The 111,119-nt window shown below is 65.6% G+C and carries 122 protein-coding genes, 9 tRNA genes and 3 pseudogenes (1 of these 134 only partly in view); 90 read left to right on the top strand and 44 right to left on the bottom strand.

Going from position 1 to position 111,119, the window contains the following annotated elements:
• The 19 genes from ABT115_RS08870 to ABT115_RS08780 all read left to right on the top strand — a co-directional run.
• Positions 1–239, top strand: the 3' portion of a protein-coding gene (locus ABT115_RS08870; protein WP_351785716.1) for a hypothetical protein. It extends 31 nt beyond the left edge of the window; the window shows 239 of its 270 coding nt (coding positions 32–270); the start codon falls outside the window, past its left edge; its stop codon occupies positions 237–239.
• Between the two features lie 8 nt (positions 240–247).
• A complete protein-coding gene (locus ABT115_RS08865; RefSeq protein ID WP_351785713.1) occupies positions 248–607 on the top strand; it encodes a hypothetical protein in 360 nt (119 codons plus the stop codon).
• Between the two features lie 175 nt (positions 608–782).
• Positions 783–992 (top strand): hypothetical protein, encoded by a 210-nt coding sequence (locus ABT115_RS08860; protein ID WP_351785711.1) that lies wholly within the window; start codon positions 783–785, stop codon positions 990–992.
• A 1-nt stretch (position 993) separates the two neighbouring features.
• Positions 994–1,404 carry a hypothetical protein gene (locus ABT115_RS08855; RefSeq protein ID WP_351785709.1) on the top strand — a complete coding sequence of 137 codons (411 nt, stop codon included), beginning with the start codon at positions 994–996 and terminating at the stop codon, positions 1,402–1,404.
• Between the two features lie 87 nt (positions 1,405–1,491).
• Positions 1,492–1,893, top strand: coding sequence for an Atg14 domain-containing protein (locus ABT115_RS08850; RefSeq protein ID WP_351785707.1), 402 nt, complete (start codon positions 1,492–1,494; stop codon positions 1,891–1,893).
• 71 nt (positions 1,894–1,964) lie between these two features.
• Positions 1,965–2,471 (top strand): hypothetical protein, encoded by a 507-nt coding sequence (locus tag ABT115_RS08845; RefSeq protein WP_351785705.1) that lies wholly within the window; start codon positions 1,965–1,967, stop codon positions 2,469–2,471.
• Positions 2,471–2,881: a hypothetical protein gene (locus ABT115_RS08840; RefSeq protein ID WP_351785703.1), complete on the top strand. Its 411-nt coding sequence runs from the start codon at positions 2,471–2,473 to the stop codon at positions 2,879–2,881. The genes ABT115_RS08845 and ABT115_RS08840 overlap by 1 nt, the downstream gene beginning before the upstream one ends.
• Positions 2,882–2,949: 68 nt before the next feature.
• Positions 2,950–3,198: a hypothetical protein gene (locus ABT115_RS08835; RefSeq protein WP_351785701.1), complete on the top strand. Its 249-nt coding sequence runs from the start codon at positions 2,950–2,952 to the stop codon at positions 3,196–3,198.
• A complete protein-coding gene (locus ABT115_RS08830) occupies positions 3,195–3,530 on the top strand; it encodes an Lsr2 family DNA-binding protein (protein WP_351785698.1) in 336 nt (111 codons plus the stop codon). The genes ABT115_RS08835 and ABT115_RS08830 overlap by 4 nt, the downstream gene beginning before the upstream one ends.
• Positions 3,527–3,868, top strand: a complete 342-nt coding sequence (locus tag ABT115_RS08825) for a hypothetical protein (protein ID WP_351785695.1) — start codon at positions 3,527–3,529, stop codon at positions 3,866–3,868. The genes ABT115_RS08830 and ABT115_RS08825 overlap by 4 nt, the downstream gene beginning before the upstream one ends.
• A 5-nt stretch (positions 3,869–3,873) precedes the next feature.
• Positions 3,874–4,113 carry a hypothetical protein gene (locus tag ABT115_RS08820; RefSeq protein WP_351785693.1) on the top strand — a complete coding sequence of 80 codons (240 nt, stop codon included), beginning with the start codon at positions 3,874–3,876 and terminating at the stop codon, positions 4,111–4,113.
• Between the two features lie 305 nt (positions 4,114–4,418).
• Entirely contained in the window at positions 4,419–4,700 is a 282-nt protein-coding gene (locus ABT115_RS08815; protein WP_351785690.1) for a hypothetical protein, read from the top strand.
• A gap of 123 nt (positions 4,701–4,823) precedes the next feature.
• Positions 4,824–5,012 (top strand): hypothetical protein, encoded by a 189-nt coding sequence (locus ABT115_RS08810; protein ID WP_351785688.1) that lies wholly within the window; start codon positions 4,824–4,826, stop codon positions 5,010–5,012.
• Between the two features lie 18 nt (positions 5,013–5,030).
• Positions 5,031–6,332 (top strand): DUF3987 domain-containing protein, encoded by a 1,302-nt coding sequence (locus ABT115_RS08805; protein ID WP_351785686.1) that lies wholly within the window; start codon positions 5,031–5,033, stop codon positions 6,330–6,332.
• Between the two features lie 59 nt (positions 6,333–6,391).
• Entirely contained in the window at positions 6,392–6,649 is a 258-nt protein-coding gene (locus ABT115_RS08800) for a hypothetical protein (RefSeq protein ID WP_351785683.1), read from the top strand.
• Positions 6,646–8,211, top strand: coding sequence for a DUF6884 domain-containing protein (locus ABT115_RS08795; protein ID WP_351785680.1), 1,566 nt, complete (start codon positions 6,646–6,648; stop codon positions 8,209–8,211). Before ABT115_RS08800 ends, ABT115_RS08795 begins: the two co-directional genes overlap by 4 nt.
• A gap of 134 nt (positions 8,212–8,345) precedes the next feature.
• On the top strand, positions 8,346–8,582 hold the full coding sequence (locus ABT115_RS08790) for a hypothetical protein (protein ID WP_351785677.1): 237 nt from the start codon (positions 8,346–8,348) through the stop codon (positions 8,580–8,582).
• A gap of 238 nt (positions 8,583–8,820) precedes the next feature.
• Positions 8,821–8,988, top strand: a complete 168-nt coding sequence (locus tag ABT115_RS08785) for a DUF8636 domain-containing protein (RefSeq protein ID WP_351785674.1) — start codon at positions 8,821–8,823, stop codon at positions 8,986–8,988.
• The gene (locus tag ABT115_RS08780) at positions 8,988–9,245 is read left to right on the top strand and encodes a hypothetical protein (RefSeq protein ID WP_351785671.1); all 258 of its coding nucleotides are present in this window, start codon (positions 8,988–8,990) and stop codon (positions 9,243–9,245) included. Before ABT115_RS08785 ends, ABT115_RS08780 begins: the two co-directional genes overlap by 1 nt.
• Positions 9,246–9,487: 242 nt before the next feature.
• On the opposite strand, the gene ABT115_RS08775 is transcribed toward ABT115_RS08780, so the two are convergent.
• The 23 genes from ABT115_RS08775 to ABT115_RS08665 form a co-directional block, all read right to left on the bottom strand.
• Positions 9,488–9,706, bottom strand: coding sequence for a hypothetical protein (locus ABT115_RS08775; protein WP_351785668.1), 219 nt, complete (start codon positions 9,704–9,706; stop codon positions 9,488–9,490).
• Between the two features lie 9 nt (positions 9,707–9,715).
• Complete coding sequence (locus ABT115_RS08770; RefSeq protein WP_351785666.1) at positions 9,716–10,582, bottom strand: peptidoglycan-binding protein; 867 nt, start codon at positions 10,580–10,582, stop codon at positions 9,716–9,718.
• Positions 10,583–10,584: 2 nt separating this feature from the next.
• A complete protein-coding gene (locus ABT115_RS08765; protein ID WP_351785664.1) occupies positions 10,585–10,869 on the bottom strand; it encodes a hypothetical protein in 285 nt (94 codons plus the stop codon).
• A gap of 71 nt (positions 10,870–10,940) precedes the next feature.
• Entirely contained in the window at positions 10,941–12,326 is a 1,386-nt protein-coding gene (locus ABT115_RS08760; RefSeq protein WP_351785661.1) for a hypothetical protein, read from the bottom strand.
• Between the two features lie 11 nt (positions 12,327–12,337).
• A complete protein-coding gene (locus ABT115_RS08755) occupies positions 12,338–13,420 on the bottom strand; it encodes a hypothetical protein (RefSeq protein ID WP_351785659.1) in 1,083 nt (360 codons plus the stop codon).
• Between the two features lie 3 nt (positions 13,421–13,423).
• The gene (locus ABT115_RS08750) at positions 13,424–14,656 is read right to left on the bottom strand and encodes a siphovirus ReqiPepy6 Gp37-like family protein (RefSeq protein WP_351785657.1); all 1,233 of its coding nucleotides are present in this window, start codon (positions 14,654–14,656) and stop codon (positions 13,424–13,426) included.
• A gap of 12 nt (positions 14,657–14,668) precedes the next feature.
• On the bottom strand, positions 14,669–15,652 hold the full coding sequence (locus ABT115_RS08745; RefSeq protein WP_351785654.1) for a phage tail family protein: 984 nt from the start codon (positions 15,650–15,652) through the stop codon (positions 14,669–14,671).
• A 30-nt stretch (positions 15,653–15,682) separates the two neighbouring features.
• Positions 15,683–21,394: a transglycosylase SLT domain-containing protein gene (locus tag ABT115_RS08740; RefSeq protein WP_351785651.1), complete on the bottom strand. Its 5,712-nt coding sequence runs from the start codon at positions 21,392–21,394 to the stop codon at positions 15,683–15,685.
• A gap of 9 nt (positions 21,395–21,403) precedes the next feature.
• Entirely contained in the window at positions 21,404–21,766 is a 363-nt protein-coding gene (locus ABT115_RS08735; RefSeq protein ID WP_351785648.1) for a hypothetical protein, read from the bottom strand.
• A 50-nt stretch (positions 21,767–21,816) separates the two neighbouring features.
• Positions 21,817–22,149, bottom strand: coding sequence for a hypothetical protein (locus ABT115_RS08730; protein ID WP_351785645.1), 333 nt, complete (start codon positions 22,147–22,149; stop codon positions 21,817–21,819).
• An 89-nt stretch (positions 22,150–22,238) separates the two neighbouring features.
• Entirely contained in the window at positions 22,239–22,829 is a 591-nt protein-coding gene (locus ABT115_RS08725; RefSeq protein ID WP_351785642.1) for a phage tail tube protein, read from the bottom strand.
• Between the two features lie 65 nt (positions 22,830–22,894).
• Positions 22,895–23,215: a hypothetical protein gene (locus tag ABT115_RS08720; protein WP_351785640.1), complete on the bottom strand. Its 321-nt coding sequence runs from the start codon at positions 23,213–23,215 to the stop codon at positions 22,895–22,897.
• 65 nt (positions 23,216–23,280) lie between these two features.
• Positions 23,281–23,688 carry a hypothetical protein gene (locus ABT115_RS08715; protein ID WP_351785638.1) on the bottom strand — a complete coding sequence of 136 codons (408 nt, stop codon included), beginning with the start codon at positions 23,686–23,688 and terminating at the stop codon, positions 23,281–23,283.
• Positions 23,689–24,018 carry a hypothetical protein gene (locus ABT115_RS08710; protein ID WP_351785636.1) on the bottom strand — a complete coding sequence of 110 codons (330 nt, stop codon included), beginning with the start codon at positions 24,016–24,018 and terminating at the stop codon, positions 23,689–23,691.
• Positions 24,005–24,388, bottom strand: coding sequence for a head-tail connector protein (locus ABT115_RS08705; RefSeq protein ID WP_351785633.1), 384 nt, complete (start codon positions 24,386–24,388; stop codon positions 24,005–24,007). Before ABT115_RS08705 ends, ABT115_RS08710 begins: the two co-directional genes overlap by 14 nt.
• Positions 24,389–24,415: 27 nt before the next feature.
• Positions 24,416–25,507, bottom strand: coding sequence for a phage major capsid protein (locus ABT115_RS08700; RefSeq protein WP_351785630.1), 1,092 nt, complete (start codon positions 25,505–25,507; stop codon positions 24,416–24,418).
• 66 nt (positions 25,508–25,573) lie between these two features.
• The gene (locus ABT115_RS08695; RefSeq protein WP_351785628.1) at positions 25,574–26,104 is read right to left on the bottom strand and encodes a hypothetical protein; all 531 of its coding nucleotides are present in this window, start codon (positions 26,102–26,104) and stop codon (positions 25,574–25,576) included.
• A 40-nt stretch (positions 26,105–26,144) separates the two neighbouring features.
• Positions 26,145–27,575 carry a phage portal protein gene (locus ABT115_RS08690; protein ID WP_351785626.1) on the bottom strand — a complete coding sequence of 477 codons (1,431 nt, stop codon included), beginning with the start codon at positions 27,573–27,575 and terminating at the stop codon, positions 26,145–26,147.
• Positions 27,576–27,589: 14 nt separating this feature from the next.
• Entirely contained in the window at positions 27,590–29,152 is a 1,563-nt protein-coding gene (locus tag ABT115_RS08685) for a terminase large subunit domain-containing protein (RefSeq protein ID WP_351785623.1), read from the bottom strand.
• A gap of 16 nt (positions 29,153–29,168) precedes the next feature.
• Positions 29,169–29,597 carry a phage terminase small subunit gene (locus ABT115_RS08680; protein WP_351785621.1) on the bottom strand — a complete coding sequence of 143 codons (429 nt, stop codon included), beginning with the start codon at positions 29,595–29,597 and terminating at the stop codon, positions 29,169–29,171.
• Between the two features lie 237 nt (positions 29,598–29,834).
• Positions 29,835–29,909 (bottom strand) — tRNA-OTHER (locus tag ABT115_RS08675).
• 55 nt (positions 29,910–29,964) lie between these two features.
• Positions 29,965–30,040, bottom strand: a tRNA-Asn gene (locus ABT115_RS08670).
• Positions 30,041–30,048: 8 nt separating this feature from the next.
• Complete coding sequence (locus ABT115_RS08665) at positions 30,049–30,369, bottom strand: HNH endonuclease (protein WP_351785618.1); 321 nt, start codon at positions 30,367–30,369, stop codon at positions 30,049–30,051.
• A gap of 1,560 nt (positions 30,370–31,929) precedes the next feature.
• On the opposite strand from ABT115_RS08665, the gene ABT115_RS08660 reads away from it, so the two are divergent.
• From ABT115_RS08660 to ABT115_RS08565, 20 genes are all read left to right on the top strand, one after another.
• Complete coding sequence (locus ABT115_RS08660; RefSeq protein WP_351785616.1) at positions 31,930–32,805, top strand: RecB family exonuclease; 876 nt, start codon at positions 31,930–31,932, stop codon at positions 32,803–32,805.
• Positions 32,793–33,215: a DUF6915 family protein gene (locus ABT115_RS08655; RefSeq protein ID WP_351785613.1), complete on the top strand. Its 423-nt coding sequence runs from the start codon at positions 32,793–32,795 to the stop codon at positions 33,213–33,215. Before ABT115_RS08660 ends, ABT115_RS08655 begins: the two co-directional genes overlap by 13 nt.
• On the top strand, positions 33,216–33,734 hold the full coding sequence (locus tag ABT115_RS08650; protein WP_351785610.1) for a hypothetical protein: 519 nt from the start codon (positions 33,216–33,218) through the stop codon (positions 33,732–33,734). It begins immediately after the preceding gene.
• A 35-nt stretch (positions 33,735–33,769) separates the two neighbouring features.
• Positions 33,770–34,561, top strand: a complete 792-nt coding sequence (locus ABT115_RS08645; RefSeq protein ID WP_351785607.1) for an AAA family ATPase — start codon at positions 33,770–33,772, stop codon at positions 34,559–34,561.
• A gap of 87 nt (positions 34,562–34,648) precedes the next feature.
• Positions 34,649–34,993: a hypothetical protein gene (locus tag ABT115_RS08640; protein WP_351785605.1), complete on the top strand. Its 345-nt coding sequence runs from the start codon at positions 34,649–34,651 to the stop codon at positions 34,991–34,993.
• Complete coding sequence (locus ABT115_RS08635) at positions 34,986–35,420, top strand: endonuclease VII domain-containing protein (RefSeq protein WP_351785602.1); 435 nt, start codon at positions 34,986–34,988, stop codon at positions 35,418–35,420. Before ABT115_RS08640 ends, ABT115_RS08635 begins: the two co-directional genes overlap by 8 nt.
• Entirely contained in the window at positions 35,413–35,550 is a 138-nt protein-coding gene (locus tag ABT115_RS08630; RefSeq protein ID WP_351785599.1) for a hypothetical protein, read from the top strand. The genes ABT115_RS08635 and ABT115_RS08630 overlap by 8 nt, the downstream gene beginning before the upstream one ends.
• Positions 35,522–35,923 (top strand): CHC2 zinc finger domain-containing protein, encoded by a 402-nt coding sequence (locus ABT115_RS08625; protein ID WP_351785597.1) that lies wholly within the window; start codon positions 35,522–35,524, stop codon positions 35,921–35,923. Before ABT115_RS08630 ends, ABT115_RS08625 begins: the two co-directional genes overlap by 29 nt.
• Positions 35,847–36,446 (top strand): toprim domain-containing protein, encoded by a 600-nt coding sequence (locus tag ABT115_RS08620; RefSeq protein WP_351785811.1) that lies wholly within the window; start codon positions 35,847–35,849, stop codon positions 36,444–36,446. The genes ABT115_RS08625 and ABT115_RS08620 overlap by 77 nt, the downstream gene beginning before the upstream one ends.
• On the top strand, positions 36,443–36,643 hold the full coding sequence (locus tag ABT115_RS08615) for a hypothetical protein (RefSeq protein ID WP_351785594.1): 201 nt from the start codon (positions 36,443–36,445) through the stop codon (positions 36,641–36,643). The genes ABT115_RS08620 and ABT115_RS08615 overlap by 4 nt, the downstream gene beginning before the upstream one ends.
• Positions 36,640–37,038 (top strand): DUF3310 domain-containing protein, encoded by a 399-nt coding sequence (locus ABT115_RS08610; RefSeq protein ID WP_351785591.1) that lies wholly within the window; start codon positions 36,640–36,642, stop codon positions 37,036–37,038. The genes ABT115_RS08615 and ABT115_RS08610 overlap by 4 nt, the downstream gene beginning before the upstream one ends.
• Entirely contained in the window at positions 37,035–37,796 is a 762-nt protein-coding gene (locus ABT115_RS08605) for a hypothetical protein (RefSeq protein WP_351785589.1), read from the top strand. Before ABT115_RS08610 ends, ABT115_RS08605 begins: the two co-directional genes overlap by 4 nt.
• Positions 37,793–38,344 (top strand): hypothetical protein, encoded by a 552-nt coding sequence (locus ABT115_RS08600; protein ID WP_351785586.1) that lies wholly within the window; start codon positions 37,793–37,795, stop codon positions 38,342–38,344. The genes ABT115_RS08605 and ABT115_RS08600 overlap by 4 nt, the downstream gene beginning before the upstream one ends.
• A 4-nt stretch (positions 38,345–38,348) precedes the next feature.
• On the top strand, positions 38,349–40,400 hold the full coding sequence (nrdJ, locus tag ABT115_RS08595; RefSeq protein ID WP_351785808.1) for a ribonucleoside-triphosphate reductase, adenosylcobalamin-dependent: 2,052 nt from the start codon (positions 38,349–38,351) through the stop codon (positions 40,398–40,400).
• Between the two features lie 169 nt (positions 40,401–40,569).
• Positions 40,570–41,010 (top strand): hypothetical protein, encoded by a 441-nt coding sequence (locus tag ABT115_RS08590; RefSeq protein ID WP_351785583.1) that lies wholly within the window; start codon positions 40,570–40,572, stop codon positions 41,008–41,010.
• Positions 41,011–41,089: 79 nt separating this feature from the next.
• Positions 41,090–41,776: an FAD-dependent thymidylate synthase gene (thyX, locus tag ABT115_RS08585; protein WP_351785580.1), complete on the top strand. Its 687-nt coding sequence runs from the start codon at positions 41,090–41,092 to the stop codon at positions 41,774–41,776.
• Positions 41,777–42,080: 304 nt separating this feature from the next.
• Complete coding sequence (locus tag ABT115_RS08580; RefSeq protein ID WP_351785577.1) at positions 42,081–42,275, top strand: hypothetical protein; 195 nt, start codon at positions 42,081–42,083, stop codon at positions 42,273–42,275.
• Positions 42,276–42,283: 8 nt separating this feature from the next.
• Positions 42,284–44,110, top strand: coding sequence for a DNA polymerase (locus ABT115_RS08575; RefSeq protein ID WP_351785574.1), 1,827 nt, complete (start codon positions 42,284–42,286; stop codon positions 44,108–44,110).
• Between the two features lie 538 nt (positions 44,111–44,648).
• Positions 44,649–44,903 (top strand): hypothetical protein, encoded by a 255-nt coding sequence (locus tag ABT115_RS08570; protein WP_351785572.1) that lies wholly within the window; start codon positions 44,649–44,651, stop codon positions 44,901–44,903.
• Entirely contained in the window at positions 44,900–45,346 is a 447-nt protein-coding gene (locus ABT115_RS08565; RefSeq protein WP_351785569.1) for a deoxycytidylate deaminase, read from the top strand. Before ABT115_RS08570 ends, ABT115_RS08565 begins: the two co-directional genes overlap by 4 nt.
• Before the next feature lie 104 nt (positions 45,347–45,450).
• Here ABT115_RS08565 and ABT115_RS08560 read toward each other — a convergent pair whose 3' ends face one another.
• Complete coding sequence (locus ABT115_RS08560) at positions 45,451–47,055, bottom strand: recombinase family protein (RefSeq protein ID WP_351785566.1); 1,605 nt, start codon at positions 47,053–47,055, stop codon at positions 45,451–45,453.
• Between the two features lie 30 nt (positions 47,056–47,085).
• Between ABT115_RS08560 and ABT115_RS08555 the strand changes: the two are divergent.
• Positions 47,086–47,409, top strand: a pseudogene (locus tag ABT115_RS08555) (hypothetical protein); the annotation flags it as partial.
• Between the two features lie 110 nt (positions 47,410–47,519).
• On the opposite strand, the gene ABT115_RS08550 reads toward ABT115_RS08555, so the two are convergent.
• Both ABT115_RS08550 and ABT115_RS08545 read right to left on the bottom strand, forming a co-directional pair.
• Positions 47,520–47,732, bottom strand: a complete 213-nt coding sequence (locus ABT115_RS08550) for a DUF1918 domain-containing protein (RefSeq protein ID WP_351785805.1) — start codon at positions 47,730–47,732, stop codon at positions 47,520–47,522.
• A gap of 130 nt (positions 47,733–47,862) precedes the next feature.
• Positions 47,863–48,606: a Clp protease N-terminal domain-containing protein gene (locus tag ABT115_RS08545; RefSeq protein ID WP_351785563.1), complete on the bottom strand. Its 744-nt coding sequence runs from the start codon at positions 48,604–48,606 to the stop codon at positions 47,863–47,865.
• 263 nt (positions 48,607–48,869) lie between these two features.
• Here ABT115_RS08545 and ABT115_RS08540 point away from each other — a divergent pair, with 263 nt between their 5' ends.
• The 9 genes from ABT115_RS08540 to ABT115_RS08500 all read left to right on the top strand — a co-directional run bounded on the left by ABT115_RS08540 (position 48,870) and on the right by ABT115_RS08500 (position 58,576).
• Positions 48,870–50,660: a glycoside hydrolase family 15 protein gene (locus tag ABT115_RS08540; protein WP_351785803.1), complete on the top strand. Its 1,791-nt coding sequence runs from the start codon at positions 48,870–48,872 to the stop codon at positions 50,658–50,660.
• A 159-nt stretch (positions 50,661–50,819) separates the two neighbouring features.
• On the top strand, positions 50,820–51,848 hold the full coding sequence (argC, locus tag ABT115_RS08535; protein WP_351785561.1) for an N-acetyl-gamma-glutamyl-phosphate reductase: 1,029 nt from the start codon (positions 50,820–50,822) through the stop codon (positions 51,846–51,848).
• A complete protein-coding gene (gene argJ, locus ABT115_RS08530; protein ID WP_351785558.1) occupies positions 51,845–52,999 on the top strand; it encodes a bifunctional glutamate N-acetyltransferase/amino-acid acetyltransferase ArgJ in 1,155 nt (384 codons plus the stop codon). Before argC ends, argJ begins: the two co-directional genes overlap by 4 nt.
• Positions 52,996–53,898 (top strand): acetylglutamate kinase, encoded by a 903-nt coding sequence (argB, locus tag ABT115_RS08525; protein ID WP_351785555.1) that lies wholly within the window; start codon positions 52,996–52,998, stop codon positions 53,896–53,898. The genes argJ and argB overlap by 4 nt, the downstream gene beginning before the upstream one ends.
• The gene (locus ABT115_RS08520) at positions 53,895–55,091 is read left to right on the top strand and encodes an acetylornithine transaminase (protein WP_351785552.1); all 1,197 of its coding nucleotides are present in this window, start codon (positions 53,895–53,897) and stop codon (positions 55,089–55,091) included. Before argB ends, ABT115_RS08520 begins: the two co-directional genes overlap by 4 nt.
• A gap of 10 nt (positions 55,092–55,101) precedes the next feature.
• Entirely contained in the window at positions 55,102–55,638 is a 537-nt protein-coding gene (locus tag ABT115_RS08515) for an arginine repressor (RefSeq protein ID WP_351785550.1), read from the top strand.
• 186 nt (positions 55,639–55,824) lie between these two features.
• Positions 55,825–55,962: a hypothetical protein gene (locus ABT115_RS08510; RefSeq protein WP_351785817.1), complete on the top strand. Its 138-nt coding sequence runs from the start codon at positions 55,825–55,827 to the stop codon at positions 55,960–55,962.
• Positions 55,963–56,039: 77 nt separating this feature from the next.
• On the top strand, positions 56,040–57,473 hold the full coding sequence (gene argH / locus ABT115_RS08505) for an argininosuccinate lyase (protein ID WP_351785547.1): 1,434 nt from the start codon (positions 56,040–56,042) through the stop codon (positions 57,471–57,473).
• A 131-nt stretch (positions 57,474–57,604) separates the two neighbouring features.
• Entirely contained in the window at positions 57,605–58,576 is a 972-nt protein-coding gene (locus ABT115_RS08500) for an aldo/keto reductase (protein WP_351785545.1), read from the top strand.
• A 42-nt stretch (positions 58,577–58,618) separates the two neighbouring features.
• Here the strand turns inward: ABT115_RS08500 and ABT115_RS08495 are convergent, their stop codons facing one another.
• Complete coding sequence (locus ABT115_RS08495; RefSeq protein ID WP_351785542.1) at positions 58,619–59,143, bottom strand: hypothetical protein; 525 nt, start codon at positions 59,141–59,143, stop codon at positions 58,619–58,621.
• 86 nt (positions 59,144–59,229) lie between these two features.
• On the opposite strand from ABT115_RS08495, the gene ABT115_RS08490 reads away from it, so the two are divergent.
• Entirely contained in the window at positions 59,230–59,781 is a 552-nt protein-coding gene (locus ABT115_RS08490; protein WP_351785539.1) for a TetR/AcrR family transcriptional regulator, read from the top strand.
• Positions 59,778–61,316, top strand: coding sequence for an MFS transporter (locus ABT115_RS08485; protein ID WP_351785537.1), 1,539 nt, complete (start codon positions 59,778–59,780; stop codon positions 61,314–61,316). Before ABT115_RS08490 ends, ABT115_RS08485 begins: the two co-directional genes overlap by 4 nt.
• 92 nt (positions 61,317–61,408) lie before the next feature.
• Here ABT115_RS08485 and ABT115_RS08480 read toward each other — a convergent pair whose 3' ends face one another.
• A complete protein-coding gene (locus tag ABT115_RS08480; protein ID WP_266363024.1) occupies positions 61,409–62,080 on the bottom strand; it encodes a lysophospholipid acyltransferase family protein in 672 nt (223 codons plus the stop codon).
• A gap of 234 nt (positions 62,081–62,314) precedes the next feature.
• Between ABT115_RS08480 and ABT115_RS08475 the strand changes: the two genes are divergently transcribed.
• The 3 genes from ABT115_RS08475 (at position 62,315) to ABT115_RS08465 (ending at position 64,693) form a co-directional block, all read left to right on the top strand.
• Positions 62,315–63,490, top strand: a complete 1,176-nt coding sequence (locus ABT115_RS08475) for a glycerophosphodiester phosphodiesterase (protein WP_351785534.1) — start codon at positions 62,315–62,317, stop codon at positions 63,488–63,490.
• Positions 63,491–63,584: 94 nt separating this feature from the next.
• Entirely contained in the window at positions 63,585–64,199 is a 615-nt protein-coding gene (locus tag ABT115_RS08470; protein WP_351785531.1) for an RNA polymerase sigma factor, read from the top strand.
• Positions 64,190–64,693 (top strand): GNAT family N-acetyltransferase, encoded by a 504-nt coding sequence (locus ABT115_RS08465; protein WP_351785529.1) that lies wholly within the window; start codon positions 64,190–64,192, stop codon positions 64,691–64,693. Before ABT115_RS08470 ends, ABT115_RS08465 begins: the two co-directional genes overlap by 10 nt.
• Before the next feature lie 23 nt (positions 64,694–64,716).
• On the opposite strand, the gene ABT115_RS08460 is transcribed toward ABT115_RS08465, so the two are convergent.
• Positions 64,717–65,154 (bottom strand): hypothetical protein, encoded by a 438-nt coding sequence (locus ABT115_RS08460; protein WP_351785527.1) that lies wholly within the window; start codon positions 65,152–65,154, stop codon positions 64,717–64,719.
• Between the two features lie 2 nt (positions 65,155–65,156).
• Positions 65,157–65,516, bottom strand: a complete 360-nt coding sequence (locus tag ABT115_RS08455) for a hypothetical protein (protein ID WP_351785524.1) — start codon at positions 65,514–65,516, stop codon at positions 65,157–65,159.
• Positions 65,517–65,608: 92 nt separating this feature from the next.
• On the opposite strand from ABT115_RS08455, the gene ABT115_RS08450 reads away from it, so the two are divergent.
• From ABT115_RS08450 to ABT115_RS08410, 9 genes are all read left to right on the top strand, one after another.
• Positions 65,609–66,256: an HAD family hydrolase gene (locus tag ABT115_RS08450; RefSeq protein WP_351785521.1), complete on the top strand. Its 648-nt coding sequence runs from the start codon at positions 65,609–65,611 to the stop codon at positions 66,254–66,256.
• A 390-nt stretch (positions 66,257–66,646) separates the two neighbouring features.
• Positions 66,647–67,708, top strand: a complete 1,062-nt coding sequence (locus ABT115_RS08445) for a methionine ABC transporter ATP-binding protein (RefSeq protein ID WP_351785519.1) — start codon at positions 66,647–66,649, stop codon at positions 67,706–67,708.
• Positions 67,705–68,376 carry a methionine ABC transporter permease gene (locus ABT115_RS08440; protein WP_351785516.1) on the top strand — a complete coding sequence of 224 codons (672 nt, stop codon included), beginning with the start codon at positions 67,705–67,707 and terminating at the stop codon, positions 68,374–68,376. Before ABT115_RS08445 ends, ABT115_RS08440 begins: the two co-directional genes overlap by 4 nt.
• Positions 68,377–68,449: 73 nt before the next feature.
• A complete protein-coding gene (locus tag ABT115_RS08435; protein ID WP_351785513.1) occupies positions 68,450–69,316 on the top strand; it encodes a MetQ/NlpA family ABC transporter substrate-binding protein in 867 nt (288 codons plus the stop codon).
• Positions 69,317–69,417: 101 nt separating this feature from the next.
• Positions 69,418–70,104 carry a GNAT family N-acetyltransferase gene (locus tag ABT115_RS08430; protein WP_351785511.1) on the top strand — a complete coding sequence of 229 codons (687 nt, stop codon included), beginning with the start codon at positions 69,418–69,420 and terminating at the stop codon, positions 70,102–70,104.
• Between the two features lie 109 nt (positions 70,105–70,213).
• Entirely contained in the window at positions 70,214–71,452 is a 1,239-nt protein-coding gene (cbiE, locus tag ABT115_RS08425) for a precorrin-6y C5,15-methyltransferase (decarboxylating) subunit CbiE (protein ID WP_351785509.1), read from the top strand.
• A 334-nt stretch (positions 71,453–71,786) separates the two neighbouring features.
• Positions 71,787–75,164, top strand: coding sequence for a nicotinate-nucleotide--dimethylbenzimidazole phosphoribosyltransferase (cobT, locus tag ABT115_RS08420; protein WP_351785507.1), 3,378 nt, complete (start codon positions 71,787–71,789; stop codon positions 75,162–75,164).
• 219 nt (positions 75,165–75,383) lie between these two features.
• Positions 75,384–76,682, top strand: coding sequence for a uroporphyrinogen-III C-methyltransferase (cobA, locus tag ABT115_RS08415; protein WP_351785505.1), 1,299 nt, complete (start codon positions 75,384–75,386; stop codon positions 76,680–76,682).
• A 55-nt stretch (positions 76,683–76,737) separates the two neighbouring features.
• Complete coding sequence (locus ABT115_RS08410; RefSeq protein WP_351785503.1) at positions 76,738–77,556, top strand: TrmH family RNA methyltransferase; 819 nt, start codon at positions 76,738–76,740, stop codon at positions 77,554–77,556.
• A 4-nt stretch (positions 77,557–77,560) separates the two neighbouring features.
• Here ABT115_RS08410 and ABT115_RS08405 read toward each other — a convergent pair whose 3' ends face one another.
• A complete protein-coding gene (locus tag ABT115_RS08405) occupies positions 77,561–78,883 on the bottom strand; it encodes a serine/threonine-protein kinase (protein WP_351785500.1) in 1,323 nt (440 codons plus the stop codon).
• A 596-nt stretch (positions 78,884–79,479) separates the two neighbouring features.
• Here ABT115_RS08405 and ABT115_RS08400 point away from each other — a divergent pair.
• The 3 genes from ABT115_RS08400 to ABT115_RS08390 all read left to right on the top strand — a co-directional run bounded on the left by ABT115_RS08400 (position 79,480) and on the right by ABT115_RS08390 (position 81,208).
• Positions 79,480–79,689: a hypothetical protein gene (locus ABT115_RS08400; RefSeq protein WP_351785497.1), complete on the top strand. Its 210-nt coding sequence runs from the start codon at positions 79,480–79,482 to the stop codon at positions 79,687–79,689.
• Between the two features lie 214 nt (positions 79,690–79,903).
• Positions 79,904–80,875: an aminoglycoside phosphotransferase family protein gene (locus ABT115_RS08395; RefSeq protein WP_351785494.1), complete on the top strand. Its 972-nt coding sequence runs from the start codon at positions 79,904–79,906 to the stop codon at positions 80,873–80,875.
• 69 nt (positions 80,876–80,944) lie between these two features.
• On the top strand, positions 80,945–81,208 hold the full coding sequence (locus tag ABT115_RS08390; RefSeq protein WP_351785492.1) for a TFIIB-type zinc ribbon-containing protein: 264 nt from the start codon (positions 80,945–80,947) through the stop codon (positions 81,206–81,208).
• A 154-nt stretch (positions 81,209–81,362) separates the two neighbouring features.
• Here the strand turns inward: ABT115_RS08390 and ABT115_RS08385 are convergent.
• From ABT115_RS08385 to ABT115_RS08365, 5 genes are all read right to left on the bottom strand, one after another.
• A tRNA-Val gene (locus ABT115_RS08385) sits at positions 81,363–81,437 on the bottom strand.
• A 22-nt stretch (positions 81,438–81,459) separates the two neighbouring features.
• Positions 81,460–81,531: transfer RNA gene (locus ABT115_RS08380), tRNA-Val, on the bottom strand.
• Positions 81,532–81,550: 19 nt separating this feature from the next.
• A tRNA-Val gene (locus ABT115_RS08375) sits at positions 81,551–81,622 on the bottom strand.
• 1 nt (position 81,623) lies between these two features.
• A tRNA-Cys gene (locus ABT115_RS08370) sits at positions 81,624–81,697 on the bottom strand.
• A 37-nt stretch (positions 81,698–81,734) separates the two neighbouring features.
• Positions 81,735–81,807: transfer RNA gene (locus ABT115_RS08365), tRNA-Gly, on the bottom strand.
• Positions 81,808–81,970: 163 nt separating this feature from the next.
• On the opposite strand from ABT115_RS08365, the gene ABT115_RS08360 reads away from it, so the two are divergent.
• From ABT115_RS08360 to ABT115_RS08350, 3 genes are all read left to right on the top strand, one after another.
• A complete protein-coding gene (locus tag ABT115_RS08360) occupies positions 81,971–83,005 on the top strand; it encodes a chorismate-binding protein (RefSeq protein WP_351785800.1) in 1,035 nt (344 codons plus the stop codon).
• A complete protein-coding gene (locus ABT115_RS08355; RefSeq protein ID WP_351785489.1) occupies positions 83,005–83,826 on the top strand; it encodes an aminotransferase class IV in 822 nt (273 codons plus the stop codon). Before ABT115_RS08360 ends, ABT115_RS08355 begins: the two co-directional genes overlap by 1 nt.
• Positions 83,827–83,890: 64 nt before the next feature.
• Positions 83,891–84,727, top strand: a complete 837-nt coding sequence (locus ABT115_RS08350) for a GNAT family N-acetyltransferase (RefSeq protein WP_351785486.1) — start codon at positions 83,891–83,893, stop codon at positions 84,725–84,727.
• Positions 84,728–84,795: 68 nt separating this feature from the next.
• Here the strand turns inward: ABT115_RS08350 and ABT115_RS08345 are convergent, their stop codons facing one another.
• Positions 84,796–85,311: a DsbA family protein gene (locus ABT115_RS08345; RefSeq protein ID WP_351785483.1), complete on the bottom strand. Its 516-nt coding sequence runs from the start codon at positions 85,309–85,311 to the stop codon at positions 84,796–84,798.
• A gap of 201 nt (positions 85,312–85,512) precedes the next feature.
• Here ABT115_RS08345 and ABT115_RS08340 point away from each other — a divergent pair, with 201 nt between their 5' ends.
• The 3 genes and pseudogenes from ABT115_RS08340 (at position 85,513) to ABT115_RS08330 (ending at position 86,719) form a co-directional block, all read left to right on the top strand.
• Entirely contained in the window at positions 85,513–85,974 is a 462-nt protein-coding gene (locus ABT115_RS08340) for a hypothetical protein (RefSeq protein ID WP_351785480.1), read from the top strand.
• A gap of 124 nt (positions 85,975–86,098) precedes the next feature.
• Positions 86,099–86,209: pseudogene (locus tag ABT115_RS08335) on the top strand (LacI family transcriptional regulator); the annotation flags it as partial.
• A 354-nt stretch (positions 86,210–86,563) separates the two neighbouring features.
• Positions 86,564–86,719 (top strand): hypothetical protein, encoded by a 156-nt coding sequence (locus ABT115_RS08330; RefSeq protein WP_177328061.1) that lies wholly within the window; start codon positions 86,564–86,566, stop codon positions 86,717–86,719.
• Positions 86,720–86,723: 4 nt separating this feature from the next.
• On the opposite strand, the gene ABT115_RS08325 is transcribed toward ABT115_RS08330, so the two are convergent.
• Together ABT115_RS08325 and ABT115_RS08320 are read right to left on the bottom strand one after the other, a co-directional pair.
• Entirely contained in the window at positions 86,724–87,311 is a 588-nt protein-coding gene (locus tag ABT115_RS08325) for a CGNR zinc finger domain-containing protein (protein ID WP_351785477.1), read from the bottom strand.
• Positions 87,312–87,661: 350 nt separating this feature from the next.
• The gene (locus ABT115_RS08320; protein ID WP_003959770.1) at positions 87,662–88,075 is read right to left on the bottom strand and encodes an SsgA family sporulation/cell division regulator; all 414 of its coding nucleotides are present in this window, start codon (positions 88,073–88,075) and stop codon (positions 87,662–87,664) included.
• 190 nt (positions 88,076–88,265) lie between these two features.
• On the opposite strand from ABT115_RS08320, the gene ABT115_RS08315 reads away from it, so the two are divergent.
• Complete coding sequence (locus tag ABT115_RS08315; protein WP_351785473.1) at positions 88,266–88,757, top strand: TIGR02611 family protein; 492 nt, start codon at positions 88,266–88,268, stop codon at positions 88,755–88,757.
• Positions 88,758–88,811: 54 nt separating this feature from the next.
• A tRNA-Val gene (locus tag ABT115_RS08310) sits at positions 88,812–88,883 on the top strand.
• Positions 88,884–89,309: 426 nt separating this feature from the next.
• On the opposite strand, the gene ABT115_RS08305 is transcribed toward ABT115_RS08310, so the two are convergent.
• Positions 89,310–91,820, bottom strand: coding sequence for an SCO7613 C-terminal domain-containing membrane protein (locus ABT115_RS08305; RefSeq protein WP_351785470.1), 2,511 nt, complete (start codon positions 91,818–91,820; stop codon positions 89,310–89,312).
• A gap of 83 nt (positions 91,821–91,903) precedes the next feature.
• Here ABT115_RS08305 and ABT115_RS08300 point away from each other — a divergent pair, with 83 nt between their 5' ends.
• Positions 91,904–92,350 (top strand): SRPBCC family protein, encoded by a 447-nt coding sequence (locus ABT115_RS08300; RefSeq protein WP_351785467.1) that lies wholly within the window; start codon positions 91,904–91,906, stop codon positions 92,348–92,350.
• Between the two features lie 39 nt (positions 92,351–92,389).
• Positions 92,390–92,461 (top strand) — tRNA-Val (locus ABT115_RS08295).
• Between the two features lie 79 nt (positions 92,462–92,540).
• Here ABT115_RS08295 and ABT115_RS08290 read toward each other — a convergent pair.
• Positions 92,541–93,266: a 3'-5' exonuclease gene (locus ABT115_RS08290; RefSeq protein ID WP_351785464.1), complete on the bottom strand. Its 726-nt coding sequence runs from the start codon at positions 93,264–93,266 to the stop codon at positions 92,541–92,543.
• Positions 93,267–93,386: 120 nt separating this feature from the next.
• Here ABT115_RS08290 and ABT115_RS08285 point away from each other — a divergent pair.
• Both ABT115_RS08285 and thrS read left to right on the top strand, forming a co-directional pair.
• Positions 93,387–94,093: pseudogene (locus ABT115_RS08285) on the top strand (hypothetical protein); the annotation flags it as partial.
• Between the two features lie 138 nt (positions 94,094–94,231).
• Positions 94,232–96,217: a threonine--tRNA ligase gene (gene thrS / locus ABT115_RS08280; protein ID WP_351785461.1), complete on the top strand. Its 1,986-nt coding sequence runs from the start codon at positions 94,232–94,234 to the stop codon at positions 96,215–96,217.
• A 48-nt stretch (positions 96,218–96,265) separates the two neighbouring features.
• On the opposite strand, the gene ABT115_RS08275 is transcribed toward thrS, so the two are convergent.
• Positions 96,266–96,943: a potassium channel family protein gene (locus ABT115_RS08275; protein WP_351785458.1), complete on the bottom strand. Its 678-nt coding sequence runs from the start codon at positions 96,941–96,943 to the stop codon at positions 96,266–96,268.
• Between the two features lie 66 nt (positions 96,944–97,009).
• Here ABT115_RS08275 and ABT115_RS08270 point away from each other — a divergent pair, with 66 nt between their 5' ends.
• Complete coding sequence (locus ABT115_RS08270; protein ID WP_351785455.1) at positions 97,010–97,570, top strand: HIT family protein; 561 nt, start codon at positions 97,010–97,012, stop codon at positions 97,568–97,570.
• A gap of 65 nt (positions 97,571–97,635) precedes the next feature.
• Here the strand turns inward: ABT115_RS08270 and ABT115_RS08265 are convergent, their stop codons facing one another.
• Both ABT115_RS08265 and ABT115_RS08260 read right to left on the bottom strand, forming a co-directional pair.
• Complete coding sequence (locus ABT115_RS08265; RefSeq protein ID WP_351785452.1) at positions 97,636–99,306, bottom strand: AbeC-like domain-containing protein; 1,671 nt, start codon at positions 99,304–99,306, stop codon at positions 97,636–97,638.
• A 146-nt stretch (positions 99,307–99,452) separates the two neighbouring features.
• Positions 99,453–101,678 (bottom strand): elongation factor G-like protein EF-G2, encoded by a 2,226-nt coding sequence (locus ABT115_RS08260; RefSeq protein WP_351785449.1) that lies wholly within the window; start codon positions 101,676–101,678, stop codon positions 99,453–99,455.
• 267 nt (positions 101,679–101,945) lie between these two features.
• Between ABT115_RS08260 and pgsA the strand changes: the two genes are divergently transcribed.
• From pgsA to yajC, 11 genes are all read left to right on the top strand, one after another.
• The gene (gene pgsA, locus ABT115_RS08255) at positions 101,946–102,605 is read left to right on the top strand and encodes a phosphatidylinositol phosphate synthase (RefSeq protein ID WP_351785446.1); all 660 of its coding nucleotides are present in this window, start codon (positions 101,946–101,948) and stop codon (positions 102,603–102,605) included.
• Complete coding sequence (locus ABT115_RS08250; protein ID WP_351785443.1) at positions 102,602–103,537, top strand: phosphatidylinositol mannoside acyltransferase; 936 nt, start codon at positions 102,602–102,604, stop codon at positions 103,535–103,537. Before pgsA ends, ABT115_RS08250 begins: the two co-directional genes overlap by 4 nt.
• Positions 103,534–104,739 carry a glycosyltransferase family 4 protein gene (locus ABT115_RS08245; protein ID WP_351785440.1) on the top strand — a complete coding sequence of 402 codons (1,206 nt, stop codon included), beginning with the start codon at positions 103,534–103,536 and terminating at the stop codon, positions 104,737–104,739. The genes ABT115_RS08250 and ABT115_RS08245 overlap by 4 nt, the downstream gene beginning before the upstream one ends.
• Positions 104,740–104,953: 214 nt before the next feature.
• On the top strand, positions 104,954–105,451 hold the full coding sequence (locus tag ABT115_RS08240; protein WP_176740353.1) for a hypothetical protein: 498 nt from the start codon (positions 104,954–104,956) through the stop codon (positions 105,449–105,451).
• Positions 105,452–105,622: 171 nt separating this feature from the next.
• Positions 105,623–106,543: a pyridoxal 5'-phosphate synthase lyase subunit PdxS gene (gene pdxS, locus ABT115_RS08235; RefSeq protein WP_351785437.1), complete on the top strand. Its 921-nt coding sequence runs from the start codon at positions 105,623–105,625 to the stop codon at positions 106,541–106,543.
• 6 nt (positions 106,544–106,549) lie between these two features.
• On the top strand, positions 106,550–107,143 hold the full coding sequence (pdxT, locus tag ABT115_RS08230) for a pyridoxal 5'-phosphate synthase glutaminase subunit PdxT (protein WP_351785434.1): 594 nt from the start codon (positions 106,550–106,552) through the stop codon (positions 107,141–107,143).
• A 61-nt stretch (positions 107,144–107,204) separates the two neighbouring features.
• Complete coding sequence (locus ABT115_RS08225; protein ID WP_351785431.1) at positions 107,205–107,957, top strand: YebC/PmpR family DNA-binding transcriptional regulator; 753 nt, start codon at positions 107,205–107,207, stop codon at positions 107,955–107,957.
• Positions 107,958–108,081: 124 nt separating this feature from the next.
• Positions 108,082–108,675, top strand: a complete 594-nt coding sequence (gene ruvC / locus ABT115_RS08220) for a crossover junction endodeoxyribonuclease RuvC (protein WP_351785429.1) — start codon at positions 108,082–108,084, stop codon at positions 108,673–108,675.
• Complete coding sequence (gene ruvA / locus ABT115_RS08215; RefSeq protein WP_351785426.1) at positions 108,672–109,301, top strand: Holliday junction branch migration protein RuvA; 630 nt, start codon at positions 108,672–108,674, stop codon at positions 109,299–109,301. Before ruvC ends, ruvA begins: the two co-directional genes overlap by 4 nt.
• An 85-nt stretch (positions 109,302–109,386) precedes the next feature.
• Positions 109,387–110,460, top strand: coding sequence for a Holliday junction branch migration DNA helicase RuvB (gene ruvB / locus ABT115_RS08210; protein ID WP_351785424.1), 1,074 nt, complete (start codon positions 109,387–109,389; stop codon positions 110,458–110,460).
• A gap of 164 nt (positions 110,461–110,624) precedes the next feature.
• On the top strand, positions 110,625–111,110 hold the full coding sequence (yajC, locus tag ABT115_RS08205) for a preprotein translocase subunit YajC (RefSeq protein ID WP_351785421.1): 486 nt from the start codon (positions 110,625–110,627) through the stop codon (positions 111,108–111,110).
• Positions 111,111–111,119: the final 9 nt, after the last annotated feature.

Here is a 111,119-nt window from a genome sequence, read left to right as displayed (position 1 = left end):
ATAGCTGCGCCTACCTGTCCGAGCCGATGGCCGCCCGTGACATCAAGGCAACGGATCTCGTGATCGGCGTCCCCAGCGATCCCCTGCCCTATCGGGAGCGGGACCGGCATCGGGCCGGCCGCGTACTCCTGCGGCAGACCCTCCCCAACGGAGCAGTCCAAATCACCATCCTGTTCCACACCGAAGACGTGGTTTGGGAGGGCGCCGCAAACGCCCACCTTGCCGTATACCGCCGATAGGAGAAACCATGTTCCGTCTTTACTCCGAACTCAACGCCCTTCCGCCTGAGGACTTCCTGAATCCCGAGAACTTCGTCACCGGGTACGACGAGCAGAACCCGGATTACGCGGAAAAGCAGTACCGCGAGGGCCTTCGGCTCTCGAACGAGTACGACCGGATCACGATCTGTGCCAATGGCACCTGGACGGCTGATATTGAGGGCCCGCACACATACCGGTGGCTCACGTCGACCGAGGGCATCGGCTACCACGCCCACACGGCATCGCTGCTGCGTGGATTCCTCGACGGCCCGGCACCGGTGGATGTGGCACGTCGGCAGTCTGACTACAGCGTGAAGACGACGCGCATCAAGGAGGCCAGCAAGTGAGCGTGGACTTCGATAACTGGCGGAGCCCTGCGGGGGATACGTGGCGAGAGTTCTGGCTGCGCGATTGGCGCTGCCGTATGCGCCTGGCTCGGAAGTACCGCAAGAGCGCGCATATCTGGAACTACAACATGAGCTGCGCTGCGACGGCACGCCGAATGATCACGGAGGCCAGCAAGTGAGCGACGTGAAGTCCTACGCGCTTACGCGGTGGGAACTCCTTACCGAGTGGGAGCGGGACCTCCTCGTAGCTACTCCGCTCGGCGTGTCCTGCTTCTACTGCAACACCCCGCTTCCCACTGAAGCGGATCACGCCAGGCACTTCCGCCTGGCCGACCCCGTATCTGTAGCCATGGGCTACTGCCCCAATGCTGGAAAGAGGTTCTGACATGCGATTCCAGACTGCATGGTGCGAGAGCACGCCGGGCGAGACCCACGTGACCTTCTCCGGTCACATGACTCCGTGTGACAGGTACGTGATCGAGGCCAAGCCCGTCTACGACTCGAAGCCCGAGGACGTGACGTGTCAGGAGTGCACCTCTCGCATCACGCCGGCCGAGGGCGAGTGGGAGCAGGAGGAAGACAACTTCTGGCGCATGAGTGACGCCAAGGGGGAGTCCATCGGCTACGTCAAGTCGGAATGGGATTCCGGCTGGGATGACGGGCAGTGGGTGTTCTCCGGAGAGCAGAACGCAGCGACCTGGTACTACGCCTACAAGAGTCTCGATGGTCTCCTGTCCAGCTTCATCGACAGGTTCCTGACGCTCGACGAGGCGAAGTCCGCAGTCGAGCACGCCTGATTCAGCAGCTTTACCGAAAGGCCCGGACAGGCCAATTGTCCGGGCCTTTTCCATGGGCTCTCGCCCAACATCTCAGAAGGGTTCACCATGCGCATTCCGTTCTTCACCAACCGCCGCAACCGTCGCCAGGAGTGCGACACGCTGCTGACAACGCTTGCGCTGTCGAATGCTCAGCTCCACGACGACCTGTTCGAGCTGGTGCAGGTCACCCGGCGACGCGAGGCGCAGGTAATCAGGGTCAACGACGCGGCCAACAACCTGGAAGCCGTCTGGAATGTCTGCCACGCGTGGGAGGACGCTCCCCGTCACTTCACCTGCCAGGAGGCCGAGGCCCTGGCGGAGCTGCTGCGCGAGGTGGGTCTGACAGACCTCGCAGAGAAGTTCATCGAGGGGCACGCCATGGCGGACAACGAGGACGACGACATGCACCACGAGAAGTATGTCGAGCTGGTCACCCAGCTCCCCACCTCGCTTGCGGTCTCCGTCTAGCGGTTCCTGTTTGGTGGCGGCCGGGGAATTCCCGGCCGTTCGCCACGGGCAACCGATAGAGAGGAATCACCATGTCCCGCAAGTACCCCAAGAAGGTCCGTAAGGAATACGCGGCCAAGCTCAAGGCCGCGGAAGCGTTCGTGGAGTCCTGGACGACTTCGGAACTCTCACACAACCTGATCAAGGATTACGACTGCGTGCTTGGCTGCGAGGAGGCCAAGACTTACGCGGGCCTCTTCCGGACCTTCGGCTACCCGAACACGGCCGAACAGATCCTTGCTGACCATGGTGAGGGATGTGAAAACCCGCACTACCACGAACCGCAAGGCGTCTGGACGTTCACCATCAGGGTTGGCGGCCCTGCCGTTAAGGAGATCGGTGAACCCGATCCCGCATGGACGATCGTCGCGGACGGCAAGAACGGCGAAGAGGCCGAAGAGCGGGCGACGGAATTCCTCCGACGCAAGATCAAGGAGGAATACAGCGCGTTCTTTTACATCGAGGTGGATGAGGTGGAGAACGGTGTTCCCGGCTCCACCGCCCTCTACTCCTGGACCGACATTCGAGAGGCTGCGTAATGAGCTGGCGATACGACATATTTGAGTGCCCCAACGAGGTCGACGACCACAGCACGTGTGAAGCGTGGTCGGCACCTCCCATAGACATCCTCTGGGACGACCGTTGGAAGGACGCCTACCTCAAGGCTGAGAGCCTGCCTCACGCCGTCGTGGAGCGTCGATACATGGGTGATCTGGGATGGAACACGACGCCCCACATCGTCTTCGAGCACATCGACGGTGGCGGAGTCTGCTTCTACTGCCGTGAGCGTCGTGGGTCGCTCTGCCAGACGGCGGAAGAAAACAGGTTCGTCTGCGACACCTGCCGGGCCGGCCTGCGACGGATGGTTCTCCAAACCGCACGGAATCTCGGGACCGATCCGAGCCAGTTCACCTACGTCCCGATCATCGAAACCATCGACTTTTGCTAGTCGCTTTGTCGAGAGGCCCGGACATTCGAGCCGTCCGGGCCTTTTCCATGGCCACAGATTGGAGAGAAATGAGCGAGCCGGTTATGACGCTCAGCTTCGAGGAGTTTCCGAAGCCGAAGAGGTGGACCTCTGACGGTGGACGACTCCACTGGGAGGCGTACGGAAACGTCGTAGTCACGTGCTCGGAGCACGGTGAGGTTTTCAAGGCCCTCTCAACTTACCTCTGGGAGAAGGAACATCCCTGGAGGAACAGTCAGGCCGGCCTTTGGGAGCGCAACCACCTGCGCCAGGACCACGGGATCGACCGAGGGTGGTGACTAACCCCGACCCGGCATTGGTTCGGGAATTCATGGTGCACGAGCGGCTACGCCTGCCGGACGACATGAGCCCGCTCTTTCCTGCTGAGATCCGGTACTTCCAGAGCTACTACCCCGCGTACGCGGCTCGTTTGGAGCGAGAAGCGGCGGAACGGGCCCTCGAAGAAGAGAAGTCCCGTCGGCGGCGGGCTGCCGCCGAGCGGGTTGCGGAACACACACGGCTCATGAAGGAAATGCGCGAATGGGGCCGTGAGAACGGCTATTTCGTCGGCACGCGGGGCCGTATCCCGGGCAAGGTCATTAACGCATACAGAGAGGCAAAGGGACTGTGAAGTACAAGAACATTGCTGTTGGGATGATCCCCGAGGACCTGACGAACTTCGTTGTGGCGATCGAATGGACGCCGGGGGGACAGTGCTACAGGATCACCCTGCTTGACGACACCGGTAAGCCGATGGACGGGCAGGTGTATCCCGGCACGGCGAGAGAGCCGATCGGGTACGACCCGAAGACCTCGGACTTCGATATGTTGGTGTGGAACTGCCTGGCCTACAACACGAACTTCACGGCCCAACTCACCCGCACCATTGCGGGCTACGCGTACTTCGAGTGGTTCAGCCCCGTCGACATGTCCCGTACGGACCGTGCAAAGTTCGGAGCCGACAAGTGAGTCTGATGAAGCGATTCGGGTTCGACGCAGACGAGTTGAGCGAGAAGGCCACTTATGCGGCCTGGCTCGACACCCCCGCGGAACGGCTCCATGCCCTCACGGGCGTGTTCCAGGAGTGCGGAGAGCGGGCCAACGCCTACCACGACCCCATGTTCGTGGCTCGGGTGCTGGTCAAGGAAGTGACGTTCGTTTTCCGTTTCGAGCGTACGGAAATGCTCAAGAACAGGATGTTTCAAGGTGTCTGACGAGGCGCAGCGCATTCGCGATCTCGTTGCCGAGAGGTACAGGACGTGGACCATTAGCGGCCCGTCTTTCGACACAGAAGGCACGAGACAACATCTTCTTCGGGATCTCCTCTGGGAAATCGACCACCCGTCTCCCGAGGACCAGCGGCCGGAACTCTTCGAGAAGTGGCGGAGAGAGGTCGAGCCTACGGACGTCCCTCCCCACAAGTTCGATGACTCGGACCGATACCGCCCAGACCTGTGCCGTGTGTGCGCATGGCCCATGGGCGAAGGCAAGCACGAAAGCTGAGAGAAGGTATCTGAAAATGCTGGACATGTTTTGGAAGTTCATCGACATGCAGCTCAAGGAGCTTGAGTCTGCCAAGAGCGCGGATGACGTAATACGCATCCTGGGTAAGAGCGAATCCGGCTGCGGTGACGCGTTCTTCGCGGGATCGGGTGGGGACGGGTCCGTGAGTGGTTCCCTGCGCGAGGCTGGTTGGTCCTACATGTGGGTGGACTGGGACCACTACTACGCCATGAAGGCTCCGGACGGCTCGGTGATCACCTACGTGGAAGGTGATGTCTACCGAGGAAACCGCCGCTGACGGCTTCAGGCGATGGATCGTGGTGGAGGCCGGGATCGCTTCCCGGCCTCTCGCCACGGGCTCTTGCATGAGTTCGTAAGCAACTAGGTAACCGATACAATGTTGAATCTGTGGGGGTTAACCATGGCCAAAAAGGTAATCACCGAGATCACTTGCGATGGGTGCAAGAAGAAGGGGCAGGAAGTTCCGGGGACCGTGAGTCTCACGATCATGGGCGACGAGTACGACCTCTGTCACGAACACGGTTCCAAGTTCCGTGCACTGCTGGCTGAAGCACTCGGCGACGCCGAGGCCGTGGCGCTGAGCGCCTGATTAAGGGGAGAGAAAGAAATGACGACGTTCGACCAGATGTCATATGGCCCACTGGGTAAGGCTGTTGAGGCCGCCATGCCGACGAGTGAGGCCGACCCCATCGGCGTGTGGGCGGCAAGCCTCTCGCTGTACTCGGCTGCGATCAGCCGACGCGTTCGGCTCGACAACCGCCGCCCGGTCGTGGTCTGGACTGTACTCGCCGGCCGAAGTGCTATCGGGCGCAAGGGCTACGCGCTCGGTACGGCGTCCGCTGTACTCGGCAAGGTGATCGGGGGCTTCATCCACACCCGGAAGCGCTCCGGTGTGGCGAACGGCCCTTCCCTGGTTGACATGTTGTCCGGCCTGGAACTGGACACGATGGGCCAGGACGGAGGCATTGACGGCCGCTGCATACTCCTCGAAGAGGAGTGGGCCTCTGTCCTCAAGGATCAGAAGAAGTGCAGCAAGTTCAGCACCATGTTCCGTACGGCTTGGGACGGGAAGCCGATATCCAACCGCACCAAGAAGGACGGGCTTCAGAGCGTTGCTCAGCCCCTTCTTGGGTTCCACGCCCACATCACTCCGGGGGAGTGGGGCAAGTACGTCTCTTCGAGTGAGGCCCTTGGAGGCTCGTACAACCGGCTGCTTCCCGTCCTGGTCGAGCGCTCGAAGATGCTGCCGTACAACAACCGGCCCCAGGTCCCGGACACGTCCGCTCTCAAGGGAGCCTTCGAGTGGGCGGAAGAGGAGGACCGGGTGATGTACTTCAGTATCGAGGCCGGCGAGCGGTTCGACGAGATCCGCGCCATCGTCGAAGACCGCATGGCCGAGCTGCCCGAGCTGCTGGCGTCGTACATGGAGCGCTCTGCCGAGCAGGTTCAACGTGTCTCCGCTGTACTCAGCGCCACGGTGATGGAAGAGGAGATCAGCCGGGACGCGGTGGAAGCCGCTTGGCAGTTCGTTTCCTACTCCATGGCCAGCGTCGAGAAGCTGGTGAAGGACGCGGCCAGCAACAACGAGGGGGCCAAACCCATGAAGACCCCCGAGGAGCTGATCAGGGACGTGCTGAATAAGCACGGGGGCGAAGCGAAGGCGTCTGACCTGCTGCGTCCGCTGTGGGGGAAGATGAATGCAGCAGGCATCAAGGACACCGTTGAAGGTATGGACGACGTGTTGGTTGTCCAGGAGAAGACCGGGGGCCGCGGGGCCCCCAAGACGATCTATCGCCTGATTGATCCCGAGGACCAGGCCGGTAAGCCGAAGCTCAAGGTGATCAGCGGCGAGGGCCCGAAGGTGAAGCCCAAGCCGGTGAGCTCCAACCCGTTCGTCAGCCTGCTCTGAGCGCAAGCCCGTTCAGACTCTCCGATCACCAGCAACACCTTTGAAGGAACCTGTTAGTCATGCACCAGCCCGCTGAACGCAACTCCGACATCTTCACTCGTCCCTCTAAGCGAGTCGAGATGATCTCCAAGGAGCCCAGTTCGAAGAAGGCTTTCGAGGTTGCCGAGGAATGGGCTTCCAAGATTCGGAAGCTCGGAATGACTGACAGGTTCGGAATGCAGATGGACCCGCTCCCTCACGGGTTCTGGGGTGTCTACCTCATCGACCGCTCGATACCTGAAGACGACGACCCGAAGAGCAAGGGGAAGAAGAAATGACCACGACCATCCGCGTGCCCGGACAGATCCGCCGCCACGTCCTGAAGGCCGGGAAGTCCAACTCCTCTCAGCCCGGTTGGGTGGACCTTTACGCGGCCTGCCAGGCAGGCGACAGCGAGTTGAAGCGGCAGGGGATGAACACGCTCAACACCATCGAACTGCACCTGACGAACGCCGCCATCGGGTCGGCCCTCGACATCGCCCGCAGCTGGCTCGACAGCGACAACGGCAACAACGTCATGGCGGGTAAGTCGATGCTCAAATTCGAACTGGAGTACGAGCCGGATGACCCGAGGGAGATCCGGCACGCGATCAAGATGCCGAAGAGCATCGCGGGATACTTCGAGCCCAAGTACGGGCACCCGTCCCCGTACAAGGGTGAGTCCGAGGTCATCAAGGCCGACATGGAGCGTATGAGCTGGACGGCAACCGGCGCACAGGGCCGGGTCCGTGCCGAAACGCTGGGGCTCATCCTGAACAAGATGGACCGGCTGAAGTACCACGACCACTCGGCCGTGGCGAGGGCCTCGAAGAAGTTCGTCGACACCTTCACCGAGCCGTACGAGCGGACGCAGCGGCTCATCTCCGGGTACCTCTCGATGGCTGAGGGCGAGGACCAGGCCCCGGACTTCATGGGAGCAATTCACAGCCGGGATGAGGTCGAGGCGGAGCCGAAGCGCCTGGTGATCATCGCCTGTGGAGGCAAAAAGTCAGACGCTCCGGGCCGTATCCCAGCTGAGGAGCGGTACACGGGCAACTACTTCAACGCGTGCCGTGAGGCGTCCGAAGTCATGGATGGCCCGACGATGGTCCTCAGTGCTAAGTACGGTCTCATTTCTCTCACTGAGGAGATCGAGAACTACGACGTGAGGCTTGGCGACAAGGGCAGTGTTCGGCTCGGCTCCGTCAAGCAGCAGGTTGAGAAGCTGGGCCTGGAGGACGCCAAGGTGACTGTCCTCGGAGGAGAGAAGTACGTGAAGGCGGTTCGGCAGGTCTGGCCGGACGCGGAAGCGCCTCTGAAGGGTGGCATAGGGCAGCAGCTCAAGCAGCTTGCCGGCATCTACGGGGGCGAGGTCCTGGAGGACGACGAGCATCAGGCGCAGGAGTCCGAGGAAGAGCGCCCGGAGCGGATCTATCAGACCAAGCTTCAGGAGATCGGTTACCTTCCCGGACGCAACCAGCCGAAGACGCGGCGGATCTGGTTCGGTGGCAAGGCCGGAAAGGCGAACCCGCATCCGGGGCAGTGGGTGAAGGCCGAGGTGACCTACATCGGTGAGGGCGAGTACGCCATCAACCGACTCGGTACGGATGACGAGCTGATGACGTGCCGACTGCGGAATCTCATCCACTGGGGGCCTCTGAACGACCCCAACCGGGAGCCCGAGTTCGTCAAGCAGTTCGCTCGGTGGGACGAACAGCCCGCGGCCGTCGAGAAGGACGAGCCGCAGCGTATGTACAAGGTGCCTGAGAACTGGATCGAGCTGGCGGAGGAGGGCAACACTCCGCAGGCCCGCGCCTACTGGAAGCGCCGCTGCGAGGAGTACAGGAAGACGGGCAAGTGAATCCGGGTGAAGTGGATTGCTGACGCGAGTAAGTAGCCAAACACAGAAGTGCGACCCCGGACCGGCCAATGGTCCGGGGTCGCTTTCATGAGAATACAGGAGAGACAGTGATACTCACCCCTGAGCATGTAGGTATGTGCGTTGCATACGGGCCTTATTCGGGCGCCGCAGTCGTCCGAATCACCTCGGTACACCGTGAGGGATACAACCCGTCGGTCGGTGTGGAGTCGTCGGACGGGTACGCCGAGGGATGGTACGAGTCCATGTTCTCGTCGCTCGACGACATCACGGCCGACTGGCGGCCGGCAACCGAGGAAGAGACGGCGAAGTTCGAGAGCCGTTTCCGGCCTGCCCCGCAGAACTGGGACTAACAGGCGAAAGCCTGTCCTGCCTGTCAGACGTGAGAGCTACGGTGTGAGGCCCGACCCGCCGAGGGCGGGCCTCCAGTCATAGGAGAGAGAAGATGGCTGAGAAGAAGAGTTGTGCTGACTGCGGGACCGACCTCCCTGAGGGCAGCGGGCACACCGAGTGCCGGCACTGTCGTAAGTGCGTCGACTTCGGTTGCATGTGGGGCCATGGAGGCAAGCGCCAGGGGGAGGCGGAGGGTTCGTGAGGAACTACCGACTGAAGTGGACCGGGGACGGCAGAGAGCGCACGTCCGTCGTGGCCTACGACGAGCGGAGCGCCGAGCAACGCAAGCAGGAGCTTGAGGCCGCGGGCGCTACTGAGGTCAGGGTCGTTGAGGTGCCGATCTTCGAGAAGCGGGGGAAGAGCTGATGGGTCTGAAGAAGGAACTGCAAGAGACACCGCAGGGTCAGGTGGTCATGCTCGCGGTCGAGTTGATCAACTCTGCCAAGGAGTTCTCTTTCGTGAAGACGGAAGACGGAGGTATCCGTGCTGGGTTCATGCTCGGGGACAAGCGGGTGAAGATCGAAAAGGGCTCTGCTGGCTGGGACCTGAACGTCACCTCCGTCAAGCCCATCCCCGGTCAGGTGCAGCGGAAGCCCCGAAAGAAGCCGGGAGAGGCGCAGTGAGCCACCAGAGGAGCAGTGGTGAGATGGCTGAGTGGACCCCCGAAGTCACCGTGACGTACGTGAGTGACGAAGGAGAAAACGTCACCTTCACGCGCACCCTCACCCCCGAAGGTCTATGTGACGTTCTGAGTGCTATGGACACTGGCGCAGTAGACGAAGGGTAAACAAAGAAAGGCCCCCGGCCGAAGCCGGGGGCCAGTTCTTTACTTACTCTCTCAACCCAGGTGCACCCCTGCACCTAGCTAGTTGGCGGTCTCGTCCTCATCGGGCGAGGCCGCAAGTGCCTTCAGCGTCTTGGTGTCCTCGTGCGTGGCAGCAGCCACACCGAGACCCAGGAGGGCCGCGGAGGCGGCCATTACGGCTTCCCAGGGGACCTTGGGCCAGACGATCAGAAGCGCCGGCACGAGTGCCGCAAGTACGGAGTAGATACGAACTCCGTAGTCGGAAACAAACTTGATCATGGGCTCTCCTTAGCTGAACAGACGCTCCCAAGTGGCCGGACCGGGGTAACCGTCGGCGTCCGAACCGGTCCAGCCCTGTGCCTTCTGGAATGCCTGAACCGCCTTGCGGTCTGCCTCGCTCCAACTCGGGCCAGGACCAACGCTGTAGAAGTGGCCGTAGCCCTTCTTCACGAGCTGTTCTCCGAGCTGGGTGACGTAGGCGTTGGTCGCGCCGGGCTTGAAGTACGACGTGCCGGGGAACGCCGGGACGATCGGCTTCGTAGGGTCCGTGGGCGATGCCTTGCTCGGAGTCTTCTTGAGCTGGGCTGCAACGTCCTTACGGAACTGACCCATGTCAAAGGACGGGTCGATCTTCCGTCGCGTGCCCTCCTTGTGCCCAATCACAGAGTGCTCAGACCAACCATGGAAGCGGCAAATGGCAGCCGCCCACTTCACAGCAGCCTCGTACTGTGCAGCCGGATAAGGGTCCTTGCCATCGCCGCGGTTCTCGATCTCGATGCCGTAGGTGCGAGAGTTGGCGTCGATCGGCTCCGACGCGTCAGGACGCGGATGAGTTGCAGACTCGGCCACCATGGCGTTGAACGCGTTCGTAGCGAAAGTCCCCGCGTGGTTAGCTCGACCATTTCCAATCATGGTCAGGGTGCCGTCCTTCGCGAGATGCGAATGGCACAGCGGGCCGGGAAGGTCAGCGGAACCGCTGTACACAAACCCAAGGCTGTTGGAGCCAGCAGTGTGGTGGATCACCACACCATTAACAGGACCCCACGCCCCCTTATGGTTTCGGTTATGAGTGCGCCAACCGGCGTGCCCCTTGACGTTAAGGCCCTCGTTCTTCAGTGCGCTGACGAACTGATCAGCGGTCATGGGTGTAGCCATAGTTACTCCTCCGTAGAAGTATCTGCCAGCCGGACAACAGCCAGCCGGGTAGGGTCGAGAGAAGTCAGAAGCTGAATCAGTCGGGCATTCTCCGCTTCGATACGCGAAAGCCGGTTCTTGATCTCAGTCAAGTCGCCGGCGAGTCGGTCAGCCTTCTGCTTCTGTGCTTCCGCCTCCTCCTTCCACACCTTCGCGGTATTGGTCTTGAAAGAGGCGAAGAGAACTGCGGCAGCAGCCAGAACGGCAGACAGGGTTCCGGCGAGGCCGAAGATTTCAGATGGAGCCATTCGGCCTCCTAGGTAAAGATGGGCAGCAGAAAGGGCCCCAGGTGAGTTCCTGGGGCCCTTCTGGTATGCGCTTAGCCGAGGCCGGCCCAATAGCACGTCATCCCATCAGCCATATCTACCATCGTCAGAGACGTAGGAAGAGTGGTCAGGGTGGTGCTTGTGGTCTGTAGCCACCTGTGGACCCCGTTTACGTCAGCAGCCTTAGCTCCACTAGTGGTGGCAGTAGACCCCCAGTTAGTTGCCGCAAGGTACGGGACGGAAGTGCCAGGGCCCTTAACGAGGATCGCAATGTAGTAACTGCCGGGATTGAGACTGACACTGTTAGTCAGATTGAAAGTTGCCATTTGGCCACCCGTGTTATGAGTCTCAGGGAACATCGCCTTGATGTCGGCAGTAAGAGCAAGCCGGGTCAGGTCCTTGTCGTAGATCCCCATGTATGCGGACGTGACGGTCGAGTTGGGCTTATCGAAGCCCATCACGTGGCAGGAGACCTTAGATACAGTTGTCTTGGTCCTGACAGGCACCCCCACGAGATACAACCGGCCAGCCTCAGACGGCCGGTCGCCGGGAGTGCGAGAGGACTCATGGAGGTCATAGGACCAAGCTGCCAGGCCGTAATCATCCGGCTGCCAAGTACCCGGCATGTTGACGGGCGTAATTACCTTTCCGTCTCGCTGCCGCAGCTTGAAACGGCCTCCCTCTGCGTACTGGACAACGGATGTGGGAGTCGCATTTGGGACAGTGGTGGCGTCCTCCATTGCGATGATGCTTCCGCTACCTCCGGCGAGATTAGTGGAAACTCCGCCCAGGCGAATGTTCGGGAAGGCGCTTGTCGCATTAGCGTTTACCGCTCCATCCAGCGTGCCCCCCGTGATGGGGAAGGCTCCAATAGCCTCAGCAGTGTGCGTGTGGTCTGCTGGCGCGCTGCCCACCTGTGCCGGGGTATGGGTGTGGTCCTCGGGGGAAGCCTTAACATCCTCGGCGTCCAGGATGACGTCACCTACATACCCGTTAACGGACGAAACGGACTGCTCTCCACCTGCGAACTCTGGGAGCTGTGAAGGGGTAACCCTTCCGTCCTCCGCGAGGGTTGCAATGCCAGTAGGCACACCGAGAAGCGCGAGAATAGCCGCCCTGTCGCCGTGAGGGTCAGATGCCTCTAGATGACTCTTCAGCCGCTCTGCCAAATTGTTGGCGACCAGGGCAACTCGACCAGATCCGAAATCAACCCAGAGGCGCTCAGACCCGTTGTCAGGCCCCCAAAACGCGGGAACCATCCCGTGGTCGTTGGCAACGAGTTCTGCAATGGGAGTCAGCTCCGAGGACAGCAGATCCAGAACTTGACTGGCTCCGCCCGAAGGCCCATCCCACACAGTCCCAACAGCGTTCGGTATACGAGCCCCTGACACGTCCTCGGCGACCTCAGCCGCTGTGCCAGCAAAAATATTCCTAGCCATAAGTCCCCCTATTAACGATCCTTGATAGCGTCAGTCTCGTAAACTCCACTGAAGGTGATGAAGCTATTCCTTGGGATTACCCCCAACCCGTCAAGGCCCTGAGAAAGCGTGTTCGGGTTCGGGTAGTAGATGTACATGTTGGAAGTGGCCCCGCCCTTATTGACCTTGCCGACCAGGTCCACGAAGTTGGGTAGACCCCCCGCTGCCTTTGTGTTGTTGTCCATGTGCCCGCTGAAGATCTGGCCCGTAGCACCGCTAGCGGGTGTTGGCAGGGTCACGCCGAAAGCAAAGGAGCCAAAAACCTTCATGTCGGCCGTGGATGAAGTATTTTCCAGACGCATGGAGAACCAGACCATGTTTGGAGCTATCCAACGCCAACGGCCATTTCGGGACGTGACAGGGCCACCTCCAACTGCACCCCCAACTACAGACGGGCTGTACGTATACGTGTTGCTTAGAGTTCGGGCTACCTGAACTCCGTCACGCCCGTTGAAATACTCTGTCTGGGTGTGCGCCCCGTCAACATCGCTGTCGTAGGTGAACGAGTTCAGTGGGGCGAGTTCAGTTGACTGGACCACGTCCCAGGGGAAGGAAACAGCTGGGGGGATGTCAAAGGGTGCCCGCCTGGCCATATCGAGAGGCCCATTCTGGGCCGGCACAGTCACCGCGTACAAAGGCATCTCCCAGATGCCTCCGGTCTCTCGAACCGGCTTAGGTGAGATCGGGGTAGCTGAATTCGTTCCCTTGCGTACAGCGATCTGCACAGAAGGCTTAGCCATGTCTGCTCGGACCACTATGAGGTCGATACGGCCCGTGGTCGATGTGTTCGCCTCAATCGGAACCGTGAGCGTGGACGTCAGTTCGTAGTAGAACCCCCCGACCCAAGCCTTTCCGGGATTGATCTGAACGGAAGTCGAGCTAAGCACCTTCGGGGAGAACGGAATGCTAACGCCTGTATTACTGATAGGAAGCCGGAAGTCCACACGGTCAGCTCCCCACATGTGGGCCATTGACTGCCACTGGGTTTCCGATACGGCCTTCGCTGCCCCCGTGATTGCATCGTCCGCACTGAACGGATAAGAGATTTCAGCCATACGTCACATCCTCGCCTCTAGCTTGCGCAGCTTCTCGCGCATATCGAAAACCGTCTTATAGAGATTGAGCGGGTTACCCGACCCCTGCTCACCGATAGTCGGGGACACCGTTTCGGCATCTCCACCCTGATCTACGGTGATGGAAACCTCACGAACAATGTCCGTGTACTCGACTCCGTCAATGGATACGGTGACGATGTCCCCGACGAAGTAATCCCGCCCAAATTTGATCTGCGGAGTATCGACGGGGTAAATCTGGAAGTTGCCGTTCTTGGCGCCCTGACTCAGGGCCTCCGTGGCAGCGTCAATAACAGCCTTCTTGGCGGTGGCGAACTGCTCGTCAGTTACCGAGAGGTCAGCCTTAATTGGCTCCCCGGTAGCTGGGTCAGCCTTGATGGGCAGGTCCCTGCGGTCAAGGAACGCCTCGATCTCAAGGCCCCATTCAGCCTCGGTCTCGCTGTCGATCTGCTGGTACAGGTACCGGCCCTTGCCGGTGCCTTGGCAGGCCACAATGGCCCGTGTGACGGTCGGAGCCGTAAGGGACCAGGTGAATTCCCGAAGGTTCCCCAGCTCCTTGCTGAACCGGACTTCCCTGGAACGATCCCGCGGAGTGAACAGGCTTAGATTGATCTTCTTGGCGTTGGGGTCGTACAGGAACCGGTAACCGGTGGTCGAGGTGTCGATCCATGATTCGAGCTTTGCGCCGATGACGTCCCACTGGAGGTTGTCAGAGATCGACTTGCCAAGTGAGACGTCCTCCCCGACATCGAGGCCGGCCGCGCGTCGGCTGGCCAGAGCGCCGGCCCCCATCGCCTTGTCCAGCTCGTTCCAGACGAGGTGACCAGCAGGGCCGGAAACTGCCCGGCCGTTGTCGTCGGCCTGCCACTGCTGGGTGGCTTCCTTGGACGGGTCAGGGAACGCCAGGCGGGTGTAAGCCAGCTTGTTGTCACACTTCCCGCCGAAGTACAGGGAACCGAGCGAGGTGTGCTGAGCACTCGTCCAGTAGTGCTGAAAGGTCTCGATCTGCCCTGTGAGGATGGGGAGTTCAACGCCATCCTGATAGATGGCGACGCCCCCGCCCTTCTGGAGAAGGTCAGCCTGAGGTGTCCCCGCAGCCACAAGCATCTGCCACGTACCTTGCTGGCAGTACCGAACCACAAGGTCCATCGAGATCCATGTGTCGATGATGCCTATTCGGTTCAGTGCAGCATCGCGCACCTCCACCCGGTAACCCATGTGCACCTCATGTCAGTAAGTCGAATAGCGTGGAAAGAGAGTCATCTTCACCGTGGATGTGCCACTGCCGGCGAGGAGATCCGCATTAGCGGTCGAGATGCCAGGGGGCACCGACCAGAGAGAGGGATTGGCAGACAGCAGAGGGAAATAAATCTTTCCCTCGTCGTCTGTGACGGTCTTGTATCCAGGGCGGCAGTCAACCGTCAGGGTTCGCCCCTCTGGGACGGCGTCAACCTCGCCCGGCTGGACAGGGATGCCGAAGCTCGTACCGTCCGGGCCGGTGAGTTCGAACCGCTTGAGCGGCCCTGTGATCTCCCATACGGGCCATGCCTCGATGTCGCCTGGGTTGTATATGGTGAGCGCCCCCGTCGAGGTGGTCCCCCTGAGGAGGGTCATCGGGAGGAACGGGTCCGCGAGGAACGGTTGATCGGTGCCGAAGCTCCAGTTGGCCGCAACCTCTGTGTCCCCGTAGAACCACGGGTCAGCAGCGGTGAGCTGGATGCCGTAAGAGATCCAGGTGAAGCCCGAGGCGCCTACGCCTTCGCTGCCTTCCATGCCACCGGTGTAGTAGCAATTCAGCCGCCGAGGTACCCCGTCCTGCTCAATGAAGGTGAGGACGGAGTAGCCGAACTTCGGGTTCAGGGCGTTGGCTAGCTTCGCCTTGAACTGCCTGAGGGTCTTACGGTCGATCCCATAGACGAAGATGGGCAACAGAACCGGCCGGGCTGACGCCCTGGCCCCGCGGACCATCGAGCCGTCGAGGTTCGGGGACTCGTCCATGTGGACCGCGAAAGGTGGCAGGTCGAGCCCCGAAGCTCCGGGCTGTAGCACCATGGCCGGCCACGCGCCGGACCGGAAACCGGTGAGGGGGATTTCCTCCCCCTCACCGTTCCTGCCTCTAATCGACACGTAGGTGTGCTGCCATCGCTCCGGAACCGGATAAACCACCTTGGGGGGTGGTATGACCACGGGTATTGAGCGTGCGGGAATTGGCATTTAACACTCCTTCATGTAGCACTCCTAGTGTCAGAGGGCAGCCATCGTTTCCGCGTACTGCAACGCTCGGATAACAGACTGAGTGGTGTTCTCAGCCTTCGCTTCATGAATATGGATCTCGTAACGAGGCCCCATCATGCTGGCCGTTTCCTTGTCGTTGTAGACACGCTCGCCGCCCTTGAAATTGATCAGCTCAGGGCCCTTCTCACCGACGAGAGCGACACCACGGGCAGCCGACCGGGTACCGGACGCATAACCCTTGATCTTGCTCACCTTGGTAGAGGTCGAGGTCTTGCCCCCAACGGTCCGCTTAGTGACCGTGGTGGTAGTTCCCTTAGCCGGGTCAGTCGTGGTCGTGGTGACCGTCGTGACCTTCCGCCCCTTAGAGTCCGTCGAATAAGTCGTTGTCGTCTTAGTCGTCTTCTTCTTCGAGGTGTTCCCCCCACCCTTGACGGCCTGACCCTGGCCCGTAAGCCAAGTCAGAAGGCTCGCCAGAGAGGAATCAACCGGCGTCTTAGGGCTGATCTTCAGCTTCTTCTTGAGGGTTTTGACGATGGTGTCCGCCAACCCCTCAATCTTGCTGATCAGCTTCTTATCCTGACTGGTCAGACCATCGACAAGAGCCTGAGCCGACTTCTTGCCTGCCTCGTAGTAAGTCCCCGCCACCGACTTACCAAGGGACGATGAAGCGGTACCAATCGCTGCATAGGTGTCGTTGAACTCCTTTACCTGGCCCTCAGTGGCCTTCAGCAACTCCTCTGCCATGGCGCCGCCCTCTACAGGGCCGGCGTTGGCGATTTCCGCGATGATCTCCTTCGAGAAACCGGCCTTGCTCAGCTTGTCAAGGTTCGACTGGAAGGACTTGATCGCCGCCAAGCGTTCCTTCAGGCCGGAAATACCCGAAGAGACAGACACACCCCCCGAGTTGAAGACGGAGGTGAGGGAACGCTCCTGCGAAGCCCTGTCCGCAATGGACGAGGCCATTTCGCTCTCATCTGCCTTGATCTGTGCCAGCTTGGAATTAGCATCCTTGAGCTTGGTTGCGAGATTCGTCCGGTCAGAGACGAGCTTCTGAAGCGCCTTGTTCTGCGAGTCAATCCACTTGTTCAGGCTGTTCGCGGTGCCCGAGCCAATGCGGTTCGAGGTAAACGCCTTGGTGATGATCTCGTAGAGCTTCTTCACCGCAGTGTTAAGCGTGGAAACGCCCTTCAAGGCATCCGCGGCAAGGCCCGTAGTCCTCGACGTACCCGAGGCATACCCCCGCTTCACGTTGGACGCAGCCATCACGCTGTCCTGGTGGTTCAGGACGGTTTCCCCGCCGCTGAAGTTGACGAGTTCAGGGCCTTCCTCACCAACCCACGCCCAACCCCTTTCAGCCCCTGGCGTACCAGTGGCGTAGCCCTTGGTGCCCGAAAGCGCCTTACGCCAGCCTGAACCGTAGCGGTGTACCGCATAGTTGAGGCCAGCGTAGATGGAAGCCATGGGGTCAGTGATGCCCCGAGACTTGTACGGGCCGGCGTAGGCGTTGAACGTGCTGGGAATCGTCTGCATGAGGCCCTGAGACGGGTGTCCGGCCTTCGCGTTGGAGTCCCAGTTGTTAATGGCATTCGGGTTACCTCCGGACTCGACCTGAATACGGTGAAGCACCAAATCCAAGTCGGAAGCAGGAAGCCCGAGCTGGGCAAGCGCCATCTTGACCTGAGGCGTCCAGCGGGTGACCGAGGAGCCCGGTCCCGGAGTGCTCAGTTCTCCCTCTATGAGCTTGTCAAAGTCCGGCTTCTTGGCGGTCAGATGTTCACCGCTGAAGTCGAACAACCCTTCCAAGTTGGGAAGGCTCTCCTTCGCCGTGCTGTAGACGTCAGAGACGACCTGGTCAGCGTAGTCGAGAGGGCTATGCCAGATCTCCCGGAGCGACTGCACCATGTCGATCACACCGTCGTACTGGGACTTGCCCAGCTCCCAGAGACCAGAGAGGGAGTCCTTTACCGTGCCGATGGGGTCAGTCACAAGGGCCTTCGCACCATTCCAAAGGCCCTTAGCGGAGTCCCAGATACCTCCGAAGAGGTTGGAAACAACCCCCTTCAAGGTCTTCCAAGAGAACACGTCATCCAGGTACGCGCCACCGCGCTGGAGAACGTTGCCTTCTCCCTTCCAGACATCGTTCCAGAAATACTCGCCCTGGATCGGTGCGAGGGCTCCCCCAAGTATTCCGATGACCTGCGTCAATCCGTCAGGGATGGGAAGCTTCCGGAGAATTTCCCAAGAGTCCTTGGTCATGAAGTTGTACATGCCGGCGAACTTCTTCGACAGGTCCGAGCCCACGAAGTGAGAGGCGTCGGTTCCCGACCCCAAAACTCCCTTCTGAACTCCACCACCCAGAGCGCGCGAGGAGCTGTCCATCGTCATAGTGGCGATCGCGCCACGCGCGTCATTGGCTACGTTGAAGTTCTTGGAAGCCTCCACGAGGGGATCAAGTCCGAGCTTGCCGAGGATGCCGCCCTTGGCGAACTTCATTGCCTGGCGGACACCACCAACACCCTGAGTGCGGGCGATCTCGTTGAGCCGTGTCACCTCGCCGGCGCCGACAGCGGCCGTCCACTCAGGCCGCATAACCGCCTCACCTCCGGAGAGGTGGAGCTCGCCGGCCGTAGGGCTGCTGAAGACATGGACGTCCTGGCCGGGCGTGTAGCCCGGAAGGACACCCCCGAGGGCCTTCTTCTTGGGAGGCTTGGTCTTGCCCCCGCTACCGGGAGCATGGTTCGAGATGTCATCCAGGCGAGAGTTCAGCGTGCTGGCCTTACCCGACGCGTCGTTCAGAGCGTCCTTCAGGCTCTTGATCTGCTTGATGACCGAGCTCGTGCTCATCGCATTGAGCTGACCGACTCGACTGATCAGGGAGGACTTACCGCCGCCGACCTTGTTGCTTGCGTCGTCCGCCGCGTCCTTGACGTGGTCGAGCTGCCCTTCAAGCTTGCCCAGCGACTCGTCGTTGAGATTCCCGGCCTGCTTGGCTGCCGCCTTCATGGCGGAGTCCAGAGACTTGGACTTGCCCTTGGCATCGTCCAGTTCTCCATCCAGGTACCCGAGGCCCTTGCTGTTCAGGTCCGAGACGCTGGAGGCAGCCCGCTTGACCTGGCTCCGGAGAGAGTTGGTGTTCTCCGTGACCTGGTTGAACTCACCTTCGAGCGCCTGGAGCTTCAGACCCTTGAGGTTGGTGGTAGCAGTCTCAGCCTCGCGGACAGCCTTAGCGGCCTTCTCCGCCGCGGACTTGACGCTGTGGTCTGAGCCCGCCAGGTTGTCAGCGAGCTCGTTGAAGTTCTCGCCACTGAAGCGCCGGATCTTGGTCCGAAGACTCTCAATCTCGGCCTCAAGCTCGTCGATCTTCTGCTTCGCCTTGTCAGTGTCGACCTGGATCTCTTCGACCTGGCTGTTACGGCCAGAGACCTTGTCCTTGCCCCGCTGCCAGAGGCTACGGTTGTCGCCGTTGTTCATCGCGGCTCGGGCGTTCCTCAAGCGGCTGCCGTAGTCGTCACCGTGGATGCCGCCTGTTGCAGCAATCAGGCGGGACCCACCCGCCTTGAAGGCGCCCCTACCAGCCTTGAACACGCCCTTTGCCAGACCGGCGACCGGAGAGAAGACCTTGGTCATCAGACCGAACGTCTTGATCAGGGCGCCCAGTGCGAGCGAAGCGACACCGACGAGGGCAGCAAACTTGCCGATCTCGATAATCGTGTCAGTGATAGCCGGGTGGTCCTTGAGAACCTTGACGGCCTTCTTGACCCACTCACCCACGATGGTGAGGTCATCGAACAGTTCAGCAATGAGCTTGCCGGCAGGTTCCTGAAGATCAGAGCCGATATCGGAGACCGTGTTGAGGAGACCACCCTTGTACTCGTAGTGGTCAACTACTCGGTTGCCTTCCTTGTCGAGCTTGTAATCCCCGTCCTTGTCCTTCTTGTAAACGGGGGTCTTCTTACCCATGAGGGCCTCACCAGCACGGGCGTACTCGTACTCCCCGGTCTCGGGGTTCTGCTGAATGAACATTTCAGACAGGCCGTACTTGGTCTGCTCCCACATGTTCGACAGACGAGCGGAAATCGTAGCGGTACCCAGGCGGACGGCCGGCGAATCAGCCGTGCCAGAGCCGATATCCTCACCCTTTTTAAGGATGGCATCCACGATGCTTTCACCAGGAACACCCCCGGTGTTCATGGCATCCTGCATCCACGCCATCAGCTGAGAAGCGGCCGTAGACTTCGTGGGCGACTTCCAGTCGGCGCCCTTCTCCTTTTTCGTCTTCTCGATCTTGGCTATTTCCTCTTTGGTGAGGGCCCTGTCCTTGAAGCCGAGAAGGTTAGCGAGTTCCTGAACGGTCAGACCAGCGTTCTGAGCAAGCGACTTGACGTTACGCAGGCTTGCACGGTCTGACTCCTGGATGGTGGCAACGGCCTGGTATGCGCGCTTGACCATCTCAGGATCGGTGATTCCGGAGTAGGCAGCCAGGTCACCAATCGACATAACCAGGTTAGTGGCGCGCGTAGTCGATTCCTTAGAGCTCAGACCATGTGACTGGGCTGCACGGGTGTACAGCGTGCCGTACTGGAAAATGTCCTCAACGGTATAAGGGGTCTGAGTTCCGTAATTCTTGAGCGTGTTGAGCTGCTTCGAGGCGTCCTTAGAGGAGATCCCCATCTTCTCAAGGGCCGTCTGAGACTGAATGATCGAGTCAGCAGCCTTGACACCGAGATACGACATGGCGGAAGCCGCAGCAAGCAGAGGCGTAACCATGTTGCTGTTGATGTTCCGACCGAACTCGCTCACAGAGGCCCCGAAGGAATTGAGCTTCTGCCCCATGCTGTAGGTGGCCTTAGTCCAAGACTTGCTCGCCTTGTTGGCGTTGTCCTGGAGCGACTTGGTCGCCTCGTTGTTCGCCTTAATCGTCTGCTGAGACGCCTTCTTGGCGGCCTGAGCCGCAGCAAGCTGCCCCTGAGCCGCTGCAATACTGGCGGCCTTCAGGCTGTTCATTTCCGAGAGGATCTGAGCCTTGCGGGTGGCGTACGCAGTCGTGTAAGCGGCCTGCGCCGTACGAGCTGCCTTGACTGACTCGGTGGCCTCAAGCTGGGCCTGGCGGATGACGAGAGCCGACATCGTCTTGACCTGGGCCTCACGGACCTTGGCCTGCTTCGCGTTCTCGGCGGCAACCTTGCGCTGCTCAAGGATCTCTGCCGCGGACCACTGCTTAGCCTCATTGATGCGAACAAGGGAAAGACCCTTGTTCTCCTTCATCATGGCCGCAACGTCCTTGCGATACGAGGCGGCTACCTCGGCGCCGTAACGCACTTCAAGGTTGCGGGCGTTGAGGGCAATACGCTCGCGCTGACGAGCAGCCTTCTCCTTGGCCGCGGTCCTCGCTTGCTCGGCCTTAGCACTCGCCTCAGTGACCGTAGCGAACGCCCTCATGATGGCGGCCGTCTCGGTCTTGGTGTACTCCTCGCGCTTCGCGGCGGCAGCCTGCTCCAGCTTCACACGCTTCGCGGCCTCTTCGCCGTAGCGAGCAGTCACGTACTCTTCGAGCTTCGCCCGGAGATTGGCGGTCTGCCGGGCAAGCGTCTCCGTCTTCCCGCTGAACGCAGCGATTTCCTTCTCAGCCCGGTCAAGCTGTGCCTTCAGTTGAGAATGATCCAGCTCAGGGGTAATTTTGATCCAGGCGTTTCCGACCTTGATGCTTCCGGCTTCAGGCATCGATCCCCCTTAGAGACTGTTCATTCGAGTGAAGAAATCCACCACCTCGTCTGTTGAGGCATAGGTCGGCTGTACAGGCTCAAGGACTTCTTCCTCTTGGCCAGGCCGAAGCATGGGAGTAGGGACAGGAATTTCTTCCGCGTCCTCGCCCGAATTGGCTTGGTAGAACAGCCAGTTGGAAAGCTCAAGGGCATCAGAGACCCGAGCAAGTATGTGTTCTGAGTTAGACCACTCGGCGGACTCGTCAATTGCCGCCGCCAGGGCGGAGCGTCCTGGCTGATGGAGTAGAGATCCGATCAGGACATTGATTCGGCGTAGGGAGAGCTGTCCACGCCACAGATCCAGAAAGTCAACCCCGAAGAACTGGAGCAAGTCCGCTTCCAGCTCTCCGGGGAACTTCCTGATGATGTAGACAGCTCGGCTCAGTTTCCCGAAGCCTCGTTGATCTTCTCGTTGAACTCCTGGAAGTCACGGATGGTCGGCTTAGCCTTCCGGTACTCCTGCCACTGAGCCTCACCCAGGACAATGCGGACGGCCTCGAAGTCGTTGTCCGCAAACACGACATCAACCGGGTAATCCAGCGGGGACGGCAGAACGTAGACCTTGCCGCGGTGCTCGACAGTCACCTCGTCGCCCTTCGCCTCAGCCTCAGCGGCGCCCAGCTCGGCGTCAGCGTCGGGAACCTCGCTCTCGACAACGACCTCGTCGGCCGGCGCGGCGGGCTTCTTGGCAGCAGTCTTCTTGGCAGCAGTCATGGGAACTCCAAAGGATGGGGGGTGAGGGTGAGAGAGAGGCCGGGGACTACGAGCCCTCCCCGGCAAGGGCGGGAATTAATTCCCAGGGATCACGGACCGGCAGGCGCCGTCATGTCCTGGTTCGTCAGGACGTAGCCAAGGACGCCATCGGAGTCGAGGGCGTCAATGGTGAGCTGGTATTCCTGGTTCGCGTTCCGGACGAGGGTGATAGCACCTCGGTCCTGGATCATCGACCGCGGGATGACAACGCGGTTGAGGTTGGAGCCCTGGCCCCAGTCCACAACCATGGAAATCTCCTGAAGGTCCGGAGTGCTGGACAGGTCCAGTCGCCACGTGTCTGCGGCACCGCCACCCTCAGGCGTGACCTCGACCCAGGAGGCACCCCAGAACAGCTCAGTCGTGTTGATGTTGGTCTCAGCGAAGGTCGCGGAAACAGTGAACGTCGCGGCCGAGACGTTGAACAGAACCGGCACTGCCGACTGCCAGACGTTGACGGGATCGGCGGTCACCGTGGGGGTAATTACCACCCCCGCGTCCGAAACGTACCCAAGTGACTTGTAACCGACCGGGGCAGTCTTGCCATCACCCACATCAGTCGGGAGAGCGGCGCCTACGGCAGGTGCGATGTAGACAGCACCCTTCGGCGCGAAGCGGATCTTCGAGGGGTCGTTATTAGCCATACGGGCTCCTTTGGGAAACAAAAAACGGCCCCAAAGGGGGCCGTTAAGGCTGCGGAGAGGTGGGGTCAGTCGTCAGCTACGAGGTACACAGAGACCTCGCCCGAGTACGCGGGCTCAAGAGACTGCATGTCCGGATGCCAGCTCGGGGCATCCACCTCACGCACGTCGAGCACCAGGGCGCCGTTGAGGCTCTGCCCCGGTAGCTGCTCAAGCAGGTACTCGCGCACGATGTAGGCCAGTTCGCCGGCCTCAGCCGGGCTCTCGGCGTACACGTCGTAGACGATGTACATGCGGTCAACCCGGTCCCGCCTACTGCGATAGCCTCCGGACTGCATGAGGTAGACGGTCGTCTCTCCCACACTCCGGCCTACGAGGGTTCCGGTCACTGCACCTGCGGGGATCTCAGGAATGGACCTGAGATAGCTGACCAGCAGAGGTATCGGGTTTGATCTCATTCGACTCGCTCACTCAGGAGGACAGACCTCAGGTAAAAGCGGCCCTTGTGCCGTTTCCCTGCTGGGTCGCGGTAACCACGCTCCTGGAGCATCGCGTGTCGAGCCTTCTCGTTTTCTTCGACGACGATGTAACCGACCCAGTCATCCCCAACCTGCTCGACGTAGGGGTGAATGTTCTTCTTGATCGAGTACGCGTCAGTCTTCACATGAGGGCCGCGGGGAGCGGCCTTGACCATGCGTCCAGCCATCTCAGATGTCTGGGAAGCGACCAGGGCCCTGACTTCACCTGACTTCATCAGCTCAGTCTCAAACCCCTTGTCAGTCTCAAAGGTGAAACCACCCTTTGAGAACCGGCGGTACTGCTTCCCTCTGGCCTGTCCTGGTGCTGCAACACGTCGAGCCATTTACTTAGTCACCCCCCGGACATGGATCATGGTGTATTGGCGAGATCCCAGCTTCCACTTCCATGGCTCGCCCTCAGGCGTCCAGAGCTTCGACTGAAAGTAGATCTGATCGGACGAGTCCACCTCCAAGTTCCCAGGGAGGTAGATCGTCGCTTTGTTCGTGGTCGTCTCTCGGACGGGAGTTTCCGCCTTGTGCGACCGCAGGTAGGGGACGCCTGCACCAAGCCCGGACCAGACAACCGTGTACGTGTCCCAGTCGCGGTGATGGCCGTATGCGTCCTCTACAAGCGGAGTTCGGCGGACTTCGATGAAGTCGTTAAACAGTGCCATCGGGTATCTCCTGCCAACAGGTCAGTGAGATCGACCCCATGCGCTTCCTGTACTTGGACAGCATCGACTTTGCGGCCTCCGAGAGACCCGAGTTGTACGCGGTCTGCGCGTACTCGACTTGCAGGTCCCCGGTCTTCTCCATGACCGTGCCAGGAGAGACGGACAACCATCTGATTACCTCGGAACAAACAGCGGCCTTCACTGCGCCTGGTACTGCATCCCATGTCGGCTGCTGGAAATCTGTCCCGCAGTAATCGCACACAAGGGCAGTGGCGTCTTCTATGAAGGCCGCCGTCTTGGTGGCCTCTGCATCGTCTGAGAAGGGCCGCCCGAGACGGGCGACCACATCCTCAATAGTTGCTATCGGCATTCAACCTCCCTCAGTAGTTAGGGGAGATCAGCCACCAACGGGAGCGGTCTCCGTGATCGAGATCTTGAGACCGCGGACGAACTTCTCACCGATAACAGTGCCCCGAACGCTGTACTCCGGGTCTTCCTTGATGGTCGCGAGACCATACATGGTGTCCAGGCCGATGGTGTCGTGCTTCTGGTTGTAGTCGTAATCGACCAGCATCCGGGTAGCGATTCCATTGACGTTCTGGATGGAGCCGGTAACAGCACCCATCGGCAGAGCAGGGCACGCAGAAGCAATCAGCATCGCGGACTTGTGGAAGAGGTACATCTCCAGAGAGAAAGAGTTGTGGATGACGATGTCGAAGCCGTAGATGCGGCCGACAGTCGCCCGACGAAGCGCGTTGGTGTCCCCGGAGTAGTCGACGGCAACGAACTCAGGGTCCTTCAGGAGGATTGCCTCAACCTCGGGGCCGGCAATGAGATACCGCTCCGAGGTGGGGACCAGGGCCAGATTCATGTTCATGCGTGCGTCGACCAGGGCCGCGCGGATTCCAAGAGCGCGCTCAGTCATGTTGGCGCCAGTGCCGTCAGCCTGCGGGATGGAGACCTCAACGTCGCCACCAACGGCAGACTTCTGACCGGCGGTCAGCGAAGTCCGGTTGATGTTCGCCTTGATGAACGCGGCAACCGTGTCATCGAAGTATTCAGCGAAGCCTCGCGTGAGCTTCGAGAGGACCTGAGAGCCGAACTGCTTGAGGTCGAAGGCAACCTGCTCCATGCCGATCGCGGTCGCGTTCTGCGCGAGCGTGGTGAGCTGGACCGGGAACCGAGTCTCGGAGATGAAGCCATTCGGGGCCCGTCGGTCCGTAGCCGGAAGCGGCCGGTCGGAGGCCGCGGCGAAGACGTTCTTGTCACCCGTGATGGGGTTCTTGATCGGGGTCGAGATGCCGGACGCCTGGACCGGAATACCGCGAGACTCACGGTTGACGTTGATCACGTCACCAATGCCACCGGTGAAGTTCAGCTCGGAGTACCGGGCCGGAATGCCACCAAGAGTGAGCTGTCGGTCCAGAATGCCAAGTGCTGCGATGGTCACCTGGACCGGGTCAAGATTAAAGTGATGCTCAGTAGCCATTAAGCCTCCATGAGGGCATGAAAAAAGCCCCCCAGATGGAGGGCTGAACTAAGGGAAGGGAGAGGCTTAGAGGAAAGCCCCACCCGCGATGTAGTCCGCCAGATCGTTTGGGTTGATACTGGAGAACTCGCCGCCGTTGCCGCCCTTGTTGTGGCCGGCGCCTGCGATCTGCGGGAAGCCCGCTCCGGAATTCGCCTGCTTCTTGGGCAGGGACTCAATGAACGACTTGACGGCCTCTCCGTTCGGGCGAGAGTCATCACCCGTGAAACGGCTGAGGTCGAGGAAGGAGAGGTCAGGAAGCTCAGCACCGGCACCTACGGCCTGAAGCCGCAGTTCCGCAGTCACCAGCTCGGTAGAGACCTCTCCAAGGGCGGACGTCCGGCCCTCGGTGCGGGCGGCCTCAATAGCTGCCTGCTGATCGGTCTGGAGCTGCTGAAGCTCGGTACGCGACGTGTTGTAGTTGGTCTCGTTCTGTCGAGAGAGAGCCTTCCAACGGTCACGGTCGGCAATGACCTCTTCCAACGTCGGACCAGCGGGAGGAGTCTGAGGATTTCCCTCGTTACCCTGCTGTCCTGCGTTGTCGTCCTGAGTAGGCATATGTTGTTCCATTTCGGAAGGGACTCACCATTTCGGCGGGTCAGGGCTTGGCCTCGTGGATCTTCCGGTTCGCGTTCCCGGAGTTCCCCTGTGGAGGCTTTTTGGGGTTGGGCTGTTGGCCCTGTGGCTGTGGCTGGGGCAAGAGCTTCTGAATCTCTGCCTGAGCCTTGGCGTCCTCCTTCCGCATTTCGCGGAAGTCGGCAATCTGAGTGGCGGAGAACCCGGCCTCGTGCCACAGGAACTCAAGAGGCACATCAAGCTGCTTCATCTTGAGCAGTGCATCGATGTGCTGGGCTTCGGTGCGGTATTCGGGGTCGCGCCATCGCGTCTCCATCTCGAAGGCGTCCTTGCGCTGGTCACCCTTAACGGCGAAGCAAAGTCGAATGACTCGCTCCCAGGCTTCCCCGAAGTGGAGCATCCGTTCCTTCACCTTGGCGACAAGTCCCGCTTCCGCGGAGATGATTGCCTCACCAGATGGGGCGGTGGTCGTGTTTACCAAGAAGTAATGACTGGGAACCCTCGAAACTGTCGCGAGGTGCTGGACCAACATGTCAACCAGGTCAACGTAGTTGGACAGGTCAGCGGCAGCGAAGGAGCCGAACTTTGCGTTGGGGTCCTCAGCCTGAAGTAGCTTGTCCTGGCCGACGTTGTACGGCTCGACGGGGTTGCCGTTCGAGTCTTCCTGGATTTCCAGGCCGGTGACGAACCGCTGGGGGAAGGCCGCGAACTCAGACGCCGTAAGGGCATCCATCGTGGTCTTGTTGATCGCATCCTGGATCGGGATGCAGTTAGCCAGTTCAGAGACCGGGTCCATGCCGAGTCGAGAGCGATTCTCGAAGGGCACAACGGGGACGATGCCGAGAGGGTTGGGCGTGCTGACGCCCTGGTCCCACTCGGTCGTGCCGTATGCAACCTCATAGACGTAGTCCTCGGTCCAGAGTGTGACCTGCTGACGGCCCCAGGCGTCCATCTCGAAGCGGGCCGCGGCCTCCAGCTCCCACAGAGAGCCGGCCTTGTAAGAGACAGCCATGCGAGAGCCGGGAACCGGGGTGATGGTCGGCTCGCCCTTGGCGTCCGCCCAGACGACGACGTACGAGGTACCCGTGATCAGAGACTCAAGGTGTACCGACGTCGAGTAGGCGTCCATGCTGGACCGCTGCCAGAACTCGCGTGCATCCTTGCCGTCGTCCTCTCCGGAGATCCGGAAGGAATCAACGTGAAGCCGCTCGTTCGTGGAGTCCACGATGGTGCCGCAGAAGTTGTCTCGCCACTGCTCGAAGACCGAGGCGAACGCCGCCTTGTACTTCATCTGCGAGAACGCGAGCTTCTGTTGCTCGCCCTCGTAATACTTCGAATACTTGTGGGATTCGTGAAGCGGGCCCGGAACCTTGCCGTACAGGTACATGAGCCACTGGTCCGGGGTCTGTGGCTTACCTATGAATGCCGTATGGCTTCCAGGGGGGACGATCATAGGCGGGCCTCCTTCTAGAAGCCCACGACACGTGACCTTCTTAGCTTCATTCGTCCATCGGCGATGGCATCTGCTCTGGCCTCCATGGCGATTACTGCGCACACTGCGAGGTCGATCTTGCGCTTGGAGCGCGGGGAATCTTTCTGAATGAGAAGGCCCTGAGGGACTTCCCTGGTAACGGCGTTGAGGACATGCCGAGTTAGGCGGGTATCTCCGTCGTGCTTGAGGTCGCCCACCATTGCGGCGGTGCGGAAACGCTCGACGGCCTGAGCCATCCGAGTAGGCTTGTTGGTCCAGAACTCGAATACGGTGTCCTCGCCATGCGTGATGGACCATCGCCCGATGGCTTCCTGCCAGTAGGGCGGGTCTGCGTACATCCACGCGACGCGGTATGTCTCGAAGGCTCGATGAACAGCGGCCTCTACTGAAAGAACGTCAACTTCCCAGTCATCAGGGGCGTGCTCTGGGCGTTCCCAAACACCGATGACAAAGAGCTTGGCGTCACGCAACCTGACGCCCACAATCCCTGTGGCGTCCCCGCGGATACTCCCATCGAAGCCGATGGCTATCTGATCACCGGGCTTGATGGGGTCCTGGTCGTCCACACAGGCATCCCACTCGGGCTTGGACATCCAACCGTCCGAAGACTCTGCAATGCGGTTGCAGAAGAACCGCAAGTAGGTGGAGTCAGGAGTGGTGCGGTCGTAGAGGACTGTGCGAGTCAGGCCGTCAATGTCGGCCCACGAGGCGTCGCCGTACGCCTCGGTGAGGGCCTGGCGAACCTTGGCCTCATCCCGCATCTCGTCAGGCTCGATAGAGCCTTCAATGCAGTCGTACAGCCAAAAGCCCTGGGTGATCATGTCACTCTCGTGAATGATCTGGGCAACGCTGTCTTCGTTAGGGTTGTAAGCGTTGGTCGTGGACACCCAGCGGGAGCCAGACGAAGCAGTCTTTTCGATATTCCGCTTCAAGACCTGGAAGAATTCCGGGCCCCCGTTGCTACCCACCCAGTGGTGGCACTCGTCCATCAGGCAAAAGGTGGGCCGGTTTCCCTCGTTGGTGCGGCCGGCAGTGGCCTTCGGCTTGATGCTCCCAGGCTTGCCAGACTTGAACTGGACGACAGCCTTACCGATGTCGAGCGCGTATTCCTTCTCGGCAGGAGACTCCGAGAGCATTCCTCGGATCATCTCTAGCGTCTGCTCGGTCTGGTCGTACGCCGTGGCGCCGATCTGAACCGTGGGCAGGGCAACCCGCTTGGCTACAGGGAGGCCGTAGGCGTTGAAATGGCTGAACCGGCAAGGGCCGATGAACTCGACGATGGCCAGAGCAGCGAGGAGGGGCGTTTTCCCCCACCCTTTTGCGCGCCGTAGCGTTCCAGCCGAGAAGCGCCAGGTGCCATCAGGCTTGACTGCGTAGAACCACAGGACGAACCTGAGCTGTTCCTTAGTGAACTGCCAGCTCTCACCGGCTCGATCTCCGTCAGGCTGAACAATGTACTTCTGAGCCCAACGAATGATCTCGTACCCCAAGGTCTCCTTGGGAGAGGGAACCCCGTCCGGAAGGTTTCCGGTCTGCAAGGGCGTTCACCTCTATTCAGTTGTTCAGGAGTCGGAACAGCTCCTCGTCTAGGTCTGTGGTGGTCGGCTCAGCGGCGGCCGTCTCGGCGGCCTGCTCCTGGTCCTGGTCGTCCTCGATGGACATGCGCAGTCGCGCCCTGTCCTCGGTGGTGGCGCCCCACTTGGCGACGCGCTGCCGGATCTCACCGGCCAACTTGACGTCTCCCTGGTAGAAGGAATCCACGAGCTTCACGGTGATTTCCAGCTCAGCCCAGTCGGTCTCAGCCCATGCGCCGGCCTGCGGCGAAGTTGCCCAGGTGCGCCAGAAGCGGCGGGCGCCGGAAGTCTTGATTCCGAGGCCGGGTGGGAGAGCTCGGCCCTCAGTGGTCGAGCTGCTGAGTGTCTGGGCGTGCTCGTGCTTGTTGCGCCGCTGGGCGTTTTCCTTCGGCTTCGGTCCTCGGGTCACAGCCTCACCGCGCTCGGATCGATCCCGTAGAGGTCGCCCAGTTCCTCAAGCTCGAACATTGCTTCCTGACGCCAGGACCGCTCAGCGGCCTTGCTAGGCCGGTGATTTGGTGCCTCGGGCCCGCAGAAGTCATAGGGGCAGTCGAGACAGCGACCGTTGCACTGGGCGGACATGGGACACCTCCGAAGGGTGGGAGTAGGAAGGAATGAAAAAACCGCCCTCAAGGGGCGGTCGTGATGGTGTGTCTGACCGGATTCGAACCGGCGTCGCCTCCGGGAAGGGAGGAGTCCTAGACCGCTAGACGACAGACACCGTGCTTCCATCCCCTGATCAGGGGGAGATTCAGCACCTACGGGCGCTACCCGTATGGCTGGCACGGCAGGACTCGAACCTGCAACCTGCGGATTAACAGTCCGCTGCTCTGCCCATTGAGCTACGTGTCATCGGAGGGTCAACGACCCTCGCTGTATGTCTTGCGCTTGTGGCACGTCTTGCATAGAACCCAAAGGTTGTCTGGCTCCCAGGAGCCACCGCGGGCTACCGGGACGATGTGATCTACCTCCAGCTCCTTATGCGATCCGCACTGCTGGCAGGTGAAGCGGTCCCTGGCGAGGGTTCGAGCCCTCCGCTTGTGCCAGTCGGATGGCCTTGAAGCATTTCGAGCACTTGTTCTATTCCAGCTTTTACGCAACTGATGCTCGCTACAGCGACCGTCCCGAACGGTCGGGGTAAGGCAGCCCTGAGTTAGGCAGATGCTCTTGGCCCTAGGCATGTCTCCCCCTGTGGTATTGGGCCCCGGCCGGGTTCTTGTCTGGCGGCCGGGGCCGTCTCCTGGGCGCTCACTGGAGCTGGGCTCAACAGGAGGTCAGACAGGAGAGTTCGGCAAAAGTATTACTTAATCTTCAAAAAATAACTCTATGTATACCCTAGATGACAAATACATCAGGAGTAGTGATGGGTGAGAGCTTCGCTTTGTCTTGTTCGCTCGTTTGTTCGCTCGTTTCACTCGCTCTCTCACTAAGGATGTCGGTGTCAAAGCCCTTGGTCTGGGACAGAGTTGAGCCAAAGTGAGATGCAGGTCACATAATCAAGATCGTTTAGCCCCAGATGCAAGGTTGCCTTTCCCTGTACCTCCCCTCGCGGTTGATTCCGTGGTGAGGTGTATGTACATTGGGATATCAAACAAGTGAGGGGCGAATGTGGCTAAGCTTCCAGACAACGAGACGCTACTTCGGTATTACAGAGAAGGGCTTACAGATAAGCAAATTGCCCAAGCCTATGGCGTTTCTGTTCAGGCCGTAAATCTACGTTTCGTCAAACTCGGTATTGAAAGAAAGCCGTGGAGTAATGCGGCAACGGCGATTGTAGAAGCGGCTTGGCCGTCCTCGGAATTCGATCGCACTCGTTTTACTCAACTTCAGCGCGCTCGTGATCTGTGGTCATTCCTGCGTTGGCGCCTAGGCGACCCGACACTCTCAGAGAGGCAGCTCACTGCCGCACAGCGCTTCTCTGCCTACGCGGCAGACCATGACGTAGTGCTGTCTCTCGACCTGACACAGAAGTCCCCGTGGGTGTGGCTACCCAGGGAGGAGGGCGACGGCCGGCGCGTTCTGCGGTGGCCGGAAGGTCGAGAGCTGCCGAGGGGGGCGCACCTCAAGGCGATCACCCTCCCTTAGGTCGACTCTCTGGAAGGCGCCCTAGAGGTTGCCTTCAAGTAACTTTTGGAGGGGGAGGCAACCAGGAAGGAAACTCATACAAGGAACCCACAGCAAGCATTGCTGGCCTTCCGCACCCCACTGCGGAGGGCCTTTGTCCTTTATGTACCCCCCTTGCCTCGGCTATAGATGATAGTGCCCCCCTCCCTGTGGGAGCACTGTGATTTCGACCGCACCGCCGGGGGTTGTCCCCACAGATTCAACGTGACAAAATGGGACTCAGGGAGGCGGTCCTCCTGATTTTTAGCAACTCAGGAGGAACGCTTAATGGACGTGGCTTGCCTCAAGGACGCGGCTTGCCTTAAGGGCGTTGCTTGCCCCAAGGGTGTGGCCCGATGTACGGGCGGCCGTCCGGACGAGGACGGCCGTATTTGCACTACCGGATGCACCTGGGACAAGGAGACTCGGAATGTGTCTCCAGATCATCACACTCTTGGAATGGTTGCACTATACACGAAGGGTTCCGCAACAGACTGGGTTGACTTGGTCATTACAGATCTCGCCCCGTCTTCACTCACCGAGAAACGAATTGCCGAAGTGGAAGCCGAGTTGGGGGCACCGCTTGCTGAACTGGAAGTGGTGCAGCGGGAGTTCGATTATGGCCATGCGGAAGTCCCGTGGTCGAGTTCGTTCACCCTCATGCGGCTGAGCCGAATAGAGACGAGTTGAGTTTGAGCATAGAGAATCAGCCGCGGTCGGTCTCTCAGGTAGAGCAGTACGAGAAGTGCTCATGGCGCTGGTACCTCCAGCGAGTTGAGCGCGTCGTACCGCGGCCGGCCGCTTGGTCTTTCCATGGGACGGCCTTTCACAGCGCTGCGGAGGCGTTTGAGAGGTCGTCTCGTCGCATGGGGGCCGAAGAGGTCGTAGAGGTCTTCCGCGACGAGTACACGGCCATGGTGAACAAGGCCCTGGACAAGGAGGCCAACACCGACCTGTGGCTTGCTGCTGGCCGCTACACGGGCGGCGAGGACATCGAGCGCCGCTACGTCCTGGGGCTGGACCAGACGGCCGCGTACGTCGAGTGGAGTCAGACGAACCAGCCAGCCATCTGGACGGAGCCGAACGAGGGAGCGCCGGCACTAGAACTGTCCTTCATGGTCGAGCTGGGCGGCATCAAGGTCCGCGGCTTCATCGACCAGACCCTAGAAGAGGACCAGGACCCCGAAGAGGACGACGCCACCGTGAAGGTCCGGGACCTGAAGACCGGCACCATGAAGAGCAAGTTCCAGCTCCAGACGTACGCCGTGGCGTTGCGTCAGCAGTGGGGTGTGAGCGTCAAAGAAGCTGACTGGTACCTCGCTAAGACTGGCCGCCTTTCCCGGCCTGTGAAGGTCGAGGATGTGTCTGAGGACGAGATCGGCCAGAGGTTCGCGGACATGGATGCATCGGTGAAGGCCGGCAACTTCCCGGCGAATCCCGGCTTCGGCTGCCGCTTCTGTGATGTGTCGCACGCCTGTTTTTTAAGCCATAACTTGAATCTGTGGGCAAGGTGATCTACCTTGAAAATAGAGGAAAGGAGAGCGACATCAATTCCTGGCATCATGCGGTATCCGCATCCCGCAAGTGGGGCGGCGAGCCGGAAGTGTATCTGCCGATCGAGGAGTTCATCGACTCCTCGAAGAAGGTTCTGGGCGATGTCCGTCACCGGTCCATCTACCACCACACCGAGGGTGTGTGGCTGGTGCAGCGCATCTTCGGCACCACGCTTGACGTGCCGAAGGGCAATCGCATCGTGAAGGTTCCGACTCGGCTGATTGCCGAGCGGCACATTATCGAGGATCTCGGCTGGCTACCCTCGCCGGCCGACTACATCAAGGGGATGCCCGTCGAGCGCTGGATGTCCGGCGCCAAGCGTAAGGAAGTCCCCCTGTCTACTCTGCTTCTCAACCAGCCTGGAGCGTGAATGTCTGACCTGATCAAGCGCAACTTCCTTGGTATGCCTGTCTCTGGCGAGATCCGTCAGGGTTTCCCCCGTCACGATCAGAATCCTGTTGAGGAGTTGGCCCCACTGCTCCAGGCCCTCTTGGATGACCCGACCATCACCGAGTTCGGATGGGCGCAGTACACGCCCTATTTCAATGACGGTGAAGTCTGCGAGTTCAGCGCGGGTGAGGTCTGGGTCCGCACCATCGAAGAGGTCGACACCGAAGAGCATGAGTACGACAACTACGAGCTCAGTTGGGACTATCACCCGAGCCTCGGGCGTGAGAGCTGGGAGTACCGCGGCGAATGGCCAAACCGTGAGTACGTCGGTCTGGGCTATAAGGGTCCGGATGAGGAGCGGTACCACCAGGTGAAGGCCCTCAACGCGGCCATCGCGTCCGGCTGGTACGACACGGCCCTCCTCAACGCGTTCGGGGATCACGCCCTGGTGACCGTTCGCAAGAACGGCATCGAGGTTGAGTCCTACGAGCACGACTAAGGAGAAGCACTATCTACAGCCTGGCACAGTCAGTCTTGGTCAAGGGAGCGGCAGGGGAACCGCTTCCTTCGCCATTTAGGGGGCTGGCTCGTCACGAAGTCGAGTTCCGGCGCGGCGAGTTCTCGCTCATCGCTGCCGGCCCCGGCACTGGCAAGTCACTGTTCGCCCTGAACCTGGCGCTGTACGGAAACATCCCGGTGATGTATTACAGCGCCGACAGCAATGCGGCAACGCAGCTCACCAGGGCCACGGCCATCCTCACGGGCGACAACGTGAAGGACGTGAAGCGCAAGCTTCTGGCGGACGACTTCGAGGAGTACACGGCCTATCTGGCAAAGCGGTGGTGGCTCCGTTTCAACTACGAGGCCCGACCCACGCTTTCAGTCATTGAGACGGACCTAAGGGCGTACTTCGAGGTCTTCGGCATGTTCCCGCACCTGATCGTGGTGGACAACATTACGAACGTGGATGCTGGGGCAGTTGGTGACGCGGAGTCCTTCACGTTCGGCCTTGAGGCCATGTGTGAGTTCATGTCAGATATGGCCCGGTACACCGGGGCTCACGTCCTGTCCCTGCATCACGTCACGGGCGAGTACAGCGACGGCCTACAGCCCATCCCGTTGTCCGGCGTGAAGGGCAAGATCGGGCGCATCCCGAACGTCATCCTGACGATGCATAAAGAGACGGACGAGATGGATGGCACGATCCTGCACGTCTCCGACGTGAAGAACCGGGAAGGCTTTGCCGACCCTAGCGGGCAGACGTTCAGTTCGTACGAGTTCAACTCGAAGAACATGCAGCTCACAGACGTATCGGACGATCTCTAAGTAATTTACGTCACAGCCCAAACAGATCTCTAAACTTGAATCTGGGGGAAGTGTGATCTACATTGGAATTAAGGGAAAGGGCGGGAAATGAACGCGACTTGCGGGTACACACTTGAGCGGGAAATCGTAGGTGTTCTACTCGAAGAGAACCCGCAAATCTCCACGAATCAGATCCAGGAAGCTGGTGGCGGCGTAGTCGCTCTCATTCTCTCCGTCGAGAGCGCGAGGCGAATGAGGATCTACCGGCTGGCCAAGGAACTGAAGTTCCACTCCCGCTCCAGCACCGCTCAGGTCGTCGCGGTATCAATGCCGACCAAGGGCGGTACGGAATGGGAGGTCGTCCCCCTCTCTTACCTCCAAGGTCTTGCCGACGAGGCAGTCTCTACGAAGGACCAGAAGAGGCTAGAGGCTGCTTTGAGGCCGCGTGTCTAAGCCCCGATCCGGATACCGGAAGTGCTCAAAGTGCGAGAAGAACAGGGCAGTTCGGTTCTTCACCCCCAAGGGGCGGGTGTGCTCGTCCTGTAGGAAGAAAACCCGCAGGGCTTCATCCCATGAGGCTCGGGTCACCAACACCTACGGCCTAGAACCTGGCGAATTTCAAGCCCTCATGGACTACCAGGGCGGCGTGTGCGCCATCTGTCAGCAGCCAAGGCGCTACCGGCTTGACGTAGACCACGACCACAAAACCGGCATGGTCCGAGGACTCACCTGCCGACTGTGCAACCGGCGAATCCTGCCGGGGGCCAAGGACAACCCCGAGACGCTGCGTTCCGCAGCTGACTACCTAGATGACCCGCCTGCGGTCCGGTTCCTAGGACCGCGCTTTCACGTGGATACGCGAGGAGTTACCGATGAGTGAGGCGTCCATCAAGCTCGACTACCGCAAGTGGCGGGGCGAGAAGAACCTCATGAACTGCACGAACCGGCAGTACGTCTTCCCCGTCCACGTGAGGCGGATCGGTGACCCGAACCCGCAGCTCAGTAAGTAAGCCTCCGATTGCTGCGGTTCTGAAGCACTACTACTCAATAGACGTAAAAGAGCGGGCAGGGTGGTCAAAGACACTCTGCCCGCTTCACGTTGAGGAGAACCCCAGCGCCTCGGTCAATACCGAGAAAGACCGATGGAACTGTTTCGTCTGTCAGGTCTCTGAGGACTCGATAGACGTTGTGATGCGAGAGGAAAAACTTGGCTTCCGAGAAGCCCAGGCATGGGCACATGCCCGGTTCGGTGGAGGCGGCGAGGACGTACTACCACCAGTTCAAGGGGAGCCCAGCCGAGGAGTACATCAAGGCTCGCGGCCTGGGCGACGTAGCCGACAAGTTCACTCTGGGATACGTCGGTTCGGCGCTGACTGGTCATGAACAGCGGACCGGGATGCTCGTTCTCCCGTACCTGCGGCCGGCCAACGGGCCCCACGGTGTAGCCACGATCCGATTCCGCTGCATAGCCGACGAGTGCGTACGAGACGAGCACGGCAACTACCTCGCCCCCACCTGCAAGGAGAACCACCGCGGGCACGGCAAATACCTGACCATCCCCGGCGACCAACCCCGGATGTTCAACACCAAGGCACTCATCACCGGAAGCTCGTCCATCGTCATCACCGAGGGCGAGTTCGACGCGATGGCGTGGGAGTCGGTTGGGGTGCCGGCCATCGCCTATCAAGGCACGTCGAGTTGGCGCGACCACTTCATACCCGCACTGCTCGGATTCGAGACGGTCTACATCATCGCTGACGGAGACACCCCAGGTATTGAGGCCGCCGAGAAGCTGGCGGCATCCCTACCTAACTCGAAGGTCATCGTCCTTGGCGAAGGCCACGATTCAAATTCATTCCTCCACGAGTTCGGGGCTGTTGCCCTGCGAGAAAGGATCGGCCTGTGAAGAGCAAGTGGAAGCCTGGAACCCGAGTCCGGGTCAAGGTCAGTGTCGCTGACGGACTTGCCGGCCTGACGGGTGTCATCGAGTCCGTGAACTATGCCAAGTTCGAGGAAGCGACCTCCGTTTTCCTGGACGACCCTGACAACGAGTACGCCCCTCTTGGTGCTTACTTCAAGGACGACGAGTTGGAGGCAGAGTGAAGTTCAAGCCTGGCGAGGTCGTAGTTATATCTGACCCCTCTACCGCCTTCACCGAGCAGTTCAGGGACGAACGAGCCGTCGTAACCGACTTCAAGGAAGACGAGAGCTACCCGTACGAGGTCGTGTTTGCTAACGGTTTCTCCCTTGGTTTCGCAGACTTCGAGATGTCCCGAGTCGAGGACCAGGCCGCGGACGAGATTAATCACCCGACGCATTACACCTGGCTTCCCAACGGCCTTGAGGTAATCGACGTAACTGAGAACCTGAATTTCAACCTCGGGAACGTCGTGAAGTACGCCCTTCGTGCTGGCCACAAGACCGAGGAGCCGCTTACGGACCTGCGTAAGGCGGCCTGGTACATCAACCGTGAGATCGATCGTCTGGAGTCTGCGTGAAGCGGATCGTCATCATCAGCGATCTCCAGATGCCTTTGGAGAATCGCCGAGCGCATACCAACCTGCTCAACTTCATTGGCGACTACGCCCCCGACGAAGTGATCAACATCGGTGACATCACCGACTACACGGCCCCCGCCCGTTGGAGTGCGGGTAAGCGCGCCGAGTACGGCATGTCAGTGAGGGAGGAGGCCGCGTACACGAAGCGGGTCCACCTGGACCCCTTCCGCGAGGTCTATGACGGCGAGTACACCCTTCTCGGCTCGAACCACGGTGAACGCCCTCATAAGTACCTCGTAGAGCGTGCGCCGGCCCTCGCGGACGGAGACGAGTACAAGGAGAACAACCTCCTCCAGCTCGACGACTACGGCGTCCGCTTCGAGGCCCTGAAGTACGACTTCGCGCCCAACTGGACTGCGACCCACGGCCACGCCAAGGGGATCAGCTTCAGCCGGATTGCAGGCGGCACGGCCATGAACGCCGCTCGGCTCTTTCAGCGAAGCGTCGTCATGGGCCACACCCATCGGGCAGGCATCGTCAGCGAGTCGAAGGGCATGGGTGCGTCCAAAACGCTTACCGGCGTTGAAGTCGGCCACCTCATGGACCTGAGGAAGGCCGAATATCTCGGCGCCGCCAAGTTCGCCAACTGGCAATCGGCATTCGGCCTGTTCTACGTGGACGGCTCGAACGTCCAGCCCAACATCATCCCAGTCAGCCGGAACGGCTCGTTCATCGTGGAGGGAGAGACCTACAAGTGACGGAAATCAACTGGGAATCCCTTCAGGTCCTGGCTGAGAAGGTTGCCTACGAGATCACTACGAAGTGGCAGATCGTAGAGGCCGACGACGTGAAGCAGGAAATCATGCTGCATGCGGTCAAGGAGAAGCACATCATCGCCCAGTACCAGGGCAATGAAGAAGTGCTCCGAAAGATCTTCTGGAACGCTGGCCGGCGCTATGCCGCCAAGGAGCGGGCATACCTGGACCTGATGGACGATCAATACCACTACACCCCCGATGAAGTGCGGGGAGTCATGCGGTCGTTCATCTACACCGACGCCGAGGTCAGTCAGCAGATCGGCAAGAAGGACGACCTAACCCGGTGCGTCATCACAGACAACATTCTCTCTGCGCGACTGGATGCCGAGAAGGGCATCAAGCGCCTAAACGCCGATTACCAAGAGGTAGTCATGCGGCTCTTCGTATATGGCATGAGCCCCGCGAACGACACCGATCGAAAGCGTGGATACCGAGCTATCGACGCACTCACAGCAGAGATGAACCGAAGCATACGTACGGGAAGGTAAGACCCTGACTAACTGGAAGACTGAAACCGCTAAGACTGTTTACGAGCGAACCTACCGGCGAGAGAAGCCGAACGGAGAGCTGGAGACCTGGCCTGAGACCGTTCGCCGGGTCGTGGCCGGCAACGTGGCCCTGGTCCCCGAGAGGTACATCGAGCCCGGCGAGGCCGAGCGCCTGGTCGAGCTGATCGAGTCGTGGAAGGTGATGCCCGCGGGACGTCACCTGAAGTCCTCGGGAGTCAACGACTATGCGCTGAACAACTGTTGGGCTGCCGGCTGGGAAGCCAGTGATCCCACCGAGCACTTCACCTTCACCCTGTTGAGGCTGGCCGAAGGCGGTGGTGTCGGCGCCAACTACAGCAACCACTACTTGACCGGCTTCCCATCCGTCGTCAGTCCGGTGAAGGTGCATGTCGTCTGCGACCCGGATCACCCTGACTACCTGGACATGGTGGAAGCGGGACTCATCTCCACGGAGTACGCCTACACATGGGCTGGTGCTTACGGAGTCGAGGACTCCCGCGAGGGTTGGGCCGAGGCTCTGGGCGACCTGATCCGAACCGCCCACTACCCCAAGACACGGCACAACGACCGTGTGTATGACGTGAGTCGGGTGCGGTACAAGGGCGCTCCGCTGCGGTCGTTTGGTGGCACTGCGAGCGGGCCGGCTCCGTTCGCGGAGATGCTGATCAACGTCGGCGAGATCCTCGCCCGCAAGGTCTCCAAGGACGACGACGACCCGAACGGACTCGTTCGCTACCTCGGTAGCCGCCTGACCGGCATCGACGCCACGGAAATCGATCACGAGATTGCGCGCTGCATAGTCAGCGGCGGTGTGAGGCGAAGCGCCCGAATGTCGATCATGCGGTGGGACGATCCGCAGATTGACGAGTTTCTGGCCTGCAAGGCAGACATGTCGAAGCACTGGACGACGAATATATCGGTCGAAATCGACGATGCGTTCATTGATGCCGTCTACGAAGGTCACATGGGCGCCGAGCTGGTTCTCCGCAGCCTCGCAGAGGGTGCATTGAAAAACGGGGAGCCGGGCTTCTGGAACTCCTCCACGTCGGCTGTGGGGGAAGTCGATGGTGTGTACACGACCAATCCATGTGGTGAAGCTCTTTTGACCCCATATGAGCCGTGTAATCTCGGTTCGGTCAACTTGGGTGCATTTGTTGACGAGTTCGGCAAGATGGACGTGCCTGGACTGCTGGACGCTCACCGCCTGGTGACCCGGTACCTGATCCGGGCCACGTGTGCGGAGGTCGCTGATCCGAAGTCGAAGGAGGCCATCTCTCGGTACCGGCGCATCGGTGTCGGTCACACGGGCTTCGCGGACTTCCTTGCCAAGCTTGGCATCCGGTACAGCGAGGCAGCCACCAATTGGCGGGTTGAGGCCACCCTTGATCTCCTGGCCGAAGAGGTGGATGAGGCTGCGGCTGAGTACGCCAACGAGATGCGGATTCCGGTCCCGATCAAGAAGCGGGTAATCGCCCCCACCGGGACGATCTCCAAGGTGGCCGGCGTCTCCGGTGAGGCCACCCATGCTCCTTTCGGCGATTACTTCATTCGACGTATCCGCTTCTCTCTGGTGGAGCCGGAAGAAGTGCGACAGGTGGAGGAGTACCGGGCGAAGGGGTACCACGTTGAGCCGTGCATCTACGCAGCGAACACGGCAGTCGTGAGCATCCCGACCAAGGACCCGCTAGTGAGTCAGGTCATGGACCCGTCCGTGATCGAGCACGCTGGCGTGCTGTCCCTTGAGGACATGCTGAGCGTCCAGGCTCTCTATCAGGAGCATTGGGCAGACCAGGCGGTGTCTTACACGGCCTCCGTCGACCCGGAGCGGTACACCGTGGACGACGTGGCCGCGGTCCTGTTGGAGTTCATGCCGAAGCTCAAGGGAAGCACCATCTTCCCGGAGATGTCCCGCGCACAGGCGCCGTACGAACGGATCAGCCGGGACCAGTACATCGAGATGGCTACCCGTCTCGGCATCGAGACCGAGGACACCGGCTTCGATGAGATCTGTGCAAGCGGCGCTTGCCCCATTTAGAAATACCTAGTGAATGTCGTCACAGCTCATTAAACTTGAATCTGTGGCACACGTATTGCACTATGGAATTAGAGGAAGGGAATCCGAAGTGAGTTACCCGGACCCGTTTGACGAGCGTTCACCCTGGGACGAAGAGCCCCAGGCCCCGAAGAAGAAGGAAAAAACGCCTATGACCGATACCGCCGCTGGACCTGCCCCCTTCAAGATCGGTTTCACTCTCAAGGCCGGCAGCACCTACGAGGCCGAGTGGCTGACCCCGACCGTCTACGGACACAGCGCGGAGGAGACCGCGAAGCGCGGCGCCGAGCTGCTGGGCGCACTCAAGTCTGAGGGGCTGATCGAGCTGACTTCGAAGGCCGCGGACTACACCCGCAGTCAGTTCAAGGGCAGTGCAGGTAATCCCGGTGGCGGGTCGGCGCCGAAGCGGTTCAGCGGCGGCAAGGTCGAGCCGAAGGGCGGCCGGGGATCTGTTGCTGGCGACGAATGCCTGCACGGCCGGGCGCTCGTCGAGAAGCCGAATTGGACTGCGCTGTTCTGTGAAGGTCCTGACGGCGAGAAGTGCGAGCCGCTGTGGAAGCAGAAGGACGGCTCTTTCAAGGCCAACAAGTAACACCGCATGACGTGATGGGGAGCCGGGTTTCGGCCTGGCTCCCCTTTTGCATGGGAGAAACATGGAATTCCGGTCTGACATGACCGTCCACCTGATTAAGTACGCGGCTGAAGACACCGACGTGACGTTTGCCGCCCGTGTCTCCACTCTCGGCGGAGAGTCGAGGCTCAACGAGACGCCTGAGAAGGACGCCGGGCTGATCAACTACCTCATGCGGGACCGTCACGGTTCCCCGTTCGAGCACACCAGCTTCACCTTCTATATCGAGGCTCCCATTTTCGTGGTGCGAGAATTCATGCGCCACAGGGCGGGATGGTCCTACAACGAAGAGTCGGGCAGGTACAAGGAACTGGAGCCCGTCTTCTACACGCCTGCGGATGGTCGCCCACTGCGGCAGATCGGCAAGGCCGGCAAGTACAAGTTCGTTGACGGTGACTACATGCAGAAGCGCACCGTGAGCGGTGACATTGAGCGAATCAGTACCGAGGCTTACAGCACATACAAGCGGCTGCTGGATCTCGACGTTGCCCGCGAAGTGTCCCGCATGGTTCTCCCGGTGAACATCTACTCGTCGTTCTACGCGACTTGTAACGCTCGCTCGCTTATGCACTTCCTTTCGCTCCGTACGCAGGACGAGACCTCGAAGTTCCCGAGCTTCCCTCAGCGGGAAATCGAAATGGTCGCAGAGCAGATGGAGGACTTCTTCCACTTCCACATGCCCGAGACCTGGCGGGCATTCCAGCGCAACGGGCGGGTTGCCCCGTAATCAGTGACACCTACCGAGGAGATCTATTGGGCATCGTGAACTTCATATGTGGCATGGCGGCCATGTATCTGATTCTTCTCGTAATCGAGGCTATCCAAGGCGGTAAGTAGTTGGCTGCTAAGCGCCTGCTTCCAGACGAGATTCACATCATTGGTTTGGAGGGCGGCGGTGTTTGCGTCGTCTGTAAAGACTGCGACTTCGAGTTGGGTGGCGGTGGTTGTGACTGCTGCCCTGGAAACAACGTGACTTTGGCCGACCTGCTAACAACGGCCGAAGTCGAGCACGAATGCGAAGAGGACTGCTCATGAACAAGGAAGTTGTCCGCGTCACGGTCGTCATGGAGTACGAGCCGACGTTCAGTAATTACCCCGACTGCCAGTCGGTTGCGGAGGCTGCGGCCTTCGACGAGCAGACAAGCCCGTTCCTTATGTACCCCGACGTATACCTCATCGAGGACGAAATCAAGTCCGTCACTTTCGAGGCTGTCACCGTCGAATAGGAGACTGAGTGAAGGTCCTGCGGTACCAGATCAGGCGCCAAGCGGTCCGGATCAATGTCTGTGAGACGCCTTGGGACCTTGACCGCTTCATCGATTTCGTAGAAGCCAATCCGGTAATGGGCTTCGACACGGAGACGACGGGACTCGACTGGTGGAACACAGACCGTGGATTCCGACTGCGCCTTGCGCAGTTCGGTAATGCCGTAGAGAGCTGGGTTCTGCCGGTCGAGGTCCACCCCGAATTCGGGAAAGCAGTTCGGTGGGCCGTGCGGAAAGCCTCACGTCTCATCGCTCACAACGGCACGTTTGACCAGCACGTTGTAGAGGGCTGCCTCGGCGTCACGCTCGAAGAGCTGGCCCCGAAGGTGCTGGACACAAAGATCATCAGCCACCTGGTTGACCCTCGCCAGGTCAAGGAGTTCGGTCCCGGCCTCAAACTCGAAGAGCTGACCGGCTACTACATCGATAAGACCTTGGCCACAGAGGTCAAGGGCTCGATGACAGCGATAGCCAAGCGGTACAAGGTCAAGAAGGAAGACATCTGGCCCATTGTCCGGACGTTCGACCCGGAATACCTGCTCTACGCGGGTATGGACCCGATCCTTGCCTTCCGGCTGTTCCACATCGTGTTCCCAAAGGTTCCAGCTCGTTCCCTCCGGAAGGGCCTGATCGGCTGGGAACACCGCTTGGCCCACATCACGGCCCTGATGGAACGTGCCGGCTACCTCGTGGACGTTCCGTACGTCAAGGCCCGAATAGCAGAGCTGAAGGCCGAAGAGGAGAAGTGGCTTCGAGAGGTCCACAGGTGGGGCGTCGAGAATGTCAACTCCGACAAACAGCTCATTGCGGCTTTCCAAGGGTTCGGCTTCAGGCTGACCAAGAAAACCAAAAAGGGCAACCTCTCGATGGATGCCGAGGTTCTGGACTCCATCGATCACCCGTTGGCCGAGGCAGTAAAGAAGGCGACGAAGGCCGCTAAGTGGCGGAAGACCTGGTTCGAGGCTGCCCTCAAGGGCATGGACTCTCAAGGTCGGGTGCACGCCAGCATAAATGCGCTTCAGGCGCGGACGGCAAGGATGAGCATTACGGGAGCTATCCCGGCACAGACCTTCCCTGCCGGGGATGGGTATGTGCGCTCTGCGTTCTTGGCCGAAGAGGGTCATGTCTCCGTGTCGATTGACTTCGGAAACATGGAACTCCGGGTTATGGCCGCGGCTTCGGATGACCCGATCATGATGAAGGCATTCCTTGCTGATGAGGACTTGCATAACATCACGGCTATTGCAGCATTCGGGCCGATGAAGCCGGGCCAGAAGAAGCACGAGAAAAGGCCCGCAGGTAAGGGAACCAACTTCGCCATTGGATTTGGCGGAACGTGGCGGGCTGTCACTGAGGGATTCGGAGTCCCCGAGGAGGACGCGAAGAAGGCGGTAGACGCTTTCTGGGAAACGTACCTGGGTGTCGGGCGCTTCGGAGACAAGCTCAAGGATGAAGCCCGAAGGACTGGCTACATCTTCACAGCGACAGGCCGGCGCCTGCCTGTAGACCGCCGACGCCTGTACTCCGCCCTGAACTACTACATCCAGAGCAGCGCGAGGGACATTACTGCTCGGGCAATCATCAATCTCCATCGAGCTGGATACACAAAGTGGATGCGTCTCCCGGTGCATGACGAACTGGTCTTCTCCTTCCCCAAGGAGAGGGCAAAGGAACTCACCGAGAAGGCAGCTCGAATCATGGAATTCACCTTCAAGGGGCTTCTTATCCCTGCTGAGGGTGAGATCGGTGAGCGTTCTTGGGGCTCCATTCTCGACCTTGAAGACAGCAAGCACTAGGAGGGGAATTGCGGAAGTTCCGTTGGAGGGTCCAAGAAGATGACCTGATAGGCGGCTGGTGCGTGACTCGTGAGGACGATAAGAGAACGCCTGCCGAAGGTGTACGTCCCATAGCTGGTTTCTGCTACCTCGAAATAGCGACACACATAGTGACTATCCACAACGAGTGGCTTTCCAAGCGAGGGAACGAATGAAGCTGAGTGAACTCATCTCCGATGCTGAGCGGACGCTGAAGGATTTCGGAGACATTCCCGTTGTCGTCCCCGATCCGGGATGTAGCTGCTGCTCAACCGGGGATTACGAGGAGGCCGAGACTGGCGTGAATAAGAACTCTGTTCGAGTCTGGATGGGAGGTAATGACCCTGTCGCGGTACCTGTCGCATTCATTGTGGGCTGAGCCCTTGTACGAGGAAGTTGAAGGCGGCGAGGACTGCGAGAGCTGCCAGAACACCGATAACACCCTGCTCTCTGACTGGGACGGCGTAGAAGCCTGGCTCTGTTATGAGTGTGCAGAAGCTCAGAACGCGGAGATTTTCGAATGAATGAGAAGCGCGACGATGCAGAGTCCATCATGGCTGAACTCGAAAGCCAGATGGCCCTTGACGGTCTGGAAAAGCGGGGCGACTATGCGGCCGGCATCGCCATTATGGCCGGGAAGGTCATGAGTTCCGCTATGGCGTACGGGGTTCCTTATGCCCTGGCCGAGGAGATGGCTACGGACTTCTGGAAGGCCGAGATGCTGGCAGACACCATTGCCGCACTCGTGCGAGACGCGGACGAAGGCACTGAGTGAGCTGCAATACCCATTACGCCTGCACCGTGCTCCACGGCGAGAAGCGTCCGTGTTGGGACTGCTATTTCCTGGACATCGCAGAGGCCGCAAAAGGTCGCGGGGACTGCATCCGTAAGCAGGTCGGCTCGGTCCTGGTCCGCCCGGACCATCGGGCCGTCATCACGGGATACAACGGGAGCGAGCCGGGAGGCCCGAGCTGCCTCGAAGGCGAGTGCCCGAGGTGCCTCAGTGATGTGCCGGCCGGAACCGGTTACGAGAACTGCGTCGAGTACCACGCTGAAGCCAACGCAATCATGTGGAGCCGTCCAGAGGACCGCATCGGCGCCACCTTGTACGTCACGTTCGAACCCTGTGGGGACTGCCGGAAGCTGATCCGCGGAGTGGGCATCGCTCACGTGGTGTGGCTCGGACGCGGGATCGAGATCCAACGGTGGTCGGTATGAGGGTTCTCGTGTATCGGGTGGACTCGGAAGGAAACAAGACCCTGATCCGGGTCAAAGAGAAATAGAAAGACCCCCGCCCATCAGGGCGGGGGTCTTTGCGTTTCTCAGAACTGTCTCTCGAAGTGGTCTTCCCGTATCGCTAGCCGCTGCTTCACATCCTCGGGGATGAGTAGCGCTCCAACGGTGTCCTCCCCGGCTTGGCCTTCGCTGATCACGAACTTGATGCCAGCCCGAAGTAGATCCTTCGACATCTGTTCCATGCCTCCGGACTCCCACTCTTCCCGATAGGTCTTCCCACCGGCTGTGTAGACCCATCGGTCCTTGGCGGCCTCGGGGTCGATCTCGTCCATCTGCCTCATGAGATTGTTCAGTGTCTCTTCGGCGGTCTCCTGGACGAAGCCGCCGCGAGCGAACTTGCCGCCCGGCGCCAGCTCCTTCATGTAGTGCGAGATGCCGGCCTCAATCTCCTTGAGTTTCTTGCGGGTCTCAGCCCCTCGTGCGTACTCCCGATGCTCAACAGGGTATTCACCCAGCTCATCCAGGACCACGTCAACGAGGGAGCTGTACAGCTCCTCAGGGCTCTCACCCTTGCTCTTGCAGATCCGACACCTGAGGTAGGTGTACTGCTTCCCTCGGTTCACCGACGTGCGCTTGGTGTAGTTGCCGCCGCACCGTGCACAGGAGATGACCCCGAGGAACTTGGTGGCGCCAGGAGTCCACGGGGTGAGGTTCCTCCGACTCATGCCGTCGAGAACCTGTTGCAGCTCCTCAAACTCTTCCGGCGTGGCGATGGGAGGTCCGACCTTGATCGGCTTGCCGTCGCTTCCGTAGACGAGCTGGGACCTCTTGGGGCCGTCGTACTCCTTCCTCTCTTCAGTTCTCAGACCCATCAGGGCTGGGTTCCTGAGGATGATCAAGAGAGAGGTCCCATACCAGAGGCCACCGTTCGGGCCAGGTATGCCAGCCCGGTTGAGGATCTTGCACAGCCTGTAGGCGGAAGGCTTCTTCTTCCGCTTCAGTAGCGCTTCGATCACCCACCTGAGATTGCGGTAGGGCTCCTCGTCGTAGTCCAGGACGTACTTGCCGTCAGGCCCCTTGACGGTCTTGTAGCCGTACATGGGGGCACCTGTCAGCCACTTGTCTTGTGTCTTGTTGAACTCCCAGAGAGAGGCCACCCGCACGCCGGTGTTAGCGGCCTCAATCTCTGCAATGGCGGCAATGAGGGTTGTGATCGTCGTGCCGAGAGGGCTTGAGAGGTCGATCGGGTCATTGAGGGACTTGAGGTTCTTCTCGTAGCGCTGGCACCACTGGATCATGACCTGAAGGTCGAGAATCCTCCGGACGAAGCGATCGAGCTTCCAGAAGTAAAGGACATCGAACTCAGGGACTCGGTTCTGAAGCCAGTCACCAAGATCCTTGCGCTTCCACGGCGGGACCTTGGTCGCTGACACGTTCAAGTCTCGTGCGACTCCGACGACCCTCACGCCGTCTGAGTTGGCCTGTCGCCAGAGGTCGAGTTCCTGGCGGATGGGCGAGGTCGTGTCCTCAGTCAGGATCGACAGCCGGACCGAGAGAAGGCCCCGCTGGGCATCTTCGGGCAGGGACTCGTTGATCGCCTTGAGGGCTTCGAGTTCCTTGATCTCGTCGGCGGACCAGGTGACCCCGATTGTGGGCGCGCTGACGGCCGCGGGAAGCGTGTTCGATGACATACCTCGAGGTTACAGCGTTGTGCCAACGTTTACTCATGCCCGCAGATCTACTGGAACATCGGCTTCGCCGCCGCCGACTACGCCAAGCTGCTGCCCTGGTGGGACGCGGTCGTACGGGGTACGGGCGTCGATCTGTTCGTGGGCGAGGCGCTCTACAAGGCCGGTGACCCGGCCCAGCCCGCCGCCTGGCAGGACCCGGCCGAACTCTCCCGCCACATCGACTTCGCCGCCGCCTACGACCAGGTGCGCGGCCATGTCTACTTTTCCGGCAGGGACGTGGTCACGGACCGGATCGGAACCATGGACCGGGTGGTGGCCGACCACTATCGCAGCAGGGCGCGCCCACCTCGCTGACAGAAGAAGCGCAGTGGGCGCACCAAGTCCTGGGCGGGCTGCCGGGATCCGATCGGCCCGCCCATGGCCCGGGGGCGAAGAGCAGTGTCGTCCGCGTCCGCCGGAGGCCGCTACGGGCTCTCCGGTGCCTGCTTCCGGACGACGGTGTGCTGTACGACGCTGTCGGGACCGGGCGAAATCAGGTGTTCGTGTCCGTCCTCGAAGCGGACGCGGAACGGGGGGGTGCCCCCGGCCCCGAGCACTTCGACGATCTCTGCGACACGGTCGTGCTGTCCCACGGTCCTGCCGTGCGTCAGCAGCCGGTCGCCCGCCTGTGCCTCCATCGGGAGTGACCTCCTCACGGGTGCGGTCCTTGTCGACAAGTCTATGACCGAAAAGCGACTTCGCCCGGTGGAAGGTGCGTGGTTCTCACCCCGGATGCCGGGCGCGCCCGTCCCGGAAGGGCTGCGTCGCTCACGCCTCCTTTTCCGAGGCGGCGGCGATCAGTGTGACGGCCTCGGCGATGCCCGTCTCGGCGGTCGCCTTGTCGATGCCGAGCCCCGTCAGCACACCCGCGCCGTCCTCCTGCTCCAGCAGAGCGAGCAGGAGATGCTCGGTGCCGATGTAGTTGTGGCCCATCCGCAGGGCCTCCCGGAACGTCAGCTCCAGCGCCTTGCGGGCCCCGGCGTCGTACGGGATGAGATCCGGCACCTCGTCGACCGCGGCCGGCAGTGCCTCGGTCGCGGCTCGGCGGACGGCCTCCAGCGTGACGCCCTGGGTTTTGATGAATGCGGGCCCGAGCGCCTCCGGCTCGGCGAGCAGCCCCAGCACCAGGTGCTCGGTGCGCACCTGGTCGTTGCCTGCCGCACGGGCTTCGTTCTGCGCGGCCATCACGACGTTCCTGGCCCGTTCGGTGAAGCGGCTGAACCCCTGGCTGGGGTCGAGGTCCGACGGCTCGCCGGGGTCCTTGGCGACGAACCGCTTCTGGGCCGCCTGCCTGGTCACCCCCATGCTCTTCCCGATCTCCGTCCAGGAAGCGCCCGAGCGCCGGGCCTGGTCGACGAAGTGCCCGATCAGATGGTCGGCCACATCGCCGAGGTGGTCTGCGGCGATGACCGCGTCGGAGAGCTGGTCAAGGGCGTCGGTGTGGACCTTTTTGATGGCCTCGATCAGGTCGTCGAGGCGTACGGGATTGGTTGGGCGTACAGGATTCACCATGTGTCAACCGTAGGTTGACGGCATCGGGGTGTCAACTGTCGGTTGACAGTGAGGTGAGGGCTGCGAAGGCCCTAGACGACAACGCGGGAGGCGGAGGTCCCAGGCGCTGCGACGCCGCTGCCAATCGTGGGTGAGGCCATTAGCCTGATGAGGGGGTGCGGAGGCCAGGGAGGTCCGACGTGACTGAAGATGCCAACGCGAGCGCCGGGACGTTCAATGCTTTCGGTGCGTCTCCGGGCTTCGGCTCGACCCGTTATCCGCCCATCGCCGAGCATGGCCTGATCGGCGATCTGCGCAGCGCGGCGCTGGTGGACACCAACGGCACCATCGACTGGTACTGCTGCCCGCGGTTCGACGCGCCCAGTGTCTTCGCCTCGATCCTCGACGCGGACCGGGGCGGGTCCTTCGAGCTCGCCGCGGATGCCCCGACGCGCACCAAGCAGTTCTACTTCCCCGACACCAATGTGCTGATCACCCGCTTCTTCGCGGACGACGGCGTCGGCGAGGTCCAGGACTTCATGCCGATACTCGACGATTCGCGCGAGGCCGACCGGCACCGGCTGTTCCGCCGCGTGGTGTGCGTGCGCGGATCGCTGCCGTTCCGCGCCCGTGTGGCCCCCCGTTTCGAGTACGGGACGCAGCCGCACACCGTGCATGCCCAGCACGGCCAGGCGGTCTTCGAATCACCCTCACTCACTCTCGCTCTGACGTCGAGTGTGCCGATCGAGGTCGCCGGCCAGGACGTCTGGTCGTTGTTCAAGCTGCACGAGGGCGAGTCCGCCGTCTTCGCCCTCGACCGGGTCGGCGGGGACGTGGCACCCCGCTTCTGCCCGCTGTCCGAGGCGGAGCAGCAGTTCAACGCCACCGTCGAGTACTGGCGGCGGTGGCTGTCCCGGTCGAGGTACCGAGGTCGCTGGCGGGAGATGGTGCACCGCTCCGCCCTCACCCTGAAGCTGCTCACCTACGCCCCGACCGGCGCCATCATCGCCGCGCCGACCACCAGCCTGCCCGAACGCATCGGCGGCGAGCGTAACTGGGACTACCGCTACGTATGGATCCGTGACGCGGCGTTCTGCGTGTATGCGCTGCTCAGACTCGGCTTCACCGAGGAGGCCGAGGCATTCATGGGCTTCCTTTCCGAACATGTCTGTCTCGAAGCGACCGAGGCGGCCGGCTCCACCGGCCCGTTGCAGATCATGTACGGCATCGACGGGCGCCGCGAGCTGCCCGAACGCAAGCTGACCCATCTCGAGGGCTACCGGGGTTCGGCTCCCGTACGCGTCGGCAACGGCGCGGTCAACCAGTTGCAGCTGGACATCTACGGGGCGCTCATCGACGCCCTCTATCTCTACAACAAGTGGGGGCAGCCCATCTCCAGTGCGCACTGGGACAGCATCAGCGCGGCGGTCAACTGGTTGTGCGACCACTGGAATCAGCCCGACCAGGGAATCTGGGAGACCCGCAGCGGGCGCAAGAACTTCCTCTACTCGCGATTGATGTGCTGGGTGGCCATCGAGCGCGCCATGCGGCTGGCCCAGCATCGCGGCCTGCCCGTCGACATCGTGCGGTGGGGGCGGGCTCGGGACGCGATCTATCGCCGCATCATGCGCCATGGCTGGTCCGACGAGCGGCATGCCTTCGTCCAGTACGAGGACGGCCACGTCCTCGACGCGTCCCTGCTGATGATGCCGCTGGCGAAGTTCGTCTCCCCCATCGATCCGAAGTGGCTCGCCACGCTGGACGCACTGGGCGACGACCTTGTGTCCGACTCGCTGGTCTACCGCTACGACCCGCAGGCTAGCCCGGACGGATTGCGGGGCGATGAGGGCACGTTCTCGATCTGCTCGTTCTGGTACGTGGAGGCGCTGGCCCGCGCCGGCCGGCTGGACGAGGCCCGACTCGCGTTCGAGAAGATGCTCACGTATGCCAACCACCTCGGTCTGTATGCCGAGGAGATAGGCCACACCGGGGAGCAGAGCGGGAACTTCCCTCAGGCCTTCACTCACCTGGCGCTGATCAGCGCGGCCTTCGATCTCGACCGCGCGCTCGGCTAGGTGTATTGCCCCGGTCGCTGCGGGGACGCGGACTCGTCGCCCCCGCAGCGACCGGATGCGGCATCGGGAGCGGCCCTCGGCGCCCGCCGGACAAGCAAGAGGGCTTTGCATAAAACTGCACAGCTGCGTATAGTCATGCCATCGACAAGGAGGATTTCGATGGTGGTACGTGCAGCAGTGGCAGGGGCGAGCGGGTACGCCGGCGGGGAACTGCTCCGTCTCCTGCTGGTCCACCCCGAGGTCGAGATCGGGGCCCTCACCGCCAACTCCAACGCGGGGCAGAAGCTCGGTGTGCTGCAACCGCATCTGAGGCCGCTTGCCGACCGTGTGCTTCAGCCGACCCTGCCCGAGGTCCTTGCCAGGCACGATGTCGTCTTCCTCGCCCTTCCGCACGGGCAGTCCGCCGCCGTCGCCGAGCAACTCGGCGACGAGGTGCTCGTCGTCGACATGGGCGCCGACTTCCGGCTCAGGGACGCAGCGGACTGGGAGAGGTTCTACGGCTCGCCGCACGCCGGGACCTGGCCCTACGGTCTGCCCGAGCTGCCGGGCGGGCGCCCGGCCCTGGCAGGGGTCAAGCGCATCGCGGTGCCTGGCTGCTACCCGACCGCCGTCTCCCTCGCGCTCTTCCCGGCGTACGCGGCCCACCTGGCCGAGCCCGAGGCCGTGATCGTCGCCGCGTCCGGTACCTCCGGGGCGGGCAAGGCGGCCAAGCCGCATCTGCTCGGCTCCGAGGTGATGGGCAACATGTCCCCCTACGGCGTCGGCGGGATCCACCGGCACACCCCCGAGATGATCCAGAACCTCAGCGCCGCGGCCGGTGAGCCGGTCACGGTCTCCTTCACGCCGACCCTGGCGCCGATGCCCCGCGGCATCCTCGCCACGTGCAGCGCGAAGGCGAAACCGGGCGTGAGTGCCGAGACCGTCCGTGACGTGTACGAGAAGGCGTTCGCCGACGAGCCGTTCGTCGACCTGCTCCCCGAGGGGCAGTGGCCCGCCACGGCCTCTGTCCACGGTTCCAACGCCGTACAGATCCAGGTCGCGTACGACGAGGCGGCGGGCCGGATCGTCGTCATCAGCGCCATCGACAATCTCGCCAAGGGCACCGCCGGCGGCGCCCTGCAGAGCATGAACATCGCCCTCGGACTTCCCGAGGACACAGGTCTTTCCACGATCGGAGTCGCACCGTGAGTGTCACGGCAGCACAGGGTTTCTCGGCAGCGGGCATCGCCGCGGGAATCAAGGAGAGCGGTAACCCGGACCTGGCCCTTGTGGTCAACCACGGTCCGCGTCGCGCCGCCGCGGGCGTCTTCACCTCCAACCGCGTCAAGGCCGCCCCCGTCCTCTGGTCGGAGCAGGTGCTCAAGGGCGGCGAGGTCAGTGCCGTCGTGCTCAACTCCGGTGGTGCCAACGCCTGTACGGGCCCGCAGGGCTTCCAGGACACCCACGCCACCGCCGAGAAGGCCGCCGAGGTTCTCACCGGTCACAGCGCGGGCGAGATCGCGGTCGCATCGACCGGGCTGATCGGCACGCTGCTCCCGATGGACAAGCTGCTGCCCGGCATCGAGAAGGCAGCCGCCTCCCTCAGCGAGCACGGCGGCGAGAAGGCCGCCATTGCGATCAAGACTACCGACACCGTCCACAAGACCGCAGTCGCGGGCGGCGAGGGGTGGACCGTCGGCGGTATGGCCAAGGGTGCGGGCATGCTCGCCCCGGGTCTCGCCACCATGCTGGTCGTCCTCACCACCGACGCGGACGTGGAGGCGGCGGCGTTGGACACCGCGCTGCGCGCCGCCGCCCGCACCACCTTCGACCGGGTCGATTCCGACGGCTGCATGTCGACCAATGACACCGTGCTGCTGCTGGCCTCCGGCGCGAGTGGAATCACCCCGGAGCAGGACGAGTTCGCCGAGGCCGTACGGACCGTCTGCGCCGACCTCGCCCGGCAGCTCATCGGTGACGCCGAGGGCGCCTCCAAGGACATCCGGATCGAGGTCGTGGGCGCCGCGACCGAGGACGACGCCGTCGAGGTGGGCCGGTCCATCGCCCGTAACAACCTGCTCAAGTGCGCCATCCACGGCGAGGACCCGAACTGGGGCCGGGTTCTCTCCGCCATCGGCACGACGAAGGCCGCCTTCGATCCGGACCAGCTGAATGTCGCCATCAACGGCGTCTGGGTCTGCCGGAACGGCGGCGTCGGCGAGGACCGCGACCTGGTCGACATGCGCTACCGGGAAGTGAAGATCACCGCCGACCTGGCCACCGGCACCGAGTCGGCCGTCATCTGGGCCAACGACCTCACCGCCGACTACGTCCACGAGAACAGCGCGTACAGCTCATGACCACGGCGCGGAAGCACACCGCACTCCCGAAGGCGCAGATCCTCATCGAGGCGCTGCCCTGGCTGACCCGGCACAACGGCAAGACCGTCGTCATCAAGTTCGGCGGCAACGCCATGATCGACGAGGAACTGAAGGCGGCCTTCGCCCAGGACATCGTCTTCCTGCGCCAGGCCGGCCTCAAGCCCGTTGTCGTGCACGGCGGCGGCCCGCAGATCAGCGCCCAGCTCGACAAGCAGGGCCTGGTCAGCGAGTTCAAGGCCGGTCTGCGCGTCACCACGCCCGAGGCGATGGACGTCGTACGGATGGTGCTGGCCGGACAGGTCCAGCGCGAGCTCGTCGGCCTGCTCAATCAGCACGGCCCGCTCGCCGTCGGCATGACCGGCGAGGACGCCCACACGATCACCGCCACCCAGCACCGGCCGACCATCGACGGCGAACTCGTCGACATCGGCCGGGTCGGCGAGATCACCGCCATCGACACCGGGGCGATCCAGGCACTGCTGGACGACGGCCGGATCCCCGTCGTCTCCTCCATCGCACGTTCCGCCGACGACAACCACGTCTACAACGTCAACGCCGACACCGCGGCCGCCGCACTCGCCGCCGCGCTGAACGCCGAGACGCTGATGGTCCTCACCGATGTCGAGGGCCTCTACGAGGACTGGCCGAGCAGCGACGACGTGATCAGCCGCCTCACCGCCACCGAGCTGGAGAAGCTGCTGCCCGAGCTGTCCAGCGGCATGGTGCCGAAGATGCAGGGCTGCCTGCACGCCGTACGCAACGGCGTCGAGACCGCCCGTGTCATCGACGGCCGGGTCCAGCACTCGATCCTGCTGGAGATCTTCACCGATGAAGGAATCGGCACGATGGTCGTGCCCGACGCACAGGGGGAGTCATGAACGGCCAGGAGCTCGCGCAGCGCTGGCAGCACGCGCTGATGGACAACTACGGCACCCCCCAGCTGTCCCTCGTGCGCGGCGAAGGCGCCCATGTGTGGGACGCCGACGGCACCGAGTACCTCGACTTCGTCGGCGGGATCGCCGTGAACGCACTGGGCCATGCCCACCCCGCCATCGTCGAGGCGGTCTCCACCCAGATCGCCTGCCTCGGCCACGTCTCCAATCTCTTCATCGCACCGCCGCCCGTTGCCCTCGCCGAACGGTTGCTGCAGCTCTTCGGCCGCAAGGGCAGGGTCTACTTCGCCAACTCGGGCGCCGAGGCCAACGAGGCCGCCTTCAAGATCGGCCGGCTGACCGGGCGGACCCACATGGTCGCCACCGACGGCGGCTTCCACGGCCGGACCATGGGCGCACTCGCGCTGACCGGCCAACCCAAGAAGCGCGAGCCCTTCGAGCCGCTGCCCGGCGACGTCACCCATGTCCCGTACGGGGACGCCGAGGCGCTGCGGGCCACCGTGACCACCGACACCGCGCTGGTGATCATCGAGCCCATCCAGGGCGAGAACGGTGTCGTCGTACCACCCAAGGGCTATCTGGAGGCCGCCCGGGAGATCACCCGGGCCACCGGGACCCTGCTCGTGCTGGACGAGGTGCAGACCGGCATCGGCCGCTGCGGCACCTGGTTCGAGCACCAGGCCCACCAGGGCGTCGAACCCGACATCGTCACCCTTGCCAAGGGTCTCGGCGGCGGGCTGCCGATCGGCGCCACCGTGGCCTTCGGTCCGGCGGCCGATCTGCTGAAGCCGGGCCAGCACGGTACGACGTTCGGCAGCAACCCGATCGCGTGCGCCGCCGGTCTCGCCGTCCTGGACACCCTGGCGGCCGATGGTGCCCTGGACCAGGTGAAGCGGCTCGGCGAGAAGATCCGGGACGGCGTGGAGGGGCTGAGGCACCCTCTGGTATCCCATGTCCGCGGCTCCGGGCTGCTCCTGGGTATCGTGCTCACCGAGCCCCGCGCACCGCAGGTGCAACAGGCGGCGCAGGGAGCCGGAATCCTGGTGAACGTACCCGCCCCCGATGTTCTGCGGCTCATGCCGCCGCTGATCATCGGTGATACGGAGGTCGACGCGTTCCTCCAGGCGCTGCCCGGCGCTCTCGACGCGGCAAAAGGGGACGGACGATCCGGAGAATGAGGCGACGACGATGACCGAGGCGCAGGAATCCGAGCACGGCGGGCCGTCCGTGCCGCAGACCCGCACCGCACGCCACCGCCGGATCGTGGACATCCTGAACCGGCAGCCGGTGCGCTCGCAGAGCCAGCTGGCCAAGCTCCTCGCAGACGACGGGCTGAGCGTCACCCAGGCGACGCTCTCCCGCGATCTGGACGAGCTGGGCGCGGTGAAGATCCGCAACACCGGCGGCGAGCTGATCTACGCGGTGCCGAGCGAGGGCGGTTTCCGTACCCCGCAGGCACCACTGGGCGAGTCCGCGAAGGAGGAGCGGATGCGGCGCCTGTCCGCCGAACTGCTCATCTCGGCGGAGGCCTCGGCCAACCTCGTGGTGCTCCGTACGCCCCCCGGCGCGGCGCAGTTCCTCGCCTCGGCCATCGACCAGGCCGAACTGCACGACATCCTCGGCACCATCGCGGGCGACGACACCCTGATGCTGATCAGCCGCGACCCGACGGGCGGCCAGGCGCTCGCCGACCACCTGCTGCGACTGGCCCAGAACGAGCGCTGAGCGGGCCGGAGTTGCCCCGGGCCGTCTTCCCCATGAGGGCCATCGTCGTCGCCAACCACGGTGCCCGGCAGCGGTATCTCAGCCGGTGGGTCGCCGCTGCCGGACCATCGCGCGGACATGGGCCCGCAACAACCGATCCATTTACGGCCCGGGCTCGAACGTTCAGGTGAGCTGTGACCAGTAGCTTTGACAATTCATACGGACGACTGCATAGTTATACCTAGGTTCGACCAGTCCAAGGCGCAGGGCTTCATCGCGATCTTCGGCCTCTTGTCGAAGATCGCCGCCAAGCGCGATCTGCAGGCCTCGCCCGACTTCCAGTAGTTACGTCACCGCCTCCCCGTCCCTCCATACGGGGAGGCGGTTGCACATCCACCCCTTGTTCTTCCGAGGAGCACGCAGTGAGCAACGGCACCGGCAACAGCGACGTACGCCTCTGGGGCGGCCGTTTCGCCGACGGTCCGGCGGAGGCGCTGGCCAAGCTGTCCGCCTCCGTCCACTTCGACTGGCGGCTCGCGCCGTACGACATCGCCGGTTCCCGCGCCCACGCGCGCGTCCTCAACAAGGCGGGCCTGCTCACCGAGGACGAGCTGACCCGCATGATCGCCGGTCTCGACCAGCTCGAAGCCGATGTCACGGACGGCTCCTTCACCGGCACCATCGCCGACGAGGACGTCCACACCGCGCTGGAGCGCGGTCTGCTGGAACGCCTCGGTCCGGACCTCGGCGGCAAGCTCCGCGCCGGCCGGTCCCGCAATGACCAGGTCGCCACGCTCTTCCGGATGTACCTGCGCGACCACGCCCGGATCATCGGCGGTCTGATCGCCGAGCTCCAGGGCGCTCTGGTCGGCCTCGCCGAGGCGCACCCGGATGTTGCGATGCCTGGTCGTACGCATCTGCAGCACGCCCAGCCGGTGCTCTTCGCCCACCACGTCCTGGCCCATGTGCAGTCCCTCTCCCGGGACGCCGAGCGGCTGCGCCAGTGGGACGAGCGGACCGCCGTCTCCCCGTACGGCTCCGGTGCACTGGCCGGTTCGTCCCTCGGGCTCGACCCGGAGGCGGTCGCCGCCGACCTCGGCTTCGAGCACGGTTCCGTCGCCAACTCCATCGACGGCACGGCCTCCCGCGACTTCGTCGCCGAGTTCGCGTTCATCACCGCGATGATCGGCGTCAATCTCTCCCGGATCGCGGAGGAGGTCATCATCTGGAACACGAAGGAGTTCTCCTTCGTCACCCTGCACGACGCCTTCTCCACCGGCTCCTCGATCATGCCGCAGAAGAAGAACCCGGACATCGCCGAGCTGGCCCGAGGCAAGTCCGGTCGGCTGATCGGAAATCTGACGGGTCTGATGGCCACGCTGAAGGCCCTCCCGCTCGCGTACAACCGTGACCTCCAGGAGGACAAGGAGCCGGTCTTCGACTCCTGCGACCAGCTCGAAGTCCTGCTGCCCGCCTTCACCGGAATGATGGCCACGCTCACAGTCAACCGCGAGCGCATGCAGGAGCTGGCTCCGGCCGGCTTCTCGCTCGCCACCGACATCGCCGAGTGGCTGGTCAAGCAGGGCGTGCCGTTCCGCGTCGCACATGAGGTCGCGGGCGAGTGCGTCAAGGAGTGCGAGCAACACGGCATCGAGCTCGACGAGCTGACCGACGAGCAGTTCGCGCAGATCTCCGAGCACCTCACCCCCGAGGTCCGCACGGTCCTCAATGTGTCCGGCGCGCTCGCGTCCCGCAGCGGCCGCGGCGGGACCGCCCCGTCTGCCGTGGCCGTCCAACTCGCCGAGGTCAAGGCCGACCTCGCCGCCCAGCAGGCGTGGGCCACAGCGAAGAACTGACAGCGGAGAACCGGCATCGCCGAAGGCGAATAGAGGCGGGGAGCGGCCGCACGCTCCCCGCCTTTCGGTTTTCCCGAGCTGAGTTACGTTGACGTTGACGGAGAGCGCACCCGATCGACGAGGAGCCCACAATGCCTTTCGCCAGGCTGGCCACAGCGACGACTCCGACCGCCCACATCGGGCTCGGTCTGGCAGCGGTCGGCAGGCCCGGCTACATCAACCTCCACCGCGACCGCGATCTGCCCGGGGACCGCAGCGTCGAGGCGCTGCGCGAGCGGACCCACGAGCTGCTGGATGCCGCCTATGCGCAGGGCGTCCGCTACTTCGACGCGGCCCGCTCCTACGGCCGTTCGGAGGAGTTCCTGGCCGAGTGGCTGACGGCGCGCCCGGAAGTGCGCGATGTCGTCGTCGGCAGCAAGTGGGGCTATACCTACACCGCTGACTGGAGCGTCGAAGCCGAGGCGCACGAGGTCAAGGACCACAGCCTCGCCATGTTCGAACGCCAGCGGGCGGAAACCGACGCGCTGCTCGGTGACCGTCTCGACCTCTACCAGATCCATTCCGTGACCGCCGACAGCCCGGCCCTCACCGACAAGGCGCTGCACGCACGGCTTGCCGCACTTGCCGCGGAGGGGGTCAGTGTCGGCCTGTCCACCAGCGGACCCGCCCAGGCCGACGCCATCCGGGCCGCTCTTGCCGTCACGGTCGACGGCGAGCCGCTCTTCCGTACGGTCCAGGCCACCTACAACGTCCTGGAGACCTCGGCCGGAGCGGCGCTCGCCGAGGCCCATGACGCCGGGCTCACCGTGATCGTCAAGGAAGCCATGGCCAACGGCCGGCTCGCCGGAACGGAAGCCCCCGCCGTCGTCCAGGAGATCGCCGCCGAGGCCGGCCTGGGCAGTGACGCGGTCGCCCTGGCGTTCGTACTGCACCAGCCATGGGCCGGTGTGGCGCTCTCCGGTGCGGCGACCGTCAACCAGCTCGCCGGAAACCTGCACGCGGCCGTCGTCGACCTCGACATTGAGCGGCGCGCCCGGCTCGATGCGCTCGTGGAGGAGCCGGAGGCGTACTGGCGGCACCGCGCCGGGCTGCCGTGGAGCTGACCGGGCGCGCCCGGCGCCGGTGACGCGGCGCTGATCCACCGCTCAGTGTCCGCTGCTCCGGTGGCCGTCCGCCCACACGGCCAGCCTCTCGAAATCGGCCGGCAGCAGTCCGATCCGCGGGTCGATCCACAGCAGCAGCGTCTCGGCCGCTCCCTGCCCCGAGATCCACTCCCGGTCCTGCTCGGCGATCTCGTCGTCGACCCAGGCGAACGGCCGGCCGGCCGCGTACTCCACGATGTACTGCGTCTTCCAGTACGTACCGTCCGGCGCGCCGCCGAACATCGACGGCCAGCCGATGTACGGCAGCGGGGGAAGTCCGAGCCGCGGTCCGATCCACCTGTTGGCCTCGCCCTCCCAGGTCGACGCCCAGACCAGTTCGTAACGGCCGGCGAGGGCCAGCAGCGCCTGGCCGTGTTCCGGGTTGAGCAGGACGGGCAGTGGCGGCCCGTAGTCCCACCCCGTGGGCCGCATCAGATGCAGGGCATAGCCGTCCGGGACGCGGCGGAGCATCAGTGCCGCGTACGGATTGAGCGGACCGTCGATGTCGATCAGCAGCAGCGGCTTCATGTCGACATCGTCCTCTCTCCGTTCCAAGGAGGGCGAGGCCTGCTTGCAATGAGACAATTTTGTCTCATTTGGTTTATCGTCGTCTCATGACTGTTGACCGTGAGCAGGTGCTGCGCAGCGCCGCCGCCCTGCTGACCCGTAAGTCGACCGCCACCATGGACGAGGTCGCCAAGGCCGCAGGCATCGGACGCGCCACCTTGCACCGGCACTTCGCCGGACGGGACGCCCTGGTCAAAGCGTTGGAGAACCTGGGAATCCAGGAGTTCGAAGCGGCCCTGGACGATGCCGCGCTCGACGAAGGGAGCTGCGAGGAGGCGCTGCGCCGACTCGTCGCGGCCGTCGAGTCGAGCGCCGGACTGCTCTCGTTCCTCGTCACCGAGAACCAGCTCTTCGAGGGCGACGAGGTGAACGAGGGCTGGAACCGGCTCGACGCCCGGGTCTCCGCCTTCTTCCGGCGCGGCCAGGAACGCGGCGAGTTCCGGATCGACCTCACCCCCGCCTGGCTGACCGAGGCCCTCTACGGACTCGTCTCCGCCGGCGCCTGGGCCGTTCAGGTGGGCCGGGTCGCCGGGCAGGAATTCCAGTACATGATCGTCGAGTTGCTGCTCGGCGGCGCACGCCGGAGCGCGGAGCAATGAGCACCCTCGAACAGCACGCGGAAACCTCCCAAGAGCTGCACCGTCCCGGGCGGTGGATCGCGCTGGCCGTCCTCGTCCTCGCCGTGCTGCTCGTGGCCGTGGACGCCACAGTCCTCGGCCTCGCCACCCCCTTCCTCACCGAGGACCTCAAGCCGTCCGGCACCCAGCTGCTCTGGATCGGCGACGTCTACTCCTTCGTCATCGCCGGGCTGCTCGTCTCCATGGGCAGCCTCGGTGACCGCATCGGCCGCAAGAAGCTGCTGCTGACCGGGGCCGTTGCCTTCGGCGCGGTCTCCGTGCTCAATGCGTACGCGAGCACGCCCGAGACGATGATCCTGGCGCGGGCGCTGCTCGGTGTCACCGGTGCCACGCTCATGCCGTCCACGCTCGCCCTGATCCGCAACCTCTTCCACGATCCGCGCGAGCGCAGCCTCGCCATCGGTATCTGGGGAGCCATGGCCTCCGCGGGTACGGCCGTCGGACCTATCGTCGGCGGATTCCTCCTGGAGCACTTCTGGTGGGGCTCGGTCTTCCTGATCAACCTGCCGGTCATGGCCGTCCTCGTGGCTGTCGGCAGCAAAATGATTCCCGAGTCGAAGAATCCGGCACCGGGCCCCTGGGACCTTCTCAGCGTGGCTCTCTCCTTCATCGGCATGATCGGAGTCGTCTACGCCGTCAAGGAGCTGGCCGCGCACGGCGCGAGCTGGGGGATCGCCATCGCGGGCATCGGCGGCCTGGCCGCGCTCTGCTGGTTCGTACGCAGGCAACTCACGCTCCCCGCACCCCTGCTGGACATGCGGCTCTTTCACCACCGGGGCTTCTCGGGTGCGGTCCTCGCCGATCTGCTGACCATCCTCGGCCTGTCCGGGCTCGTCTTCTTCCTCTCCCAGTTCCTGCAACTGGTACAGGGACGCGGGCCCCTGGAGGCCGGACTTGCCGAACTGCCCGCAGCCATCGGTGCGGTCACCGCGGGGCTGATCGCGGGCCGGGCCGCCCGGCGCTACTCGGTGCGGTCGGTGGTGTCCGGCGGTCTCGGGGCGATCGGCCTGGCGCTCGCCGCTGTCACCCTGATGCACAAGGAGACCGCCTATCCGCTGATCGGTGCGGTGCTGCTGGTCGTCGGCCTCGGTGCGGGCTTCGCCTTCACCGTCACCTCTGATGTGATCCTCTCCAGCGTCCCGAAGGAACAGGCGGGCTCCGCGGGCGCGGTCTCGGAGACGGCGTACGAACTCGGTGCGGCCCTCGGTATCGCCCTGCTCGGCTCCTGCGTCACCGGCGTCTACCAGGACTTCGCCACCCCGAAGGGCGTCCCGTCCGCCAACGCTGCAGCGGCCCATGAATCGCTGGGCGGCGCCGTCGAAGCGGCCCACGGCCTGCCGGCACAGCAGGCGAGCGCACTGGTCTCCGCGGCACAGGAATCGTTCGTCGACGGACTGCGGCTCGCCGCGGGTGTCGGCGCAGCGGTCCTGCTGGCGACGGCCGTCGCCGCCTGGTTCCTGTTGCGTGGTCAGAAGCTGGAGGACGGCATCGAGTAGCCGCCCGCGCCGTACGAGTTGCGACGGCACACGGAAGGGCCCATGCCACCGACCGGAGGACGCTGTTGGTCAATTCCGGGGGGCGCGTCAGCTCACGCGGCCTTGGCCTTCGTCGCATACATGTCGACGTACTCCTGGCCGGACAGCCGCATCACCTCGGCCATCACGGAGTCGGTCACCGCCCGCAGTACATAGCGGTCGCGGTCCATGCCCTCGTAGCGGGAGAACTCCATCGGCGCACCGAAACGGACCGTCACCTTGCCGGGACGGGGCAGACCGGCGCCACCGGGCTGCAGCTTGTCCGTACCGATCATCGCGAACGGCACCACCGGTGCACCCGTCATCAGCGTCAGCCGGGCGATGCCCGTACGGCCCCGGTAGAGGCGGCCGTCGGGGGAGCGGGTGCCCTCCGGGTAGATGGCGAACGCCTTGCCCTCCTCCAGCACCCGGCGTCCCGTCATCAGCGCCGCGACACCGCCGCGGCCGCCGTCACGGTCCACCGGGATCATGCCGCAGCCCGTGAAGAACCAGGCCATCGCACGGCCCTTGAGCCCCTTGCCCGTCACGTACTCGTCCTTGCCGATGTAGGAAACCTGCCGGTCGCAGCAGATCGGCATGATCATCGAGTCGATGAAGGTCAGATGGTTGCCCGCGAGGATCACCGGACCGTCCCCGGGAATGTTCTCCACACCCTCCACCTGAGGGCGGAACATCAGACGCAAGATCGGTCCGAGCACTGCCTTGATGAGTGCGTGTCGGGACAACGGTTCCTCCGGTGTAATGGCCGGGCCGGCCGAGGCGCGGGATCGTGACGTTGCATGCAGGTGAGGACGATACTCGCGGCTATTTTCCCATCGCACATCGGGTTCACAGATTGGATACACAGTGTTGACGTGAGTTTCCGCCAAGTTCGTCCAGGAGCTGCTCCTGTGACGGTACGACTCCCTACGCTCGGGCCTCGCCCGACAGGTGCCAGACATCACACGCGAGGAGCATCCATGACAGAGCGCGCGCAGGCAGGTCCCGGCCGCAGAACCCTGCTGGGAGCGGGAGCCGCCGTACTGGGCACGGCCGCCCTCGGACTGGCCGACAGCCCGGCCGAAGCCGCCGACCATGCCCAGAACGCCTCCGAAGGGTCCAGCGGCCACGGATTCCGTCTCGACCTGCCGGTGCCCACCGTCATCGGACACCGCGGCACCAGCGGCTACCGGCCCGAGCACACCCTCGGCTCCTACCAGCTGGCCCTCGACATGGGCGCGCACATCATCGAGCAGGACCTGGTGCCGACCAAGGACGGCCACCTCGTCTGCCGTCACGAGAACGACATCACCGCCACCACCGATGTGTCTGCCCATCCCGAGTTCGCGAGCCGCAGAACCACGAAGAAGGTAGACGGGGTCTCCCTCACCGGCTGGTTCACCGAGGACTTCACCCTCGCCGAACTGAAGACGCTCCGCGCCAAGGAGCGCATACCCGGCACCCGTCAGAAGAACACGCTCTACGACGGCCGCTGGGAGATCCCCACGTTCGAAGAGGTGCTCCAGTGGGCCGACCGCGAGGGCCGCAAGCGCGGCAAGCAGGTCTGGCTGTACGTCGAGACCAAGCACCCCACCTACTTCCGCAGCCTCGGTCTGGGCCTCGAAGAGCCCCTCGCCAAGCTGCTGCGCCGTTATAACCGCCACCGCAAGCAGTCGCCGCTCATCCTCCAGTCCTTCGAGCCCGGCAGCATTCAGCGGCTGGCCGGACTCGTCGCCACCCCGCGCGTCGTACTGCTCTCCGGCGCGGGCGAGCGGCCCTGGGACTTCGTGACGTCCGGCGATCCGCGTACCGTCGCCGATCTGGTGAAGCCCGAGGGTCTGAAGTGGATCGCGTCCTTCGCCCAGGGCATCGGACCCACCCTGGACCTGATCATTCCCAAGGACGCCTCGGGTCGGCTCACCGCACCGACCGCCCTGGTGAAGGACGCACACGCCCAGGGGCTGGTCCTGCACCCGTACACCATGCGCAACGAGAACACCTTCCTGCCCGCCGACTTCCGACGCGGCACGGACCCCAGCGCCTACGGTGACGCATTCGGCGCGTTCCAGGCATACTTCGCGACGGGTATCGACGGGGTCTTCTCCGACAACCCGGACACCGCGCTTCTCGCCGCGGCGGACTTCGCCGCGAAGTGACACCGGCGTCAGCACCCGGCCGGGGAGTGCTCCGGTCGGGTGGTGCTCGCCGGGTGGGGCAACCGGCCGCCGGCACAGATGCGTCGGCCGAAGCATGAGGCTTCTCGAACTTGCCCCCGCAGGTACCGCCGTCGCCCCCGCGGCCGTCGTCCATGCCCTGTATCCGCTGGTGAGCGCCGAGGCCACGGCCGAGGCGACCGCCTCGGCAACAGGCGCGGCGATCGAACCCGCCGATCTCGAACAGGCCGTCTGGCTGCGGCTGCTGGAGCGGCTCGCGCAGGACGGGCCGCCGGTGGACACCGCGCGCTGGGTGCGGCACGCCGTACGGGCGGAGGCCCGCCGGGCCCGCCGAACCGCCCGGCACGAACGCCCCTACCGTGACGAGACCTCCGCGGCTCCGGGCGGCTGCCCGGAGCGGATCGCCGTCGGCGCCGATGAACGCCGGGCGCTGCGCGCCGCGGTGGACCGGCTGCCCGGCCGGTGTGCCCGGCTGCTGGCGGCGATGCTTGCGCCCGGTGATCCCACTTACCGAGAAATCGCAGGGAAGTTGGGTATGTCACAGGGGAGTTTGGGGCCGGTCCGTTCCCGATGCCTTGGATGTCTGCGCAGAATGCTCGCGGCGGAGGTTGTAGCTCCTTTACCGCGGGGAAAGGAGCGTGAGAAACAACCGATGGATCAGGTGGGCGGAGGCATGCGCACATGGGCATGAGCGTGATCATCTCGGCGGCGACGGCACAGGACGCCGAACAGATCTTGAAACTTCAGTACCTCAGCTTCCAGAGCGAGGCAGAGCTGTACGGGAACTACCGGATCGACCCGCTCGTCCAGACCCTCGATTCGGTGCGCACCGAGATCGCCACGAATCTGGTATTCGTGGCGCGGCTGGGGGACGAAGTCGTCGGTTCCGTCCGTGGATCCACCGACCAGGACGGCACCGGGCAGATCGGGAGGCTCTGCGTCCACCCGCGGCTCCAGGGACACGGGCTCGGCGCCCGGCTGCTGCGGGCCGCCGAGTCCGGCCTCGTCGACGAGCAGTCGGCCACCCGCTTCCGGCTGCACACCGGGCATCGCAGCGAGAGCAATCTGCGGCTCTACCAGCGGGCGGGTTACGCCCGCGTGGGCAACGAGACCGGTCAGGACGGCGTCCGGATGATCCTGCTGGAGAAGGACGCGACGGCACCCACCTATGCGGCCAGCGCGTAGGCCCGGTTACGTGTTTTCGCGCCCTACGCGACTTTCGCCCGGCGCAGCCACATCATTCCGGTGATCGGCAGGATCACCGGAATGAACAGATAGCCCATGCCGAAATCGGACCAGACGGTGGCGTCCGCGAACGCCGACGGCTCCACCATCGTCCAGGTCCCCACGACCAGCACACCCAGGAGCTCGGCGGCGCAGCACACCAGCGCCGATCTGCGCGCCTTCTCGCCGCCGCGCACCAGCGAGTACGTGATGAATCCGTAGACGACAGCGGCAACGGCCGACAGCACATAGGGGAGCGGCGCCTTGTCGAAATCCAGGATCATCTGGACGATCGAGCGGGAGGCCGCCGCGACGGTGAACACCCCGTAGAACCAGACCAGTACCCGGCCGGGACCGGTGCCCAGGTCGAAGGGCTGCTTCTCGCCGGTGGCCGCTGCGGGGGTGCGGTCGGTGTCGGTCACGGTCAGCTTCCCCAGATGTCGTAGAGCCGCACTTCGAGGACGGCCAGCACGACCGCGCCCGCCGCCACAGTCACCGAACCCCATCGGGTCCGCTCGGTGAGCGACAGGAAACCGGCCGCGGGCACGGCGAGGAAGGCCGCGATCAGATACGCGATGAAGATTGTCATGCCCTGCTCGGGCCGCTCACCCCGGGACAGTTGCACGATGCCCACCACCATCTGGGCCAGCGCCAGCAGCGACACCACGGCCATTCCGATGAAATGCCAGTCCTTGGTCGGCTGGTCCCGGTATGCGGCGAATCCGCACCAGGCGGCGAGGGCGAGCGCGGTCACGGCGACCGCGACCGTCAGGGCGTCAAGCATGAGGTGAGGGTATTACGGACCAAAAGTCCCGCTGCGTGCGCCCCCGTACCCGGAGGGCACGGCCCGAGGGCGAGGCCTTAGTGTCGATGCACATGAAGATCCATGCCGAAGCCCTGCTGTTCGACAACGACGGAACCCTGCTCTCCTCGATCGAGTCGGTGTACCGCTGCTGGACCCGATGGGCCCAGGAGTACGGGATGACGGCGGAGGACTTCCAGGGTGTCGAACTGCACGGCCGGACGGCCGGCGAGATCATCGCCGAACTGCTGCCCGCCGACCGGGTCGACGGGGCCCTGGCCCGTATAGAGCAACTGGAGATCGAGGACGCACCCGGCGGAGTCGTCATCCTGCCCGGCACCAAGGAGCTGCTCGGCGCGCTGCCCGCGCACCGATGGGCCGTCGTCACCTCCGCCACCCGGCCGCTCGGCGAGGCCCGGCTGCGCGAAGTGGGGGTCGACTTCCCCGTGATGGTCGCCGCCGAGGACGTGACCCGGGGCAAGCCCGACCCCGAGCCCTACCTCCTGGCCGCCGGGCGGCTCGGCGTCGACCCGGCCCGCTGCGTGGTCTTCGAAGACGCCCCCGCCGGACTGCGGGCCGGGCGGGCGGCAGGCATGGCGACCGTGGCCTTGGCCACAACACATGACCGTTCCGAGCTGGACGCGGATGTCGTCGTCGACGATCTCTCTGCCGTATCGGTACAGGTCACGGCCGAGGGAGTGGAAATCACGACAGCCGGCTGAACCGGCTCGCACCACTATCCACGGCTGTCCGCCATACGGACAGGCGGGTCGGGCGAAACGTTACGTCTGTTTTACTTGGCGCATGACCACGACGAGCAACCGCACCCTTGCGACCGAGGCGAACACGACGCCCGGTGCTCGTTGTATGCGTCGAATGCGCGCCTTCTGAGGGCCCCCGCCTGAGCCTCGCGCCCCGAAGCGAGACCGAGCCGAGCCGTCCGCGCCCGGCGGAACGAGCCAGCCCGAGCACCGCCGCCCGGCCCCTGCCGCAGCCGGCCGTGCCGAGACCCCCGCTTGGACGTCCGATCGAAACGTCCCAACAGTCTCATCAGACGAATGCCCCGTGCCCGGCGGACACCGCGCCGCGCACTCGACAGTGACGGAAACCCTGTGATCACCACTTCGGGCCTCACGAAGGTCTACCAGTCGCGCGGCCGCGATGTCACCGCCCTGGACGGCGTCGACCTGCACGTCCGCGAGGGCGAGGTGTATGGCGTCATCGGACAGAGCGGCGCCGGAAAATCCTCCCTGATCCGCTGCGTCAACCTCCTGGAACGCCCCACCTCCGGCACCGTGACCGTGGACGGCCAGGACCTCACCGCCCTCGCCGGACGCGGCCGCCGGGCCGGCAAGGAACTGCGCGAGGCGCGCAGCCGCATCGGCATGGTCTTCCAGCACTTCAACCTGCTGGCCTCGCGGAACGTCCAGGACAACGTCGAACTCCCGCTGGAGATCCTCGGCGTCCTCGGCAAGGACCGCTCCCGCAAGGCCCTCGAACTCCTCGACCTGGTAGGTCTCGCCGACAAGGCCAAGGCCTATCCCGGCCAGCTCTCCGGCGGTCAGAAGCAGCGCGTCGGCATCGCCCGCGCGCTCGCCGGAGACCCCAAGGTGCTGCTCTCCGACGAGGCGACCTCCGCCCTCGACCCCGAGACCACCCGCTCCATCCTCCAGTTGCTGCGCGACCTCAACCAGCAGCTCGGCCTGACCGTTCTGCTCATCACGCACGAGATGGACGTCGTCAAGACGATCTGTGACTCCGCCGCGCTGATGCAGAAGGGGCGCATCGTCGAGTCGGGCACCGTCGGCGAACTGCTCGCCACCCCCGGCTCCGAACTGGCCCACGAGCTGTTCCCCGTCGGCGGTACGGCTTCCGGCCCCGACCGCACGGTCGTCGACGTCACCTTCCACGGTGAAGCCGCGAGCCAGCCGGTGATCTCGCAGCTCTCCCGTATGTACAACATCGACATCTCGATCCTGGGCGCCGCGATGGACACCGTCGGCGGCAACCAGATCGGCCGGATGCGCATCGAGCTGCCCGGCCGCTTCGAGGAGAACGTCGTCCCGATCGGCTTCCTGCGCGAGCAGGGCCTCCAGGCCGAGGTCGTGGAGCACGACGCCGCCTCCATCCCCGTACAGACCCCCGCCCCGCTCATCAAGGAGGTGGCGAAGTGACCTGGTCCGAAATGCAGCCGCTGCTCACCCAGGGAACCATCGACACCCTTTACATGGTGCTCTGGTCCGCGGTCGTCACCGTTCTCGTGGGGCTGCCGCTCGGCGTCCTGCTGGTCCTCACCGACAAGGGCGGACTGCTCCAGAACACCCTGCTGAACAAGGTGGTCGGCGTGATCGTGAACATCGGCCGCTCACTGCCGTTCATCATCCTGCTGATTGCCCTGATTCCCTTCACCACCTGGATCGTCGGAACCTTCATCGGCCCGACCGCGATGATCGTGCCGCTTGCCGTCGGCGCCATCCCGTTCTTCGCACGGCTCGTCGAGACGGCCGTCCGCGAGGTCGACCACGGGCTCGTCGAGGCCGTCCAGTCGATGGGCGGATCCATCCCGACGATCGTCCGCAAGGTGCTGTTGCCGCAGGCACTGCCCTCGCTCATCTCCAGCGTCACCACCACCGTCATCGTGCTCATCGGCTACTCCGCGATGGCCGGCGCGGTCGGCGGCGAAGGGCTCGGCTCCAAGGCCGTGACCTACGGATTCCAGCGCTTCGACAACCGGTTCATGCTCGTCACCGTCGCACTGCTGATCGTCATCGTGACCGTGATCCAGCTGATCGGCGACGGAGCCGTACGCCTGGTGGCCCGCCGGCGCCGCACCACCATCTGAGACTTCCTCTCCGCGCAAGCCCGAACTCCTTGTCCGGGCGCACCACCGTCACCACCAGAAAGAGGCACTTTTCGTGCGTAAGAGCATCAAGATCACCGCGGCTGCCGCCGCCACCGCCGCCCTCGCCTTCGGCCTCACCGCCTGCGGCACGTCGTCCGACCCGGCCTCCAAGAGCGAGACCGGCGCCAAGGCAGACACCTCCGAGGCGCTCGTCGTCGCCGCGTCCCCGACGCCGCACGCCGACATCCTGAACTTCGTCAAGAAGAACCTGGCGGCCGAGGAGGGCCTCAAGCTGGAAGTCAAGGAGTTCACGGACTACGTCCTGCCGAACACCGCCACGGAGACCGGTCAGGTCGACGCCAACTTCTTCCAGCACGCGCCCTACCTCGACGACTTCAACAAGAAGAACAACACCCACCTCGTCTCCGCCGGCACCGTCCACCTGGAGCCGCTCGGCCTCTACTCCAAGAAGGTCAAGGACATCGGTGACATCAAGTCCGGCCAGACGATCGCGGTGCCCAACGACACCACGAACGAGGGCCGCGCCCTCCAGCTGCTCGCCGACAACGGTCTGATCACCCTCAAGCCAGGCGTCGGCACTGACGCCGAGCTGAGCGACATCACCGACAAGAAGGGCCTGGAGTTCAAGGAGCTGGAGGCCGCAACCGTGCCCCGCGCCCTGAACGATGTGGACGCCGCCGTCATCAACGGCAACTACGCCATCGAGGCCGATCTCAAGCCCGCCGAAGACGCCCTCGCTCTGGAGAAGGCCGACGGCAACCCGTACGCCAACATCGTCGCCGTGAAGAAGGGCAACGAGAAGGACCCCCGCGTCCAGAAGCTCGTGAAGCTCCTCCACTCCGACGAGGTCAAGAAGTTCATCGAGGACACCTACCAGGGCTCGGTCGTCCCGGCATTCGGCGCCGCCGCCAAGTCCTGACACCTGCACGGGATCTGTCCGACGGCGCCCCGCGCACCCCAACACGGGCGCGGGGCGCCGTCGGACGGACCCGCCCATGCGCAGCGCCGGCCCGATGCTGCATGCTGTGCCTTTACACGGTCTTCAGCATGGAGCTGCGCATGACTTCCACCTTTCCGGACATCTCCATCAGCACGGATCGGTTGGTGCTGCGCCCTTTCGACATGGCGGACGTCCCCGCGTACATCGAGATGATGAACGACGAACTCGTCACCGCCTGGACCGAGGCCCCTCACCCCTACACCCAGGTCGACGCCGAACGCTGGGTCCGCAGGATCGCACCCGCACAGCGCACCACGGGCGACGGTATCGTTTTCGCCGTCACCGAATTCCTCACCCAGCGACTCGTCGGCTCGGTCCGCCTGCGCAACACCGACTGGCGCACCCGCGCCACCGAGGCCGCGTACATCACCGCCCCCTGGGCACGCGGCGAGGGATACGCCACCGAGTCCGTACTGGCGCTGGCCCAGTGGCTCTTCCGCGACCAAGGCTTCGAGCGCATCGAACTGCGCACCGCCGCCGACAACACCGCCTCCCAGCACGTCGCCCAGAAGCTCGGCTGCATCAGCGAGGGCGTCCTGCGCAACGCCCTCATAGCGCGCACCCGGACCGAGAACGGCACAGACGGAGGCTGGACCGACATCAGGACCGACCTGATCGTCTGGGGTCTGCTCCCCGAGGACCTCGAAGGAGTCGCCGAGCAGCTCGCCGACACGGGCGGCTACGGCGCCTACAACGACTGGAACTGACCCCTCGAAGGGGTCCTGGCACCGTACGGGTACGGACCGGGTACTCTCACCCTGTTCCGCCTCTCACGGGTAATCCCCACCTGTGACAACTCCAGGAGACTGACGACAGATGGCCGATCGGGTCACCGTGATCGGCTGGGACGGCTCGCCACTGACCGGAGCGGCCACGGCCGCCCTCTCGGCCGCCACGCTCGTCGCCGGAGCCGCCCACCACCTTGCACTGCCCGAAGTCCCGGCGAACGCCGAACGGATCCGCCTGGGCTCCATCGACCTGGCCGCCCGCCGGATCGCCGGACACCGCGGCAGCGCCGTGGTCCTCGCCGACGGAGACCCCGGCTTCTTCGGAGTCGTACGCAGTCTCCGTGCACCCGAGCACGGCCTCGAAGTCGAAGTGGTGCCCGCGGTGTCCTCCGTCGCCACCGCCTTCGCCCGCGCCGGGATGCCGTGGGAGGACGCCCAGATCGTCGTCGCCCACCCCCGCACCCTGCGCCGCGCCGTCAACGTCTGCCGCGCCCACCACAAGGTCGCCGTCCTCACCTCGCCCGGCGCGGGCCCCGCCGAACTCGCCCTGCTCCTTGAGGGCGTCCCCCGCACCTTTGTCATCTGCGAGGAACTCGGCACCGCACGCGAACAGGTCAGCGTCGTCACCTCCGAGAAGGCCGCAGACCACGTCTGGCGCGACCCCAACGTGGTGATCGTCATCGGCGGCGGCCCCGAACCGCAGGCCACCGGCGCCTGGATCGCCGGCCGTCAACCCGCCTGTCCCCGTGGCGTACGCGGCTGGGCACTGCCCGCTCAGGCCTACCCGGGCGGCGCCACGGACACCGGGGACGGGAGCGGCGAGGGTGAGTCCCCGGGGCTGCGCGCTGCCCAACTGGCCCGCCTGGGCCCCCGTACCGGAGACCTCCTGTGGGACATCGGCTCCGGCAGCGGGGCCCTGGCGGTGGAGGCCGCCCGGTTCGGGGCGGCGGTCCTGGCGGTCGACAGTGACCCGGCGGCCTGCGCCCGCACGGCGGCGGCCGCCCGGTCCTTCGGAGTCCAGCTCCAGGTCATCGAGGGCCGGGCACCCCATGTGCTGGAACGGCTGCCGGAGCCCGATGTCGTACGGATCGGGGGCGGGGGAGTCCCCGTCGTCACCGCCGTCACCGAGCGCCGGCCAGAGCGCATCGTGACCCATGCGTCGACGCGCGACGAGGCCGAGGCGCTCGGCGCCGCACTCACCGGGAACGGGTACACCATCCGGTGTTCGCTCCTCCAGTCCGTCGAACTCGACACGGCCACATGGTCGGAGCGCGAACGCTCGGTCGTGTTCCTGCTGTCGGCGCTGCGTTCGGACCTCGCCCCCTGACCTGGCCGACGTGCAGCGCGAGGTAGGCTGGCCGATTGTTGCACCGCGGCTGGACGTTCGTCGCTTCGTTCGTCAATGTCCGGAAAAGGGGGCTGTTTTGGCACCCGTTGTGGTACGGCAGAACCTGGGGGACGCGCGACGTGGCGCAGTCCACAGCGGGCCGTGGCGAAATGAGCTGCCGCGGCGGCGAATGGCCGCGAGAATGCAGTATGTCCGCGACCGTTTCGTGCCGCGCGGCGCGCCCGCTCGTTCTTGTTGACGAGCACCGGCGTGCCGTGGTCGGGCGTCCCGGGCGAAGGGCCGAAGGAGCACTGACGATGGGCGAGGGGTACGCATGAGTGACACCGGCCAGATCCCGGGTGAGGGACTGCCGGAGAACGCAGGCATGGTGGAGCAGCCGGGCATCGCCGCCCCGGATGCCTACACCTACCTCGCTCCCTCCGAGCATGTGTCCGAGGACGACGATCTCCTGCTGATGCCGAGCCCCCAGGGCGCCTGGAGCGACCCGCAGGCGGTACCGCCCCCCGGTCAGTACCCCGGGGGTGTCGCCGCGCAAGCACTGCTGCCTGAACAGGGCGCCTACCAGGCCCAGTCCTCGGCACAAGCGGCCCACCCCCAGCCGGTCGGCGAGACTCCCGCGCAGCCCCAGGGGCCCGTGCAGGTACAGGCGCAGGAACCCGTTCAGGCACAGGTCGCTGACGCATACGCCGCGCAGCAGCCGGTGGCCGAACCCGGGCCCGAGGCCGGCCAGGGGACGCACGAGTCAGGTGGCCGCGACTCCGGTTCGGTCGACCTGACGGGCGTACGCATTCCGTCCCCCACCCCGGCTCCCGCTCCGGCCACGGCGGTGCAGAGCCAGGCCCCGGTGCGACGACCGCTGCATCGCGGCCCGGTCGTGGCAGACGGTGGGCATTCCTACGGCGGGACGCCCACCGGTGGCGTGGTCCGCTCGCTCGCCGACCGCGGACCCGCGGGCGCGCCCCAGGCGCAGGCACAGGCCCAGCCACAGGCCCAGCCACAGGCCCAGAGCCAGGCCCCCGCACGGCACGCCGGACCGCCGACCACCGGGCCCGAGTACTTCGAGACGCCGGTTGACGAGGTGTCCGCGCTGCCGGGCCCGCAGCTCGGTGAGATCCTGCCGCAGGGCGGGAGCCCGTGGGCGGCCGAGGCGCCGCAGCCGGTCGTTCCCCCGGTGGCGGCGGAAACGGTCGTGCCGGAGCCGGTCGCCGAGCCGGTACCGGCGACACAGCAGGAACAGCCGGAACCGCAGGAACAGCCGGTGCAGGTCGCTCAGGTGGCGGTGCCGGAGGCCGTGAGTGCCCCCGAGGCCGACGCGGCACCGACCGCTGTGGCGACTCCCGTCGAGGTTCCGGTACAGGTTTCGGCAGAGGCAGAGGCAGAGGCAGAGGCAGAGGCAGAGGCAGAGGCAGAGGCAGAGGCAGAGGCAGAAGCACCCGCCGAAGTCGCTGTCCTCGCATCGGAGGACGTCGCGGAAGCCGCTCCCACGGGCCAGTTCGTGCCCGTGGAGGGTTCGGTGCCGACGCCCCCGCACCTGCCCCCGACGCCCGCCGTGGAGCAGCCCGGGGAAACGGAACCCGAGCCCGAGCCCGAGCGCGTGGCGTTCGTCATGGAGCCGGTACAGCCCGCTCAGCCCGAGGCCGCCGGGTCCGCGGAAGCGGTCGAGACTGTTGAGGCCGTCGAGAACGCCGCGCCCGCCGAAGCTCCTGAGCCGACCCCCGCGCCTGTCCCTGTCCCCGAGGCCGAAGTTCTGACGGTGGCTGAGCCGGAGCCCGAGCCGGGCCCGGAAGCCGTCGAGACCCCGGCCGTCACGGCCCCCGCGGAGCGTGCAGAGCCCACAAAGACCGCGCCCGTGGAGTCCGTACAGCCAGAGGTCCGGCCCGAGCCTCAGCTCCAGCCCCACGCCGAGGAAGCCGAAGCCCCCGAGGCGTCCGAGCCCGACGAGACCGAGGCTCCCGCCTCCCCGCCCGCCCCCGGCTACGACGAGGCGGAGCGCGAGGCAGTACTCCGGGTCATGCGCGAGCGCCGCGACATCCGCAATGGCTTCCGCAGCGACCCGATTCCGCACGAGGTGCTGCTCCGCGTCCTCGAAGCCGCGCACACGGCGCCCAGCGTCGGCCACTCGCAGCCCTGGGACTTCGTCGTCATCCGCTCGGCGGAGACCCGTCGTTCCATGCACGAACTGGCACAGCGTCAACGCGAGGCCTACGCCAAGTCGCTTCCCAAGGGCCGGGCCAAGCAGTTCAAGGAACTGAAGATCGAGGCCATCCTCGACACCCCGGTCAACATCGTCGTCACCGCCGACCCCACCCGCGGCGGCCGGCACACCCTCGGCCGGCACACCCAGCCGCAGATGGCCCCGTACTCCTCGGCGCTCGCCGTCGAGAACCTGTGGCTCGCCGCCCGCGCCGAAGGCCTCGGCGTCGGATGGGTCAGCTTCTTCGACGAGCGCGAGATGGTCCGCGCCCTGGGCCTGCCCGAGCACCTCGAAGTCGTCGCGTACCTCTGTGTCGGTTACGTCGACGAGTTCCCCGAGGATCCCGAGCTGATGCAGGCAGGCTGGTCCAAGCGCCGCCCGCTTGCCTGGGTCGTCCACGAGGAGACGTATGGTCGCCGCGCCCTGCCCGGCGAGGAACCGCACGACCTGCTGCAGGAGACCATCTCCAACATCCGTCCGCTGGACGCCAAGGCGCTCGGCGAGGCGTGGGAACGCCAGAAGCGGATGACCAAGCCCGCCGGTGCGCTCGGCATGCTGGAGATCATCTCCGCGCAGCTGTCGGGACTCTCCCGGATGTGCCCGCCGCCGATCCCTGAGCCCGCGGCCGTCGCGATCTTCGCGGGGGACCACGGGGTGCACGCCCAGGGCGTCACCGCGTGGCCGCAGGAGGTCACCGGCCAGATGGTCGCCAACTTCCTCGGCGGCGGCGCGGTCTGCAACGCGTTCGCGGCCCAGGTCGGCGCCGAGGTGTGCGTGGTCGACGTCGGCGTGGCCACGGAACTGCCCGCGGCACCCGGCCTCCTTCCCCGCAAGGTGCGCGCCGGAACGGCCGACTTCACGACTGGCCCGGCCCTCACCCGCGAAGAGGTCCTCTCGGCCATCGAGGTCGGCATCGAGACCGCCCGCGATCTGGTCGCGGCGGGCAACAAGGGCCTGCTCATCGGTGAGATGGGCATCGCCAACACCACCGCGTCGGCCGCACTGATCTGCGTGTACACGGGTCTGGACCCGGCCGAGGTGACCGGCCGCGGTACCGGCATCAACGACGAGATGCACGCCCGCAAGGTCGATGTGGTCCGCCGGGCCCTCGAACTCCACCAGCCCGACCCGGCCGACCCGATCGGTGTCCTGGCGTCGGTCGGTGGCCTCGAACACGCGGCGATGGCCGGCTTCCTGCTGGGAGGTGCCTCGCTCCGTACGCCCGTCATCCTCGACGGCGTGAGCGCTGGCGCCGCCGCCCTGGTCGCCCGGGCGATCGCCCCCGAGGCCCTCGCCGCCTGCATCGCCGGCCACCGCAGCGCCGAGCCCGGCCATGTTGCCGCACTCAACAAGCTGGGCCTGCGTCCGCTGGTCGACCTCGACCTCCGCCTCGGCGAAGGCACTGGTGCTCTGCTGGCGCTGCCGATCGTGCAGAGTGCGGCGCGGGCGATGCATGAGGTGGCGTCGTTCGACTCGGCAGGCGTCACGGAGAAGTAGCCCCTCCACCGGACCCCAGCCCCTCCGGCGTTCGAGGAGCGGGGGTCCGGGCAGAGCCCCCGGTTACGGGCACGGGCGGGTGAAGCCCGCCGCAGGCGCCCACCGCACCCCCCCCGCACGCGTATCGTGGATTCCACCCCACGAACCCGCACGTCACAGCCGCTCCACCGCCACAGCGGCCGTCGCACTCCGTCCCCTGCACGAGGAGCCCGCACCGCCATGGCCGAGCACGCAGATCACGCCGATCATCCTGCGTACCCCGTCGGACTGCGTCTCAGCGGCCGCCGAGTCGTCGTGGTCGGCGGCGGCCAGGTCGCCCAGCGCCGCCTCCCCGCGCTCATCGCTGCAGGCGCCGACATCGTCCTCGTGTCGCCGGCCGCGACCCCGTCCGTCGAGGCAATGGCCGACGCCGGCGAGATCCGCTGGGAGCGCCGCCCGTACGCCGACGGTGACCTGGCCGACACCTGGTACGCCCTCATCGCGTCCGACGACACCTCGGCGAACGACGCCGCCTCCGCCGAGGCTGAGCGCACCCGCACCTGGTGTGTGCGCAGCGACAACGCCGACGCCGCCACCGCCTGGACCCCGGCCACCGGCCGTAGCGAGGGCGTGACCGTCGCCGTCCTCACCACCGACACCCACGGCCGCGACCCGCGCCACTGCGCCGCCGTCCGCGACGCCGTCGTCGAGGGCCTGCGCGACGGCACACTCGCCGCACCACACCATCGCAGCCGGACCCCCGGCGTCGCCCTGGTCGGCGGCGGCCCCGGTGACCCGGACCTGATCACGGTGCGCGGCCGCCGCCTCCTCGCCGAGGCCGACGTCGTCATTGCCGACCGGCTCGGCCCGCGCGGCCTGCTCGACGAACTCCCGCCGCACGTCGAGGTGATCGACGCAGCGAAGATTCCGTACGGCCGCTACATGGCCCAGGAGGCGATCAATCAGGCGCTCATCGAGCACGCCAAGGCGGGCAAGTCCGTCGTGCGGCTCAAGGGCGGCGACCCGTTCGTCTTCGGCCGTGGCATGGAGGAGGCCCAGGCGCTCGCCGCCGAAGGCATCGCCTGCACCGTCGTCCCCGGCATCTCCAGCTCGATCTCCGTGCCCGGCGCGGCCGGAATCCCCGTCACCCACCGCGGTGTGGCCCATGAGTTCACCGTCGTGAGCGGCCATGTCGCGCCCGACGACGAGCGCTCGCTGGTCGACTGGCCGGCCCTGGCCAAGTTGCGCGGCACGCTCGTGCTTCTGATGGCCGTCGACAAGATCGGCGCCATCGCCCGTACCCTCATCGCGAACGGCAAGGCCCCCGAGACCCCGGTCGCCGTCGTCCAGGAGGGCACCATGGCAGCCCAGCGCCGGGTCGACGCAACGCTCGCGACCGTCGTCGAACGGGCCGTCGCCGAAGACGTACGTCCTCCGGCCGTCATCGTCATCGGCGACGTCGTCGCGGTCGGCGCGAGTACCGCATCGCTCCCCACCGACGCGAGCGCCGCCCGCACCCCGCCGAGCAACCAGCGGTAGTGGATCTTCTCCCAAGCCGTTGGCACCACACACCGGACAAGGCAGTATCAAACCCGTGGCTGATCTCATCACCGTCGACGACCCCGACGACCCCCGCCTGCGCGACTACACCGGACTCACCGACGTCGAACTCCGGCGCAGGCGAGAGCCCGCCGAGGGTCTCTTCATCGCCGAGGGCGAGAAGGTGATCAGACGCGCCAGGCATGCCGGGTACGAGATGCGGTCGATGCTGCTCTCGGCGAAGTGGATCGATCTGATGCGCGACGTCATCGATGAGGTCCCGGCCCCGGTGTACGCGGTCACCCCCGAGCTCGCCGAACGAGTCACCGGCTACCATGTCCACCGCGGCGCCATCGCCTCGATGCAGCGCAAACCGCTGCCGACGGCCGACGAACTGCTGGCGACGGCCCGCCGGGTGGTCGTCATGGAGGCCGTCAACGACCACACCAACATCGGGGCGATCTTCCGCAGCGCCGCCGCCCTCGGTATGGACGCCGTACTGCTCTCCCCGGACTGCGCCGACCCGCTCTACCGGCGCTCCGTCAAGGTCTCGATGGGCGCGGTCTTCTCCGTCCCGTACGCCCGTCTCGACACCTGGCCCAAGGCCCTGGAGACCGTACGGGAAGCGGGCTTCGAACTCCTTGCGCTGACCCCGGACGAAAAGGCCAGCAGCATCGACGAGGCGGCACCGCACCGGATGGACAAGGTGGCGCTCATGCTCGGCGCCGAGGGTGACGGACTGTCCACCCAGGCCCTGGTCGCCGCCGACGAATGGGTGCGCATCCCGATGGCGCACGGCGTCGACTCGCTCAACGTGGGAGCGGCCGCCGCGGTCGCCTTCTACGCGGTGGCATCGGGCCGCCCGCAGAACTGACCGCCTACCGAGGCTGCGGGCCCTGATCCTGGCTCTGGTTCTGCGACTGCGTCCGGCTCTCGCTCGTGCCCAGCCCGCGGGCCGGCCCCTGGCAACCCTGTGCCACCGCGATGCCCAGCGCGACCAGCAGCGTGACCACGACGAAGACGACGAGCCGCTGCCGCAGCAGCCGCGGATTGGCGGGACGCCGCCCCGTCGAAGTCCTACGGGCCCCGGGCCGCGTTCCCGGTCGGCCGTTTGTCCCGTTCGTGCCCTGCGGGCGCTTGCCGGACCGTGTTGTGCTGCGCGGCGGCTGATGCCGCTGAGGGCGCGAACCACCGGTGCGAGGCGACCCGGCCCGCGACGACGCGGCCTGGCGGCTGCTCCGAGGCTGCTTCTGCTGACGGGTTGCCGGAGGAGCCTCACGCCGGGTCTGCTGCACGGTGTACGGACCGTCGATACGACCGGTCGGCCGCTCCAGCTCCTGTGCCGAACGCTGAACGGGCGGACGGCTCTCGTGCAGACCCTGCGCCTCCCGCGCCGCGATCTCCTTGAGCCGCATGGAGAGTTGAAGCGTGCTCGGCCGCTCCTCGGGGTCCTTCGCCAGACAGGCACTCACCAGCGGCGCGAGCGCATCGTGCACGTCGTACAACTGCGCCTCCTCGTGCACCACGCGGTACAGCATCACCTCGGAACTGCCGTGTCCGAAAGGTGAGTCGGCCATCGCCGCGTACGCCAGCGTGGCACCGAGCGAGAACACGTCCGTCGCGGGCGTCACAGCCGCGCCGCGCACCTGCTCGGGCGCCAGGAATCCCGGCGAGCCCACCGCCGTACCGACATGCGTGAGCGTGCTCGCCCCGGTCGCCCAGGCGATCCCGAAGTCGATGATCCTGGGGCCCTTGGGGGAGAGGAGGATGTTCGACGGCTTGAGGTCACGGTGGACGACACCGGCCTCGTGCACCGCCACCAGCCCCTCGGAGAGCGCCGCCCCGATCGAGGCCACCTCGGCCGCCGACAGCGGACCCTCCTCGGCCACCTTGTCGTGCAGTGAGGGCCCCGGGACGTACTGCGTGGCGAACCACGGGCGGTCCGCCTCCAGGTCGGCGGCCACCAGACGCGCCGTACAGCCACCGCGGATCCGCCGCGCGGCGGACACCTCGCGCGCGAACCGCGAGCGGAACTCCTGGTCCTCCGCCAGATCCGGACGGATCACCTTCAGCGCCACCCGCTGGCCCCGTCGGTCCGAACCGAGATAGACGACACCCATGCCGCCCGCCCCGAGCCGCCGGTGCAACCTGAACGAGCCGACGACACGCGGGTCCTCGCGCCGGAGCCGCATCATCGCCATGTCTGCCCATCCCCGCTGCCTGGTACGCCTGACGAGGCACAGCTTACGTACCCGGCGCCCGGGGCGCTCAGAGGCCGCGCCCTCGCCCGCCGATCGATTGTCGGTGCACGGCACGGCCCATGACGGCGTGTGGGCCCCGAGCGGCTCCCGCGCCGGGCGGATCCGGTTCTCAAAGACGCTGCGACGACGTGGGGTTGAAGGACGAGCGGAGACGACGGGCCGCAGGGCGTCGACGCAGGACCGGGCGCGACGCGGCTCCTCCGGCGGCACACCGGGGGGCCGTTGCCGAGAAGCGGAGGGGGGAGTGAGTGAAGTCACGGCCCGGGAGGGGCCGCGAAACGTCCTGACGCGCGGGTGTCCCCCGCCAGGACGAGATGTCCGGATATCCGGGACGACCCCAGGTTCAGGTGCCCGATCTCCACCCAGAGGAGTACATCGACTATCAGGGGCTCATCCTCCGGGAGGCCCGGAACTAGGTACGCGGGCATGACGCAGTACGCCGTCCGCGTCCCTAATGTTGACGCCAAGCGGCGGGCGCAGCACTCGTCCCCCGAGGTCACACGCCCGCTGCTCCACATCCAGTCAGGAGAGGAACCATGACGGACACGGCAGCGCGGACCATGATCCGCACACGGGGACGCGGGGTAGACGCCTCGTTCGACAGCCGCCCGTCGTCCGGTACGCGCCACCCGTTGGTGGCGACGGCGATGGTTCTCCCTCTGGCGGCCCTGCTCGTAGTTGCCTTCGGAGGCTGGGACGCAGTGGTCACACAGGCGTCGTCCGTGGGCGTGATGCTGGGGCGCTGAGCGGCGCCCCGGGTCTGGAAGAGCGGTCCGGACCGGGACATCCGGCCAACAACCCCGTGGGGACGGGGGTGCGGCGGACGGCAGCGTTTGTCCGGTCAGCTGGGGAGCTGACCGGACATCGCGCTGTCCGGAGCCCTTATAAGACACGCGTACGCTCATCGGTGGGCCCGGCGCGTATCGGGCCACCCGCACCTGTCCGCCACCGGGGGAGTCCGTGACCACCGCAGTCGTACGCGCGCTGGGCGCCCTCGCCCACCGGGCCGCCCACGCACATCCCGATGACATCTGCGCCTGCCCGCCACCGTCCGTCCTCGCCGACCGCGCGGACGGCACGGTGGTCCGCAGCGGGCCCGTCGTCGCCAAGGCCCACGCCCCCGGCACGGACACTCCCGACCTGCTGACTCGGTTGATCCTCGCGAACGACCCCCGCCTGACCGGCATCCTCCTGGCCCCTCTGCAGCCCTGGCCCGCCGTACCCTCCACCACCATCCAGGGCCGCCCGGTCACCCTGTGGCCCCACGGCGAGCCCGTCGACCCCGGCGACCCCGACTCCGCTCCCTGGGAAGAGGCCGCCGTTCTGCTGGCCAGGCTGCACCTGACCCCGGCCCCGCCCTCCCTCGCGCTCCCGCCCATGCGGGGCCCCGCAAAGGCATCGCTCGCTGTTGCCCGGATGCGCGCCGCCCGGCCCGGCGACCCGGCCACCATCCCCGTACTCGAAGCGTGGCACCGTCTGCCCGCCTGGGCCCGCGACGAAGCCGCGGCGCCCCGGCACTGCTCCCGCTTCCTGTGCCACGGCGATCTCCACCTCGGGCAACTCGTCCGCCACCCCGCCCCGCACGGCCCCTGGCTGCTCATCGACGTCGACGACGCCGGCCTCGGCGACCCCGCATGGGACCTCGCCCGCCCCGCTGCCTGGTACGCGGCCGGGCTGCTGCCCCCCGAGGTCTGGCTCCGCTTCCTGGACGCCTATCGGGCAGCCGGCGGACCTGCCGTACGCGCCGAGGGCGACCCGTGGCCCGAACTGGACGTCCCGGCCCGTGCCCTGACCGTTCAGACCGCGGCACTGGCATTCGCCAAGTCCGCGGCGGAGGGCCGAACTCCGGACGAGGTGGAGCAGACGATGATCGATGCCTGTGTCCGCATTGCCTCCCTCCCGCCCGAGCCGGCCGCCGAGCGCTCGTCGTAGGCTGAACCGACCGTCGGCGGGCATGCATCCCGGCGACGGCGACCCGACGCGCGAGGAGTGAGCCGAACCATGCAGTGTCCCAAGTGCCACGCACAGATGCAGACGTACAACCGCAATGGCATACAGATCGAACAGTGCAGCGGCTGCCGAGGGATCTTCCTCGACTACGGCGAGCTGGAGGCCCTGACCCGCATCGAGGCGCAGTGGACGCAGCAGGCCCCGCCTGCACCGCAGGCCTACCCGGCCGCCCCGGCGCCCGCCTGGGGCGCCCCGCAGTACCACGGCGGTCACTACCGGCACAGGAGCTTCGGTCGCATGCTCTTCTCGTCCTGAGCGGGCTGATACCGGTGAGCGCTTGACCGCGGGCCCGGACGTCTTCCGTCCGGGCCCGCGGCGCGTCCCTCCGCCCCGGCCGCTCACCGCTACTCATTGACGCCCATCGCGGAAACGACAAAGCCCCGGTCGCCGAGACGATCGGGGCTTTTGCTGGTGCGCGATACTGGGATTGAACCAGTGACCTCTTCCGTGTCAGGGAAGCGCTCTCCCGCTGAGCTAATCGCGCAGGGTGAACTGCGTGTACTGCGTGCGCGATACTGGGATTGAACCAGTGACCTCTTCCGTGTCAGGGAAGCGCTCTCCCGCTGAGCTAATCGCGCGTGGATCCTTGCGGATCAGTGGACGATACTGGGATTGAACCAGTGACCTCTTCCGTGTCAGGGAAGCGCTCTCCCGCTGAGCTAATCGTCCTTGGAGGTGGAGACGGGATTTGAACCCGTGTAGACGGCTTTGCAGGCCGTTGCCTCGCCTCTCGGCCACTCCACCAGGAGTGAGGGTTCGGGAAGATCCCTCACTTTCTGCGAGCGGACGACCAGGTTCGAACTGGCGACCTCAACCTTGGCAAGGTTGCGCTCTACCAACTGAGCTACGTCCGCTTGTCTTTCCCGGTCTGCTTGCGCGTCCCGGCGACGTGTTGAACTCTAGCGGATTCCCGGGCCAGTACAAAAACGCGTTTGTACAGCGTGCTGAGGTGCGTTCGCTCCGACGCAGGTCATCGCGCGCCCTCCTAGACTCAACGGCGTGCACGACCTTGCTCCGATGGCCCGCTTCGGCGGCCTCGTCGCGTCCGATCTGCAGGACGTGACCAGTGATCCCGCAGCTCTCGACTCGTCCGGCTTCTGGGCCGTATCCGTCGATTTCGAGGGCAGTCCCGTCTGCGCGCGCTTCGCCGCCGTACGTACCGAGGCGGTGCCCGCCCCGGTACGCGGCGCCTGGCGTGGACCCGCGGCCGGTGACTGGAAAACGTCCCTGGACCGTGCCGCGTACACCGCGGGCGTACGGCGGATCCGCGAGTACATCGCGGCGGGCGAGGTCTACCAGGCCAACCTCTGCCGGGTGATGACCGCGGCACTGCCGGAGCAGGCCGCCGCGGACGTGGACGCGCTGACCGCGCTGCTGGCGCTCGGCAACCCCGCCCCGTACGCGGGAACGATCCGGCTGCCCGGGTACGGCGTGGAGATCGCCACCGCGTCCCCCGAACTCTTTCTGAGGCGCGACGGCCGGACCGTCGAGTCAGGACCGATCAAGGGCACCGGACGGACCGAGGACGATCTGCTGGAGAAGGACCACGCCGAGAACGTGATGATCGTCGACCTGGTCCGAAACGACCTCGGCCGGGTCTGTGCCACCGGATCGGTCACGGTCCCCGACCTCTGCGTGGTGGAGAAGCACCCAGGCCTCGTCCACCTCGTCTCCACCGTGCGCGGCGAGCTCGCCGAGGGGGTCGGCTGGCCCGAACTCCTCGACGCGGCGTTTCCACCCGGCTCCGTCACCGGGGCGCCCAAGTCCAGCGCCCTCAGGATCATCGAGGAATTGGAGACTGCCCCGCGCGGTCCCTACTGCGGCGGGATCGGCTGGGTCGATGCCGACCGCCGCACCGCTTCCCTGGCCGTGGGCATACGGACCTTCTGGATGGACCGGACCGGGACCGCCCCGGTACTCCGCTTCGGCACCGGGGCAGGCATCACCTGGGGCTCCGACCCGGAGCGCGAATGGGACGAGACCGAACTCAAGGCTTCCCGGCTGCTCGCTGTAGCGTCGGGCGCGCACGAAGCGACTGGAAGGACCGCGTGATGAGGATTTGGGTCAACGGCGAACTGCGGGACGCCGACGACGCCAGGGTGTCGGTGCTCGACCACGGACTCACCGTGGGGGACGGCATCTTCGAGACGGTCAAGACCCTCGACGGCAGGCCCTTCGCCCTCACCCGGCACCTCGACCGGCTGACCCGCTCGGCCCGCGGCCTCGGCCTCCCCGACCCCGACCTCGACGAGGTGCGCCGCGCCTGCGCCGCCGTCATCGATGCCAACCCGATGGCGCTCGGCCGGCTCCGTATCACCTGCACGGGAGGCGTCTCCCCGCTCGGCTCCGACCGCGGCGACGCAGGCCCCGGCCTCGTCGTCGCCCTGGGGGAGGCGGGGCGCCGCCCCGACACGACCGCCGTGATCACCGTCCCCTGGACGCGCAACGAACGCAGTGCGCTCGCCGGGCTCAAGACCACCTCGTACGCCGAGAACGTCGTCGCCCTCGCCCGCGCCCATGAGCACGGCGCGTCGGAGGCCCTCTTCGCCAACACGGCCGGACAGCTCTGCGAAGGCACCGGGTCCAATGTCTTCGTCGTCCTCGAAGGGCGGGTGTACACCCCGCCGGTCGCCTCCGGCTGCCTCGCCGGGATCACCCGCGCGTTGGCCGTGGAGTGGACGGGGGCCGAGGAGACCGACCTGCCGTTCGATGTCCTGGAGCGGGCCGAGGAGATCTTCCTGACCTCCACCCTGCGTGACGTCCAGGCCGTCCACCGGGTGGACGGCCGGGAGCTGCCCGGCGGGCCCGGTCCGGTGACTGTCAAGGCCATGCGGATCTTCGACGAACGGGCCGGGAACGACCTCGACCCGTAGGACCCGCACCTCGGATCGGTAAAACCGGGTGACGGGCCCGGGATCAGCGGATAGAACGTTGCCGATGACCACGACCCTCCGGCCCACCGGGCCGATCCAGCAAGGCGCCGACGGCGCGAAGAGCCGCGCGTACGACGTGTGCGACAACGGGCGGCCCGTCGGCGCCGTCGAGATCGGCACCGATCCGAGGTTCGGTGCGACGGCCGGTGAGCTCCGCTCCCTCAGCATCGACGAGCCGAGCCGACGGCGGGGGCGTGGCACCATAGCCGCGCTTGCCGCCGAAGAGGTGCTGCGCGGATGGGGATGCAGCCAGGTGTTTCTCTCGGCACCGGCGCGCAACCAGGGAGCCCAGCGGCTGTTCGCCGCACTCGGCTACACCGAACGCAGCCGGAACATGCTCAAGGACCTGGACCGGACGGCTCCGGAGCTCCCGGACGGTGTCGCCGCCCGCCCGATGAGCGCCGAGGAGTTCGCGCAATGGCAGCTCACCAGCGTCGACACCTACGCGCAGTCCTGGATCGACCAGGGTGTCCCCGCCGAGCAGGCCCTGCAGAAGTCCAGGTCCGACCACGCCCGTAACCTGCCGAACGGCATCGACACCGCGGGCATGCGTTTCCACGTGCTTGTGCACGAGGGCGCGGTCGTCGGTCACGTGTGGGTGTCGGTGCACGAAGACGGCCCGGGTGAGATGACCGGATACGTCTTCGACGTCGAGGTGGACGAGGAGTACCGGGGCCGTGGTCATGGACGTGCCCTGATGTGGCAGGCCGAGCGCATCACGCTGGAAGCGGGTGCCCATCGCCTCGGGCTCCACGTCTTCGCGTCCAACACACCGGCCCTGCGGCTGTACGAGTCGCTCGGTTACCGGACGACTCAGTACAACCTGGCCAAAACGCTGTAGGACGTTCGGAAGCCGCCCCGTCGGCCCCAGGGTGGGCGGGGCCACCGGCACGCCCCGGGGCCCGTCGGTCAGTCCCGCTCGGCGAGCAGCCGGTCGGCGATCTCCTCGATCCGTTCGCGCAGCCCGTCCTGGCTCTTGCCGCCGTCCAGCCGCTCGTCACCGATCACATACGTCGGCGTGCCGGTGACCCCGATTGCCTTGCCCTCGGCCTGGTCGGCGTCGACGATCAGCATGTGGCGTCCGTCGATCAGGGCGGTGTCCATCTCCTCGGCGTTCAGACCGAGATCCCGCGCGACCTCGATCAGCAGCGGCTCGCCGGCGCGGCCGAGGTCGTCGGTACGGGCGAGCACCGCCTCGATGTACGGCCAGCCCCTGCCCTGGGCCGCCGCCTCCTCGGCGGCCTGCGCGGCGGCGTGGGCATGCTTGTGCTTCTCCAGCGGGAAGTGCCGCAGCCGCACCTCCAGACGGTCTCCGTACTTGGCCCGCAGGGCGTGCACATCGGTAAGGGCCTGGTGACAGTCGGGGCACTGGAGCTCGCACCAGACGTCCAGGACGACGGGCGCTGCAGGGGTGGAATCGCTCATGCGGCCAGTCTCCCAGGGCCTGCGCGAGCGTCCCAATCGGCATCTGATCCGCTCCGGCTGCGTACGACCGGATCGCTTTCGATCGGCACCTTGGGGGGATCCTGGCCCTGAAATGTCCCTGATGTGGTCCCGGAACGTGGCCGCGCGGGCGGTGACCGGTGCAGGATGGAGGGGACGTTCCCCCTGCGTATGGAGGCTCCGATGCTTGCCGAGACCATCTGTTCCGCGGCGTCCGCGGCGGGCCTGGGCATCGCCGCCGTCACTGCGTACCGGAAGCGATTCCTTGCCGCGGCCCGGATCACCGCCTACTCCCTGGTGCCGATCGGCCTGGTGCTGACCGGGATCGTGGACTGGGTCGCCGGAATCGCCTTCAAGCCGAGCGTCTGGATCGGCTTCGGGCTGCTCGCCGTGGCCTGGCTGCTGTTCATGACCACTCGTAGGGCCGAGCGCCGCCGCCTTGGTACCCGTAAGGAACGCAAAGCCGCAGCGCGGGCGGTGCAGAGTGAGGCCATCGCTCGCGCGGCTTCGGCGCCCTCCCTGGGGTCCGGGCTCCCGGCGACGCGGACGCAGGCGCGTCCGAACGCGAAGCCGAAGCAGCAGTCAGCCTCGTCGGGCGAGGACTTCAGCGACATCGAGGCCATTCTGAAGAAGCACGGCATCTGACCCGCGCCCCGCCCCGTTCCGGCGGGGGAGCGGGTGCATTGTCGGTCGAGTGAATCGATTTATCCCGCATCTTGACGGTGTCCGGGGGTGGAGCTAGCCCTGAGCTAGCCCCCCGATCGGGCGCGCGGAGCTCCTGCTGGAGGAGGCGGACGACGAGACCGGCACGCACGAGCACCGCAGCGTGGTGCTCCAACCGGAACTCGTGGTGCGTGCCTCCAGCGCAACACCGCACTGAGGCCGCGGCTCGCCCGTTCCCGCCTGCTTCGCGCCGTTCCGGCCCAACTCGACGACTGGCGACCGGAGTCCGGTCAACCTGAGGGCCTCGATGTCTTCTGACAGACCAACCTCGACCAGTCTGCTGCTCACCCGCCGGACCTCGAATTCAGCTTGCATGAAGTGATGTTGAGCAACGCGGACGTCCACGAAGTGTCGCGTGCGATGGAGGCGCACACCGGTCGTCGTACCGAAAATTTGACGGCCGACCGGACATCGGAGCGAATCGCGCCCGGCGCCAGGGTGGGTGAACTCCCCATGCAAAAAGGCGTGTTGATCGCCAACCGGCTCCGGACTGAGTCATGATCGTCCTGAGATGGTGGACACCTCCCGGGGCGATGCCCCCGCAACCCCTGCCGAAGAGCCGCGCGGCTGCCTCTTCGCGCTTTCCCAGCCCCCTTTGATGATCTTCCTCGCGGTGGTCGGCAGTCTGCTGCTGATGGCCGCGTTGCATGATCTCTTCATGCTGTGAACGGTCAGCCGGCCGCTTCCCTGCGGCGTGCCCGGTATGCGGCCACGTGCAGACGGTTGCCGCAGGTCCGGCTGGAACAGTAGCGGCGGGAGCGGTTGCGGGAGAGATCGACGAAGGCGTGCCGGCAGTCCGGCGCCTCGCAGCGCCGCAGCCGTTCCTGCTCGCCCGCCACCACGATGAAGGCCAGCGCCATGCCGCAGTCGGCCGCGAGATGGTCGGCGATCGAGGCGTCCGGTGCGAAGTAGTGGACATGCCAGTCGTAGCCGTCGTGATTGCTGAGCTGCGGTGTGGTACCGGCGGCGGCGACGAGGGCGTTGACGAGCGAGGCGGCGATCTGCGCGTCGTCCGTCGCGAAGATCGCGGCGAAGCGCGTCCGTACGCTCTGTACGGCGCGCAGGTCCTTCTCGTGGAGCTCGCCCACGCCGCTGATGCGATGGCGCCGCGCGAAGTCGTACAGCGCTTCGATGTCGGCAAGACTGTCGACCGGTTCGCCTTCCGGCTGCCCGCTCCCCGGGGGTTCGCTCTCGGGTGCGGTGTTCAGCAGATCGACCACCGTGTCGAGGGCGATCCGGGTGTCGTGGGGGATCAGCACGCTTTCGCTCCCTGGCCTCCGGCGGGCGGGCGCCCGCCGATGCCGGCTGACTCTACTGGCTCGGCCTCGGCACACAGCGGCCCGAGAGGGTCCATGAGGGGTGCAGGGAGCGCTTCCCGGCCACCTGTGGGGCCGGGTGTGGGCCGGAGGCCGCCTGTCCAGCCCGTGGACGGGCACTCCGGGGCTCCGCGGATGCGTACCCGGTGCGCGGTCACGGCTGCGGGGGAACGAGCGCCGACGCCGTCACCATGGTGGGTTCCGTGGTGACGGCGTCGGTGTCAGCCCTATGAGGTTTTCCGCGCGGCGCCGTCTCCCCGAGTCGGACGGCGCCGTGCAGCTCTCGGCCTGGCTCAGCTCTCGGCCAGGATGTGTGAGAGCTCCGTGTCGAGGTCGAAGTGGCGATGCTCGGTGCCTGGCGGAACCGCGGCGTCGGTCCTTTTGAGGAACGACTCCAGGGCCCTTGCCGGGGCTTCGAGCAGGGCTTCACCCTCAGGGGAGCTCAGCGCGATGCAGACGACGCCCTGACCGTGACTACGGGATGGCCAGACGCGGACGTCTCCGGTGCCGGTGGGCCGATGAAGCCCCTCGGCGAGGAGGTCGCGGGCGAAAACCCACTCGACCGTTTCCTCCGCTCCGGTATGAAAGGTGGCGTGCACGGCATAAGGATCGGCCGTGTCATACCGCAGGCCCGCAGGTACAGGCAGTGAGGACTCGCTCGACACAACGAGGCGCAGGTGCAGCTCGCAGCTGACCGTGGTGTTCATAAGCGCCAGGGCCTTTCGCTCAGTGTGCGCTCGGGGATTCGCACGTCGGCGAAATCGACATGCCACCTACGGTGGCGTTGTAAACCCCTCTGACCTTTTTGTGTTCCTTCAGGTAGCTCGTACGGCGGTGTGTAACTTTGGGTTATTCGGCCATTCCGGTGACGAAGGCTGTTCCGGTAGGTTGGCTACCATGAATGCGGAGAGTGACGAGCGGGACGGGCGTGCAGCGTCGGCGAAGCCAGTGTCCGCCACGGGGGATGTGACGGAAAGCGTGACGGGAGATGCTACGGAGGGTGTGACGAAGGAGGTCCGGGAGCTCGGTTCCAGGGCGCCCGGTTACATCAAGGCCTCCCGCGTGCTGCATCTGAGCTGGCAGGTCGGCGTCTTCGTGGTTGGCCTCGCGGTGGTCGTGGCGGGTGCCGTCATGCTGCCGCTGCCCGGCCCCGGCTGGCTGGTGATCTTCGCCGGCATGGCGATCTGGGCGACCGAGTTCGTCTGGGCGCAGCTGGTGCTGCGCTGGACGCGGCGGCAGGTCACCGAGGCCGCTCAGCGGGCGCTCGACCCCAAGGTCCGGCGGCGTAACATCATCCTCACCGTGACCGGCCTGGTGATCATCGCGGTGCTGGTGGGGGTCTACCTCTGGAAGTTCGGCATCACCATGCCGTGGAAGATCCACGAGTGACCAGGGGATGGTCATGGGGCGCCGCTGTCATGGGGTAATGTTTGGCCTGCACCCGGGCGATTAGCTCAGTGGGAGAGCGCTTCGTTCACACCGAAGAGGTCACTGGTTCGAAACCAGTATCGCCCACCCTGGACAGAGGGCCCATGAGACTGCAGAGTCTCATGGGCCCTCTGTATTTCTACGTTCACTCGTTACGATGCCACCGCGAACAATTCAATCGGCCACGGCAGCGGGTGCGCCGGGATTCGTTCTTCGAGAAGAAGCATCCGGATATCCGGGGCGGGACGGGCTGTCGGCATTTCCTTCCAGGACTACGAGAATTTCTGGAAAGATTTCAACACCCAAGCCTGCATGGGTAAAAGCATCTCCCGCCGTCTTCCGGAACTCCGTCGCATTTCTGTGCAACTGCGATGAGAAACGCGTACTGCGCGACTTCGGGAGGCAGTTCGGCGGCAAACACTGCCTTGTCCGGTACGCCTCCGACGGCGACCTGATGACCACAAGCCGGCCCGAAGATATGAGAGTGCCCCGGGCCGGTCATGTGACAGGCAGTCAACGCATGCGTCCCAGCGTTTTCTTCAGCCGCCGGGCGTCGCGCAGCCGCTGCTCGTACGTCGCCCCGATCGTCAGCAGCAATGCCCCGGCCACCGCGAGCGGCAGCCAACGAGGCAGGGCGCCAAGGACCTGGGCCACGTACGGCGCGAGTTCGTGCAGGGCGTCCAGGGCCAGCACCGCACCACCGAGCAGCAGCAGCGCCTGCAACCGCAGCCGCGCGCCCGACAGGGTGATCACCAGTGCCGCCGCACCGAGCAGCAGCGGCCGGATCCAGTGCGGATCGAACCATGCCGTGAAGAGGCTCGGCACCAGCGTCGCCGCGAGGCCCGCACCGTACGCCGTCCACGACGACGCCTCCGGATCACGGCGCCGACGCAGCACACCGACCGTCAGAGCGGGCACGGTCACCGGCAGGGTGTACGCCTCCGGGGCCGACACCCCCGAAGCCGACAGCCGCAGCCAGGCCGCCAGGACGAACAGCGCCATCGCCAGATACCCGGCCACCGGCCGCCGCTCGGCACGTACGGCCGTACCCGCGGCCAGTACCCCGCACAGTGCCAGTACCAACGCCAGGAAGGGCCGGTCCGTCACCGCCATGGCCACCGCCGCCACGCCCGCCACGGCCCCGGTCAGCTCGACCGGCAGAGCCGACGGGAGACCTTGCAGCCGCGCTCCGAGCAACACCGTCACCGCAGGGACGGCCAGCATGACCGGCGCCGCCCGATCCCCGGCAAGCCCCAGCGAGGCCCCGACCGCACGGGCGAGCACCATGCCGCACACCACCGCACCGCACGCCGGCACCGCCTGCGCGATCTGCAACGCCCGTACGGCCCGCGCCGTCTGAACGGACGGCAGCGGCGGCATCGCCCGCGCCGCCGGCACCTCAGTGCCACCGAGCATCACCGCGGCCACGCCGGACACCACCAGCAGCACCGCGAACACCGCGTACGTGGCAGCCTCCGCCGCGAGCGACAGCATCCCCGTACTCACCGTGCCGACCGAACCGCACACCAGCGCAGTCAGCCCCACGACATCCATCCCACGGCGCAGACCCCGTACCGCCACCGCGAACACGCCCGCGGCCAGCGCCAATTGCACCGACAGTGCGGCCGCGTACGACATCCCCAGCATCGCGGGCAACACGGTGAACCCCGCCCAGCCGAGCGCCACCGCACCCGCCCCCGCCGCACCCCGCCACGCCGCACCCGGTGACAGCACCGGGCCGGCCACCCGTACCAGCCGCGCCCACGACCGGTACACCGTCCCCAACAGGCCGGACACCACCAGCAGCACCACCGGTGCCGCAGCCATCCGGGACCACGCCAGGCCCTCCACATCCAGCGCACCCCGGACACCACCCTCCGGCATCCCCGACCACACCCGGGCCAGCTGCGACACCGTACCCATCAGCGACAGACCGACCGTTGGCGCCGCGGCCAGCACCGCGCCGACGGTCACTATCGACGAAGCCCACACCAGCCCCTGCCCGACCGGGCGCGGCAGCGGAGCACGCACCCCCACCAACAGCGCCACACCGCACAGCAGATACGCCGGCACCGAGCAGTCCCAGGCCACCCCGGCACGCAGCACACCACCCACCGCGGCCACCCCGCACAGCCCCGCCACCACACCACCGGCCACCGCAAGCCCCGCCGGTGCACGCCGCGCCCCGGACACCGCGATCACCGCACCCATGAGCAACAGCAGACCCGGCATCACCGCGGCCGACGCCGCATCGGCGGACACCGACTGCGCCAGGGCCACCAGCAGGCCCAGCAGACCCGTCGCCCAGCAGCAGACGCAGGACGTCACCCGTACCGCAACACCCTTGCCCCACACCGCGATCGCACAGTCCGACGCCGCCGTCACCAGCAATGCCCAACCGAACGCTGTGGTTCCCGCACCCGCCGCCCACGCCCACAGCAGGAGCGGCAGCTGCGCACTCATCACCGCCAGGAGCAGCGGCAGCCGCAGCCGGTCGAGCAGCAGCCCGTACCCGCCCCAGAGCACGGCCAGCACCGCCGCGGCGACCGCGGCGAAACCTCGTCCGTCGGCAGCCGGCACCGCCACCCGGTGCAGCGCATACGCGTCCAGCACCATCAGCACCGAGGCCAGGGCGGCGAGCGACTCGGCTGTCGCGGGCAGCCCACGGCGCAGCAGCACGACAGGAGCAAAAAGTGCCGCGCCCGTCACCACCCCGAGCACCGCCGAGCGGCCGCCGATGCCCAGGTGGCCCCAGCTGACCAGAGTGAACGCGATCGCCGCGATCGTCAGCAGCAGACCGCCCAGGGTGAGCAGCGCATTCTGCGCACTGCGCGGCCCGACAGGTGCGGCAGGAGGCCCGAACGGAGCGGCGAACGGCTGTGTGGCAGGGCGCGCGACGTTCGGCGTCAGCACACTCAGCAGCCAGGCACGACGAGCCAGCAACTGGGACCGGCGGGCATCCAACCAGGCCAGCTCGCGCTCGAGGAGCGCCAATTCCTCGGCAGGCGGCGGCACATGTTCCATGAACGGGAGTGTGGCGCCAGCCTCAGGTTCGGACATGCGCTCGGGTACTCAGTTCTCCGGCTGAGTACGCGCAGACTGGGACCATGGACTGGAGTCACTACCGATTTGTGAGTATCTGGGACCTTCCAGGCGCACCCGATACCGTGTACGAGATCCTCGAACGTGCCGGTGACTACCCGCGATGGTGGCCGCAGATTCGCGAGGTCACGTCGGTCGACGGCGCCACCGGCACCACCCGCATCCGCTCCCTCCTTCCGTACGACCTCGTCATGACCGTCCGTGAACGCCGCCGCGATCCCCGGGCCAGGGTTCTCGAAGTGACCCTCAGCGGCGACCTCGACGGCTGGGCCCGGTGGACGGTCACCGCGCACGGCACCGGCAGCCGTGCCACCTATGAGCAGGATGTCGAGGTGCACAGGCGGCTGATGCGGCTCCTCGCGGTGCCCGGACGCGCAGTCTTCCGGGCCAACCACGCCCTGATGATGCGTGCCGGACGGCGAGGCCTCACGGCCTGGCTGGAAGGAGTTTGAACCAGACCCGCCGAGCCCTGTATGGTTCAACCCGTTCCCGGGCGATTAGCTCAGTGGGAGAGCGCTTCGTTCACACCGAAGAGGTCACTGGTTCGAACCCAGTATCGCCCACCCGGGAGAGGCCGGTCCGTCAGCACAATCGACGGACCGGCCTCTGCGTGTCCGGGAACAGGTTCCGGCTCGCAGCCGATCACGCCGCAGCAGGAAGATCCGGGCGCAGCGGCCACGCAGGGTCCACCGTCTCAGCCGTGCCGTTCTTCGCGAACCACGCCTGCAGTCCGCGCGCCTGCGCCGCATGCCACACGGCCTGCAAGGTGTGCAGCTCCGCCGGCGTCAGCCGCTCCAGACGGGACGAGAACCGCCGCCCCACCGCCCGCACCAGTTCCAGCGAGGCCGCCGCGTCGGCCGCCGCGTCATGTGCGCCGTCCAGCACCACCCCGTAAAGCTCGCAGAGATCGGTGAGCGTCCGTCGGCCCTTGCGATAGCGGTCCAGATGCTTGTCGAGTACGCGCGGATCCAGCACACACAGCGGTGCGTTCTGCAGATACCCGGCCAGCGACGACGCGCGATGACGCTTCAGCTCCCGGTCCAGCAGTGTCAGATCGAACGGCGCGTTCATCACGACGAGCGGACGGCCGGCCGCACGCTGCTCGGCCAGCGCCCGGGCTATCTCCTCCACCACAGGCGCCGGCCAGCGGCCGTTGCGCTGAAGGTGATCGTCGGTCAGGCCATGGAGCTCGGTCGCCCCGGCGGGCACCGGCACCCCTGGATTCACCAGCCAGCGAGTGACGCGCACCCGCCCGCCCGCCGTGTCCTGGACGACCAGGGCGGCCGAAACGATCCGGTCCTCCTCGACGTCCACTCCCGTTGTCTCGGTGTCAAAAGCGGCCAGCGGCCCCTCGTACCAGTGAGTCATCCCCGAACTCCTTGAGCGCGAACGGCAGATGGCGTATTTCCCCTGCCCGGTTCGGTGATACCCGCACCGTTTGCCTGATACGCCGTTCGCGCGCCGCCCTGTGCGGTGACAACACAGGTGGCGGCCGGGGCCGCCGACTGGACGAGAGTGGAGCAGCTGCACACCGCCGCCCGGCAGATCCTGCTCGCAGGGGCGCTCGCCGTACGGGGCGCATCGGCTACCACGGCGCACGTCACCGCCGCAGGGCCCTGGCATCCCTCGAAGGCATCCTCGTCGGGCCCGCGCCCGGCGGCCGCGAGCTCACCGCGTTCGTCCCCGTCGAATCGGGCCGTGCCGTCGCCGTACGGCTCTACCACGCCCTGCATGCCACCCGCGAGGCGGTGGACCCGGGATCCCCGAGGGCTGCCCGGCCCGCCCCGAGCCGGTGGAATTCTCCCCCGGCGATCTGCCCGCCCTGCGCCGGGCGGGTGCCCGCTACCGCCAGGCCGAGCCCCCGCGACGGTACGGATCACCGGCGCCGTCGTCCGGCTGCGCCGGTCGGGACCGCGTGGCGCCGGAATCGTACGGCTGCGGGTGCCGGCGGGCGCTGAGGTGCCGACGTACGGCTTGAGCTGGACGAGGAGGCATACCGGATCGCCGGCCACGGCCACCTGGTGGGGCTGCCGATCCGGGTGGAGGGCAGGCTGGAGAGCCGCGGTGGATTCCGGCGGCTGACCCGGACCTCGCAGGTCGTACCCGTGCACGTGGACGAGGCGGAACGGGACCGGCTGATGAAATCGCTCCAGGAGAACGTCGACTGTTTCGAGGAGGCGTGCACCGGCGAATAGGCGCGCAGGGGGGGCGGGCCGCGGCCACGAGGGGGGCCTTCGCGCTCAACCGTTTCGCAGAGGGGGCCCACGGCTCGGTACGATTCGTATCGCACGTGCACCACGAACGCGTGCGTACCCCTGAGTCAGGAGAGACCGGTGTCAGACGTCCGTGTGATCATCCAACGCGATTCCGAGCGGGAAGAGCGCGTGGTGACGACGGGCACTACGGCAGCCGAGCTCTTCCCCGGCGAGCGCACCGTCGTCGCCGCCCGGGTCGCCGGTGAGCTGAAGGACCTCGCATACGTCGTTGCCGACGGCGAGGTCGTCGAGCCCGTCGTGATCTCCTCCGAGGACGGCCTGAACATCCTCCGGCACTCCACCGCGCACGTCATGGCGCAGGCCGTGCAGGAGCTCTTCCCCGAGGCCAAGCTGGGCATCGGTCCGCCGGTCAAGGATGGTTTCTACTACGACTTCGACGTCGAGAAGCCGTTCACTCCCGAGGACCTCAAAGCCATCGAGAAGAAGATGCAGGAGATCCAGAAGCGGGGCCAGAAGTTCTCCCGCCGGGTCGTGACGGACGAGGCAGCCCGTGAGGAGCTGGCCGACGAGCCGTACAAGCTGGAGCTCATCGGTATCAAGGGCTCCGACTCCGTCGAGAACGCCGGCGACGGCGCGGATGTCGAGGTGGGCGGCGGCGAGCTGACCATCTACGACAACCTCGACCCGAAGACCGGCGACCTGTGCTGGAAGGACCTCTGCCGTGGTCCGCACCTGCCCACCACGCGGAACATCCCGGCGTTCAAGCTGATGCGGAATGCCGCGGCGTACTGGCGGGGCAGCGAGAAGAACCCCATGCTGCAGCGCATCTACGGCACGGCGTGGCCCACCAAGGACGAGCTCAAGGCGCACCTGGAGTTCCTGGAGGAGGCCGCCAAGCGCGACCACCGCAAGCTCGGCAACGAGCTGGACCTCTTCTCGTTCCCGGACGAGATCGGCCCCGGCCTCGCGGTCTTCCACCCCAAGGGCGGCATCATCCGCCGCGCCATGGAGGACTACTCGCGCCGGCGCCACGAGGAGGAGGGCTACGAGTTCGTCTACTCGCCGCACGCCACCAAGGGCAAGCTCTTCGAGCAGTCCGGCCACCTGGACTGGTACGCCGAGGGCATGTACCCGCCCATGCAGCTCGACGACGGGGTGGACTACTACCTCAAGCCGATGAACTGCCCGATGCACAACCTGATCTTCGATGCGCGTGGGCGTTCTTACCGTGAACTGCCGCTGCGCCTCTTCGAGTTCGGCACGGTGTACCGGTACGAGAAGTCCGGCGTCGTGCACGGTCTGACCCGCTCGCGCGGCTTCACGCAGGACGACGCGCACATCTACTGCACCAAGGAGCAGATGGCGGAGGAGCTCGACCGGACGCTCACCTTCGTCCTGAACCTGCTCCGCGACTACGGTCTGACCGACTTCTACCTGGAGCTCTCCACCAAGGACCCGGAGAAGTTCGTCGGCTCGGACGAGGTCTGGGAAGAGGCCACCGAGACGCTGCGACAGGTCGCCGAGAAGCAGGGGCTTCCGCTGGTGCCGGATCCGGGCGGCGCCGCCTTCTACGGCCCGAAGATCTCGGTGCAGTGCAAGGACGCCATCGGCCGCACCTGGCAGATGTCGACCGTGCAGCTCGACTTCAACCTGCCGGAGCGCTTCGATCTGGAGTACACCGGTCCCGACGGCACCAAGCAGCGCCCGGTCATGATCCACCGTGCCCTGTTCGGGTCCATCGAGCGCTTCTTCGCGGTTCTCCTGGAGCACTACGCGGGTGCGTTCCCGGTATGGCTGGCCCCTGTCCAGGCGGTCGGCATCCCGATCGGCGACGCGCACATCCCGTACCTCCAGGAGTTCGCGGCCAAGGCGCGGAAGAAGGGGCTGCGGGTCGAGGTGGACGCCTCGTCCGACCGGATGCAGAAGAAGATCCGGAACCAGCAGAAGGCCAAGGTGCCCTTCATGATCATCGCGGGCGACGAGGACATGGCCAACGGCGCCGTCTCCTTCCGCTACCGCGACGGATCGCAGGAGAACGGCATCCCCGTCGAGGACGCCATCGCCAAGATCCAGAAGGCCGTCGAGGACCGCGTTCAGGTCTGACAGTCACCCAGTGATCTGACAGGCACCCAGTGAGAGCTCCCCGGAGAACTACCTGCCCTCCGGGGAGCTCTGCTCGTCCTCCCGGCTGAACACCTGCAACAGCCACGACGAGAACGAACCCGTCACGGCCCCCAGCAGCGCCAGCCCGCAGGCCATCAGGCCCGACGCCACGACCCGTCCGCCTGGCGTGACCGGCACCGCGTCCCCGTACCCCGTCGTCGTCAGCGTCGCGCATGCCCACCACACCGCGTCGCCGAAGGTACGGATCGAGGCCCCCTTCGCCGTGTGTTCCTGGTGGTAGACGGCGAGCGAGGCGGAGAAGCCCAGGAGCAGGGCGGTCGCACCGGCGTAGGCGATCACGCGGGCGTGCAGGCTCAGTCGTGGCCGCTCCCTGCGCCGCTGGACCGCGGTGTAGACCTGGATCAGGCGCAGCGGCCGCAGCAGGGGAAGCAGCAGTACCGCCGTGTCCAGCCAGTGCACACGGATGAAGCGGGGGCCGAGGCCGCTGAGGCGGAGCCGTACGAGGTAGTCCGCGGCGAAGATCAACCATGTGGTGCCGACCAGGGCGAGGGCGAGGCTGCGCCAGGGCTCGGCGTTCTGGGGCGCGAGGATGCGGACCGCGTAACCGAGCAGGAAGAGTAGTGAGGCGCCGAAGAGCGGCACTTCTGTGCGCTGCTCCCAGCGCCTGAAACGAGTGGGGGTGGAGTCCGCGGGCTGGTCGCTCATCGCCTCAGCATCGCCGTGTGCCGACGGGCGTGGCCCCGGCGACACGCTCGCCGGGAGTGAAGCAATATGCTGAACGCCATGACGAGTGAGCCGGAACAGCAGATCGGAGTGGGGACGCCCGATGCGTTCCAGCGCCTGTGGACGCCCCACCGGATGGCGTATATCCAGGGCGAGAACAAGCCGACCGGTCCGGAGGCCGGCGACGGCTGTCCGTTCTGTGCGATCCCGTCGAAGTCGGACGAGGACGGGCTTGTCGTGGCGCGTGGCGACAAGGTGTACGCCGTACTGAATCTGTATCCGTACAACGGCGGACATCTGATGGTGGTGCCGTACCGGCATGTCGCCGACTACACGGAGCTGGACGATCCGGAGACCATGGAACTGGCCGACTTCACCAAGCGGGCAATGGTGGCTCTGCGGGCGGCGTCGGGGGCGCACGGGTTCAATATCGGTATGAACCAGGGCTCGGTGGCGGGGGCCGGTATCGCGGCCCATCTGCATCAGCATCTGGTGCCGCGCTGGGGAGGTGACACCAACTTCATGCCTGTGGTCGGGCATACGAAGGTGCTGCCGCAGTTGCTCGCCGATACACGCAAGATGCTGGCCGACGCCTGGCCGGCGGCCTGATCCGAGCTGTTGCTTCTGCGCGGGCGCCCCGGTTTCTGCTCTTTGCCGGGGCGCCCTGCGCATGCCTATGCGTCGTAGAGATCGGCCTTGCGCGGGGTCGGGTCCTGTACCAGTCCGCTCAGTACCATCGAGCGGTTGTCGAAGCGTTCGGTGTTGACGCCGTTCTCCTCCAGGACGCGCAGGGCGGCGCTGTGCACGGCGCGCAGGACGGGGGTGGCGGCGCGCATCGCGTCGTCGGCCATGAAGCGGTGGCGCCATGGCTTCTCGGCCCAGGCGTGGCGCAGGCCGAACGGCTCGGGCAGAGCGATCTTGCCGCCCAGGTAGTCGAGGAGCGGCGGGTACCAGGTGAAGGGGGCGCGCAGGGCGAGGCGGACGACTTCGCGGGGTTCGACCAGTGCGAGGGTGATGTCGCGGGTCTCCCAGAACCGGACGGTCTTGTTGACCGTCTTGGTCTTGGCCGCCGGCTTGCTGGTGAAGAGGGAGTGGACCGGGCCGAGTGCGTGTCCGGTGACTTCGATGCGCAGGGTTTCATGGAGCACCGTGACCGTGATCATCATGGTGATGACCAACTGGCCGTCCCAGAGGGTGAACTGGACGCCCAGATAGTGCCGGTCGCCGCCGCCGAACTGCTGGTGGTTGCAGATCCGCTGTATTTCGTGTGGCTTGACCTGGAAGGTGGCGACGTCCTCGCCGTCGGGCCGGGAGACCGAGTCGGCGTTCTCGCCGACGGGTGACACGATCCAGTGGGTGACCGACGGGGTGGGGAATCCTCCGGTGTTCAGCGGGCCGCGCTCCAGCATCTTGAGCTGGTCGTGGATGACCCGTATCAGGTCCCAGCTGCGGAACTGGTGGAATTCCTTGCCGGGTTCCTTGGAGACGAGTTCTTCGGCGAGCTGCCAGCTGCCCCAGCGGGTTCCCATGCCGAGGATTCCCTTGGGGCCCGCGTAGAAGACCGAGTTGGACTGCTGCTCGGCAGAGAGTTTCTCCAGGCTCTGGCGGAGTGCCTCGCGGGAGGTCTCGTTGGGGTTCTTGGGCACGGCCTCGGGGATCTTGGCGATGACGCCACTGCCGGAGAGCAGCCCTTCCCAGCGGGCGCGCATGTCCTTGGCGGAGGTTTCGGCGATCCGCTTGGCGATGAGCCAGCCGATGACGGGGGCGACGATCATTGCCCGTGCGTAGAGTGCGAGGAAACCGGTGAGCGGCAGCTTGACCAGCAGGAACAGGGTCACGATGCCGATGACCGGGAGCAGGGCGTTGCCAAGAGTGGCGAGGGCCTTGTCCTTGGTGTTGCCGAGCGAGTCGCGCAGCCGGAAGGCGATGATCCACAGCAGCATTCCGGGCAGGAAGAGAAAGCCGAACAGGGCGGTGACGGCGGTGAGTTTGATGTCGCGCGCCCTGCGGAGGCGGTTCGCGGACAGGCAGTGCTCGACGACGGTCTGCGGGTCGGATCCGAAGGACTGGATGAGGGCCTTGCGGGCGCCGCCCAGCATGCGTTCCTGGACTGCGCGGGAGAACGCCTCGCCCAGATTGGGCTTGAAGTAGTCGGACTTGAGGAGTTTGGAACGGCCCGCCTTCACTTCGGACTTGTGCCACTCGCTGTTGGCTTCAAGGATCTTCTCCACCGGGCAGTCGCGGTACGCGGCGGAGGCGAGGGCGTTCGTCGCCACCGCCTGTCCGCCCGAGCCCTGGAGCGGGATCTGCGCTCCGGGAGAGAAATCGAATCCGTTGTTGGCCACTGTCGCCCCCACTCGCCGCCGAGAACTGCTCCTGCGGCTGTTTCCCAACTGCCGTGCCCGGCACACCTTCTGAGCTGGGACCACAGCGTATCGTCCGGATCGATTTGCCGCCCACCCCTGTGGACAACGGCGGGCGACACAGCCGATTACGCACCATTCGGGTTGTTTTCCTGCTGTTCGCGGATGCGTTCCGCGAGCTGCGGGGGCATGGCTTCATGCCGGACGTACACCCGGTCGAAGCGGCCGGCGCCATGGGACAGGGAGCGCAGGTCGATCGCGTACCGGCCGATCTCGAGCTCCGGGACCTCGGCCCGTACGAGGGTGCGTCCGGGGCCGGACTGCTCGGTGCCGATCACCCTGCCGCGCCGCCCGGACAGATCACTCATCACCGGCCCGACGTAGTCGTCGGGGACCAGGACCTGGATCTCGGAGACGGGCTCGAGGAGCTGGATACGGGTGTCCGCGGCGGCTTCGCGCAGGGCCAGTGCGCCCGCGGTCTGGAACGCGGCGTCGGAGGAGTCCACCGAGTGGGACTTCCCGTCCCGCAGGGTGATGCGTACGTCGACGAGCGGATGTCCGGCCGCGACTCCTCGGGCGGCCTGGGCGCGCACGCCCTTCTCGACGGACGGGATGAACTGGCGCGGTACCGCCCCGCCGACCACCTTGTCGACGAATTCGATGCCGGAACCCGGAGGCAGCGGTTCCACATCGATCTCGCAGATGGCGTACTGGCCGTGGCCGCCGGACTGTTTCACGTGCCGGCCGCGGCCGGTCGACGGGCCGGCGAAGGTCTCGCGCAGCGACACCTTGTGCGGTACGGCGTCGACCTGGACGCCGTAGCGGCTGCGCAGCCGCTCCAGCGCCACATCCTGATGGGCCTCGCCGAGACACCACAGGACCACCTGGTGGGTGTCCTGGTTCTGCTCGAGGCGCATGGTCGGGTCCTCGGCGACCAGTCGGGCGAGCCCCTGGGAGAGCTTGTCCTCGTCCGCCTTGCTGTGTGCCTCGATGGCGAGCGGCAGCAGTGGGTCCGGTGTGGTCCAGGGGTCCATCAGCAGTGGCTGGTCCTGTGCGGAGAGGGTGTCCCCGGTCTCGGCGCTGCCCAGCTTGGCGACGCAGGCCAGATCTCCGGCGATGCATGCGGTGAGGGGGCGCTGTTGTTTGCCGAAGGGGGAGGAGAGCGCGCCGACGTGTACCTCCGCCTCGTGGAAGGGGCGTGTCTCGTGGCAGGGGTCGGTGAGGCCGTGGCCGAAGACGCGGACGGTTTCGTCGGGGCGAAGGGTGCCGGAGAAGACGCGTACGAGCGAGACTCGGCCGACGTACGGGTCCGAGGCCGTCTTGACGACCTCGGCGACGAGTGGGCCCTGCGGATCGCAGGTCAGGACCGGTCGCGGGGCCCCATGGAGGGGGGTTACTTCGGGGAGCGGGCGCTCCAGCGGGGTGGGGAAGCCGCTGGTGATCAGGTCCAGGAGTTCAACGGTGCCGATGCCTTGGCGGGCGTCTTCGGCGGCGGGGGCCGCAGTGAGGACGGGGTGGAAGGCGCCTCGGGCGACGGCACGCTCCAGGTCGTCGATGAGTGTCCTGATGTCGATCTCGGCACCGCCGAGATAGCGGTCCATCAGGGTCTCGTCCTCGCTCTCGGCGATGATCCCCTCGATGAGCCGGTTCCGGGCCTCCTGGAGCGTGGTCTGCTGGGCGTCGGCGGGCGGGCACTCCCGCCGCTCGCCCGAGGAGTAGTCGAAGATCCGCTGGGTGAGGAGTCCGGTGAGGCCGGTGAGCGGAGCGTGCCCGTCCGGGCCCTCGGGTCCGAGCACGGGCAGATAGAGCGGAAGTACGGCGTCGGGGTCGTTGCGGCCGAAGATCTCGCCGCAGGTCCGGGTCATCTCGTCGAACGAGGTGCGCGCTGTGTCGAGGTGCGTGACGACGATGGCGCGCGGCATGCCGACGGCGGCACACTCCTCCCACACGGCGCGGGTGGTGCCCGCCACGGCGTCGGCCTCCTGGGCCGCGGACACAATGAACAGGGCCGCGTCCGCTGCCCGCAGACCGGCCCTGAGTTCCCCGACGAAATCGGCGTATCCGGGGGTGTCCAGCAAATTGATCTTGTACCCGTCCCATTCGACGGGGACGAGTGAGAGCTGCACGGAGCGTTGCTGGCGGTGTTCGATCTCGTCGTAGTCGGAGACCGTGGCTCCGTCCTCGACCCGGCCGGCCCGGTTGACCGCGCCCGCGGTCAGCGCGAGGGCCTCGACGAGGGTGGTCTTGCCGGAGCCGCTGTGGCCGACCAGCACCACATTCCGTACGGATGAGGGCTGGTCGGCCATTGCTGCCCTGCCGGCGGCCCCGGTGTGTGCGTGTGCCTTTTCGCCCATGATGCGTGCCTCCCAGATAGTGGCGCGGAGCGGGAAGAAAAGCCGGCGCGATGTGGGGAGAAGAGTGCACGGGCACGGGGAGCCGCCGCGGCGGCTACGGCGACGCCCGCGGTAATTCGAGCTTTCCACTCAGGGCAGATTGCGTCCATACGTCGAGCACCGCGGCGCGATCCCGGGTGCCCGGACGGTGGAGTCCGGCAGGCGTGACTACGATGGGCCAGCCGGTGGCCGTAGGGGCCGCTCGGCTCACCGACCCTCGGGAAGGCCATGCTGAACAAGTACGCGCGTGCATTTTTTACGCGTGTCCTCACACCGTTCGCCGCATTGTTGCTCCGTCTCGGCGTGAGCCCTGACGCGGTCACTCTGATCGGTACGGCCGGGGTGGTGGCGGGTGCGCTGGTCTTCTTCCCGATGGGAGAGTTCTTCTGGGGCACGATCGTCATCACGATCTTTGTCTTCTCCGACCTCATTGACGGCAATATGGCCCGGCAGGCCGGTATCTCCAGCCGCTGGGGCGCGTTCCTGGACTCGACCCTGGACCGGGTCGCCGACGGGGCGATCTTCGGCGGGTTCGCGCTCTGGTACGCGGGCAACGGCGACGACAACGTGATGTGCGCGGTCGCGATCTTCTGCCTGGCGAGTGGCCAGGTGGTCTCGTACACGAAGGCACGCGGCGAGTCGATCGGGCTGCCGGTCGCGGTCAACGGTCTTGTGGAGCGCGCCGAACGGCTGGTCATCTCGCTGGTCGCGGCCGGACTCGCCGGGCTCCACAAGTTCGGTGTCCCCGGGGTTCAGATCCTGCTGCCGATCGCACTCTGGATCGTCGCCGTGGGCAGCCTGGTCACGCTCGTGCAGCGGGTCGTGACCGTGCGCCGCGAGTCTGCTGAGGCCGATGCTGCGGGCCGGGGGAGCGGGGCCGCACGGTGAGCGGCGCACCGGGTGACACGCAGTCCGGCCTGCGGGACCGGCTGACCGACGGGCTGTACGGGCTCGGCTGGACCGCTGTCAAGAAGCTACCCGAACCGGTCGCCCGGGCCCTCTTCCGCACCATCGCCGACCAGGTGTGGAAGCGGCGGGGCAAGAGTGTGCTGCGGCTGGAGTCGAATCTGGCGCGGGTCGTGCCCGGGGCGTCCCCGGCCCGGCTCGCCGCGCTCTCCAAGGCCGGGATGCGCTCGTACATGCGCTACTGGATGGAGTCGTTCCGGCTTCCCACCTGGAGTCCGGCGCGGATCAAGGCGTCCATGGACGTGACAGACGCGCACCGGCTGACCGACGGGCTGGACACCGGCCGCGGTGTCATCCTCGCCCTGCCGCACCTGGCGAACTGGGACCTGGCCGGAGCCTGGGTCACCACTGATCTCAAGGTGCCTTTCACCACGGTCGCCGAGCGGCTCAGGCCCGAGACGCTGTACGACCGGTTCGTGGCCTACCGTGAGGGGCTCGGCATGGAGGTCCTGCCGCACAGCGGCGGCGCCGCCTTCGGTACCCTGGCGCGTCGGCTGCGCGCGGGAGGCCTGGTCTGTCTCGTCGCCGACCGTGATCTGTCGGCGTCCGGCGTCGAGGTGGAATTCTTCGGCGAAACCGCACGCATGCCCGCTGGGCCGGCGTTGCTGGCCCAGCAGACTGGGGCGCTGCTGCTGCCGGTGACGCTCTCGTACGACGACACGCCCGTGATGAAGGCACGTGTCCATGCGCCGGTCGAGGTGCCCGAGTCAGGCAGCCGTACGGAGAAGACCTCCTCGATGACACAGGCGCTGGCCGATGCCTTCGCTGTCGGAATCGCCGAGCATCCGGAGGACTGGCACATGCTGCAACGCCTCTGGCTGGCCGATCTGGAGAACCGGGAGGACCGACCATGAAGATCGGCATCGTCTGCCCGTACTCCTGGGACGTACCGGGCGGTGTGCAGTTCCACATCCGGGACCTGGCCGAACACCTGATCCGTCTGGGACATCAGGTGTCGGTGCTGGCACCCGCCGACGACGAGACCCCGCTGCCGCCGTACGTGGTCTCGGCGGGCCGGGCCGTGCCCGTCCCGTACAACGGCTCCGTGGCCCGGCTGAACTTCGGCTTCCTCTCGGCCGCCCGGGTGCGCCGCTGGCTGCACGACGGCACTTTCGACGTGATCCACATCCATGAGCCGACCTCGCCGTCGCTGGGGCTGCTCGCCTGCTGGGCGGCGCAGGGGCCGATCGTCGCCACGTTCCACACCTCCAACCCGCGCTCCCGGGCCATGATCGCCGCGTACCCGATCCTGCAGCCCGCGCTGGAGAAGATTAGCGCGCGCATCGCGGTGAGCGAGTACGCACGCCGGACCCTGGTCGAGCACCTGGGCGGCGACGCGGTCGTCATCCCGAACGGGGTCGATGTCGGCTTCTTCGCCGGGGCCGAGCCCAAGACCGAGTGGCAATCAGAGGGGGCGCGAAGCTCCGTCGAGGGCGGCGGGAGACGGGAGGGCGGCACGATCGGCTTCATCGGGCGTATCGACGAGCCACGCAAGGGCCTCCCCGTCCTGATGAGGGCGTTTCCCGCGATCCTCGCCGCGCGTCCGGACACCAGACTGCTGGTGGCGGGCCGCGGTGACGAGGAGGAGGCCGTCGCCTCACTGCCCGAGGAGATGCGCGGGCGCGTCGAATTCCTCGGCATGGTGAGCGACGAGGACAAGGCGCGGCTGCTGCGCAGCGTCGATGTGTACGTCGCGCCCAATACGGGCGGCGAGAGCTTCGGGATCATCCTGGTCGAGGCGATGTCGGCCGGTGCGCCGGTGCTGGCCAGCGATCTGGACGCGTTCGCCCAGGTCCTGGACCTGGGCGCAGCGGGCGAACTCTTCGCCAACGAGGACGCGGACGCGCTGGCGTCGGCGGCGGTCCGGCTGCTCGGCGACCCGGAGCGGCGTAAGGAGCTGCGCGAGCGGGGAACCGCGCACGTGCGGCGCTTCGACTGGTCGACGGTCGGGGCGGACATTCTCGCGGTGTACGAGACGGTGACGGACGGCGCGGCGTCGGTGGCGGCCGACGAACGCACGGGCCTGCGCGCACGCTTCGGACTGGCGCGGGAATAGGCGGTCGGCCGGTTCAAACTCTCAGAGGCCACCCGACAGCCTCTCAGGCGATTGAGGACCGGCCGCCGGGGGAGCGCCCCGGCGGCAGCCGCGCCCGCCTGCATCCGCGCCGGATCCCGGGCCGGGCGGCCGCACCGCCTGCGCGCCGACGGTAGCCTTGCCGCCCGTGATCGAAACCCTCATCTGGATCGCCGTCGCGATCGCCGCGATCGGCATGTACCTCAGCTGGACCGCCGGGCGGCTGGACCGGCTGCACACCCGCATCGACGCCGCCCGCGCCGCCCTCGACGCTCAGCTCCTGCGCCGCGCATCGGTCACCCAGGAACTGGCGACATCCGGTGTCCTCGACCCGGCCGCGTCCATCGTGCTGTACGAGGCCGCGCACGCCGCCCGCCAGGCGGAGGAGGAGAATCGCGAAGTCGCGGAGAGCGAGCTGAGCACCGCACTGCGCGCGGTGTTCGGTGAGACGGCGCAGGTGGAGTCGGTGAAGGAGATCCCCGGCGGCGAGGAGGCGGCGTTCGAACTCGCCGCGGCCGTGCGTCGTGTCCCGATGGCCCGGCGGTTCCACAACGACGCGGTGCGCGCGGCGCGTGCGCTGCGTCGGCACCGCACGGTGCGGTGGTTCCGGCTGGCCGGGCACGCCCCTTTCCCGCTCGCCTTCGAGATGGACGACGAACCGCCTGTCGCCCTGGCCGACCGCCCCGTCAGCTGACCCGGGGCCACGCTCGTACCTGACTGGGCTCACAACCCGTCCCGTACACGTGCAAAACGATCCACCGGCCTTTCATTGGCCCTTGCTGTGGACTGGTCCCGGAGAGTTTGCTCAGCAAGCACTGCACCAATCAGTGCTTTCAGCAACTTTTTCTCCGAGTGAGGTCGATCCGTGTCCACGCTTCCCACCACCCCGCAGTCCGCCGACTCCCCGGCCACCGGCACCGCCCGCGTCAAGCGCGGCATGGCCGAGCAGCTCAAGGGCGGCGTGATCATGGACGTCGTCAACGCCGAGCAGGCGAAGATCGCCGAGGATGCGGGCGCCGTGGCCGTCATGGCCCTGGAGCGGGTGCCGGCCGACATCCGCAAGGACGGCGGCGTGGCCCGGATGTCGGACCCGAACATGATCGAGGAGATCATCGAGGCCGTCTCCGTCCCGGTGATGGCGAAGTCCCGCATCGGACACTTCGTCGAGGCCCAGGTCCTGCAGTCCCTCGGCGTCGACTACATCGACGAGTCCGAGGTCCTCACCCCGGCGGACGAGGTCAACCACAGCGACAAGTTCGCCTTCACCACCCCGTTCGTCTGTGGCGCGACCAACCTGGGCGAGGCTCTGCGCCGTATCGCCGAGGGCGCGGCCATGATCCGTTCGAAGGGCGAGGCCGGCACCGGAAACGTCGTCGAAGCGGTCCGTCACCTGCGCCAGATCAAGAACGAGATCGCCCGGCTGCGCGGCTACGACAACAACGAGCTGTACGCCGCCGCCAAGGAGCTCCGCGCCCCGTACGAGCTGGTCAAGGAGGTCGCCGAGCTCGGCAAGCTGCCCGTCGTGCTGTTCTCCGCCGGCGGCGTCGCCACCCCCGCCGACGCTGCGCTGATGCGCCAGCTCGGTGCCGAGGGCGTCTTCGTGGGCTCCGGCATCTTCAAGTCCGGCGACCCGGCCAAGCGCGCCGCCGCCATCGTGAAGGCCACCACCTTCTACGATGACCCGAAGATCATCGCGGATGCCTCCCGGAACCTGGGCGAGGCCATGGTCGGCATCAACTGCGACACCCTGCCCGAGGCCGAGCGCTACGCCAACCGTGGCTGGTAGTCACTGATGAGCGACACCCCTGTGATCGGAGTCCTGGCTCTCCAGGGCGACGTACGGGAACACTTGATCGCCTTGGCCTCGGCGGATGCCCTGGCCAGGCCGGTCCGGCGTCCCGAGGAGCTTGCCGAGGTCGGCGGCCTGGTCATTCCTGGTGGCGAGTCCACCACGATGTTCAAGCTGGCTTCTCTGTTCGGCATTCTGGAACCGCTGCGCGAGCGGGTACGGGACGGGATGCCGGTCTACGGCACCTGCGCCGGAATGATCATGCTCGCCGACAAGATCCTCGACCCGCGCTCGGGCCAGGAAACGGTCGGCGGCATCGACATGATCGTGCGCCGTAACGCCTTCGGGCGGCAGAACGAGTCCTTCGAGGCGGTCGTCGAGGTCGCAGGTATCGAGGGCGGCCCGGTCGAGGGCGTGTTCATCCGCGCCCCCTGGGTGGAATCGGTCGGCGCGCAGGTCGAGGTGGTGGCGGAGCACGATGGTCACATCGTCGCCGTACGTCAGGGAAACGCCCTGGCGACGTCATTCCACCCGGAACTGACCGGGGACCATCGCGTTCACGCGTTGTTCGTCGACATGGTGCGCGCAGTCGGGTGACTCGATCCCGGTAGGATCTCTCGGGTTCGGATCGTTTTTGGTGACGCGAAGGAGAAGGCAGATGTCCGGCCACTCTAAATGGGCTACGACGAAGCACAAGAAGGCCGTGATTGACGCCAAGCGCGGCAAGCTCTTCGCGAAACTGATCAAGAACATCGAGGTCGCGGCCCGTACCGGCGGTGTGGACCCCGATGGAAATCCGACTCTTGTGGACGCGATCCAGAAGGCGAAGAAGAGCTCCGTACCGAACAAGAACATCGACTCCGCGGTCAAGCGCGGTGGCGGTCTCGAAGCGGGTGGCGTCGACTATCAGACGATCATGTACGAGGGTTACGGCCCGAACGGTGTCGCGGTGCTCATCGAGTGCCTCACCGACAACCGCAACCGTGCCGCGTCCGACGTGCGTGTCGCGATGACCCGCAACGGCGGTTCGATGGCCGACCCGGGTTCGGTCTCGTACCTCTTCAATCGCAAGGGCGTCGTGATCGTCCCCAAGGGTGAGCTGACCGAGGACGACGTCCTGGGTGCCGTGCTCGACGCGGGTGCCGAGGAGGTCAACGACCTCGGTGACACCTACGAGGTCGTCAGCGAGGCCGGCGACATGGTCGCGGTCCGTACCGCGCTCCAGCAGGCCGGCATCGACTACGACTCCGCCGAGGCCAACTTCCTGCCGACCATGCAGGTCGAGCTGGACGAGGAGGGCGCGCGCAAGATCTTCAAGCTGATCGACGCGCTGGAGGACAGCGACGACGTGCAGAACGTCTTCGCCAACTTCGACGTCTCGGACGAGGTCATGGAGAAGGTGGAGGCCTGAGCCGGGCTCAGCGCAACCTTCACGGACGGGCCGACGGGGACACACCCCGTCGGCCCGTCGCATTGTCAGTGCGAGCCGATAGCCTGCGGGAACAGTTGACCGATCGGTACGGAGGGGGCCTTCCATGCGGGTACTCGGCGTCGACCCGGGGCTGACCCGGTGCGGTGTCGGCGTCGTCGAAGGTGTCGCCGGCCGGCCCCTGACAATGCTCGGCGTCGGAGTCGTCCGCACCCCGGCCGATGCGGAGCTCGGCCACCGGCTGGTGGCCATCGAGCGCGGCATCGAGGAATGGCTCGACGAGCACCGGCCCGAATTCGTCGCCGTGGAGCGGGTGTTCAGCCAGCACAACGTCCGTACGGTGATGGGCACCGCCCAGGCCAGTGCGGTCGCCATGCTCTGCGCGTCCCGGCGCGGCATACCGGTCGCCCTGCACACCCCCAGCGAGGTGAAGGCGGCCGTCACCGGCAGCGGCCGCGCCGACAAGGCACAGGTAGGAGCCATGGTCACCCGGCTCCTGAGGCTCGCCGCCCCGCCGAAACCCGCCGACGCTGCCGACGCCCTCGCGCTCGCCATCTGCCACATCTGGCGCGCCCCCGCCGTCAACCGCATCCAACAGGCACACGCGGCTGCCGCCCTGGCAGCCCGTACCTCGCGCGTTCCCCGTACCTCGCGCGTTCCCCGTACACCCGCAGTTCCCGTCCGGAAGGTCCCCCGATGATCGCCTTCGTCAGCGGCCCCGTGGCCGCACTCGCCCCGACCACGGCCGTGATCGAGGTCGGCGGCATCGGCATGGCCGTCCAATGCACGCCGAACACTCTCGCCGACCTCCGGATCGGCAAGGAGGCCAGGCTGGCCACCTCCCTAGTCGTGCGGGAGGACTCGCTCACCCTGTACGGCTTCGCCGACGACGACGAGCGGCAGGTCTTCGAACTGCTCCAGACCGCAAGCGGAGTCGGCCCCCGGCTCGCCCAGGCCATGCTCGCCACCCACACCCCGGACGCCCTGCGGATCGCGGTCGCCGCCGGTGACGAGAAGGCGCTCACCGCCGTCTCCGGCATCGGCAAGAAGGGCGCGCAGAAGCTCCTCCTCGAACTGAAGGACAGACTCGGTGAGCCCATCGGCGCCCACATCGGCCGACAGAGCAGTGGCGCGGCCGTCACCTCCTCCTCCTGGCGCGATCAGCTGCAAGCCGCGCTGATCGGTCTCGGCTACGCCACCCGCGAGGCCGACGAAGCGGTCACCGCTGTCGCCCCGCAGGCCGAGGCGGCCCTGGCCGAGGGCGGGCAGGCCCCCGTGCCGCAGCTGCTGCGCGCCGCGCTGCAGACCTTCAACCGCGCGCGCTGACCGGAGCGCGTCACCCCCGGGGGAGACCCCCGACACCGGGCCGGGCACCGCACGGCACCGAAACACCCGAGGCGGGACAGACTGAATGAACTGGGACGAGACCGGACCCGACACCGACGAGCGGCTCGACGAGCGGCTCGTCGACGCCGGCGCGGACGGTGAGGACACCGCGGTCGAAGCGGCGCTGCGGCCGAAGGACCTCGACGAATTCGTCGGCCAGGAAAAGGTCCGTGAACAGCTCGACCTGGTCCTCAAGGCGGCCAGGGCCCGCGGCGCCACTGCCGACCATGTTTTGCTCTCCGGAGCCCCGGGTCTCGGCAAGACCACCCTCTCGATGATCATCGCGGCCGAGATGGGAGCGCCGATCCGGATCACTTCGGGCCCCGCCATCCAGCATGCGGGTGATCTTGCCGCGATTCTCTCCTCGCTCCAGGAGGGCGAAGTCCTCTTCCTGGACGAGATCCACCGCATGTCACGGCCCGCCGAGGAGATGCTCTACATGGCGATGGAGGACTTCCGGGTCGATGTCATCGTCGGCAAGGGCCCCGGAGCCACCGCCATCCCGCTGGAACTGCCGCCCTTCACCCTGGTCGGCGCCACCACCAGGGCCGGACTGCTGCCGCCCCCGCTGCGCGACCGTTTCGGCTTCACCGGCCATATGGAGTTCTACACCCCCACCGAACTGGAACGCGTCATCCACCGCTCCGCCCGTCTCCTCGACGTGGCGATAGACGCGGACGGCGCCGCCGAAATCGCCGGACGTTCCCGCGGAACCCCCCGTATCGCCAACCGGCTGCTGCGCCGTGTCCGGGACTACGCCCAGGTCAAGGCCGACGGACGGATCGACCGCGCTGTCGCCTCCGCCGCCCTCGGGGTGTACGAGGTCGACGCGCGCGGCCTCGACCGGCTGGACCGGGCGGTGCTCGGCGCCCTGCTGAAGCTTTTCGGCGGCGGTCCTGTCGGGCTGTCCACCCTCGCGGTAGCCGTGGGCGAGGAGCGCGAGACGGTCGAGGAGGTCGCGGAGCCCTTCCTGGTGCGGGAAGGACTGCTGGCCAGGACGCCGAGGGGGCGTGTCGCCACACCCGCGGCCTGGGCCCATCTCGGCCTTGTACCTCCCCAGCACGGCGGAAAGGGACAACAGGGTCTGTTCGGGGCGTGATGCGGCACAGGTTCACGTGGACAGGAACCACCGGGCGGCGTCGGGCGTTGTTCCAACGATGCGGACTCGCTTAGACTCCGCCGATGCCGCCCGTACAGGTCGGTGTTCCCACCCCCGTAGATCAGGCCGCCTTTCAGCGCGGTCGTGCTAAGGAAACTCGTCCCGTGAATCCCCTGTCTTTCCTCCCTTTCATCGTGCTCATCGGGGCCATGTTCCTGATGACGCGGTCCGCCAAGAAGAAGCAGGCGGCCGCCGTCCAGATGCGCAATGAGATGCAGCCCGGCACCGGCGTCCGGACGATCGGGGGCATGTACGCCACCGTCAAGGAGGTTCACCACGACACGGTCCTCCTTGAGGTCGCGCCCGGCGTCCACGCCGTCTACGCCAAGAACGCCGTCGGTGCCGTCCTCGACGACGAGGAGTACAACCGCATCGTCCACGGCGACGACGATGACGTCCTCGACATCGATGGCGCGGTCGTGCCGGACGACGCCTCTTCGCTGACCGAGGCCGACACCGACGAGGACATCTCGGACGACGCCAAGATCGACCTGGGCAAGAAGGCCGAGGCCGACGATGCCGAGTCGGCGGACGCAGAGTCTGACGAGAAGTCCGAGGGCAGGACGAGCGGCGAGGCCGAAGCGAAGTAGCCCACGACT

It is taken from the genome of Streptomyces sp. NPDC001832, from assembly GCF_040297265.1.
Classification (GTDB): Bacteria; Actinomycetota; Actinomycetes; order Streptomycetales; family Streptomycetaceae; genus Streptomyces.
Note: the sequence above shows the minus strand (reverse complement) of the source record. Positions and strands in the feature narration are given on the sequence as shown.

What these genes read in the sequence shown, in the direction of transcription:
- ABT115_RS08780 (WP_351785671.1), top strand. Translation starts at nt 8,988, where the DNA reads ATGGGTCTGAAGAAGGAACTGCAAGAGACACCGCAGGGTCAGGTGGTC.
- ABT115_RS08865 (WP_351785713.1), top strand. Translation starts at nt 248, where the DNA reads ATGTTCCGTCTTTACTCCGAACTCAACGCCCTTCCGCCTGAGGACTTC.
- ABT115_RS08485 (WP_351785537.1), top strand. Translation starts at nt 59,778, where the DNA reads ATGAGCACCCTCGAACAGCACGCGGAAACCTCCCAAGAGCTGCACCGT.
- ABT115_RS08450 (WP_351785521.1), top strand. Translation starts at nt 65,609, where the DNA reads ATGAAGATCCATGCCGAAGCCCTGCTGTTCGACAACGACGGAACCCTG.
- ABT115_RS08790 (WP_351785677.1), top strand. Translation starts at nt 8,346, where the DNA reads ATGTGCGTTGCATACGGGCCTTATTCGGGCGCCGCAGTCGTCCGAATC.
- ABT115_RS08855 (WP_351785709.1), top strand. Translation starts at nt 994, where the DNA reads ATGCGATTCCAGACTGCATGGTGCGAGAGCACGCCGGGCGAGACCCAC.
- thyX (WP_351785580.1), top strand. Translation starts at nt 41,090, where the DNA reads ATGACCGTCCACCTGATTAAGTACGCGGCTGAAGACACCGACGTGACG.
- ABT115_RS08390 (WP_351785492.1), top strand. Translation starts at nt 80,945, where the DNA reads ATGCAGTGTCCCAAGTGCCACGCACAGATGCAGACGTACAACCGCAAT.
- ABT115_RS08570 (WP_351785572.1), top strand. Translation starts at nt 44,649, where the DNA reads ATGAATGAGAAGCGCGACGATGCAGAGTCCATCATGGCTGAACTCGAA.
- ABT115_RS08240 (WP_176740353.1), top strand. Translation starts at nt 104,954, where the DNA reads ATGTACCTCAGCTGGACCGCCGGGCGGCTGGACCGGCTGCACACCCGC.
- ABT115_RS08795 (WP_351785680.1), top strand. Translation starts at nt 6,646, where the DNA reads ATGACCACGACCATCCGCGTGCCCGGACAGATCCGCCGCCACGTCCTG.
- ABT115_RS08760 (WP_351785661.1), bottom strand. Translation starts at nt 12,326, where the DNA reads ATGGCTAGGAATATTTTTGCTGGCACAGCGGCTGAGGTCGCCGAGGAC.
- ABT115_RS08430 (WP_351785511.1), top strand. Translation starts at nt 69,418, where the DNA reads ATGCTGTGCCTTTACACGGTCTTCAGCATGGAGCTGCGCATGACTTCC.
- ABT115_RS08840 (WP_351785703.1), top strand. Translation starts at nt 2,471, where the DNA reads ATGAGCTGGCGATACGACATATTTGAGTGCCCCAACGAGGTCGACGAC.
- ABT115_RS08305 (WP_351785470.1), bottom strand. Translation starts at nt 91,820, where the DNA reads ATGGAACATGTGCCGCCGCCTGCCGAGGAATTGGCGCTCCTCGAGCGC.
- pgsA (WP_351785446.1), top strand. Translation starts at nt 101,946, where the DNA reads ATGCTGAACAAGTACGCGCGTGCATTTTTTACGCGTGTCCTCACACCG.
- ABT115_RS08835 (WP_351785701.1), top strand. Translation starts at nt 2,950, where the DNA reads ATGAGCGAGCCGGTTATGACGCTCAGCTTCGAGGAGTTTCCGAAGCCG.
- argB (WP_351785555.1), top strand. Translation starts at nt 52,996, where the DNA reads ATGACCACGGCGCGGAAGCACACCGCACTCCCGAAGGCGCAGATCCTC.
- ABT115_RS08545 (WP_351785563.1), bottom strand. Translation starts at nt 48,606, where the DNA reads ATGGTGAATCCTGTACGCCCAACCAATCCCGTACGCCTCGACGACCTG.
- ABT115_RS08715 (WP_351785638.1), bottom strand. Translation starts at nt 23,688, where the DNA reads ATGGCTCGACGTGTTGCAGCACCAGGACAGGCCAGAGGGAAGCAGTAC.
- ABT115_RS08650 (WP_351785610.1), top strand. Translation starts at nt 33,216, where the DNA reads ATGTCTGACCTGATCAAGCGCAACTTCCTTGGTATGCCTGTCTCTGGC.
- ABT115_RS08350 (WP_351785486.1), top strand. Translation starts at nt 83,891, where the DNA reads ATGACCACGACCCTCCGGCCCACCGGGCCGATCCAGCAAGGCGCCGAC.
- ABT115_RS08745 (WP_351785654.1), bottom strand. Translation starts at nt 15,652, where the DNA reads ATGCCAATTCCCGCACGCTCAATACCCGTGGTCATACCACCCCCCAAG.
- ruvC (WP_351785429.1), top strand. Translation starts at nt 108,082, where the DNA reads ATGCGGGTACTCGGCGTCGACCCGGGGCTGACCCGGTGCGGTGTCGGC.
- ABT115_RS08275 (WP_351785458.1), bottom strand. Translation starts at nt 96,943, where the DNA reads ATGAGCGACCAGCCCGCGGACTCCACCCCCACTCGTTTCAGGCGCTGG.
- ABT115_RS08820 (WP_351785693.1), top strand. Translation starts at nt 3,874, where the DNA reads ATGAAGCGATTCGGGTTCGACGCAGACGAGTTGAGCGAGAAGGCCACT.
- pdxT (WP_351785434.1), top strand. Translation starts at nt 106,550, where the DNA reads ATGAGCGACACCCCTGTGATCGGAGTCCTGGCTCTCCAGGGCGACGTA.
- ABT115_RS08775 (WP_351785668.1), bottom strand. Translation starts at nt 9,706, where the DNA reads ATGATCAAGTTTGTTTCCGACTACGGAGTTCGTATCTACTCCGTACTT.
- ABT115_RS08225 (WP_351785431.1), top strand. Translation starts at nt 107,205, where the DNA reads ATGTCCGGCCACTCTAAATGGGCTACGACGAAGCACAAGAAGGCCGTG.
- ABT115_RS08470 (WP_351785531.1), top strand. Translation starts at nt 63,585, where the DNA reads ATGAGGCTTCTCGAACTTGCCCCCGCAGGTACCGCCGTCGCCCCCGCG.
- cbiE (WP_351785509.1), top strand. Translation starts at nt 70,214, where the DNA reads ATGGCCGATCGGGTCACCGTGATCGGCTGGGACGGCTCGCCACTGACC.
- ABT115_RS08665 (WP_351785618.1), bottom strand. Translation starts at nt 30,369, where the DNA reads ATGCCTAGGGCCAAGAGCATCTGCCTAACTCAGGGCTGCCTTACCCCG.
- ABT115_RS08740 (WP_351785651.1), bottom strand. Translation starts at nt 21,394, where the DNA reads ATGCCTGAAGCCGGAAGCATCAAGGTCGGAAACGCCTGGATCAAAATT.
- ABT115_RS08845 (WP_351785705.1), top strand. Translation starts at nt 1,965, where the DNA reads ATGTCCCGCAAGTACCCCAAGAAGGTCCGTAAGGAATACGCGGCCAAG.
- ABT115_RS08560 (WP_351785566.1), bottom strand. Translation starts at nt 47,055, where the DNA reads ATGTCATCGAACACGCTTCCCGCGGCCGTCAGCGCGCCCACAATCGGG.
- ABT115_RS08455 (WP_351785524.1), bottom strand. Translation starts at nt 65,516, where the DNA reads ATGCTTGACGCCCTGACGGTCGCGGTCGCCGTGACCGCGCTCGCCCTC.
- ABT115_RS08270 (WP_351785455.1), top strand. Translation starts at nt 97,010, where the DNA reads ATGCTGAACGCCATGACGAGTGAGCCGGAACAGCAGATCGGAGTGGGG.
- ABT115_RS08640 (WP_351785605.1), top strand. Translation starts at nt 34,649, where the DNA reads ATGAACGCGACTTGCGGGTACACACTTGAGCGGGAAATCGTAGGTGTT.
- ABT115_RS08400 (WP_351785497.1), top strand. Translation starts at nt 79,480, where the DNA reads ATGACGGACACGGCAGCGCGGACCATGATCCGCACACGGGGACGCGGG.
- ABT115_RS08260 (WP_351785449.1), bottom strand. Translation starts at nt 101,678, where the DNA reads ATGGGCGAAAAGGCACACGCACACACCGGGGCCGCCGGCAGGGCAGCA.
- ABT115_RS08750 (WP_351785657.1), bottom strand. Translation starts at nt 14,656, where the DNA reads ATGGGTTACCGGGTGGAGGTGCGCGATGCTGCACTGAACCGAATAGGC.
- ABT115_RS08805 (WP_351785686.1), top strand. Translation starts at nt 5,031, where the DNA reads ATGACGACGTTCGACCAGATGTCATATGGCCCACTGGGTAAGGCTGTT.
- ABT115_RS08500 (WP_351785545.1), top strand. Translation starts at nt 57,605, where the DNA reads ATGCCTTTCGCCAGGCTGGCCACAGCGACGACTCCGACCGCCCACATC.
- ABT115_RS08630 (WP_351785599.1), top strand. Translation starts at nt 35,413, where the DNA reads ATGAGTGAGGCGTCCATCAAGCTCGACTACCGCAAGTGGCGGGGCGAG.
- ABT115_RS08765 (WP_351785664.1), bottom strand. Translation starts at nt 10,869, where the DNA reads ATGGCTCCATCTGAAATCTTCGGCCTCGCCGGAACCCTGTCTGCCGTT.
- ABT115_RS08520 (WP_351785552.1), top strand. Translation starts at nt 53,895, where the DNA reads ATGAACGGCCAGGAGCTCGCGCAGCGCTGGCAGCACGCGCTGATGGAC.
- ABT115_RS08465 (WP_351785529.1), top strand. Translation starts at nt 64,190, where the DNA reads ATGGGCATGAGCGTGATCATCTCGGCGGCGACGGCACAGGACGCCGAA.
- ruvA (WP_351785426.1), top strand. Translation starts at nt 108,672, where the DNA reads ATGATCGCCTTCGTCAGCGGCCCCGTGGCCGCACTCGCCCCGACCACG.
- ruvB (WP_351785424.1), top strand. Translation starts at nt 109,387, where the DNA reads ATGAACTGGGACGAGACCGGACCCGACACCGACGAGCGGCTCGACGAG.
- ABT115_RS08495 (WP_351785542.1), bottom strand. Translation starts at nt 59,143, where the DNA reads ATGAAGCCGCTGCTGCTGATCGACATCGACGGTCCGCTCAATCCGTAC.
- ABT115_RS08330 (WP_177328061.1), top strand. Translation starts at nt 86,564, where the DNA reads ATGGTGGACACCTCCCGGGGCGATGCCCCCGCAACCCCTGCCGAAGAG.
- ABT115_RS08815 (WP_351785690.1), top strand. Translation starts at nt 4,419, where the DNA reads ATGCTGGACATGTTTTGGAAGTTCATCGACATGCAGCTCAAGGAGCTT.
- ABT115_RS08770 (WP_351785666.1), bottom strand. Translation starts at nt 10,582, where the DNA reads ATGGCTACACCCATGACCGCTGATCAGTTCGTCAGCGCACTGAAGAAC.
- ABT115_RS08690 (WP_351785626.1), bottom strand. Translation starts at nt 27,575, where the DNA reads ATGATCGTCCCCCCTGGAAGCCATACGGCATTCATAGGTAAGCCACAG.
- ABT115_RS08355 (WP_351785489.1), top strand. Translation starts at nt 83,005, where the DNA reads ATGAGGATTTGGGTCAACGGCGAACTGCGGGACGCCGACGACGCCAGG.
- ABT115_RS08345 (WP_351785483.1), bottom strand. Translation starts at nt 85,311, where the DNA reads ATGAGCGATTCCACCCCTGCAGCGCCCGTCGTCCTGGACGTCTGGTGC.
- ABT115_RS08360 (WP_351785800.1), top strand. Translation starts at nt 81,971, where the DNA reads ATGGCCCGCTTCGGCGGCCTCGTCGCGTCCGATCTGCAGGACGTGACC.
- ABT115_RS08705 (WP_351785633.1), bottom strand. Translation starts at nt 24,388, where the DNA reads ATGCCGATAGCAACTATTGAGGATGTGGTCGCCCGTCTCGGGCGGCCC.
- ABT115_RS08405 (WP_351785500.1), bottom strand. Translation starts at nt 78,883, where the DNA reads ATGGCGATGATGCGGCTCCGGCGCGAGGACCCGCGTGTCGTCGGCTCG.
- ABT115_RS08700 (WP_351785630.1), bottom strand. Translation starts at nt 25,507, where the DNA reads ATGGCTACTGAGCATCACTTTAATCTTGACCCGGTCCAGGTGACCATC.
- ABT115_RS08810 (WP_351785688.1), top strand. Translation starts at nt 4,824, where the DNA reads ATGGCCAAAAAGGTAATCACCGAGATCACTTGCGATGGGTGCAAGAAG.
- ABT115_RS08725 (WP_351785642.1), bottom strand. Translation starts at nt 22,829, where the DNA reads ATGGCTAATAACGACCCCTCGAAGATCCGCTTCGCGCCGAAGGGTGCT.
- ABT115_RS08320 (WP_003959770.1), bottom strand. Translation starts at nt 88,075, where the DNA reads ATGAACACCACGGTCAGCTGCGAGCTGCACCTGCGCCTCGTTGTGTCG.
- cobT (WP_351785507.1), top strand. Translation starts at nt 71,787, where the DNA reads ATGAGTGACACCGGCCAGATCCCGGGTGAGGGACTGCCGGAGAACGCA.
- ABT115_RS08490 (WP_351785539.1), top strand. Translation starts at nt 59,230, where the DNA reads ATGACTGTTGACCGTGAGCAGGTGCTGCGCAGCGCCGCCGCCCTGCTG.
- cobA (WP_351785505.1), top strand. Translation starts at nt 75,384, where the DNA reads ATGGCCGAGCACGCAGATCACGCCGATCATCCTGCGTACCCCGTCGGA.
- ABT115_RS08730 (WP_351785645.1), bottom strand. Translation starts at nt 22,149, where the DNA reads ATGACTGCTGCCAAGAAGACTGCTGCCAAGAAGCCCGCCGCGCCGGCC.
- ABT115_RS08315 (WP_351785473.1), top strand. Translation starts at nt 88,266, where the DNA reads ATGAATGCGGAGAGTGACGAGCGGGACGGGCGTGCAGCGTCGGCGAAG.
- ABT115_RS08515 (WP_351785550.1), top strand. Translation starts at nt 55,102, where the DNA reads ATGACCGAGGCGCAGGAATCCGAGCACGGCGGGCCGTCCGTGCCGCAG.
- ABT115_RS08800 (WP_351785683.1), top strand. Translation starts at nt 6,392, where the DNA reads ATGCACCAGCCCGCTGAACGCAACTCCGACATCTTCACTCGTCCCTCT.
- ABT115_RS08590 (WP_351785583.1), top strand. Translation starts at nt 40,570, where the DNA reads ATGACCGATACCGCCGCTGGACCTGCCCCCTTCAAGATCGGTTTCACT.
- ABT115_RS08340 (WP_351785480.1), top strand. Translation starts at nt 85,513, where the DNA reads ATGCTTGCCGAGACCATCTGTTCCGCGGCGTCCGCGGCGGGCCTGGGC.
- ABT115_RS08245 (WP_351785440.1), top strand. Translation starts at nt 103,534, where the DNA reads ATGAAGATCGGCATCGTCTGCCCGTACTCCTGGGACGTACCGGGCGGT.
- ABT115_RS08550 (WP_351785805.1), bottom strand. Translation starts at nt 47,732, where the DNA reads ATGGAGGCACAGGCGGGCGACCGGCTGCTGACGCACGGCAGGACCGTG.
- argC (WP_351785561.1), top strand. Translation starts at nt 50,820, where the DNA reads ATGGTGGTACGTGCAGCAGTGGCAGGGGCGAGCGGGTACGCCGGCGGG.
- ABT115_RS08290 (WP_351785464.1), bottom strand. Translation starts at nt 93,266, where the DNA reads ATGACTCACTGGTACGAGGGGCCGCTGGCCGCTTTTGACACCGAGACA.
- ABT115_RS08475 (WP_351785534.1), top strand. Translation starts at nt 62,315, where the DNA reads ATGACAGAGCGCGCGCAGGCAGGTCCCGGCCGCAGAACCCTGCTGGGA.
- ABT115_RS08850 (WP_351785707.1), top strand. Translation starts at nt 1,492, where the DNA reads ATGCGCATTCCGTTCTTCACCAACCGCCGCAACCGTCGCCAGGAGTGC.
- ABT115_RS08580 (WP_351785577.1), top strand. Translation starts at nt 42,081, where the DNA reads ATGAACAAGGAAGTTGTCCGCGTCACGGTCGTCATGGAGTACGAGCCG.
- ABT115_RS08710 (WP_351785636.1), bottom strand. Translation starts at nt 24,018, where the DNA reads ATGGCACTGTTTAACGACTTCATCGAAGTCCGCCGAACTCCGCTTGTA.
- ABT115_RS08300 (WP_351785467.1), top strand. Translation starts at nt 91,904, where the DNA reads ATGGACTGGAGTCACTACCGATTTGTGAGTATCTGGGACCTTCCAGGC.
- ABT115_RS08695 (WP_351785628.1), bottom strand. Translation starts at nt 26,104, where the DNA reads ATGCCTACTCAGGACGACAACGCAGGACAGCAGGGTAACGAGGGAAAT.
- ABT115_RS08755 (WP_351785659.1), bottom strand. Translation starts at nt 13,420, where the DNA reads ATGGCTGAAATCTCTTATCCGTTCAGTGCGGACGATGCAATCACGGGG.